The organism is Acidovorax sp. LjRoot117, from assembly GCF_964252695.1.
Classification (GTDB): domain Bacteria; phylum Pseudomonadota; class Gammaproteobacteria; order Burkholderiales; family Burkholderiaceae_C; genus Acidovorax.
Genome location: NZ_CAXUPO020000003.1, coordinates 1 through 113,702 on the forward strand (window position 1 = coordinate 1; position 113,702 = coordinate 113,702).

92 protein-coding genes, 1 tRNA gene and 1 pseudogene (1 of these 94 running past the window's edge) are annotated in these 113,702 nt (G+C 68.9%); 44 read left to right on the top strand and 50 right to left on the bottom strand.

Annotated features, from left to right (window positions below):
- From ACSQ3D_RS09655 to ACSQ3D_RS09665, 3 genes are all read right to left on the bottom strand, one after another.
- Positions 1–1,950: PAS domain-containing protein (locus ACSQ3D_RS09655; RefSeq protein ID WP_436126739.1), on the bottom strand; the 1,950-nt coding region annotated here is incomplete at its 3' end.
- 315 nt (positions 1,951–2,265) lie between these two features.
- Complete coding sequence (locus ACSQ3D_RS09660) at positions 2,266–5,202, bottom strand: aconitate hydratase (RefSeq protein ID WP_436126740.1); 2,937 nt, start codon at positions 5,200–5,202, stop codon at positions 2,266–2,268.
- 213 nt (positions 5,203–5,415) lie between these two features.
- The gene (locus ACSQ3D_RS09665) at positions 5,416–5,823 is read right to left on the bottom strand and encodes a hypothetical protein (RefSeq protein ID WP_436126741.1); all 408 of its coding nucleotides are present in this window, start codon (positions 5,821–5,823) and stop codon (positions 5,416–5,418) included.
- A 132-nt stretch (positions 5,824–5,955) separates the two neighbouring features.
- Here ACSQ3D_RS09665 and ACSQ3D_RS09670 point away from each other — a divergent pair, with 132 nt between their 5' ends.
- Positions 5,956–6,834: a helix-turn-helix domain-containing protein gene (locus ACSQ3D_RS09670; protein WP_436126742.1), complete on the top strand. Its 879-nt coding sequence runs from the start codon at positions 5,956–5,958 to the stop codon at positions 6,832–6,834.
- A 285-nt stretch (positions 6,835–7,119) separates the two neighbouring features.
- Here the strand turns inward: ACSQ3D_RS09670 and ACSQ3D_RS09675 are convergent, their stop codons facing one another.
- Positions 7,120–7,425, bottom strand: a complete 306-nt coding sequence (locus ACSQ3D_RS09675; RefSeq protein ID WP_056416217.1) for an H-NS histone family protein — start codon at positions 7,423–7,425, stop codon at positions 7,120–7,122.
- Between the two features lie 451 nt (positions 7,426–7,876).
- On the opposite strand from ACSQ3D_RS09675, the gene ACSQ3D_RS09680 reads away from it, so the two are divergent.
- Positions 7,877–8,722: a symmetrical bis(5'-nucleosyl)-tetraphosphatase gene (locus ACSQ3D_RS09680; protein ID WP_436126743.1), complete on the top strand. Its 846-nt coding sequence runs from the start codon at positions 7,877–7,879 to the stop codon at positions 8,720–8,722.
- Between the two features lie 186 nt (positions 8,723–8,908).
- Here the strand turns inward: ACSQ3D_RS09680 and ACSQ3D_RS09685 are convergent, their stop codons facing one another.
- From ACSQ3D_RS09685 to ypfJ, 3 genes are all read right to left on the bottom strand, one after another.
- Positions 8,909–10,411 carry a DEAD/DEAH box helicase gene (locus tag ACSQ3D_RS09685; protein WP_436126744.1) on the bottom strand — a complete coding sequence of 501 codons (1,503 nt, stop codon included), beginning with the start codon at positions 10,409–10,411 and terminating at the stop codon, positions 8,909–8,911.
- A gap of 400 nt (positions 10,412–10,811) precedes the next feature.
- On the bottom strand, positions 10,812–13,028 hold the full coding sequence (locus tag ACSQ3D_RS09690; protein WP_436126745.1) for a SulP family inorganic anion transporter: 2,217 nt from the start codon (positions 13,026–13,028) through the stop codon (positions 10,812–10,814).
- A 164-nt stretch (positions 13,029–13,192) separates the two neighbouring features.
- Positions 13,193–14,083 (bottom strand): KPN_02809 family neutral zinc metallopeptidase, encoded by an 891-nt coding sequence (gene ypfJ / locus ACSQ3D_RS09695; RefSeq protein WP_056416208.1) that lies wholly within the window; start codon positions 14,081–14,083, stop codon positions 13,193–13,195.
- A gap of 124 nt (positions 14,084–14,207) precedes the next feature.
- Between ypfJ and pcp the strand changes: the two genes are divergently transcribed.
- The 3 genes from pcp to ACSQ3D_RS09710 all read left to right on the top strand — a co-directional run bounded on the left by pcp (position 14,208) and on the right by ACSQ3D_RS09710 (position 17,643).
- Entirely contained in the window at positions 14,208–14,885 is a 678-nt protein-coding gene (pcp, locus tag ACSQ3D_RS09700; protein ID WP_436126746.1) for a pyroglutamyl-peptidase I, read from the top strand.
- 77 nt (positions 14,886–14,962) lie between these two features.
- Complete coding sequence (locus tag ACSQ3D_RS09705; protein WP_436126747.1) at positions 14,963–15,949, top strand: delta(1)-pyrroline-2-carboxylate reductase family protein; 987 nt, start codon at positions 14,963–14,965, stop codon at positions 15,947–15,949.
- The gene (locus ACSQ3D_RS09710) at positions 15,946–17,643 is read left to right on the top strand and encodes a sensor domain-containing diguanylate cyclase (protein WP_436126748.1); all 1,698 of its coding nucleotides are present in this window, start codon (positions 15,946–15,948) and stop codon (positions 17,641–17,643) included. Before ACSQ3D_RS09705 ends, ACSQ3D_RS09710 begins: the two co-directional genes overlap by 4 nt.
- A 118-nt stretch (positions 17,644–17,761) precedes the next feature.
- Here ACSQ3D_RS09710 and ACSQ3D_RS09715 read toward each other — a convergent pair whose 3' ends face one another.
- The 11 genes from ACSQ3D_RS09715 to ACSQ3D_RS09765 form a co-directional block, all read right to left on the bottom strand.
- Positions 17,762–18,145 carry a hypothetical protein gene (locus tag ACSQ3D_RS09715; protein ID WP_056416194.1) on the bottom strand — a complete coding sequence of 128 codons (384 nt, stop codon included), beginning with the start codon at positions 18,143–18,145 and terminating at the stop codon, positions 17,762–17,764.
- Positions 18,146–18,286: 141 nt separating this feature from the next.
- Positions 18,287–18,859, bottom strand: a complete 573-nt coding sequence (gene dcd, locus ACSQ3D_RS09720; RefSeq protein WP_056416191.1) for a dCTP deaminase — start codon at positions 18,857–18,859, stop codon at positions 18,287–18,289.
- 93 nt (positions 18,860–18,952) lie between these two features.
- Positions 18,953–20,251, bottom strand: a complete 1,299-nt coding sequence (gene guaD / locus ACSQ3D_RS09725) for a guanine deaminase (protein ID WP_436126749.1) — start codon at positions 20,249–20,251, stop codon at positions 18,953–18,955.
- 91 nt (positions 20,252–20,342) lie between these two features.
- Positions 20,343–21,485: a BMP family ABC transporter substrate-binding protein gene (locus tag ACSQ3D_RS09730; RefSeq protein ID WP_436126750.1), complete on the bottom strand. Its 1,143-nt coding sequence runs from the start codon at positions 21,483–21,485 to the stop codon at positions 20,343–20,345.
- A gap of 151 nt (positions 21,486–21,636) precedes the next feature.
- Positions 21,637–23,229: a methyl-accepting chemotaxis protein gene (locus tag ACSQ3D_RS09735; RefSeq protein ID WP_056416184.1), complete on the bottom strand. Its 1,593-nt coding sequence runs from the start codon at positions 23,227–23,229 to the stop codon at positions 21,637–21,639.
- Between the two features lie 351 nt (positions 23,230–23,580).
- Positions 23,581–24,633 carry an adenosine deaminase gene (locus tag ACSQ3D_RS09740; RefSeq protein WP_436126751.1) on the bottom strand — a complete coding sequence of 351 codons (1,053 nt, stop codon included), beginning with the start codon at positions 24,631–24,633 and terminating at the stop codon, positions 23,581–23,583.
- Between the two features lie 157 nt (positions 24,634–24,790).
- The gene (locus ACSQ3D_RS09745; protein WP_056416178.1) at positions 24,791–25,957 is read right to left on the bottom strand and encodes a BMP family ABC transporter substrate-binding protein; all 1,167 of its coding nucleotides are present in this window, start codon (positions 25,955–25,957) and stop codon (positions 24,791–24,793) included.
- 200 nt (positions 25,958–26,157) lie between these two features.
- Complete coding sequence (locus ACSQ3D_RS09750) at positions 26,158–27,078, bottom strand: ABC transporter permease (RefSeq protein WP_436126752.1); 921 nt, start codon at positions 27,076–27,078, stop codon at positions 26,158–26,160.
- Positions 27,078–28,151, bottom strand: a complete 1,074-nt coding sequence (locus ACSQ3D_RS09755; protein ID WP_056167796.1) for an ABC transporter permease — start codon at positions 28,149–28,151, stop codon at positions 27,078–27,080. Before ACSQ3D_RS09755 ends, ACSQ3D_RS09750 begins: the two co-directional genes overlap by 1 nt.
- A complete protein-coding gene (locus tag ACSQ3D_RS09760) occupies positions 28,144–29,757 on the bottom strand; it encodes an ABC transporter ATP-binding protein (protein WP_056416173.1) in 1,614 nt (537 codons plus the stop codon). The genes ACSQ3D_RS09755 and ACSQ3D_RS09760 overlap by 8 nt, the downstream gene beginning before the upstream one ends.
- Before the next feature lie 79 nt (positions 29,758–29,836).
- Positions 29,837–30,769, bottom strand: a complete 933-nt coding sequence (locus tag ACSQ3D_RS09765) for a LysR family transcriptional regulator (RefSeq protein WP_082485921.1) — start codon at positions 30,767–30,769, stop codon at positions 29,837–29,839.
- A 254-nt stretch (positions 30,770–31,023) separates the two neighbouring features.
- Between ACSQ3D_RS09765 and ACSQ3D_RS09770 the strand changes: the two genes are divergently transcribed.
- From ACSQ3D_RS09770 to cobJ, 4 genes are read left to right on the top strand one after another with little or no spacing between them, the layout of a single operon-like run.
- On the top strand, positions 31,024–32,466 hold the full coding sequence (locus tag ACSQ3D_RS09770) for a precorrin-3B synthase (RefSeq protein ID WP_436126753.1): 1,443 nt from the start codon (positions 31,024–31,026) through the stop codon (positions 32,464–32,466).
- Entirely contained in the window at positions 32,388–33,017 is a 630-nt protein-coding gene (locus ACSQ3D_RS09775) for a precorrin-8X methylmutase (protein ID WP_436126754.1), read from the top strand. The genes ACSQ3D_RS09770 and ACSQ3D_RS09775 overlap by 79 nt, the downstream gene beginning before the upstream one ends.
- A gap of 4 nt (positions 33,018–33,021) precedes the next feature.
- The gene (gene cobI / locus ACSQ3D_RS09780) at positions 33,022–33,777 is read left to right on the top strand and encodes a precorrin-2 C(20)-methyltransferase (RefSeq protein WP_436126755.1); all 756 of its coding nucleotides are present in this window, start codon (positions 33,022–33,024) and stop codon (positions 33,775–33,777) included.
- Complete coding sequence (cobJ, locus tag ACSQ3D_RS09785; protein ID WP_436126756.1) at positions 33,771–34,601, top strand: precorrin-3B C(17)-methyltransferase; 831 nt, start codon at positions 33,771–33,773, stop codon at positions 34,599–34,601. The genes cobI and cobJ overlap by 7 nt, the downstream gene beginning before the upstream one ends.
- Here cobJ and ACSQ3D_RS09790 read toward each other — a convergent pair.
- On the bottom strand, positions 34,556–35,335 hold the full coding sequence (locus ACSQ3D_RS09790) for a cobalt-precorrin-6A reductase (protein WP_436126757.1): 780 nt from the start codon (positions 35,333–35,335) through the stop codon (positions 34,556–34,558). The two genes, cobJ and ACSQ3D_RS09790, sit on opposite strands and share 46 nt — an antisense overlap.
- On the opposite strand from ACSQ3D_RS09790, the gene cbiE reads away from it, so the two are divergent.
- The 6 genes from cbiE to xdhB all read left to right on the top strand — a co-directional run bounded on the left by cbiE (position 35,334) and on the right by xdhB (position 43,011).
- Entirely contained in the window at positions 35,334–36,527 is a 1,194-nt protein-coding gene (cbiE, locus tag ACSQ3D_RS09795; protein ID WP_436126758.1) for a precorrin-6y C5,15-methyltransferase (decarboxylating) subunit CbiE, read from the top strand. The genes ACSQ3D_RS09790 and cbiE overlap by 2 nt on opposite strands.
- A 17-nt stretch (positions 36,528–36,544) precedes the next feature.
- Positions 36,545–37,081, top strand: coding sequence for a cobalamin biosynthesis protein (locus ACSQ3D_RS09800; protein WP_436126759.1), 537 nt, complete (start codon positions 36,545–36,547; stop codon positions 37,079–37,081).
- On the top strand, positions 37,078–37,920 hold the full coding sequence (cobM, locus tag ACSQ3D_RS09805; RefSeq protein ID WP_436126760.1) for a precorrin-4 C(11)-methyltransferase: 843 nt from the start codon (positions 37,078–37,080) through the stop codon (positions 37,918–37,920). Before ACSQ3D_RS09800 ends, cobM begins: the two co-directional genes overlap by 4 nt.
- Complete coding sequence (cobF, locus tag ACSQ3D_RS09810) at positions 37,917–38,738, top strand: precorrin-6A synthase (deacetylating) (RefSeq protein WP_436126761.1); 822 nt, start codon at positions 37,917–37,919, stop codon at positions 38,736–38,738. The genes cobM and cobF overlap by 4 nt, the downstream gene beginning before the upstream one ends.
- Before the next feature lie 164 nt (positions 38,739–38,902).
- Positions 38,903–40,561, top strand: a complete 1,659-nt coding sequence (gene xdhA / locus ACSQ3D_RS09815; protein WP_436126762.1) for a xanthine dehydrogenase small subunit — start codon at positions 38,903–38,905, stop codon at positions 40,559–40,561.
- Positions 40,558–43,011, top strand: coding sequence for a xanthine dehydrogenase molybdopterin binding subunit (gene xdhB, locus ACSQ3D_RS09820; RefSeq protein WP_436126763.1), 2,454 nt, complete (start codon positions 40,558–40,560; stop codon positions 43,009–43,011). Before xdhA ends, xdhB begins: the two co-directional genes overlap by 4 nt.
- Positions 43,012–43,088: 77 nt before the next feature.
- On the opposite strand, the gene lolD is transcribed toward xdhB, so the two are convergent.
- A complete protein-coding gene (gene lolD, locus ACSQ3D_RS09825) occupies positions 43,089–43,817 on the bottom strand; it encodes a lipoprotein-releasing ABC transporter ATP-binding protein LolD (RefSeq protein WP_436126764.1) in 729 nt (242 codons plus the stop codon).
- Positions 43,810–45,063, bottom strand: coding sequence for a lipoprotein-releasing ABC transporter permease subunit (locus tag ACSQ3D_RS09830; protein ID WP_056420665.1), 1,254 nt, complete (start codon positions 45,061–45,063; stop codon positions 43,810–43,812). The genes lolD and ACSQ3D_RS09830 overlap by 8 nt, the downstream gene beginning before the upstream one ends.
- A gap of 80 nt (positions 45,064–45,143) precedes the next feature.
- On the opposite strand from ACSQ3D_RS09830, the gene ACSQ3D_RS09835 reads away from it, so the two are divergent.
- Together ACSQ3D_RS09835 and recJ are read left to right on the top strand one after the other, a co-directional pair.
- Positions 45,144–46,118: a phosphoglycerate mutase gene (locus ACSQ3D_RS09835; protein WP_436126765.1), complete on the top strand. Its 975-nt coding sequence runs from the start codon at positions 45,144–45,146 to the stop codon at positions 46,116–46,118.
- Positions 46,115–47,842 (top strand): single-stranded-DNA-specific exonuclease RecJ, encoded by a 1,728-nt coding sequence (gene recJ / locus ACSQ3D_RS09840; RefSeq protein WP_436126766.1) that lies wholly within the window; start codon positions 46,115–46,117, stop codon positions 47,840–47,842. The genes ACSQ3D_RS09835 and recJ overlap by 4 nt, the downstream gene beginning before the upstream one ends.
- Positions 47,843–48,039: 197 nt before the next feature.
- On the opposite strand, the gene ACSQ3D_RS09845 is transcribed toward recJ, so the two are convergent.
- From ACSQ3D_RS09845 to ACSQ3D_RS09855, 3 genes and pseudogenes are all read right to left on the bottom strand, one after another.
- The gene (locus ACSQ3D_RS09845; protein ID WP_396503713.1) at positions 48,040–48,264 is read right to left on the bottom strand and encodes a 4-oxalocrotonate tautomerase family protein; all 225 of its coding nucleotides are present in this window, start codon (positions 48,262–48,264) and stop codon (positions 48,040–48,042) included.
- A 111-nt stretch (positions 48,265–48,375) separates the two neighbouring features.
- The gene (locus ACSQ3D_RS09850) at positions 48,376–50,184 is read right to left on the bottom strand and encodes a methyl-accepting chemotaxis protein (RefSeq protein ID WP_436126767.1); all 1,809 of its coding nucleotides are present in this window, start codon (positions 50,182–50,184) and stop codon (positions 48,376–48,378) included.
- Between the two features lie 326 nt (positions 50,185–50,510).
- Positions 50,511–52,346 (bottom strand): annotated as a pseudogene (locus tag ACSQ3D_RS09855) (methyl-accepting chemotaxis protein).
- Positions 52,347–52,492: 146 nt separating this feature from the next.
- Between ACSQ3D_RS09855 and ACSQ3D_RS09860 the strand changes: the two are divergent.
- A complete protein-coding gene (locus tag ACSQ3D_RS09860; protein WP_436126768.1) occupies positions 52,493–53,350 on the top strand; it encodes a 3',5'-nucleoside bisphosphate phosphatase in 858 nt (285 codons plus the stop codon).
- Between the two features lie 193 nt (positions 53,351–53,543).
- Entirely contained in the window at positions 53,544–54,179 is a 636-nt protein-coding gene (locus tag ACSQ3D_RS09865) for an L-threonylcarbamoyladenylate synthase (RefSeq protein ID WP_056416419.1), read from the top strand.
- Between the two features lie 178 nt (positions 54,180–54,357).
- On the opposite strand, the gene ACSQ3D_RS09870 is transcribed toward ACSQ3D_RS09865, so the two are convergent.
- The gene (locus ACSQ3D_RS09870) at positions 54,358–55,536 is read right to left on the bottom strand and encodes a methyl-accepting chemotaxis protein (RefSeq protein ID WP_396503719.1); all 1,179 of its coding nucleotides are present in this window, start codon (positions 55,534–55,536) and stop codon (positions 54,358–54,360) included.
- A gap of 220 nt (positions 55,537–55,756) precedes the next feature.
- Between ACSQ3D_RS09870 and ACSQ3D_RS09875 the strand changes: the two genes are divergently transcribed.
- Together ACSQ3D_RS09875 and ACSQ3D_RS09880 are read left to right on the top strand one after the other, a co-directional pair.
- A complete protein-coding gene (locus tag ACSQ3D_RS09875; RefSeq protein WP_056416426.1) occupies positions 55,757–56,425 on the top strand; it encodes a site-2 protease family protein in 669 nt (222 codons plus the stop codon).
- A gap of 33 nt (positions 56,426–56,458) precedes the next feature.
- On the top strand, positions 56,459–57,751 hold the full coding sequence (locus tag ACSQ3D_RS09880; RefSeq protein WP_056416430.1) for a tryptophan--tRNA ligase: 1,293 nt from the start codon (positions 56,459–56,461) through the stop codon (positions 57,749–57,751).
- An 89-nt stretch (positions 57,752–57,840) separates the two neighbouring features.
- Here the strand turns inward: ACSQ3D_RS09880 and ACSQ3D_RS09885 are convergent, their stop codons facing one another.
- Together ACSQ3D_RS09885 and ACSQ3D_RS09890 are read right to left on the bottom strand one after the other, a co-directional pair.
- Complete coding sequence (locus tag ACSQ3D_RS09885; protein ID WP_436126769.1) at positions 57,841–61,239, bottom strand: FecR domain-containing protein; 3,399 nt, start codon at positions 61,237–61,239, stop codon at positions 57,841–57,843.
- A gap of 34 nt (positions 61,240–61,273) precedes the next feature.
- Positions 61,274–63,316, bottom strand: a complete 2,043-nt coding sequence (locus ACSQ3D_RS09890) for a CHASE2 domain-containing protein (RefSeq protein ID WP_396503724.1) — start codon at positions 63,314–63,316, stop codon at positions 61,274–61,276.
- 194 nt (positions 63,317–63,510) lie between these two features.
- Here ACSQ3D_RS09890 and ACSQ3D_RS09895 point away from each other — a divergent pair, with 194 nt between their 5' ends.
- The 5 genes from ACSQ3D_RS09895 to ACSQ3D_RS09915 all read left to right on the top strand — a co-directional run bounded on the left by ACSQ3D_RS09895 (position 63,511) and on the right by ACSQ3D_RS09915 (position 70,063).
- A complete protein-coding gene (locus ACSQ3D_RS09895) occupies positions 63,511–63,744 on the top strand; it encodes a hypothetical protein (RefSeq protein WP_436126770.1) in 234 nt (77 codons plus the stop codon).
- Between the two features lie 22 nt (positions 63,745–63,766).
- The gene (locus tag ACSQ3D_RS09900) at positions 63,767–64,828 is read left to right on the top strand and encodes a formylglycine-generating enzyme family protein (RefSeq protein WP_396503728.1); all 1,062 of its coding nucleotides are present in this window, start codon (positions 63,767–63,769) and stop codon (positions 64,826–64,828) included.
- A 217-nt stretch (positions 64,829–65,045) separates the two neighbouring features.
- Positions 65,046–65,744 (top strand): response regulator transcription factor, encoded by a 699-nt coding sequence (locus ACSQ3D_RS09905; RefSeq protein WP_056416444.1) that lies wholly within the window; start codon positions 65,046–65,048, stop codon positions 65,742–65,744.
- Between the two features lie 108 nt (positions 65,745–65,852).
- Complete coding sequence (locus ACSQ3D_RS09910) at positions 65,853–67,649, top strand: FecR family protein (RefSeq protein ID WP_436126771.1); 1,797 nt, start codon at positions 65,853–65,855, stop codon at positions 67,647–67,649.
- Between the two features lie 83 nt (positions 67,650–67,732).
- Positions 67,733–70,063, top strand: coding sequence for a CHASE2 domain-containing protein (locus tag ACSQ3D_RS09915; RefSeq protein WP_436126772.1), 2,331 nt, complete (start codon positions 67,733–67,735; stop codon positions 70,061–70,063).
- Between the two features lie 148 nt (positions 70,064–70,211).
- Here the strand turns inward: ACSQ3D_RS09915 and ACSQ3D_RS09920 are convergent, their stop codons facing one another.
- From ACSQ3D_RS09920 to ACSQ3D_RS09945, 6 genes are all read right to left on the bottom strand, one after another.
- Positions 70,212–70,787, bottom strand: coding sequence for a VOC family protein (locus tag ACSQ3D_RS09920; protein WP_056416450.1), 576 nt, complete (start codon positions 70,785–70,787; stop codon positions 70,212–70,214).
- A 20-nt stretch (positions 70,788–70,807) separates the two neighbouring features.
- The gene (locus ACSQ3D_RS09925; protein ID WP_436126773.1) at positions 70,808–71,812 is read right to left on the bottom strand and encodes a zinc-dependent alcohol dehydrogenase family protein; all 1,005 of its coding nucleotides are present in this window, start codon (positions 71,810–71,812) and stop codon (positions 70,808–70,810) included.
- A 17-nt stretch (positions 71,813–71,829) separates the two neighbouring features.
- Positions 71,830–72,408 carry an amino acid synthesis family protein gene (locus tag ACSQ3D_RS09930; protein ID WP_436126774.1) on the bottom strand — a complete coding sequence of 193 codons (579 nt, stop codon included), beginning with the start codon at positions 72,406–72,408 and terminating at the stop codon, positions 71,830–71,832.
- Positions 72,409–72,438: 30 nt separating this feature from the next.
- On the bottom strand, positions 72,439–73,410 hold the full coding sequence (locus ACSQ3D_RS09935) for a tripartite tricarboxylate transporter substrate binding protein (RefSeq protein ID WP_436126775.1): 972 nt from the start codon (positions 73,408–73,410) through the stop codon (positions 72,439–72,441).
- An 89-nt stretch (positions 73,411–73,499) separates the two neighbouring features.
- Positions 73,500–74,360 (bottom strand): fumarylacetoacetate hydrolase family protein, encoded by an 861-nt coding sequence (locus tag ACSQ3D_RS09940; protein WP_056416459.1) that lies wholly within the window; start codon positions 74,358–74,360, stop codon positions 73,500–73,502.
- 366 nt (positions 74,361–74,726) lie between these two features.
- Complete coding sequence (locus ACSQ3D_RS09945) at positions 74,727–75,449, bottom strand: GntR family transcriptional regulator (protein WP_436126776.1); 723 nt, start codon at positions 75,447–75,449, stop codon at positions 74,727–74,729.
- A gap of 34 nt (positions 75,450–75,483) precedes the next feature.
- Between ACSQ3D_RS09945 and ACSQ3D_RS09950 the strand changes: the two genes are divergently transcribed.
- Positions 75,484–76,071, top strand: coding sequence for an NADPH-dependent FMN reductase (locus ACSQ3D_RS09950; protein ID WP_082485880.1), 588 nt, complete (start codon positions 75,484–75,486; stop codon positions 76,069–76,071).
- Positions 76,072–76,177: 106 nt separating this feature from the next.
- Here the strand turns inward: ACSQ3D_RS09950 and ACSQ3D_RS09955 are convergent, their stop codons facing one another.
- Positions 76,178–76,945 carry a coniferyl-alcohol dehydrogenase gene (locus ACSQ3D_RS09955; RefSeq protein WP_436126777.1) on the bottom strand — a complete coding sequence of 256 codons (768 nt, stop codon included), beginning with the start codon at positions 76,943–76,945 and terminating at the stop codon, positions 76,178–76,180.
- A gap of 79 nt (positions 76,946–77,024) precedes the next feature.
- Complete coding sequence (locus ACSQ3D_RS09960) at positions 77,025–78,500, bottom strand: benzaldehyde dehydrogenase (RefSeq protein WP_396503746.1); 1,476 nt, start codon at positions 78,498–78,500, stop codon at positions 77,025–77,027.
- 255 nt (positions 78,501–78,755) lie between these two features.
- On the opposite strand from ACSQ3D_RS09960, the gene ACSQ3D_RS09965 reads away from it, so the two are divergent.
- Positions 78,756–80,681 (top strand): sigma 54-interacting transcriptional regulator, encoded by a 1,926-nt coding sequence (locus ACSQ3D_RS09965; protein ID WP_436126778.1) that lies wholly within the window; start codon positions 78,756–78,758, stop codon positions 80,679–80,681.
- A 43-nt stretch (positions 80,682–80,724) separates the two neighbouring features.
- Here the strand turns inward: ACSQ3D_RS09965 and ACSQ3D_RS09970 are convergent, their stop codons facing one another.
- From ACSQ3D_RS09970 to ACSQ3D_RS09985, 4 genes are all read right to left on the bottom strand, one after another.
- Positions 80,725–81,408 carry a response regulator transcription factor gene (locus ACSQ3D_RS09970; protein WP_056416473.1) on the bottom strand — a complete coding sequence of 228 codons (684 nt, stop codon included), beginning with the start codon at positions 81,406–81,408 and terminating at the stop codon, positions 80,725–80,727.
- Between the two features lie 4 nt (positions 81,409–81,412).
- Positions 81,413–83,041, bottom strand: coding sequence for an ATP-binding protein (locus ACSQ3D_RS09975; RefSeq protein ID WP_436127196.1), 1,629 nt, complete (start codon positions 83,039–83,041; stop codon positions 81,413–81,415).
- 102 nt (positions 83,042–83,143) lie between these two features.
- Complete coding sequence (locus ACSQ3D_RS09980) at positions 83,144–84,424, bottom strand: HD-GYP domain-containing protein (protein ID WP_056416476.1); 1,281 nt, start codon at positions 84,422–84,424, stop codon at positions 83,144–83,146.
- A gap of 31 nt (positions 84,425–84,455) precedes the next feature.
- Positions 84,456–84,677: a hypothetical protein gene (locus tag ACSQ3D_RS09985; RefSeq protein ID WP_436126779.1), complete on the bottom strand. Its 222-nt coding sequence runs from the start codon at positions 84,675–84,677 to the stop codon at positions 84,456–84,458.
- Between the two features lie 124 nt (positions 84,678–84,801).
- Between ACSQ3D_RS09985 and ACSQ3D_RS09990 the strand changes: the two genes are divergently transcribed.
- Genes ACSQ3D_RS09990 through ACSQ3D_RS10005 form a run of 4 tightly spaced genes read left to right on the top strand, consistent with a single transcriptional unit; the run spans position 84,802 to position 88,872 of the window.
- Positions 84,802–85,182, top strand: coding sequence for a RidA family protein (locus tag ACSQ3D_RS09990; protein WP_436126780.1), 381 nt, complete (start codon positions 84,802–84,804; stop codon positions 85,180–85,182).
- Between the two features lie 3 nt (positions 85,183–85,185).
- The gene (locus ACSQ3D_RS09995; protein ID WP_436126781.1) at positions 85,186–85,650 is read left to right on the top strand and encodes a (2Fe-2S)-binding protein; all 465 of its coding nucleotides are present in this window, start codon (positions 85,186–85,188) and stop codon (positions 85,648–85,650) included.
- The gene (locus tag ACSQ3D_RS10000) at positions 85,647–87,896 is read left to right on the top strand and encodes a molybdopterin cofactor-binding domain-containing protein (protein ID WP_436126782.1); all 2,250 of its coding nucleotides are present in this window, start codon (positions 85,647–85,649) and stop codon (positions 87,894–87,896) included. Before ACSQ3D_RS09995 ends, ACSQ3D_RS10000 begins: the two co-directional genes overlap by 4 nt.
- A 55-nt stretch (positions 87,897–87,951) precedes the next feature.
- Complete coding sequence (locus ACSQ3D_RS10005; RefSeq protein ID WP_056416491.1) at positions 87,952–88,872, top strand: LysR substrate-binding domain-containing protein; 921 nt, start codon at positions 87,952–87,954, stop codon at positions 88,870–88,872.
- Between the two features lie 119 nt (positions 88,873–88,991).
- Here the strand turns inward: ACSQ3D_RS10005 and ACSQ3D_RS10010 are convergent, their stop codons facing one another.
- Positions 88,992–89,393 (bottom strand): hypothetical protein, encoded by a 402-nt coding sequence (locus ACSQ3D_RS10010; protein WP_396503751.1) that lies wholly within the window; start codon positions 89,391–89,393, stop codon positions 88,992–88,994.
- A 299-nt stretch (positions 89,394–89,692) separates the two neighbouring features.
- Between ACSQ3D_RS10010 and ACSQ3D_RS10015 the strand changes: the two genes are divergently transcribed.
- The 7 genes from ACSQ3D_RS10015 to ACSQ3D_RS10045 all read left to right on the top strand — a co-directional run bounded on the left by ACSQ3D_RS10015 (position 89,693) and on the right by ACSQ3D_RS10045 (position 99,330).
- The gene (locus tag ACSQ3D_RS10015; protein WP_436126783.1) at positions 89,693–90,313 is read left to right on the top strand and encodes a hypothetical protein; all 621 of its coding nucleotides are present in this window, start codon (positions 89,693–89,695) and stop codon (positions 90,311–90,313) included.
- A 112-nt stretch (positions 90,314–90,425) separates the two neighbouring features.
- Positions 90,426–91,043: a hypothetical protein gene (locus ACSQ3D_RS10020; protein WP_056416501.1), complete on the top strand. Its 618-nt coding sequence runs from the start codon at positions 90,426–90,428 to the stop codon at positions 91,041–91,043.
- Positions 91,044–91,132: 89 nt separating this feature from the next.
- The gene (locus tag ACSQ3D_RS10025) at positions 91,133–94,123 is read left to right on the top strand and encodes a hypothetical protein (protein ID WP_436127197.1); all 2,991 of its coding nucleotides are present in this window, start codon (positions 91,133–91,135) and stop codon (positions 94,121–94,123) included.
- Positions 94,120–94,752: a phage tail protein gene (locus ACSQ3D_RS10030; RefSeq protein WP_436126784.1), complete on the top strand. Its 633-nt coding sequence runs from the start codon at positions 94,120–94,122 to the stop codon at positions 94,750–94,752. The genes ACSQ3D_RS10025 and ACSQ3D_RS10030 overlap by 4 nt, the downstream gene beginning before the upstream one ends.
- 47 nt (positions 94,753–94,799) lie before the next feature.
- Entirely contained in the window at positions 94,800–96,176 is a 1,377-nt protein-coding gene (locus tag ACSQ3D_RS10035) for a hypothetical protein (RefSeq protein WP_436126785.1), read from the top strand.
- Between the two features lie 28 nt (positions 96,177–96,204).
- Positions 96,205–97,041: an FkbM family methyltransferase gene (locus ACSQ3D_RS10040; RefSeq protein ID WP_436126786.1), complete on the top strand. Its 837-nt coding sequence runs from the start codon at positions 96,205–96,207 to the stop codon at positions 97,039–97,041.
- Positions 97,042–99,330 (top strand): glycosyltransferase family 2 protein, encoded by a 2,289-nt coding sequence (locus ACSQ3D_RS10045; RefSeq protein ID WP_436126787.1) that lies wholly within the window; start codon positions 97,042–97,044, stop codon positions 99,328–99,330. It begins immediately after the preceding gene.
- Positions 99,331–99,421: 91 nt separating this feature from the next.
- On the opposite strand, the gene ACSQ3D_RS10050 is transcribed toward ACSQ3D_RS10045, so the two are convergent.
- Together ACSQ3D_RS10050 and ACSQ3D_RS10055 are read right to left on the bottom strand one after the other, a co-directional pair.
- Positions 99,422–100,927, bottom strand: coding sequence for a protein kinase domain-containing protein (locus ACSQ3D_RS10050; RefSeq protein WP_436126788.1), 1,506 nt, complete (start codon positions 100,925–100,927; stop codon positions 99,422–99,424).
- An 18-nt stretch (positions 100,928–100,945) separates the two neighbouring features.
- The gene (locus ACSQ3D_RS10055) at positions 100,946–101,944 is read right to left on the bottom strand and encodes an FHA domain-containing protein (RefSeq protein ID WP_436126789.1); all 999 of its coding nucleotides are present in this window, start codon (positions 101,942–101,944) and stop codon (positions 100,946–100,948) included.
- A gap of 446 nt (positions 101,945–102,390) precedes the next feature.
- On the opposite strand from ACSQ3D_RS10055, the gene ACSQ3D_RS10060 reads away from it, so the two are divergent.
- Entirely contained in the window at positions 102,391–103,029 is a 639-nt protein-coding gene (locus tag ACSQ3D_RS10060) for a glycoside hydrolase family 25 protein (RefSeq protein WP_436126790.1), read from the top strand.
- A 134-nt stretch (positions 103,030–103,163) separates the two neighbouring features.
- Here ACSQ3D_RS10060 and ACSQ3D_RS10065 read toward each other — a convergent pair whose 3' ends face one another.
- Both ACSQ3D_RS10065 and ACSQ3D_RS10070 read right to left on the bottom strand, forming a co-directional pair.
- Positions 103,164–103,664, bottom strand: a complete 501-nt coding sequence (locus ACSQ3D_RS10065) for a hypothetical protein (protein ID WP_436126791.1) — start codon at positions 103,662–103,664, stop codon at positions 103,164–103,166.
- 143 nt (positions 103,665–103,807) lie between these two features.
- Positions 103,808–103,897 (bottom strand) — tRNA-Ser (locus ACSQ3D_RS10070).
- 250 nt (positions 103,898–104,147) lie between these two features.
- Here ACSQ3D_RS10070 and azu point away from each other — a divergent pair.
- Positions 104,148–104,597 carry an azurin gene (gene azu / locus ACSQ3D_RS10075; protein ID WP_436126792.1) on the top strand — a complete coding sequence of 150 codons (450 nt, stop codon included), beginning with the start codon at positions 104,148–104,150 and terminating at the stop codon, positions 104,595–104,597.
- A 117-nt stretch (positions 104,598–104,714) separates the two neighbouring features.
- Here azu and serS read toward each other — a convergent pair whose 3' ends face one another.
- A complete protein-coding gene (gene serS, locus ACSQ3D_RS10080; protein WP_436126793.1) occupies positions 104,715–106,037 on the bottom strand; it encodes a serine--tRNA ligase in 1,323 nt (440 codons plus the stop codon).
- Between the two features lie 145 nt (positions 106,038–106,182).
- Positions 106,183–107,127 (bottom strand): threonine/serine dehydratase, encoded by a 945-nt coding sequence (locus tag ACSQ3D_RS10085; RefSeq protein WP_436126794.1) that lies wholly within the window; start codon positions 107,125–107,127, stop codon positions 106,183–106,185.
- A gap of 208 nt (positions 107,128–107,335) precedes the next feature.
- Between ACSQ3D_RS10085 and ACSQ3D_RS10090 the strand changes: the two genes are divergently transcribed.
- Positions 107,336–108,031, top strand: a complete 696-nt coding sequence (locus ACSQ3D_RS10090) for a CBS domain-containing protein (RefSeq protein ID WP_436126795.1) — start codon at positions 107,336–107,338, stop codon at positions 108,029–108,031.
- 283 nt (positions 108,032–108,314) lie between these two features.
- On the opposite strand, the gene ispH is transcribed toward ACSQ3D_RS10090, so the two are convergent.
- Both ispH and ACSQ3D_RS10100 read right to left on the bottom strand, forming a co-directional pair.
- Positions 108,315–109,310 carry a 4-hydroxy-3-methylbut-2-enyl diphosphate reductase gene (gene ispH / locus ACSQ3D_RS10095; protein ID WP_436126796.1) on the bottom strand — a complete coding sequence of 332 codons (996 nt, stop codon included), beginning with the start codon at positions 109,308–109,310 and terminating at the stop codon, positions 108,315–108,317.
- Positions 109,310–109,774 carry an FKBP-type peptidyl-prolyl cis-trans isomerase gene (locus ACSQ3D_RS10100; RefSeq protein ID WP_056418195.1) on the bottom strand — a complete coding sequence of 155 codons (465 nt, stop codon included), beginning with the start codon at positions 109,772–109,774 and terminating at the stop codon, positions 109,310–109,312. Before ACSQ3D_RS10100 ends, ispH begins: the two co-directional genes overlap by 1 nt.
- A gap of 89 nt (positions 109,775–109,863) precedes the next feature.
- On the opposite strand from ACSQ3D_RS10100, the gene radC reads away from it, so the two are divergent.
- Together radC and ACSQ3D_RS10110 are read left to right on the top strand one after the other, a co-directional pair.
- Positions 109,864–110,577: a RadC family protein gene (gene radC, locus ACSQ3D_RS10105; RefSeq protein ID WP_436126797.1), complete on the top strand. Its 714-nt coding sequence runs from the start codon at positions 109,864–109,866 to the stop codon at positions 110,575–110,577.
- 338 nt (positions 110,578–110,915) lie between these two features.
- Entirely contained in the window at positions 110,916–111,560 is a 645-nt protein-coding gene (locus ACSQ3D_RS10110; protein WP_056418401.1) for a Smr/MutS family protein, read from the top strand.
- 52 nt (positions 111,561–111,612) lie between these two features.
- On the opposite strand, the gene ACSQ3D_RS10115 is transcribed toward ACSQ3D_RS10110, so the two are convergent.
- Positions 111,613–113,151 carry a sensor histidine kinase gene (locus ACSQ3D_RS10115; protein WP_436126798.1) on the bottom strand — a complete coding sequence of 513 codons (1,539 nt, stop codon included), beginning with the start codon at positions 113,149–113,151 and terminating at the stop codon, positions 111,613–111,615.
- Positions 113,151–113,702: the 3' portion of a response regulator transcription factor gene (locus tag ACSQ3D_RS10120; protein WP_436126799.1), read on the bottom strand. 123 nt of this gene lie beyond the right edge of the window; 552 of the gene's 675 nt are visible here — the last part of the coding sequence; the start codon falls outside the window, past its right edge; the stop codon is at positions 113,151–113,153. The genes ACSQ3D_RS10115 and ACSQ3D_RS10120 overlap by 1 nt, the downstream gene beginning before the upstream one ends.

Here is a 113,702-nt window from a genome sequence, read left to right on the forward strand (position 1 = left end):
GCGGTCGGTGATGTCGCGGCACACGCCCAGCACGCCGGTCACGCGGCCGTGCAGGTCGCGGATGGGGGTCTTGATGGTCTCGAACTGGCCCTGGTAGCCGTCTTCGGCAAAGGTGAGCGTCTCTTCGTACACCAGCGGCTGCCAGGCCTGCATGGCGCGCAGGTCGTACTTGCGAAACCGCTCGGCCACCGAGGCCGGCACCAGGTCGAAATCGTTGCGCCCCACCACCTGACTCTCGGGCAGGCCGGCAAACCGCTCGAACACCGGATTGACCGACAGGTACACGCCTTGCGCATCCTTGAGGAACACCATGTCCGGCATGGCGTTGACCACGCGCGCCAGGTGCGCCTTCTGCAGGGCCAGTTCGGTCTCGATGCGCTTGAGCTCGGTCAGGTCGTAGGCGAACACCACCACGGCCGACACGCCCTGGTCGGTGACCGCCTCGGGCGCGATGGTGGTGTGGCGGTACTGCGGCCCGTCGGGGGCGTCGACGCGGTTCTCGAACACCGCCGTCTCGCCGGTGAAGGCCTTGTCGAAGTGCGGCTGCATGCGTGCCATCAGCTCGGGGGGCAGCACGTCCTTGAGCAGTTGCCCCTGCAACTGGGCAGGCTGCGTGCGCAGCCAGCGCGCCTGCTGCTCGTTCACGTACAGCACGCGCAGGTCCTTGTCCAGGCGCGCCACGCCGCCCGGCACCTGGCGCAGCATGTTGGCCATCAAGGCCTCGTGCGCATGCGCCGCCTCTTCGGCCAGGTGGTGGGCCGTGATGTCGGTCTGCACGCCGTCCCACATCACGCGGCCATCTTCGAGCTGGCGGGGCGATGCGCTCAGGTGCATCCAGCGCAGCTGGCCGTCGGCGCGGCGGATGCGGAACACCACATCGAGCGTGGACATGGTGAGGAAGGACGCACGCTCCATCTGCCGCAGGCGCTGGAGGTCTTCGGGGAGTATCTGGCGGTACACCCGCAGCGGGTCGCGCAGCGCGTCCTGCGCGCTCACGCCGTGCAGGCGTTCCAGCGCCTCGCCCACATGGGCAAAGTGCGTGCGGCCGTCGAGCTCGCGCACCACCTGGTAGAGCACGCTGTGGGGCAGGTTGCGCCCCAGCAGGGACAGGCGGCCCTCGCTCTCGCGCAGGCGGCGCTCGGCCTCCTGCACGCGGGCGAACGGCAGGCGGATGCCGGCATTGAAGACGGCCTGGTACAGCAGCGCATAGGCCACCACGCGCAGGCCGTGCGCCAGCGGCCCGCCCACGGGCGAGTGGCCGCCCAGCGTGGCCACCGTGACTTCGCCGCACAGGAATGCCAGGGCAGCCCAGGCCAGCACGCGCTCGCGCCGCTGCGCCCCGCGGTAGAACCACAGGGCCGCGACTGCCAGCGCGATGATCAGCACACAGGCCAGGTAGCGGCGCAGGCCGCCCCCCGCAGACGACGCGAACCAGGCGGGCAGCGGCCCCAGCGACGAGACCACCAGCAGCAGCGCCACGGCACCTGCGCCAGCCAGCCACGCCCGGGCCGGGCCCGCAGCGGCCACCTGCAGCCCCATGAGCAGCAAGGTGACGGTTTCGGCCAGCCGCGCCCAGCTGCTGAGCCACAGCGAGATGTCGGAGGTGGCCGAGGGCATGTGCACCGGCGTCGAATGCGCGAGCACCCCGTGCAGGAAGTTGCAGGCCGCCGCCACGCCAAACCCTGCGGCCAGCACGTTGGCGCGGCCCTGCTCGGGCGCGTCCAGCGTGTGCAGCGACACGGTGACCACCAGCAGGCCGAGCAGCACCGCCATCAGCTCCAGAAAAGGCTCGAGCCCATGCTGCGCGCCAGCCCCCTCGCCCAGCACCTGCGCCAGGGGCACGACGGTCACCGCCAGCACGGCCACGACGAGCACCACCGTGGCGGCGGGCGCGTCGGTCATCTGCGGCAGGCGCGTCCGTGAGGGGCGGGTGAGGGGTGGTGGAGCCATGGGAGGGCGAGAGACAGGCGTATTTCTACAGAGTTCTACATCGCGTCACAAGTGTATCCATGAGTAAACCCGCCCGCAGGCCGCCGGGCCGGCTTTACCTGCCGCCCCCTCCCCTCCTCGGCATCCCGGCCCGCCGCCGTGGCCGTGGTGAAGGCTGTTTCGGCGCTGTGCAGGCCGAACCTGAGGGGTTGCGGGCCGCGGGGCCGGATGTGGGCCCGTGTCTTCACCCGGCGCGGCAGGCCGGCCCGGGGACCGGGCCCAGGGCCGTTGTGGCGCCCCGGCAGCGCCGCCCGCTGCCCGCCCAGCCCTCAGCCCTCAGCCCTGCAGCAGTTGGCGCAGCACGAACGGCAGGATGCCGCCGGCCTGGTAGTAGTCCACCTCGATGGGGGTGTCGATGCGCAGCGTGACGGTGACCTCCTGGCGCGAGCCGTCGGCGCGGCGGATCACCAGTTGCGCGTCGCTTTGTGGGGTGAGCGCGGGGTCGGGCACCACGTCGATTTCTTCATTGCCCTTGAGGCCCAGCGTCTCCCACGACTCGCCCGCCTTGAACTGCAGGGGCAGCACGCCCATGCCCACCAGGTTGGAGCGGTGGATGCGCTCGAAGCTGCGCGCCACCACGGCCTTGATGCCCAGCAGCTGCGTGCCCTTGGCCGCCCAGTCGCGGCTCGACCCGGTGCCGTATTCCTCGCCCGCGAAGATCACCGTGGGCGTCTTCTGCGCGATGTACTGCATGGCGGCGTCGAAGATGAACATCTTCTCGCCCTGCAGCGCGCCTTCGTTCTGGAACACCGTCACGCCACCCTCCTCGCGCGAGCCGTCGGCGGTGGGCGGGATCATGAGGTTCTTGATGCGCACGTTGGCGAAGGTGCCGCGCATCATCACGTCGTGGTTGCCGCGGCGGGCGCCGTAGCTGTTGAAGTCGGCCTTTTGCACGCCGTTGAGCTGCAGCCACTGGCCGGCGGGCGACGTGGCCTTGATGGAGCCCGCAGGCGAGATGTGGTCGGTGGTGATGGAGTCGCCGAACAGCGCCATGATGCGCGCGCCGTGCACTGCAGAAGCGGTGAACTCGCCTTGTTCCAGCGTGAACTGGGCAAAAAAAGGCGGCTCAGCGATGTAGGTGCTGGCAGGCCAAGTGTAGGTATTGCCGGAGACGCCCAGAATCTTCTCCCACAGCTTGCCGGGCTCGGTGCTCACCTTGGCGTAGTTCTCGCGGAAGGCCTTGCCGTTCATCGCGAACTTCATCAGCTGCTGGATCTCGTCGCTGGTGGGCCAGATGTCGCCCAGGTACACGTCGCGCCCGCCCTTACCTTTGCCCACGGGCTCGGTCATCAGGTCCTTGAGCACCGTGCCGGCGATCGCGTAGGCCACCACCAGCGGCGGGCTGGCCAGGAAGTTGGCCTTGAGGTTGGGGTGGATGCGCGCCTCGAAGTTGCGGTTGCCCGACAGCACGGCCGCGCACACCAGGTCGTTGCTGGTGATCACGTCATTGAGCTCGGCCGTGAGGTCGCCCGCGTTGCCGATGCAGGTGGTGCAGCCGTAGCCCGCCAGCGCAAAGCCGAGCTTTTCCAGATACGGCAGCAGGCCCGTCTCGGTGAGGTATTCGGTGACGATGCGCGAGCCGGGTGCGAGCGAGGTCTTGATGTGCGGTTTGACCTTGAGTCCCGCCTCCACCGCTTTCTTGGCCAGCAGGCCCGCGGCCAGCAGCACGCTGGGGTTGCTGGTGTTGGTGCAGCTGGTGATGGCGGCAATGAGCACGTCGCCGTTGCCGATGCTCACGTCGCCGGGCCGGCTGGCCTGCTGCGCCGGCACGTCGGCGCGCGCGGCGGCCAGCGTGGGCTTGTTGTGCTCCATCTCGACCAGGAAGCGCGGCCCGCCCGAGGGCGCGGGCTTTTCGGCGGGCGTGACGGGGTCGGCCGGCGCGTCGTCAGGGCGCACATGGTGGCGGGTGTGAAGCAGCTCGGCCGGGCGATTGAAGCCGTTGCTGGCAATGGGCTGGCTGAACAGGTCGGCGAACTGGCTGGCGACCTTGCCCAGCTCGATGCGGTCCTGCGGGCGCTTGGGCCCGGCCAGGCTGGGGGTGACGTCGCCCAGGTTCAGGCGCACCACTTGCGAGTAGTCGATCTCGCCGGCCAGCGGCACGCCGAACAAGCCCTGCGCGCGAAAGTACGCCTCGAAGGCTTCGATCTCCACCTTGGTGCGGCCCGTGCCCTGGAAGTAGTCGATGGTCTTCTCATCGACCGGAAAGAACCCCATGGTGGCGCCGTATTCGGGCGCCATGTTGCCGATGGTGGCGCGGTCCGGCAGGGACAGCGTGCGCGTGCCTTCGCCGAAAAATTCGACGAACTTGCCCACCACCTTGTGCTGGCGCAGGATCTCGGTCACGGTGAGCACCAGGTCGGTGGCGGTCACGCCCTCGCGCAGCTGGCCCGTGAGCTCGAAGCCCACCACATCGGGCGTGAGGAAGTACACCGGCTGGCCCAGCATGGCGGCCTCGGCCTCGATACCGCCCACGCCCCAGCCCACCACGCCGATGCCGTTGATCATGGTGGTGTGGCTGTCGGTGCCCACCAGGGTGTCGGGGTAGTAGACGGGGCGCGTGGCGTCCTTGGTCTTGTGCACGCCGCGGGCCAGGTATTCCAGGTTCACCTGGTGCACGATGCCGAAGCCCGGGGGCACCACGCCGAAGGTGCTGAAGGCCTGCATGCCCCACTTCATGAACTCGTAGCGCTCGCGGTTGCGCTGGAATTCGAGCTTCATGTTCAGGTCGAGCGAATTCTTCTTGCCGTAGTAGTCGACCATGATGGAGTGGTCGACCACCAGGTCCACCGGCACCAGCGGCTCGATCTTCTTGGGGTTCTTGCCCAGCCGGCCGGCCACGCTGCGCATGGCGGCCAGGTCGGCCAGCAGCGGCACGCCGGTGAAGTCCTGCAGCACCACGCGCGAGACGACGAAGGGGATCTCGTCCTTGCGCTCGGCATTGGGCGCCCAGTGCGCCAGCTGCTGCACGTGCTCGGGCGTCACCTTGCGGCCATCGCAATTGCGCAGCACCGATTCGAGCACGATGCGGATGGACACCGGCAGGCGGCTGACCTCGGGGAACTGGCGGGCCAGCGCGGGCAGGGAGTAGAAGTACCCCTCCTTGCCGGACGCTGTCTTGAAGCTCTTGAGCGTGCTGGCAAACGCGTGGCGCGGCGAAGCGCCGGTGGCTGGGCGGGAAGACGGGGTGGCTGGCGGCTTGGGCGATGAGGCCATGGCGAACTCCTGTGTGACGCAACAGGCCTATTCTGTCAGCCTCACGTGACGGCGCAATCGTGGGGGTATGCACAGGTGCCGCTCGGCGCTGCGTGCGCCCGGCCCGTGCATGGACCCCGGCCACAGCGCCGCAACTTCAAATAAAAATAGCCGCTACCGCTTGATGGACAAGCGCCAGAAGCTATTTATTTGATAGCAATCGACTGCGCAGCACTACGCGGCTGCCCACCCCTGCAGTCGGCGCACGCCGAACCACTGCAGCTCTGCCAGCAGCGCGACGGACACCACATGCACCACCAGGTACGCCTGGCCGAGCAGCGTGGGCGTGAGCGGCGAGGCCAGCAGCAGCGCCAGGCTGGCCAGCGCCCACGCGAAGTTGCCGACGATCAGCACCCACAGCCAGCCCCGGGGCATGGGCTCCGACCGCGCAATCGCCACGGCCAGCGCCGCATAGCCCAGCAGCAGCACGCCGGTGGCCTGCAGCAGCCCCGCCGGCAGGCCCAGCCATTCGGCCAGCGGCGCGGTGAGCAGCAGGTGCAGGGCACCGAGCAGGACACCCGTGGAGGCATCGAACCAGACCACGGCACGCAGGAATCGGGGGGAAGACATCAGACTGAACATGGAGTGCTCCTTGGTGAAGTGAAGTGAAGTGAAAGCAGCGAAGACAGGCCTGCATCGTTGCCGCCACGGCGCGCCGAGTCGATGACCTGGCAGGTAATGGCCCGTGCGCGCTTTGACCCTAGGATGTGGCCCATGACCTCCTCTGCATCCTCCGCATCCACTCCGTCGCACCGGCCACCGCGCCCCACCCTGCCGCACCGCGCGGCACCGGCCGGGCCCGCGTCGTTCGGCGACCACCTGCGCACATGGCGCCAGCAGCGGCACCTGAGCCAGCTGGAGCTGGCGGACGAGGCGGACATCTCCACGCGCCATGTGAGCTTCATGGAAACCGGCCGCACCAACCCCAGCCGCGACATGGTGCTGCGCCTGTGCGAACGCCTGGCCGTGCCCCTGCGCGAGCGCAACGCCCTGCTGGTGGCGGCCGGCTATGCGCCGATGTACCGCGAGCGCGCGCTGGACGACCCGGCGCTGGCCGCAGCACGGCAGGCAGTGGAGCTGGTGCTCAAGGGCCACGAGCCCTGCCCCGCCATCGCGCTGGACCGCTGCTGGAACGTGGTGGCCACCAACAGCGCGGCCCAGGCCCTGCTGGCGGACCACGTCGCGCCCGAGCTGCTCACCCCCCCGGTCAACGTGTTCCGCCTGAGCCTGCACCCCGAGGGTCTGGCGCCGCGCATCGCCAACCTGGCGCAGTGGCGCGCGCACCTGTTCGAGCGGCTGCGCCAGCAGATCCAGGCCACGGCCGACCCGGCGCTGATCGCATTGCAGGCCGAACTGCTGGAATATCCCGAGCCCGCAGGCGCCCAATCCACCGTGCTGCCCGGTGAATTGCTGGGCGTGGTAATGCCTTTCTGCTTTGAAAGCCGCCACGGCATGCTCTCGCTGATCAGCACCACCACGATATTCGGCACCCCGGTGGACGTGACGCTGCAGGAGCTGGCAGTGGAGTCATTCTTTCCAGCCGACGATTTCACGGCACAGGTGCTGCGCGATGTGGCGGCGCAGAACGGCTGAATGGATAAATGGCGACGCGCCCTGCCTGACCGCGCGTGCCAAAGTGCAGCCGGGCGATAAGGGGCTGGCGCGTCAATATCGGTGGATGTACTACGACTTCTCGCCGGCCTCGCGCCGCGGCACGCCATCGCCGCCAACCGAACAAAACACCGATGGCGGCTTCAATGCACGCAGAGAAAACCATCCCTTCGCAGGGGCATGCACCAGTTAGGGGATTAAGCGGAGCATAAAAAAGCCCACCGAAGGGTGGGCTTTTTAAGTATCCGGCAGGTGCCGGACAAGGAATTAAATGGCGAACTTTTCGCGGCTTTCGTTTTGGATCCAACGGGGTGCCTTGCCGCGGCCCGTCCAGGTTTCGCCGGTGGCGGGGTTGCGGTACTTGGGCGCGACCTTGGTGCCAGCGGTGGAGCTGCGGGTGCCCTTGCCTGCCGACTTGCCAGCGGGAAACACGTCCTGCGCGGTCAAACCATATTCAGCCACCAGCGACCGAACCTGCGCCACAGCGCTGGACAATTCGCTGCGTCGCGCTTCGTTGATTTGCTGCTCGAGGGCTTCACGCTGTTTCAACAGGTCTTTGTAGCTGGTGGTCATGATGTCTGGATCTTGGTGTAAGGGTGAATGACAGGCGCGATTATAGGAATATTTTCTGCTGTGTGGTTCACGGCCTTCAAAAATACCTCGGAACAGCCCAAGGATTAAAAGCGCCCCATTTGTAGGAGCCGTCCCACTTCCTTCGCTGCAACCCACGCCCTGCCCTTGCTGCCGGGCAGATTGCGCAAATGGCGGACGGCTTTGAATATCGATCCGCACCAGCCAACCCGAGCGTCGGCCTGCGCGCCACGCTGTTTTTAATGCAGGCCGGATGGCTGCGTATAAATGCCGAATATCCAGCCGACAGGCTCCCGCATCGCCACCGGCACAGGCGTTGCGGCCCCGCATCGCAATGCGCCCCGCAGTTCTCCCCCTGCAGGGGCTCGCCGGTCGAAAACCTCGCAGGCGCAATGCGCAGAGAATCCCCTGTTCCCATCACACGACATTCACCATGGCTCTTTACTGCATCGGCGATATCCAGGGCTGCGACAGCGCGCTGGGGCGCCTGCTCGGCGAGATCGGGTTTTCTCCCAGCCGCGACACCGTCTACCTGCTGGGCGACCTGGTCAACCGCGGGCCCGATTCGGCGGCCGTGCTGCGCCGCTGCATGGCGCACGACGGCGCGCTGCGCAGCCTGCTGGGCAACCACGACCTGCACCTGCTGGCCGCCGCCCACGGGGCCCGCAAGCCGTCGCGCCGCGACACCTTGGCCTGCGTGCTGCAGGCACCCGACCGCGAAGCCCTGCTGCAGTGGGTGCGCAGCCAGCCCCTGGCCCGCACGCACACGCACGGCGGCGAGACGCTGCTGATGGTGCATGCCGGCGTGCTGCCCGCCTGGTCTGCGCAGGACGCACTCGCCCATGCCGACGAGGTGGCGGCCGTGCTGCGCGGGCCCGACCTGCCGGGTTTTCTGCAAGCGATGTACGGCAACACCCCCGACCGCTGGAGCGATGACCTGACCGGTAACGACCGCCTGCGCGCCATCGTGAACGCGCTCACACGGCTGCGCTTTTGCTCGGCAGACGGGGTGATGGACTTCGACAGCACCGAGAGCGCCAGCGACGCGCCGGCAGGCCTGATGCCCTGGTTCGACGTGCCCGGGCGCCGCGCTGCAGGCACGCTCACGGCATTCGGCCACTGGTCCACGCTGGGCTGGCTCAACCGCAGCGACCTGCTCGGCCTGGACACGGGCTGCGTATGGGGCGGTTGCCTGAGTGCGGTGCGCTTTGGCGCCACGCTGGCCGACCGCGAACTGCTGCAGGTGCACTGCGAGCAGGCCCAGGCGCCCGGCGCCTGAACCCGGGGCTGCGCTGCAGGAGCACAGGGCCCAAGGGCACGAGAGCGCGAAGGAAGGGCACAAGGTGAAGTGCCCAAAAAAGCGGCGCTACAAAAAATATAGCTGCCAGCGCTTGTATACCAAGCGGTGGCAGCTATTTTGTTCAGCAACCCGGTGCATCACCAGGCGCAGCGACGAGGTGATGACTTACTGCGTCGATGTTTCCGGCTGGACTGCCTTGAACAGCGCCGCCACCTTGCGCTTGGGCTTGATGTTGGCCGACACGCTGCTGCGCGGTGCGGACTTGGCGGCTTCCCAGGCGGGGGCGGCATCGGCTGCCGCGTTGGCTTCGTAGGGCTTTTCGAAGAACGGGTCACGCGACGCGACCGCGGGGCGAAAGCCCCGGTGCTGCTCGCGCGGCTCGCGGCCTTCGCGGCCACCGCGGTGGTCGCGCTCGCGTTCGCGCTCGCGGCGCGGGGCGGCCGAGATGGCGTCGCGGCCGTCGCCCGTTTCGCCGGCTTCGCGCCAGGCGCGGCGGCCGTCGTTGATGCGGCCACGGGGCTGGTCTTCGTCGTACTCCACCGCCTCGAGGTCGATCTTCTTCTTGATGAGCTTCTCGATATCGGACACCAGGCGCGTGTCGCTGCCGGACACCAGCGTCACCGCCAGGCCCGAGGCGCCTGCACGGCCGGTGCGGCCGATGCGGTGCACGTAGTCTTCGGCGTTGAACGGCACGTCGAAGTTGAACACCGCCGGCACGTCCTTGATGTCCAGGCCGCGCGCGGCCACGTCGGTACACACCAGCAGGTCGACTTCACCCTTCTTGAAGGCCTCCAGCGCCTTCAGGCGCTCGTCCTGGCTCTTGTCGCCGTGCAGGGCGGCGGTCTTGAGGCCTTCGCGCTCCAGGCTGCGGGCCAGGCGTGCGCAGCCCAGCTTGCTGTTGACAAAGATGAAGGCCTGCTTGATGCCCCGGGTCTTCAAGACCTGGTGGATCGCGCGGCGCTTGTCGTCGTCGTTGGCGCTGTAGAAGCGCTGCTCCACCGTGGACGCCGTCTCGTTGGGGCGGGCCACTTCGATGGTGATGGGGTTTTGCAGGTAGCTGCCGGCCAGGCGCTTGATCTCGGGCGAGAACGTGGCGGAAAACAGCAGCGTGGTGCGCTGCTTGGGCAGGTACGACAGGATGCGCTGCAGGTCGGGCAGAAAGCCGATGTCCAGCATGCGGTCCGCCTCGTCGAGTACCACGTACTCGACCTGGTTGAGCACCGCGTTCTTGGCCTCGATGTGGTCGAGCAGACGGCCTGGCGTGGCCACCAGCACCTCGACGCCTCTTTTGAGCTCGAGGGTCTGCGGCTTCATGTCCATGCCGCCGAACACCACGGTGCTGCGCAGCTTGGTGTGCTTGGCGTACAGCGCGATCTGCTGGGCCACCTGGTCGGCCAGCTCACGCGTGGGCAACAGCACCAGGGCGCGCACGGGGTGGCGTGCAGGCGACGTGGAGCTGTTCTCGTGCTTGAGCAGGCGCTGCAGCAGGGGCAGCGAGAAGGCGGCGGTCTTGCCGGTGCCGGTCTGGGCGGCGCCCATCACGTCCTGCCCCGTGAGCACGACCGGAATGGCCTGCTCCTGGATGGGCGTCATGGATTCGTAGCCCATTTCGGCCACGGCACGCGCCAGCGGCTCGGCCAGCGAAAGATTGGAAAAGGAACTTGTCATTAAGAGCGTGTTGGGTGTCGACGCTGAATATGTCTGAGCAATGTGACACCCCCAGGTTCGGGGCGGGCCGCAAGGCGCAAACCGTAGCGGTGACCATCGCCACCGCAAGGATTGCAACGCCACAGTGGGGGGGCCCAACGGGCCCTGTGCCGTGTGGGCCAAGGCCTGGTGTGGCGTTGCGCTAGAACCTGCTCACGATCTCCCGCGGTCGGGGATCGCGCGAGGTCATGAGCAGGCTCGCAGCCCTCTATTGTCGCACCGGTGGCCCAAAAAGCCATTTTTCAGGCGGGAATGGGTTGCGCCGTGGCCCGGCGCTGCCTCGCCCACACCGTCGATTGCTACTTTTTTGATAGCTACTGGCGCTTTATGGTCAAGCGACAGGGGCACTTTTCATAGACCGTCATTCCAGCACGGCGCGCAGTTGGCGGGTGGTCGCGGCCAGCCGCCGGGCCCCAATCATCGCGAGGTTATTCATCACCGTAAGCGCCGCTTCGGGGTGCTGGCGGGCCCAGGCGTCGAACTGGTCGCGCGACAGCCGCACCAGTTGCGCGGGCCGCCGCTCGGCCCCGGCACTCGCCGTGCGCGCGGCGCCGTTCAGGAAAGCCATGTCGCCGAACGCCATGCCCGGCCCGACGGTGGCGAGTCTGAGGCCCGTCTCGGGCGGCCACTGGGTGGCCAGCGTGATGTGGCCGGACTGCACCACCAGCAGGTCGCGATCATGGTCGCCCGCGTTGAAGACCACGCTGCGGGCGGGCACGGCCACCGGCACCAGCAGGGCCAGCAGCGCGGCACCGGCCTCGGGGCCCACGCCCTCGCCGATCTCGCCCAGCAGGTCGCGCTCGGGGTGGGCGGGGCGCTGGTCGAGGGGCCGCTGCAGCAGGATGCCGGCCTCGGCCCATTCCAGCGCCCGGTCCAGGTCGGCGAAGCTGCGCACCTGCTCTCCCGCATGCTCGCGCGCCAGCGGGTCGAGCCCCGCCACGGCACCGGCCACGCCCTGCTGCGCCAGGTCGCGCACTAGCGCGCGCAGTTGGGCCAGCGCCGTGCTGTCCCACGCAGGCACGCGTGCTGCATCAAGGATCACCCAGCGGTGGCGCGGCTGCAGCAGCATGCGCACCTGCTCGGCCAGGTGGGCGGCCACGCCGAACGACATCACGCCCTGCAGCTCGAACACCGCCACCTGGTTCATGCGCGGCACGAGCCAGCTGTCCGATCCCGCGCGCCGCAGCCGGCGCGAGCGCAGCTCGCCATCCAGCCGCACATGCCGCAGCACCTTGGCGGCCGAGTCGTGCAGCAGCACGAAGGTGGCCACCACCAGGCCGGCCACCAGCGCACCCACGCCGCCCATCACCGCGAACACCAGCGCCACCAGCCAGCTCTGCGCCCAGGTCACGCGCGAGCGCCGGGCATAGCGCAGCGACCACATCAGCGCAGGCACCTGCAGCAGCCCCGCCAGCACCAGGCCGCCCGCCAGGCCCGCCATGGGCACCCAGTGCAGCCACCAAGCCCCGGTGGCGGCCACGCCCAGCATGATGGCCGCATGCCAGCGCGGCCCGCTCGCCAGCCCCGGTGCGCCGCCCGATCCCCCGGCCTGCGCCAGCAGGATGCGCGAGCGCGATGCGCTGGTGGACGCCGGGATCATCCCCGCCAGGCCGCACAGCGCGCCCAGCAGGCTCTCGCGCCGCAGAGCCTGGTTGGCGTTGCCGCGCAGGCCGTGGTCGAGCTCCAGCTCCTGGTTGAAGACCATGATCTCCAGGCTGTTGACCAGGGCCATGAGCAGCGCCAGCACCACCAGGGCCGAGCCGTGCTGCTGCGCGAGCGCGACCCAGGGGATGCCCGTCCAGTCGGGCCACAGCGGCCCAGCAAACGCGCTGGCCTGCACCGCGGGCGCGAACACATCGCCCAGCCCCGCGCCCCACACGCCCGCCAGCGCCACCGCCAGTGCCACCAGCGCCACCGCCGTCAAAAGCCCCGGCGCGCGCGGCCAGCGCCAGCGCAGCGCCCAGGCCAGTGCCACCACGGTCAGGGCCGCGAGCGCATGCCAGAGCGTGCGCGCACTCCACAGCGCATCGGCGGCCCCGGCGCCAAAGCCGTTGCGCACCTGGCCCACCACCATCGACAAGCCCACCCCGGCCGCAAAGCCATGCGTGACCGAGATCGGCAAAAACCGCGCGACGGATGCCAGCCGCAGCACCCCCAGCAGCCACTGAAAGACAAACGCCAGCGCCACCGTGGCGCCGCTGACCGCCAGCACCTGGCGTGCGCTCAGGCCCAGCTCCGGCGCCGCGCCATGGGCGGTGGCGAGCACCGCCGCAAACAGCAGGGCCACCACCGTGGTGGGCGCATAGACCACGCCAGGGCGCGGCACCACCAGCGTGAGCAGCAGGCCGGGCAATGCCGCCGACCACAGCGCCAGCGCGGCCAGCGAATGGTCCCCCGCCAGCGGGGCGAAGGCCAGCAGCCCCAGGCCGACGGCATGCGGCACGGTGACGGCGGCGGCAGACCACGCCGCCGCCGCGCCCGATGCCTGGGGCGCAGCCGCCTCGGGCTCCAGCGTATTCCAGCCGGTGGGCAATGGGGGCTGAAGCGGCGCAGGCCGTGACTGCTGGGCGGATGGCATGAACGAGGGGCTCGTGCGGGTGCAGGTGCAGGTGCGGGTGCTGGTGCTGGTGCGGCCACTGCGCTATGACAGGCGATGACGGGCGGGTGGCCTGGTGGGTGGGTGGCTGGGTGGGTGGAGGGCTGCAGCCGCGGTGCGTCAGCAACGACCGCGGCAGGCCGTCCTTAGAGGCTGCGGGACGTGAAGGTGTCGCACGCCTTCACGCTGCCGTTCTGCAGGCCGTTGTTGAACCAGCGCTGGCGCTGGGCACTGGTGCCGTGGGTGAAGCTCTCGGGCACCACGGCGCCGCCGCTGGCGCGCTGCAGCGCGTCGTCGCCGATCTTGGCGGCAGCGTTCATCGCCTCTTCCACATCGCCCTGCTCCAGGATCTGCCGGGCGTTCTGCGCATGGTGGGCCCACACGCCGGCAAAGCAGTCGGCCTGCAGCTCCAGGCGCACTGACAGCTGGTTGTACTCGGCCTTGCTCACGCGGCCGCGCATCTGGTCCACCTTGCCGCTGATGCCCAGCTGGTTCTGCACGTGGTGGCCCACCTCGTGGGCGATCACATAGGCCTGGGCGAAGTCGCCCGGCGCACCCAGCCGGTTCTTCAGGGTTTCATAAAAGCCCAGGTCGATGTAGACCTTCTGGTCGGCCGGGCAATAGAACGGCCCCATCGCCGCCTGGCCCGTGCCGCAGGCCGTGGGCGTGGCGCCCCGGAACAGCACGAGGCGCGGGTTCTGGTACTGGCCGCCGCCCTGGCGGAACACGGCCTGCCACACGTCTTCGGTGTCGGCCAGCACCGTGGACACGAAGCGCGCCATGGTGTCGTCCGCAGGCGGGCGGTGCGCCGGGCCCTGTGGTTGCTGCTGCTGCACCTGCGCCGGAGAGCCACCGCTCAGCAGCCCCAGGATCGTCAGCGGGTTGATGCCCAGCACCCAGCCGCCCACCAGGGCGATCACGATGGTGCCGATGCCGATGCTGCGCCCGCCAAAGATGGGCGAGCCGCCCCCACCGCCACCGCCCTCGTCCCGGCGGTCTTCCACATTGTCGGATTCGCGATTGCCTTCCCACTTCATGCCAGTCTCCAGCGCCCTCCTCCCTGGAAGGCATGGGCGCCATGTTACGCGCCAACCAGGGCGGCGCCGGGCGGATTACGATGGCCCACCTCGCCATTGACACCCGCCGCGCCGGCGCCACCCCATGCACCACCACGCCTCCCACTACGCGCCGCCCGGCGAACGGGTGATCCTGCTCACCGGGTTCGACCCCTTCGGCGGCGACGCGCTGAACCCGAGCTGGCTCATCGCCCAGGCGCTCCACGGCCAGCGCATCGGCGGCCACCGGGTGGAGTCGGCCCAGTTGCCCACGATGTTCGGCCGGTCGCTGCACCACTTGGAAGCGCTGATCGAGGCGCACCAGCCCGCGATGGTCGTGTGCCTGGGCCAGGCCGGCGGGCGCGCCGCGCTCTCCCTGGAGCGCGTGGGCATCAATGTCGACGACGCGCGCATCCCCGACAACGCCGGCGCCCAGCCCGTGGACACGCCGGTCGTGCCGGGCGGGCCGGCCGCGTACTTTGCCAGCCTGCCGGTCAAGGCCATGTTGCGCGCCGTGCAGCGCGCGGGCGTGCCCTGCGAGGTATCGCAGACCGCCGGCACCTTCGTCTGCAACCACGTGCTGTACGGGCTGCTGCACCGGCTGGCCACGCGCCCGGCGGGCGCCCAGGGCGTGCGCGGGGGCTTCGTGCACGTGCCCTGGCTGCCCGGGCAGGGTGCGCCCCACCTGCCGCTGCGCGACATGGTGCGGGGCCTGCATGCGGCCCTGTGGGCGGCGGTGCTGGCGCGCGAGGACATCGCGCTCGGGGCCGGCGCCACGCACTGAGCATCCACCCCGCCAATGTCCCTGGACCCGGGCTTGCCCGGCTCCCCGGCGCCGCGGCGGCTGTGTACATTTCCACCATGTCTTCTTCGCACCGCCTGGAGCCTTCCCCCACGCTCGACGCCGCAGCCACTGCGGCGCTGCTGCCATGGGCTGCGCTGGCCGACGAGATCGCCGCCGTGCTGCGGGATGTGTCGGTGGTGGTGCCTGCCCGCAGCGTGCTGCCCTTGTCCCTGGGCGGCACCTTGTTCGTCATGCCCGCCACCGACAGCCGGGTGGCCATGACCAAGCTCATCACCCTGACGCCCGCCAACACCGGCACGCCCCGCCCCACCATCCAGGGCGACGTGGTGGTGTTTGACGTGGCCACGGGCGAGCGGCGCCTGGTGCTCGACGGCCCCACCATCACGGCGCGCCGCACGGCTGCGGCGTCGCTGCTGGCCGCGCGGCACCTGGCGCAGGAGCCGCAGGGTCCGCTGCTGATCGTGGGCGCCGGCGTGCAGGGCCTGGCGCACCTGGAGGCCTTTGTGCAGGGCCTGGGCGTGCAGGATGTGCGCGTGGCCTCGCGCAGCGCCGCCAGTGCCGAAGCCCTGGCCCGGCACGCCCGCGCGCTGGGCGCCAAGGCCCGCGTGGTGACCGACGCCGACGCCGAAGTGCGGCACTGCCCGCTGATCGTCACCTGCACCCCCGCGCACCGCGTCGTGCTTTGCACGCCGCCCCTGGCCGATGCCTTCGTGGCGGCCGTGGGCGCCTACACACCCACCATGGCCGAACTCTCCCCCACCCTGTGCCTGCACATCGCGCAGCAGGGCCACATCGTGGTCGACACCCCCGACGCGCGCCACGAGGCCGGCGACCTGCTGCAGGCCGGCCTGGACGTGGGCGCCATGCCCACGCTGCGCGAGGTGCTGCAGGGCCCGCGCATCCAGCGCACCGGGCCGGTGCTCTTCAAGAGCTGCGGCTGGGCGGGGTGGGACCTGGCCGCGGCCCGGTTGGCGGTGCGGGCGCACGGCCGTGCCGGCGCCGCAGCCCCGGCCCCCGGCTTGCCGCTCGGGGTCATCCCATGAAAACGCGGCGCTTTTCCGACCTCAGCCTGCGCTCGCAGATCGCGCTGGTGTTCGGCACCATCGTCGTCGCCCTGGCAGCCTTGCTGTCGCTGGGGTTTGGCGAGCTGATCAAGGTGCGCAACGAACGCGACGCCAGCGCCGCCTTGCTGATGGTGGCCGAGAACGCAGGCAAGCTGCTGGCCAACGGCCTGCTGGAGCGCAGCCGCGAAGCCGAGGTGCTGGCCGCGGCCGAGGTCGTCTGGGTCAAGGGGCTGGACTCCCCCGAAGCCCACCACATGCTGGCGCGCAGCCAGGCCGCCCAGCCCAACAGCGTGTGGATCGGCGTGGCCGACGCCCAGGGCGTGGTGCGCAACGCCACGGGCGGGCTGCTGCTTCAGCAGAGCGTGCTGGAGCGCCCGTGGTTCCAGGCCGGGCTCGACAAGCTCTACGTGGGCGACGTGCACCCGGCCAAGCTGCTCGAAAAGCTGCTGCCACCCCAGGCGTCGGGCGACCCGTACCGGTTCGTGGACTTCGCGGCGCCCATCCGCATCGGCCCCACCACCGTGGGCGTGCTGGGCATCCACGGCAGCTGGGAGTGGACCGGCGAGGTCATCGAAAGCCTCACCCCGCCGCCCACGGAGGATTCCGCCCTGGAACTCTTCGTCTTCGACCGTGGAGGGCAGCTCATCTACGCCCCCGATGGCCAGACCCAGGCCCTGCAGGCGGCCGGCCAGCAGTTGCCCAAGCCCCCGCCCACGGCCCGGGGAGGGGCGGGTGACGGCACGCAGCCCGCCGTGGTCCGCTGGCTGGACGGGCGCGAGTACCTGACCGCCATCGCCCCGATGAAGCCCCGCAACACGGCCAGCGACCTGGGCTGGCGCGTCGTGGCCCGCGAGCCGGTCGAGCTGGCCTTTGCCGAGGCGGGCCGTACCGTGCGCCTGGCGCTGGTCATCGGCCTGACTGCCGCCATGGTGGCGTCGGTGCTGGCCTGGCTGGCGGCGCGCCGGCTGAGCGACGACCTCTATGCACTGGCCGATGCCGCCACGGCCGTGGAGGCCGAAACCCCCGGCACGCGCATCCCCCAGACGCGCAGCAGCCGCGAGGTGCGCAAGCTCTCGGGCGCGCTGCGCCGCATGACGCACCACTTGCTGACCGCCCGCGAGGCGATGGAAGAAAAGGTGCGCCTGCGCACCCTGGAGCTCGAAGCCGCCAACCGAGCGCTGGACCTGCAGGCGCGCACCGACGCCCTCACCGGCCTGCTCAACCGCCGCGGCTTTGAAACCCAGATGGCCTTTGCCCTGGCACTGGCCCGGCGCAGCGGACGCCCGCTGAGCATCATCACTGTGGACGTGGACCACTTCAAGCGCGTGAACGACACCTACGGGCACGAGGCGGGGGACGAAGTGCTGCGCCGGCTGGCGCGCACGCTGGAGGTCCGGCTACGCACATCGGACGTGGTGGCGCGGCTGGGGGGCGAAGAGTTCGTCGCCCTGTTGCCCGACACCGATCTGGCGGGCGCACGCGCCATTGCCGAGGCACTGGTGACCGCCATGGACGAGCAGACCGACCCGGTGGTCGGCCACATCACCGTGAGTGCGGGGGTGGCCACCATGCGCGGCCTCTACGACGAAGGCTCGGACATGCTGCGGCGCAGCGATGCCGCGCTGTACGAGGCCAAGAACCAGGGACGCAACCGAGTGAGCGTGGAGACGTGAGTCCTACCCGGTGCGGAGGTAGGTCAACGGCGGCGGGCCTGCGAGGCCCGCACCAGCCGGCATCCAAGCGCGAGCGTGGGTTGCCGACGGACCCAACCAGATCCGCCGTGCAAGACCCTTACACCAGCAGCAAGTGGCCACGCCCCTGTTCGTCCAGCTCGGCCGCCACGCGGCAGCCTTCGGGCGTGGCTGCATCGAAGTACACCTGCAGGCGAGCGGCCAGTGCGCACAGGCTCTCGTCGCGCGAGTCGTAGGCGGCATTCAGGCGGCCTTGGGCATAGGGCCGGTGGCCGAGCATCATGTCGGTATTCACGCAGTGGCCTGCGGCGGCCATCTTCAGGACGAAGAGGTTGAGAAGATCGCAGGGCCAGTACGTGCCGTGGTGCGGCATGCCGATGAACGCAGCCGCACGGCGGGGGGAGGCAAAGGATTCGTCCGGGGTGAGGGAAAAGTCAGCGCCCCGATTTTGCGCGGGTGCCGAAGGTGCAGCAAAGGTCAGCATGGGGAACTCCTTTTTGTCTCACCACCAGACCATCTGGAGGCTTGACACCATGCTAAGAACCTTACGTGCGCTTGCACTTCAGCCGATCGACCATGCCCGTGTAGGACACCGGCTGTGCGCGCCGCCCGCCAGCGCCACGGATCAGGCCTTGGGCAGCGTCACGCCGACCTGGCCCTGGTACTTGCCACCGCGGTCGCGGTAGCTCACCTCGCACACATCGTCCTTGTCGCTCTCGAAGAACAGCACCTGCGCGCAGCCTTCGCCGGCGTAGATGCGGGCCGGCAGCGGCGTGGTGTTGGAGAACTCCAGCGTCACGTAGCCTTCCCACTCGGGCTCGAAGGGGGTCACGTTCACGATGATGCCGCAGCGCGCGTAGGTGCTCTTGCCCAGGCAGATGGTCAGCACGTTGCGCGGGATGCGGAAGTACTCCACGGTGCGCGCCAGCGCGAAGCTGTTGGGCGGGATGATGCAGCTGTCGCCGTGAAAGTCGACAAAGCTCTTCTCGTCGAAGTTCTTCGGGTCCACCACGGTGCTGTGGATGTTGGTGAAGACCTTGAATTCAGGCGCGCAGCGGATGTCGTAGCCGTAGCTGCTGGTGCCGTAGCTGATGATCTTGCGGCCTTCGGCCTCGCGCACCTGGCCGGGCTCGAAGGGCTCGATCATCCCGTGCTCGGCAGCCATGCGGCGGATCCATTTGTCGCTCTTGATGCTCATCGGTCAATTCCCTGCGCAGTGGCCCGGGCTGTCGACAAAAACGACGACAAACGGCCGGGCGCTATGAAATATGTAGCTGGTAGCGCTTGTTTATCAAGCGCGAGAGGCATATTTTGCTTGAGAAATCACGGTTTGCTCCACCAGCCGGTCGTCGCCCAGCACGATCAGCGCAAACAATAGCTCATCGAGGTTGCGCGCCTGCGCTGTCTTGCGCTCCAGCAAAGGCGTGGCGCGGGGGTTGAGCACCACGAAGTCTGCCTCGCAGCCGGGCTGCAGGTTGCCCACCACGCCCGCCAGGCCCAGCGCCTTGGCCGCGCCCGCCGTGTGCTGCCACCACAGCTGCCGGGGCGACAAACTCAGGCCCTGCTTGCTCTGCCCTTCCCGGCCCACGTAGTACGCCGCCAGCATGGTGTAGAACGGGCTGAAGCTGGTGCCCCCGCCCACGTCGCTGGCCAGGCCGTAGCCAAAGCCCACGCGGTCCGCGCCCGCGTAGTCGAAAAAGCCGCTGCCCAGGAACAGGTTGCTCGTGGGGCTGACGGCCGCCACGGTGCCGGTGTCACGCATCAATGCGCGGTCGTCGTCTTCGAAGTGGATGCAGTGGGCGTACACCGCACGCTCGCGCATCAGGCCGAAGTCGTCGTACACCGCCAGGTAGCTGCGCGACGCCGGGAACAGCTCGCGTGCCCACCGGATCTCGTCCAGGTTCTCGGCCACGTGCGACTGGATCCACACGTCGGGATAGCGCGCGGCCAGCTCGCCCGCGCCGCGCAACTGCTCGGGCGTGCTGGTGGGCGCAAAGCGCGGGGTGATGGCATAGCCCAGGCGGTCCACGCCGTGCCAGCGCTGGATCAAGGCTTCGGTGTCGAGCAGGCTCTGCTCCGTGTCATCGCGCACGCCGTCGGGCGAATGGCGGTCTTGCAGCACCTTGCCGGTGATCAGGCGCAGTTGGCGGCGCTGCGCCTCGGTGAACAGCGCGTCCACGCTGACCGGGTGCGAGGTGGCGAATGTCAGCGCCGTGGTCACTCCGTTGCGCAGCAACTCGTCCACGAAGAAGCTCGCCACCTGGGCGCCGTAGGCCGGGTCGACAAAACGCGACTCGTGCGGAAAGGTGTAGTTCTCCAGCCAGGGCAGCAGGCCGTCCGCGGGCGAGCCGATCACATCGGTCTGCGGGAAATGGATGTGCATGTCCACAAAGCCCGGCGCCAGAATGCGGCCCGGAAGGTGCGTGACGGGATGGTCAGCGTACTGATGGGCCAGCGCCTGCCAGGCACCCGCCGCCACCACGCGCTGGCGGCCCTGAGCATCCGGGCCGACGGCCAGCAGGCCGTCTTCGTCATACAGGGCCGATCCATCATCGGCAAAGCGCAAAAGGGCAGAGCGGTATACGTGCATGGGCGCTAGCTTAGCGGCGGCTGTGGTCCGGGACATACGCCGCCTGCAATAAACGCTATGGCCCGAGCGCCGCGGCTGGCGTTGCACCCCGTCAGCGGGTGATGCGGCCCTGCACGCCTTCCACCAGCCAGTTCATCTGCAGGATCTGCGCGTCCGTCAGCGCCTGGCCTGCGGGGATCACCTCGTGGCCTTCGTTGTCGCGCACCGGGGCCTTGGCACCCGCGCGGAACGGCTGCAGCTGCCCCGCGCCGACAGCCTTCTGCGCGGCCAGCACCTCCTGCTGCACGGCGGGCGGCACCTTGGGGCCGAAGTCGCCCACGCGGATCAGGCCCTCGCGCACGCCGCCCCAGAGGTTGCCGCTCTTCCAGGTGCCGTTTTGCACCGCGCGCACGCGGTCGGTGTAGTAGCGGCCCCATTGGTGGGTGACGGCGACGATCTGCGCGTCCGGCCCGGCCTTGCGCATGTCGGAGTGGTAGGCCACGGCCATCTTGCCGCGCTCCTGCGCCGCGGCCATCACGGCGGTGGAGCCGGTGTGAAAGGCCATCACGTCCACGTCCTGGTTGAAGAGCACCATGGCCGCATCGCGCTCCTTGGGCGGGTCGAACCACACGTTGATCCACACCACCTTCACGGTGGCCTGGGGGTTGACCGAGCGCATGCCCAGCGTGAACGCGTTGATGCCCTGCAGCACCTCTGGGATGGGAAAGCCCGCCACGTAGCCCGCCACCCCGGTCTTGCTCATGCGGCCCGCCGCGATGCCCGCCAGGTAGCGACCCTCGTAGTAACGCGCGTTGGCGGCCGCCACGTTGGGCGCGGTCTTGTAGCCGGTGATGGACTCGAACTTCACGTTCGGATAGTCCTGCGCCACCTTGAGCGTGGGCTCCATGTAGCCGAAGCTGGGCGTGAAGATGATCTGGTGCCCCGTGGCCGCCAGGTCGCGGATCACGCGCTCCGCGTCGGCCCCCTCGGCCACGTTTTCCACGAAGGTGGTCTGCACCTGCGCGCCCAGCGCCGCCTCGACGGCCTTGCGGCCCTCGTCGTGCTGGCGCGTCCAGCCGGCCTCGGTGATGGGGGACACATAGACGAAGCCCGCCTTGACGGGCTGCGCCGGCGAGGGGGCAGGTGGTTTGGCACCTGCCGGGGTTTGGGAGACAGCGGGAAAGGTGATGAAAACGGCGCCCGCCAGCGCACTCACACAAGCCGCACGCAGTGCGGTGGCGAGGTTTTTGTACATGGTGTTCCTCTACATGGCCCAGGTTGAAAAGCGGAGCCACCGCAGGGCGGCGGTGGTCCACGGAAAAAGTCAGTTAGATCGTCATTCGGTGATGAGGCTGGAAGCCCGGCAGGGCACAACGTCCGGCGTATCTATCGCTTTCGTCCTGCACTCAGCCCAGGCGCGGCACCCGCAGGCGGGCATGCTCGGGCACGGTACCGCCCAGGCGGAAGGCGCCCACCACTTCGGACAGGCGCGCGGCCTGGTCCTTCAGGCTCTCGGCGGCTGCAGTGGATTCCTCCACCAGCGCCGCGTTCTGCTGCGTCATCTGGTCGAGCTGGCTCACGGCCACGTTCACCTGGCCGATGCCCAGGCTTTGCTCCGACGCCGCGGCGCTGATCTCGCCAATGATGTCGGTCACGCGGCGCACGGACGTCACGATCTCGGTCATGGTGGTGCCGGCGTTCTGCACCAGGGCAGAGCCCGACTCGACCTTCTCCACCGACACGCCGATCAGGGCCTTGATCTCCTTGGCGGCTTCCGCGCTGCGCTGGGCCAGGCCCCGCACCTCGGTGGCCACCACGGCAAAACCACGGCCCTGCTCGCCCGCGCGGGCGGCCTCGACGGCGGCATTGAGCGCGAGGATGTTGGTCTGGAAGGCGATGCCGTCGATGGTGCCGATGATGTCGGCGATCTTCTTGCTGCTGGCGTTGATCTCGTCCATGGTGCTCACCACCTGCGAGACGACTGCGCCACCGCGCTCGGCCACGGCTGCGGCCGATGCGGCCAGCTGGTTGGCCTGCACGGCCGAATCCGCGCTCTGGCGCACGGTGCTGGTCAGCTCTTCCATGGAGCTGGCGGTTTCCTGCAGGCTGCTGGCGGTCTGCTCGGTGCGGGCACTCAGGTCCTGGTTGCCGATGGCGATCTGCGTGCTGGCGGTGGAGATGCTGTCCACCACGCCGCGCACCTGCTGCAGCGAGCCCTGCAGCGCACTGCGCATCAGGTCCAGCGCGCGCAGCAGGCGGCCGGTTTCGTCGTTGGCGTAGCTGGCCTCGGGCTGGCCGGTCAGGTCCATGTCGGCGATGGCTTCGGCGATGGCCTCGGCATGGCGCAGCGGGCGCGTGATGCTGGTGGCCAGCAGCCAGGCCAGCAAGGCACCCAGCAGCAGCGAGACGCCGGTGCATACCTGCAGCAGCAAGGTGGTCTGGGCACGCAGGGTTTCGCTGCGCTTGCCGGCTTCGTCCAGCTGCGCGCGCTGCGCGTCCACCATCTGCTGAACGCCTGCCAGGTAGCTGCGCGAGGTGGGCTCAAAGCGCTCGTTGAACACCTTGTTGGCGCTCTCGGCGTCGCCCGCTTGCTTGAACTTGCTCACCTCTTCCCGCGCGGCGAGGTAGTCCTTGCGCAGCTGGCCGACCTGGTCGAAGAGCTTCTTTTCTTCGGGCGTGTCCATCTTGGATTCGATGAACTTTTGCAGCTCGTTGGTGTTGCGGATCGACTCGGCCGTGGCCGGCGCGAAGTACGGGATCAGGCTCGCATCGCTGCTCTTGGCGATGGCGGCGGCGCGCTGCACGCCGGAGGTGGTGTGGCGCAACCAGTCGGCACCCGCACGCTCGGTCTTGATGTTGTCGGACACCATGGTGTCGATCTCCTGGCCCAGCTGGCCGAGCTTGACCACCGCCACCACGCTGCTGGCAAAGAACAGGGCCAGGATCAGGCCCAGCACCAAAGTGAGGCGCTTGCCGATGGAAATTTGACTGAGAAACATGGGGGAAAGCTCCGTGGTGGCGCGGGCGCGCGCCTCGCCAGCCCATGGTCCATGGGCTGAGGGTCTGAATCGCGGGAAGTCGAAAGAAAAGGGGGCTGCGGCCGACGGCACACCCCGGATGCGGGCCTCAGCCCGCTCGTACAAAAACTCACAATTCTAGGGTTTACCCGAAAAATTAGCTAGTCCTGCACCAAATGGGGGATCAAACGAAGGCCTGTCGCTCGGTCAGTCCCTGCCACTACGCGCCCGTTGTACGGCTGCCTGACGAGGTCGCTCCGCTGCAGGGCACGCCCAACTCCCCGGTGCCAGCAGCCACCCCTTCCTTCAGCGCAGCCAGGGAGTGGCCCGATCTCAGTAGTCGTGTTCCACGCAGCGCTCGAAGGTCTCCTTGAGCTTGTGTTCCCACACGCGCTTGTCGGCATTGCCTGCAAAGCTGGCTTCGAAGCTGTTGAACGCCAGCTGGTAGGCGTGCTTGGCCGTGAGGTGCGTGGCGGCGAACACCTGGGTGAAGTTGTCGTTGATGTAGCCGCCAAAGTACGCCGGGTCGTCCGAGTTGACGGTGGCCGCCAGCCCTGCGTCGAGCAGCCTGCCCAGGTTGTGGTCCGCCAGGTCGGGGAACACGCGCAGCTTCTGGTTGGACAGCGGACACACCGTGAGCGCAATGCGCTCCTGCGCCAGGCGCTGCATGAGCGCGGCGTCGTGCACCGCTTGCACCCCGTGGTCGATGCGCTCCACCTTGAGCACATCGAGCGCGCTCCAGATGTACGCCGGTGGCCCCTCTTCCCCCGCATGCGCGACCAGGCGCAGGCCCAGTTCGCGGCAGCGTGCAAACACGCGCGCGAACTTCTCCGGCGGGTGGCCCACTTCGCTCGAATCCAGGCCCACGCCCACGATCTTGTCCAGGAAGGGCTGGGCCTGCTCCAGGGTCTCGAACGCGGACTCTTCGCTCAGGTGGCGCAAAAAGCACATGATCAGCGTGGCGCTGATGCCCAGCTCGGTGCGCGCGTCCTGGCAGGCGCGGTGCAGGCCGTTGATCACGGTCTCCATCGCCACGCCGCGGGCAGTGTGGGTCTGCGGGTCGAAGAAGATCTCGGCGTGCAGCACGTTGTCGTGCGCGGCGCGGACCAGGTAGGCGCGCGCCATGTCGTAAAAATCCTGCTCGTGCAGCAGCACGCTGGCACCGGCGTAGTAGATGTCGAGAAAGCTCTGCAGGTCGGTGAAGGCATACGCGCTGCGCAGCGCTTCCACACTGGCGTACGGCAGGGTCAGCCCATTGCGCTGCGCCAGCGCGAAGATGAGCTCGGGCTCGAGCGAGCCTTCGATGTGGATGTGCAGTTCTGCCTTGGGCATGGCGCGCAGCAGCGCAGGCAGGCGCTCGGCGGAGATGGGCGGGACTTTGAACATGGCGGCCTGGCCTCTCATTTTTCTGTGGGGATGGGCCACATCATGCACCGGCATGGCACCAACGAAAAGGGCCGCACAAAGCGGCCCTGGGACATTGTCGCGATCCACCTTGCAGGCACCGCACGGCGCCCGCCGAGGTGTTCACAAAGGCGTCTTACTACTTCTTGTCGCCGCCGGGGATCTTGCCTTCCACGCCCTTGACGTAGAAGTTCACGCCGCCGAGGAATTTGTCGTCGGCCACGGCGTCCTTTTCCAGCACGGCCTTGCCGTCCTGGCCGACGATGGGGCCCTTCCAGATCACGAAGCTGCCGTCGGCCAGGCCCTTCTTCACTTCTTCGACCTTGGCCTTGGTCTCGGCGGGCACGTCTTCAGCGATGGAGACGATGTCGATCGCGCCTTCCTTCACGCCCCACCAGCTCTGGCCGGTGGCCCACTTGCCGTCCAGGGCGTCCTTGGTGGCCTTGATGTAGTACGGGCCCCAGTTGATCACGGCCGATGCCAGGTGGGCCTTGGGGCCGTAGGCGGTCATGTCCGAATCCCAGCCGAAGGCGCGCTTGCCCTTTTCCTGCGCCGTCTTGAGCACGGCGGGCGAGTCGGTGTTCTGGAACAGCACGTCGGCGCCGCCGTTGATCAGCGACGTGGCGGCTTCGGTTTCCTTCGGTGGGCTGAACCATTCGTTCACCCAGACCACCTTGGTCTTGATCTTGGGATTGACCGACTGCGCACCCAGCGTGAAGCTGTTGATGTTGCGGATCACTTCAGGGATCGGCACCGATCCCACCACGCCCAGCGTGTTGGTCTTGGTCATGGCACCGGCGATCACGCCGGCCATGTAGGCACCTTCGTAGGTGCGGCTGTCGTAGGTGCGCACGTTCTCGGCGGTCTTGTAGCCGGTGGCGTGTTCGAACTTCACGTCCTTGAAGTCCGGGGCGATCTTCTGGATGGACTCCATGTAGCCGAAGGTCGTGCCAAAGATCAGCTTGTTGCCCTGGCCGGCCAGGTCGCGCAGCACGCGCTCGGCGTCGGCGGACTCGGGCACGCTTTCGACGAAGCTCGTCACGACCTTGTCGCCGAATTCCTTCTCGATGGCCTTGCGGCCGTTGTCGTGGGCGAACGACCAGCCGCCGTCACCGACAGGGCCGACGTACGCGAACGCGATCTTCAGAGGCTCGGCCTTGGGCGCAGGGGCCTCTGCCGCAGGAGCCGGTGCGGGCGCGGGGGCCGGTGCCGGTTCTTCCTTCTTGCCACAGCCCACGAGCGCGGCGGCGGCCACGGCGGAGAGCGCTGCCACCTTGAGCAGGGAGCGTTTCTGCAGATCAGTCATGTCGGTTCCTTATGGATAGATGAAGATGAAGAAGAGAAGGGAAGAAGAGAGTTTTAAAAGGCAGACGCACGAAAACGGTGATTATGGTCCGATCTACCGGGCAGTAACCAAAGGTTTTTCACCTCCCGCGGTCCCGATGCAAGACACGGGCCATGGAGCCACCCGCAGGCCCCGCGCGGGGGCGGGGCCGCGGACGTGGGTCAGGAGCCCGGGTAGAACGGCTTGCCCAGCGATGCCGGCATGTTGATGCGGATCCACGTCGGGTTGCGCGATATCAGCGCCAGCACCACGATGGTCGCCACGTACGGCAGCATCGACAGCAACTGGCTGGCCACCTGCACGCCTGTGGCCTGCAGGTGGAACTGCAGCATCGTCACGCCGCCGAACAGGTAGGCCCCGAGCAGCACCCGCGCAGGCCGCCAGGTGGCAAAGGTGGTCAGCGCCAGCGCGATCCAGCCGCGGCCGGCCACCATGCCCTCGACCCACAGCGGCGTGTAGACGGTGGAGATGTACGCACCCGACAGCCCGCACAGCGCGCCGCCGGCCACCACCGCGGCCAGCCGGATGCGGCGCACCGGGTAGCCCAGCGCATGGGCGGACTCGGGCGACTCGCCCACCGAGCGCAGCACCAGGCCCGCGCGCGAGCGGTACAAAAACCAGATGAGCGCCGCCACCAGCACCATGGTCAGGTACACCAGCGGGTGCTGCCGGAACAGCGCGGGCCCGAGCAGCGGCACGTCGGACAGCACCGGAATGGCGTACTTGGGCAGCTCGGGCAGCTTGGCCTGCACGAAGCTGATGCCCGCAAAGGCCGAGAACCCCACCCCGAACAGCGACAGCGCGAGCCCGGTGGCGTACTGGTTGGTGTTGAGCCAGATCACCAGCACACCGAAGATGGCCGCCAGCAGCGCCCCGGCAGCCATGCCCGCGGCAAAGCCCAGCCAGGTGTTGCCCGTGTGCACCACGGTGGCAAAGCCGGCGATGGCGGCGCAGAGCATCATGCCCTCGGCCCCCAGGTTGACGATGCCGGCCTTCTCGTTGATGAGCAGGCCCAGGGCCGCGATGGCCAGGACAGTGCCGGCGCTCAGGGTGGCGCCGATGAGGAGTGCGTAGGATTCCATCAGGCCACCACTTTCTTGGCGCCTACCCAGCGAACGCGGTAGGCAATGAGTGTGTCGCAGGCCAGCAGCGTGAACAGCAGCAGCCCCTGGAACACGCCGGTGAGCGACTTGGGCAGCCCCAGGCGCGACTGCGCCAGCTCGCCGCCGATGTAGAACATGCTCATCAGGATGGCCGACAGGATCATGCCCACCGGGTGCAGCCGCCCCACGAAGGCCACGATGATGGCCGCAAAGCCGTAGCCCGCCGGCACGTACGGCGTGAGCTGGCCGATGGGCCCGGCCACCTCCAGCGCGCCTGCCAGGCCCGCTGCGCCGCCCGAAATGAGCAGCGCCGTCCAGAGCGCCCGGCGCGACGAGAAGCCCGCGTACCGCGCCGCCGCTGGCGCCAGCCCGCCCACCTGCTGGGCAAAGCCCGCGCGCGTGCGGAACAAAAACACCCACAGCGCGGCCGCCCCGGCCAGCGCCAGCAGCAGCCCGATGGACATGCGCGAGCCCTGCATCAGCCGCGGGATCTGCGTGACCTTCTCGAATGTCTTGGTCTGCGGGAAGTTGTAGCCCATGGGGTCCTTCCACGGACCGTAGACCAGGTAGCCCAGCACCAGCGTGGCCACGTACACCAGCATCAGGCTGACGAGGATTTCGTTGGCGTTGAACTTGTCGCGCAGCAGGGCCGTGAGCCCCGCCCACGCCATGCCGCCCAGCACGCCCGCCACCAGGATGGCGGGCACGATCCACGGCCCGGTGGTCTTGTCGGCCAGCAGCGCCACGCCGCCGGCCACCACGGCACCGATGACGAACTGGCCCTCGGCACCGATGTTCCACACGTTGGAGCGAAAGCACACCGCCAGACCGAGCGCGATGAGCAACAGCGGCGTGGCCTTGACCATGAGTTCGCCGATGGCGTACTGCGTCTTGATGGGCTCCCAGAAGAACACCTGCAACCCGCGCACCGGGTCCTTGCCCAACGCGGCGAACAGCGCGATGCCGATCAGCACCGTGAAGGCCAGCGCCAGCAGCGGCGAGCCGTAGGTCCAGAGTTTGGACGCCTGGGGGCGCGGTTCGAGCTTAAGCATGCTGCACCTCCCCCACCTTGGCGCTGTGGGCGCTGTGAACGTTCTGGGCCAGATGGGCCTGCACGTCGGCATGCCACAGACCGCTCATCCATTCGCCGATCTGCTCCACCGTGGCGTCGGCGCGCGGTACCGAGGGCGACAGGTGCCCCTTGGCCACCACATGCAGCCGGTCGCAGATTTCGAACAGTTCATCCAGCTCTTCGCTCACCACCAGCACCGCGCAGCCCGCATCGCGCAGCGCCAGGATGGAGCCGCGGATCTGTGCCGCCGCGCCCACGTCCACGCCCCAGGTGGGCTGCGAGACGATGAGCAGCTTGGGGTTGGCGTCGATCTCACGCCCCACGATGAACTTTTGCAGATTGCCGCCCGACAGCGATTTGGCCGCCGCGTGCGGGCCGCCCGCCTTCACGTTGAAGCGCTCGATCAGCGCCTTGGCATGCGCCTCCAGCGCACCCACCTTGATCCAGCCGCTGCCCGCCACCGAGTTGGTGCGCGTGAGCAGCAGGTTGTGCGCCAGGCCCATGGTGGGCACGGCGCCCCGGCCCAGGCGCTCCTCGGGCACGAAGTGCAGGCCCAGCGCACGGCGCTGCCCGGGGCGCATGCGGCCCGCGTTCTGCCCGGCCACCTGGATGCTGGCGGGCTCCGCCCGCGTGTCCTCGCCCGACAATGCGTACAGCAGCTCCTTCTGGCCGTTGCCGGACACCCCGGCAATGCCCACCACCTCGCCCGCCTTCACCTCGAACTGCAGGTCGACCAAGTCCACGCCGAACTGGTCCGCGCGCGGCAGCGACAGGCCCTGCACCCGCAGCACCGTGGCGCCGGTCTGCACCGCGCGGTGCTCCAGCGCCGGCGGCTCGGCGCCGATCATCAGGCGCGAGAGCGACGCGTTCGATTCCTCGGCCGGGTTGCACACGCCCGTGACCTTGCCGCCGCGCAGCACGGTGCAGGCGGTGCACAGCGCGCGGATCTCGTGCAGCTTGTGGCTGATGTAGAGGATGCTGCAGCCCTCGCTGGCCAGCTGGCGCAGCACCACGAAGAGCTTTTCGACCGCCTGGGGCGTGAGCACCGAGGTGGGCTCGTCCAGGATCAGCACCTTGGGGTTGGTGAGCAGCGCACGGATGATCTCCACCCGCTGCATCTCGCCCACGCTCAGGGTGTGCACCGGGCGCAGGGGGTCGATGTCCAGGCCGTACTCGGCCGCCTTGGCAGTGATGCGCTGCGTGACCTCGGGCAGCGACAGGCTCTTGTCCAGGCCCAGCCAGACGTTCTCGGCCACCGTGAGCGTGTCGAACAAACTGAAGTGCTGGAACACCATGGCGATGCCCAGCGCCCGCGCCTCCTGCGGGTTGCGCACCTGCACGGCCTGGCCGTTGAAGTGCACGCTGCCCTCGTCGGGCTTGACCGAGCCGTAGATGATCTTCATCAGCGTGGACTTGCCCGCGCCGTTCTCGCCCAGCACGGCGTGGATCTCGCCGGGCAGCACCGTCAGCGACACGCCGCTGTTGGCCACCACGGCCGGGTAGCGCTTGGTGATGCCCGCGAGCTGCAGCCGGGGCGGCGGTGCGCCCGGACCACCCGGGGCGCTGGAGGTAGGAGGTGAACTCATGCGGGGATTGTCTCTCAGTTTTATGACTTTTTTTTGGAATGAAAATACCGCCTTGCGCTTGCTCCGTATGCGCTAGCAGCTATTCTTTTCGTAGCGACGCAGCCACGGTCTTCACGCAGTCGCGCAGCCAGATGGCCGCTGCCGAATGGTGGGTGCGGGCATGCCACAGCTGGTAGTACATCAGGCGGGGGAAAGGCACGGGGCTGGGCAAGATGGCCAGCGGCAGCTGGTCAACGTAGCGTTCGCAGTACTGGCGGCCGGTGGTCAGCACCAGCAGGCTCGACGCCACGATGGGCGGTATGGCGCTGAAGTGCGCGCAGCGTGCGGTGATGTTGCGGGCCATGCCCAGGCTGTCCAGGTGCGCATCGATCACGCCGCGCGCGCCCGGGTGGGTGGGGGTGGGCGCGATGTGCTCGGCGGCCAGCCAGCTCTCGGCGTCCCAGCCCCGGCGCACGGCCGGGTGCTCGCGGCTGACCAGGCACACCACCTCGTCGCCGAACAGGCGGCCCATGTGCAGGTCGTCGGGCGGCTGCGGCCAGTTGCCGATGACCACGTCGACCTCGCCCTGCGCCAGGTGCGCGTGGTAGTGGGCATCGGCCGACAGCGGCAGAATTTCGATGGGGCACAGCGGTGCCTCGACCTTCAGGCGGGCGACCAGTTGGGGCAGGAACAGCGGGTCCAGGTAGTCGCTGGCCGCCACGCGGAAGGTGCGGGTGGACGTGCGCGGATCGAACCCCCGCGCATCGGAGAACAAGGCCTCGGCCGATCGCAGGATGGCGCCCGCGGGCTCCACCATGCGCAGCGCGGCATCGGTGGGCATCATGTTGGCGCCCGAGCGCACCAGCAGCGGGTCGCCCGCCAGGTCCCGCAGGCGCTTGAGCGCGGCAGACACGGCCGGCTGGTGCATGCCCAGCCGGACGGCGGCCCTCGATACGCTGCGTTCTGTGAGCACGGTGTGCAAGACCCTTATGAGATGGAGGTCTATCTTGTCGAAAAGGGCGTGGTCTCTCATACGGGGGCCTGCATTCCTGTCATACGGCATCGTGTATGCCGTGCGGCGCGGGGCTGCGCAACGCACCGCAAGGGGCTTGCCAATCTTCACATAGAACGCCGCGCCGGCAGCAGCGCGCAGGGCAAAAGTCCCGCGACCGGGCTGCGGGTTGACGGCGGCTGCCCGGTCGTGGCCGGCCACGCCGCAGGTACATTTGTCGATTGCGCGGCCCACGCACCCGCCTGCGCGCAAGCGCTGCTCCTGTTCCTCCCTGCATGAACCCCACACCGCACATTCAAGGCTGGTGCCCCGGCGCCTGGCAGCCCATGGCCTCGGGCGACGGGCTGGTGGTGCGCGTGCGCCCGCCGCTGGGCCGGCTGACCCTGCACCAGGCGCTGCGGCTGTCGCGCCTGGCGCAGGTGCACGGTGCGGGCACGCTGGAGCTGTCGAGCCGCGCCAACGTGCAGCTGCGCGGCGTGCCGCCCGAGCGCCATGCCGCGTTGCTGCGATCCCTGGCGGCCTGCGGGCTGCTGGATGCGGATGCGCGCAGCGAGCGCCTGCGCAATGTGGTGGTCGACCCGCTGCACCGGCCCGGCGACGGCGTGCAGGCGCTGGCCCTGGCGCTGCACCAGGCGCTGGCCCGGTCGCCGGAGCTGGACGCCCTGCCCGCCAAGTTCGGCTGGTCCATCGACGGCGGATATTCGACTTGGCTGCATGGCGTATCAGCAGACATCCGCCTGCTGCGCGCCCCTGGCCTGGGCACCACCGCATGGCGCGTGCAGCCCGATGGGCTGCGCTGGGCGCTGGCGGCAAACAACCAGCAAGACGCTGTGGCTGCGGGCCTGGCACTGGCACGCTGGTTTGCACAACGCTGCCTGCGCCAGAAAGCCATGGGGCAACGGGCCGGACGCATGGCCGCCTGCGCAAAAGAACTGGAAAGCGCACTTCACCACCCCGCTGACGAAAATTCCACGTCCACGTCCACGTCCACGTCCGTGGCATGGCTGGCGGACCTGCCTGCGGGCGTGGCATGGGTGCCCGCCGATGCGGTGGTCTCTGCACAGGCGTCAGAGCACATCCGCGGGGACGATGCCCTGCCCGGCTGGGTGCCCGGCGTCGGCACGCTGGTGGCGGCCCCGCTGGGCCGCGTGCCCGCCCGAGCGTGGGCCGACATGGTTGGCGCAGCGCGCCGCAGCGGCGTCACGGGCCTGCGCGTCACGCCGTGGCGCATGGTGTTGCTGGAAAGCGGCTCGGGCATCGCTGGCAGCGGCAGGCAGGGACTTGAAGACGCGGCGGACCCCGCATCCAGCCCGCACTGGATCACACATCCCGACGACCCGCGCCTGCGCGTGTCCTCATGCACCGGTGCCCCGGGCTGCCCGCAGGCCCACGCGCCCACCCTGGCCCTGGCGCTGGCCTGCGCGCCCCACGTGCCGCCGGGCGCGCACCTGCATGTGTCGGGCTGCGCCAAAGGCTGCGCGCGCCAGGCGCCTGCCACCGTCACTCTGCGGGCGGAAGCGACCGAACGCGGACCGATTTGGGCGGTGATTCGCCAAGGGACTGCCAGCCAGGTCAACGGCGAGCGCATGGAGGAGGCCATCCTGCAAGACAATCCCGGGTTGTTGTTTGCAAAGAATTCATGCTCCACCGCTACGAAACCCAGGGCGCCGAGATCTACCGGCAGTCCTTTGCCACCATCCGGCGCGAAGCCGAGCTGAGCCGCTTCACCCCCGTCGAGGAGCGCGTCGTGGTGCGCATGATCCACGCCGCCGGCATGGTCGAGCTGGCCCCGCTCGTGATGCTCTCCCCCGGCATGGCCGAGGCCGCGCGCCAGGCGCTGCAGGACGGCGCCCCCGTGCTGTGCGATGTGCGCATGGTGAGCGAGGGCATCACCCGCACCCGCCTGCCCGCCACCAACCCCATCATCTGCACGCTGCAGGACGAGCGGATACCCGCTCTCGCCCAGCAACTGGGCACCACGCGCAGCGCCGCGGCGGTGGAGCTGTGGCGCCCGCAACTGCAGGGCGCCGTAGTGGCCATCGGCAACGCGCCGACCGCGCTGTTCCACCTGCTCAACATGCTGCGGGAGCCCGGCTGCCCGCGGCCCGCGGCCATCATCGGCTGCCCGGTGGGCTTCATTGGCGCGGCCGAGTCCAAGGACGCCCTGATGCACGACCTGCCCGTGCCCGCGATGATCGTGCGCGGCCGCCTGGGCGGCTCTGCGATGACGGTGGCCGCCATCAACGCACTGGCCAGCGATGTCGAGTAGCGCCATGGCATCCGCGCAGGCCCGGCCCGGCATCGTCTGCGTGGGCCTGGGCCCCGGCGACCCCGACCTGATGAGCGTGAAGGCCGACCGCCTGGTGCGCGGCGCGCTCCACGTGGCCTTCTTCCGCAAGAAGGGCCGCCCCGGCAAGGCGCGCCAGCTGGTGCAGGGCCTGCTCGCACCCGACGTGACGGAATACCCCATGGAATACCCCGTGACCACCGAACTGCCGGTGGACAGCGCGGACTACGTGGCCCAGCTCTCGGCCTTCTACGACGACTGGTGCACGCGCCTGGCCCTGCTGGCGCAGACGCAGCAGGTGGTGGTACTGTGCGAAGGCGACCCGTTTCTGTACGGCTCGTTCATGCACCTGTACACCCGCCTGCGCGATCGCACCGGCACCGCGCCCGACGTCGTGCCCGGCATCCCCGGCATGGTGGGCTGCTGGCACGCCACGGGCGAGCCCATCACCTGGGGCGACGACGTGCTGAGCGTGATGACCGGCACCCTGCCCGAGGACGAACTGGTGCGCCGCATGCAGACCGCCGACGCGCTGGTGGTGATGAAGGTGGGGCGCAACCTGCCCCGCATCCGCCGCGCGCTGGTGCGCACCGGGCGGCTCGATACCGCGTGGCTGGTGCAAAACGGCACCACGGCCACGCAGCAGGTCGCCCGCCTGGCCGATGTGGCGGACGACGCCTGCCCGTACTTCGCCATCGTGCTGGTGCACGGCCAGGGGCGGCGGCCGGAGGCGGCATGGTGAACGGCTCTGCCAACCCCGCCGCAGGCCGCCTGACCATCGCGGGCCTGGGCCCCGGCGCCCTGGCGCAGGTCACGCCCGAAGTGGCCGCGGCCCTGCAGCACGCCACCGATGTGGTCGGCTACTTGCCGTACGTCGCGCGGGCGCAGGCCCTGTGGCAGCAAGCCGGCGCAGCGCAGCCTGTGGCCTGGCACGCGTCCGACAACCGCGTGGAGCTGGACCGCGCGCAGCAGGCGCTGGCCCTGGCCGCACAGGGCCGGCAGGTCGTGGTGGTGTCGTCGGGCGACCCGGGCGTGTTTGCCATGGCGTCCGCGGTGTTCGAGGCCATGGAGCACGCGGCGCCCGCCACATCGGCAGCCTGGCAGGCTCTGGACGTGCAGGTGCTGCCCGGCATCACCGCCATGCTGGCGGCAGCGGCGCGCGCCGGGGCCCCGCTGGGCCACGACTTTTGCTGCATCAACCTGTCGGACAACCTCAAGCCCTGGCCGGTGATCTCCCAGCGCGTGCGGCTGGCGGCCGAGGCCGACTTCGCGATGGCCTTCTACAACCCCCGCTCGCGCAGCCGGCCCGAGGGCTTCGTGCGGCTGCTGGAATTGCTGCGCGCCCACTGCGAGCCCGGGCGCCTGCTGGTGTTTGCGCGGGCCGTGTCCACGCCCGACGAGCAGCTCACCGTCTGCACCCTGGCCGAGGCAGCGCCCGAGATGGCCGACATGCGCACCGTGGTGCTGGTGGGCAACAGCACCACGCGGCGCGTGGGCCGGTTCACCTACACGCCGCGCTTTTATGGCGTGCCGGCCGACACATCCTCGCTAGGCAGTACGCCATGACGCAGCCAGCGCATCACCGCGCCCACATCCTCGGTGCGCGCACGCTGCGGCAGGGCTGGCCGCTGCACCATCACCACCGGCAGGCCCAGCGCGCGCGCCGCGTCGAGCTTGCCGCGCGTGGCCTCGCCCCCAGCGTTCTTGGCCACCAGCCACTGCACGCGGTGCGCCCGCAGCAGGGCCAGGTCGTGCTCCGCGCTGAAGGGGCCGCGCCCGACCTCCAGGTCCACCGCGGCATCGGGCCAGGGCAGGCTGCCGGGCTCGGGATCATCGACCAGGCGCAGCAGGTAATGGTGCTGCCCCAGGCCCGCAAAGGCCTGCAGCTGCTTGCGCCCCACGGCCAGGAACACACGCGTGGCCTCGGCGGGCAGAGCCGCCGCGGCCGCCGCCATGTCGGGCACATCGATCCACCGGTCGCCCGGCCCGGGTTGCCAGGGAGCCCGCTCCAGCGCCAGCAGCGGCACACCGGCCATGGCACAGGCCTCGCAGGCACGGCGGCTCATCTGCGCGGCAAAGGGGTGCGTGGCATCCACGACGTGCGTGATGCCATGGTCCACGAGGTACTGCACCAGCCCCGGCACCCCGCCAAAGCCGCCGACGCGCACAGGCAAGGGCTGCGCCAGCGGGGCCTGCGTGACGCCCGCATACGAAAAAACGGCTGGCACGCCCGCCTGGTGCAGGGCCTGGGCCAACTGGCTGGCGCCGGTGGTACCCCCCAGCAGGAGAACATGCGTCATGACTGATCCGTGGTTGACATTGGTCGGCTTGAATGAAGACGGGCTGGAGGGGTTGACCCCCGCCGCCCGCCGCGCACTCGATGCCGCCCAGGTGGTGTTCGGCGGCCCGCGCCACCTGGCGCTGGCCGAGGTGGGAGACCGCGGCCGGCCCTGGCCTGTGCCCTTCGACGTCGCCCCCGTGCTGGCCCTGCGCGGGCAGCGCGTGGTGGTGCTGGCATCGGGCGACCCGTTCTGGTTCGGCGCGGGCGGCAGCCTGGCGGCGCACCTGGCGACCCACGAGTGGCGCTGCCACGCGCAACCCTCGACATTCTCGCTGGTCGCGGCGCGCCTGGGCTGGCGGCTGGAGGCAGTCGATTGCCTGGGCCTGCACGCCAGCCCGCTGCAGCAACTGCTGCCCCGCCTGGCGCCGGGGCGCCAGTTCATCGTGCTGCTGCGTGATGGCGCGGCCGTGGCGCAGCTGGCGCAGTGGCTGGTGCATGAAGGCTGGGGCGACAGCAGCCTGTGGGTGATGGAGGCCGTGGGCGGCCCGCGCGAGCGCTGCCGCAGGCTGGCGGCGCACGAGGCGATCACCGCGCTGCCGGCAGACCCCGCACTGGCCCCCGTGGCCGTGGCCCTGCAGGCCCAGGGCGGCGTGGGCATGCCCCAGGTGCCGGGCCTTGCCGACGATTTTTATGCGCACGACGGGCAGATCACCAAGGCCCCGGCCCGCGCACTCACGCTGGCCGCCCTGGCCCCACGCCGCGGCGAGCGGCTGTGGGACATCGGCAGCGGCTCCGGCTCCATCGCGGTGGAGTGGTGCTTGGCCGGGGGCATGGCGCACTGCGTGGAGCAGCACGCGGCCCGTGCCGACAACATCCGCCGCAACGCCGAGCGCGTGGGCCTGCAGGCCGCGCTGCAGGTGGTGCACGGCCTCGCGCCCGCAGCCTTGCACGGGTTGCCACCGCCCGAGGCGGTGTTTGTGGGCGGCGGTTTCGACACCGCGCTGTTCACCGAACTGCAGGCGTTAATGCCCGCCGGTTGCCGCCTGGTGGTCAACGCCGTCACACTAGAGACGCAGGCGCTGCTGGTCCAGCTGCATGGCGCGCACGGCGGGCAATTGCTGCGGCTGGAGCTGTCCAGCGCCCAGCCGCTCGGGCGCATGCACAGCTGGCAGGCTGCCCGCCCGCTGGTGCAGTGGAGCTGGCAGCGATGAAGGGTGATGCCCGCCTGATGCCCCCTGACTCCGCCGCGGGCCCGGGCCACGTCTGCACGGTGGTGGGCGTGGGCCTGCGCGCCCATGCACAGCCCGCCGCGCTGCACGCGCTGTGGGCCCAGGCCCAGGCCTTGCTGCGGGGCGATGTGGTGTGGGCTGCGGACGACCTGCGCCCTTGCGCCGTGGCCGTGCTCGACACAAAGGCGGCGCATCCCGCGCTCGCAGCCTGGCTGTCGGGCATCGCCGGCAGCGCACCGCCCGTACCGGTACGGGCAATCCCCGCCGCAGACCTGGCCGGCCAACCGGTGGCCACCCAATCGCCCCGGCTGCGGGCGCGCTACGGCACCGGCAGCGTGGCCGAAGCCGCGGCCCTGTCGGCCGCAGGGCCGCAAGCTGAACTGGCCGTGCCGCGCCTCGTGGCCGCCGATGGCAGCGCCACACTGGCCGTGGCCGTGGCAATCCGGCGCACTGGCGACCCGGCCTTTGGCATCGCAGCGGTCGCCCTGGCGCATGCCACGGGCCCATCCCAAGAACGACAAGGAGCATCGGCATGACCGTGCATTTCATCGGCGCCGGCCCTGGCGCCGCCGACCTGATCACCGTGCGCGGCCGCGACCTGATGGCCGCGTGCCCGGTTTGCCTGTACGCCGGCTCGCTGATCCCGCGCGACCTGCTGGCGCACTGCCCGCCGGGCGCCCGCATCGTCAACACGGCCGCGATGAGCCTGGACGACATCGTGGCCGAGATCGAGGCCGCCCATGCGCAGGGCCAGGACGTGGCGCGCCTGCATTCGGGCGACCTGTCGGTGTGGTCCGCCATGGGCGAGCAACTGCGCCGGCTGCGCGCGCTGGGCATTCCGTACACCGTGACGCCCGGTGTGCCCTCATTCGCTGCCGCTGCGGCCACGCTGGGCGCGGAGCTCACGCTGCCCGGGCTGTGCCAGTCGGTGGTGCTCACGCGCACCTCGGGCCGCGCCACGTCCATGCCCGAGGCCGAGAACCTGGCGGCGTTTGCCGCCACCGGCGCGGTGCTGGCGATCCACCTGTCGATCCACGTGGCCGACAAGGTGCAGGCCGAGCTGCTGCCGCACTACGGCGCCGACTGCCCCGCCGCCATCGTGTGGCGCGCCAGCTGGCCCGACGAGACCGTGGTGCGCACCACCGTGGGCGCGCTGGCGCAGGCCGTGGCCACCAGCATGGAGCGCACCGCCCTGATCCTGGTGGGCCGCAGCCTGCAGGCCGAGGACTTTGCCGAAAGCCGCCTCTACGCCGCCGACTACGACCGCCGCTACCGTCCCCTGGGCACCGCGCCGCGCTTTCCGGCCACCGATGTGAACGGCGGCACGGTGCTGGACACCGCCCGCGACGAGCCGCTGGACGCGCCCTCCGCATGAGCGACGAACAGGCCCTTCCCCCCATCGCGCTGACCCTCATCGGCATCGGCACCGGCAACCCCGACCACCTCACGCGCCAGGCCATCGCGGCGATGAACGCGGCCGACCTTATCCTGCTGCCGCACAAGGGCGAGGACAAGGCCGAGCTGGCGGCCTTGCGGCAGTCGCTGTGCGACGCGGTGCTGGCTGGCCCTGTGGTGCCGTGCATCGCCGGCTTCGACATGCCGGTGCGCCGCAGCGAGGGCGACGACTACCTGGCCCAGGTGGACGAATGGCATGCCGCGATCACGCAGCAGTGGCAGGCGGCCATCGCCAATGCACTGGCACAGGCCCGCCTGCCTGTGCCTGCCAATGGCGCAGCGCTGCGCGTGGCGCTGCTGGTGTGGGGCGACCCTTCGCTGTACGACAGCACGCTGCGCATCGCAGCCCGCCTGCAGCCTGCGCCGGTACAGGTGCAGGTGGTGGCGGGCATCACGTCGGTGCAGGCGCTGGCGGCGGCGCACGCCATCGCCCTCAACGACATCGGCCAGCCCTTCGTGGTGACCACCGGCCGCCAACTGCGCGACCACGGATGGCCCGCCGGGGTGGATACGGCCGTGGTCATGCTCGACGGGCAGTGCAGCTTCAACACCCTGCCGCCTCAGGACTTGCACATCTGGTGGGGCGCCTACCTGGGCATGCCGCAGCAACTGCTGGACAGCGGCCCGCTGGCCGATGCCGGCCCGCGCATCGACAGCGCGCGCGCCCAGGCCCGCGCGCGCCATGGCTGGATCATGGACATCTACCTGCTGCGCCGGCAGCCTGCCCACGAGGGCTGATCGCGCGGCCCGGGGACGTCCTGCCCAGCCGCAACATCAGAAACCCATAGCGCGCCGGGCATCCTCGTTATACGCTCGCGCTTATGTGGGCGCTGCGCGGTGCGCATACGCTCTGGAACTATCCTTCTGACGATTACCTGCCCGGACCCCGGGCCGCCCCACGCATGACGACGCCCCACCGCCCCCTTCGCTTCATCCGCCGCGGCCAGCCCGTGGTGCTGAACCACGTACCGCCCGACCGCACCCTGCTGGAGGTGCTGCGCGAAGACCTGGGCTGCACGGGCACCAAGGAAGGCTGCGGCGAGGGCGACTGCGGCGCATGCACCGTGGTGCTGGGCGAGCCGCGCGACGGCCAGGTGCACTACAGCGCGGTGAACAGCTGCATACGCATGGCGCATTCGGTGGACGGCATGGCGCTATGGACGGTGGAGGACTTGGCGGAAGACCCACTGATTCAGCCGGCTGATGAACCGCCCAAACCGTCGCGAGCGGACGGCGGGCTAGGCGCACGGAGCGCAGGAACCGGAATGCACATTCAGGTCCATGAGGATTCCGAGCACCGCGCAACGACGCCCACCGTTCGCGCAGCAGGTTTGCATCCTGCGCAGGAGGCCATGGTGCAGTGCCATGGCTCCCAATGCGGCTTCTGCACCCCCGGCTTTGTGATGAGCCTGTTCGGCATGTACCAGCGGCACGTCGTGCCCCTGCAGGCCGTGGGCTGCACCACCCAGGCCACCCACCCCATCCAGACCATCCAGCCCATCACCCGCGAGATGGCGCAGGAAGACCTCTCGGGCAACCTGTGCCGCTGTACCGGCTACCGCCCCATCCTGGATGCGGCACAGCAGATGGCGACCCTGCCCGCCGTCGCAGTCAACGAAACGCTATTGCTACAAAAATTGCAGCAAATGAATGAATCAGGGTCAGCGGTAGCGCCTGATTCTTCTTACATCGCCCCCACGACACTGCCTGAACTGCTGGCAGCCCGCGCAGCCCACCCCGGCGCGCAGGTGGTGGCCGGCTGCACCGATGTCGGCCTGTGGGTGACCAAGCAGCACAAGCAGTACGAACGCATCCTCGATGTGACCCGCGCGGCCGAGCTGCGCCAGGTGCAACGCGATGCGCACCACATCGCCATCGGCGCCGCCGTATCGCTGACCGAGGCCTTCGCGGTGCTCAAGGCCCAGTGGCCCCAGTTGCACAGCTTTGCCGCGCGTTTTGCGGGTCTGCCGGTGCGCAACTCGGGCACGCTGGGTGGCAATGTGGCCAACGGCTCGCCGATTGGCGACTCCATGCCGCTGCTGATCGCGCTGCGCGCCCGGGTGGTGCTGGCCAGCAGCGCGCGTGGCGAGCGCACGCTGCCACTGGAAGACCTGTACACCGGCTACCGCCAGAACGTGATGGCGGCCGATGAGCTGCTGGTGCGCATCGTCGTGCCGCGCCCCGGCGTGACCGAGGCGCTGCGCGCGTACAAAATTTCCAAACGGTTCGACGACGACATCTCCGCCGTGTGCCTGGTCATCAACCTCGATATCGACGCCGGCACGGTGCGCCATGCCAGCATCGGCGCCGGCGGCGTGGCCGCAACGCCCGCACGTGCCCGCCAGACCGAAGCCGCCCTCACCGGCCAGCCTTGGAATGCCGACACTGTGCAAAACGCGGTGCAGGCGCTGCAGGCAGAGTTCAACCCCATCTCCGACATGCGCGCGAGCGGCGCCTACCGCCGCACCGTGCTCGCCAGCCTGCTGCAGCGCTTTTGGCTGGAGAGCCAAGGCGAAGACGCGGTGAGCGTGGAGAACTTCCGCCTGGAGGCCACCGTATGAACCAGCGCGACAACGGCCCCACCAGCCTGCCCGTGAGCCGCGACGCCGGCGACGACCCCATGGTGGCAGCGGCCGACGCCCACGCCGCCGACCCGCAGCCCCCGACGGCTGCCGGCGCACCCTCCGCCCCGATCCCCGCCCCCAGCCTGCGCGCCATGGGCCAGTCCCACATCCATGAAAGCGCGCGCGCCCAGGTGGCCGGGGCCGCCCACTACATCGACGACCTGCCCGAGGTGAAGGGCACGCTGTACGCCGCGCCCATCCTCTCCACCGCGGCCCACGGCACGCTGAACGGCGTGGATGCCACCGCGGCTCTCGCCCTGCCCGGCGTGCGCGGCGTGGTGGTGTCGGCCGACGTGCCGGGTGACAAGCTGCTCGCAGCCTTCGCGCACGACGAGCCCGTGTTTGCCATCGACACCGTGCAGCACATCGGCCAGGTCATCGGCCTCGTCGTGGCAGATTCGGTGATGCAGGCGCGCCGCGCGGTGCGCGCCGTCAAGCTCGACATCACCCCCCTGCCCGCCGTGCTCACCGTGCAGGACGCACTGGCGGCCCAAAGCTATGTGCTGCCGCCGGTGTTCGTGCGCCGGGGCGACGCGGCCGCAGGCCTGGCCTCGTCCGAACACCGCCTGAGCGGCCAGTTCGAAGTCGGCGGGCAAGAGCACTTCTACCTTGAAGGCCAGATCGCCTACGCCCTGCCGCTGGAGCAAAAGCAGTGGTGGATCTACTCCAGCACCCAGCACCCCGGCGAGGTGCAGCACTGGGTGGCACACGCGCTGGGCATCGACAACCACGCGGTCAAGGTCGAATGCCGCCGCATGGGTGGCGGCTTCGGCGGCAAGGAGACGCAGGCCGGCCACCTGGCTGTGTGGGCGGCCGTGGCCGCGAACAAATTCGGCCGCCCCATCAAGCTGCGCCTGGACCGCGACGAAGACTTCATGGTCACCGGCAAGCGCCACCCGTTCGCGTACGACTACGACGTGGGTTTTGACGCCACCGGGCGCATCACGGGCCTGAAGCTGCAGATGGCGGCCAACTGCGGCTTTTCCGCCGACCTGTCGGGCCCCGTGGCCGACCGCGCCGTGTTCCACAGCGACAACGCGTACTACCTGAGCGACGTGGAGATAGCCTCGTACCGCTGCAAGACAAACACCCAAAGCCACACGGCGTTTCGCGGCTTCGGCGGCCCGCAGGGCGTGATCGTGATCGAGGCCATCCTGGGCGACATCGCGCGGGCGCTGGGCCGGGATGCGCAGGACGTGCGCATGGTCAACCTGTACGGCAAGGACGCATCAGAAGGCCGCAACGTCACCCACTACCAGATGACGGTGGAGGACAACATCCTGCACGCGCTTTTGCCCCAGCTGGAGCGCGACGCCGACTACCGCCAGCGCCAGGCGTCGATCGCGGCGTGGAACGCCACCAGCCCTGTGCTCAAGCGGGGCCTCGCGATCACGCCGGTCAAGTTCGGCATCAGCTTCACCGCCACCCTGTTCAACCAGGCCGGCGCGCTGGTGCACGTCTACACCGACGGCAGCGTGCAGGTGAACCACGGCGGCACCGAGATGGGCCAGGGCCTGCACACCAAGGTCGCGCAGATCGTGGCCGACGAGCTGGGCGTGCCGCTGGCCCGCGTGCTGGTCACCGCCAGCGACACCAGCAAGGTGCCCAACGCCAGCGCCACCGCCGCCAGCAGCGGCACCGACCTGAACGGCCGCGCCGCCCAGTTCGCGGCACGCAACGTGCGCGACAACCTCGCAGCCTTCGTGTCGGGGCTCGACACCTGCGGCGCGGGTGCGATCCGTTTCGAAGGCGGACAGGTGATCTCGCCAAAGAAGGTGCGGCAGTTCGACGACGTGGTCAAAGAGGCGTACGCCAACCGCATCCAGCTGTGGAGCGACGGCTTCTACCGCACGCCCAAGATCCACTACGACAAGGCCACGCTCACGGGCCGGCCGTTCTACTACTTCGCCTACGGCGCAGCATGCTCCGAAGTCGTCATCGACACCCTCACCGGCGAGAGCCGCGTGACGCGCGTGGACATCCTGCACGACGTGGGCCACAGCATCAACCCGGCCATCGACATCGGCCAGATCGAAGGCGGCTTCGTGCAGGGCATGGGCTGGCTCACCACCGAGCAGCTGGTGTGGAACGACAAGGGGTACCTGGCCACACACGCCCCCAGCACCTACAAGATCCCGGCCACGGGCGACATCCCCGCGCACTTCCGCGTGAACCTGTGGCCCGAGGCCAACCGCGAAGACAACGTGGGCGGCAGCAAGGCCGTGGGCGAGCCGCCGTTCATGCTGGCCATCAGCGTGTACGAGGCGCTGCGCAACGCGGTGGCTGCAGGGCGCGCTGGCGATGAAGCAGCGCAAGAAGCGCCGGTGGTGTTGACGGCACCTGCGACGGCGGAGAATGTGCTCAAGGCGTTGGGGCGGATGTTGTGATGACTTTTGCCTAGCGCTTTGTTCCCGCGGTGCCTGAATTAAAGCGCTGGAGTCTCACAGTCTCCGCCGAGCCAGGGTCACCCCAAAACCCCCGACACCAGCCGCACCACCCGCCCGCACCTCGCGGCCAGCGACTCGTCGTGGGTGACCATGACGAACGCGGTGCCATGGTCGCGCGCCAGCTGCAGCATCAGCTCGAACACGCCATCGGCGGTCGACCTGTCGAGGTTGCCCGTGGGCTCATCGGCCAGCACGCACGCCGGCCGGGTGACCAGGGCCCGGGCGATGGCGACCCGCTGGCGCTCTCCGCCGGAGAGTTCGGCCGGGCGGTGGTGCACGCGTTCCCTGAGGCCCACCGACGCGAGCACATGGGCGGCCTGCTCATGGGCCTGGGCGTCGGGCATGCGGCGGATGCGCAGGGGCATCGCCACGTTATCCAGCGCGCTGAACTCGGGCAGCAGGTGGTGGAACTGGTAGATGAAGCCCAGGTGCTGGTTGCGCAGCTGGCCCTGGCGCTCGGCCGACAGTGACGACATGGCCTCGCCTTTCAGGCGCACGCTGCCCGCGGTGGGCGCGTCCAGGCCGCCCAGAAGGTGCAGCAGGGTGCTCTTGCCCGAGCCCGATGCGCCGACGATGGCCACGGTCTCGCCCGCGCGGATCTGCAGATCCACGCCCTTGAGCACGGTCACGTCGAGCCGGCCTTCGGTGAAGCGCTTGGTCAGGCCCTTGGCTTCCAGGACCACGGCGCCCGCAGCAGGGGCGGCGTGGCCGGTGTCGTTGTTGTAGTTGTTGTTCTTGTCACTCATAGCGCAGCGCCTCGGCAGGGTTCACACGGCTGGCGCGCCAGCTGGGGTACAGGGTGGCCACGAAGGCCAGCACCAGGGAGATGAGCCCGATGGGCACGATGTCGCTGCTTTGCGGCTCGCTGGGCATCTTGCTGATGAGGTAGATGTCCTTGGGCAAAAAGCTTGCGTTCAGGGCCTTTTCGATGGCCGGGACGATCACGTCGATGTTGAAGGCGATACCCAGGCCGAGCAGCAGGCCCACCGCGGTGCCGATCACGCCGACCATGGCGCCTTGCACCACGAAGATGCCCATGATGCTTTTGGGGCTGGCGCCGAGGGTGCGCAGGATGGCGATGTCGGCGCGCTTGTCGGTCACTGTCATCACCAGGGTGGAGACCAGGTTGAACGCAGCCACCGCCACGATGAGCGTGAGGATGATGAACATCATGCGCTTTTCAAGCTGCACGGCGGCGAACCAGGTGCGGTTTTGCTGTGTCCAGTCGCGCACCAGCAGCATGCCGCTCAGGCTGTTGGCCAGTTGCTGCGCCACTTCGCGGGCCTGGTGCAGGTCCTTGAGCTTCAGGCGCACGCCGGTGGGGCCTTCCAGCCGGAAGATGCGCTGCGCGTCCTCATGGTGCAGCAGCACCAGGGCCGAGTCGTATTCGTAGTGGCCGGAGTCGAAGGTGCCCGCCACCGTCATCTGCTTGAGGCGCGGCACCACGCCCGCCGGGGTGACCTGCCCTGCGGGGGCGATCAGCGTGACCACATCGCCAGCGCGCACACCCAGGGCACGGGCCAGCTCGCCGCCCAGCACCACCCGGAATTCTCCGGGCACGAGCAGGTTGAGCGTCTTTTCATTGGTGGCCGCCAGGTCGGTCACCGCGCCTTCCAGCGCCGGGTCGATGCCCCGCACCAGCGCGCCCTTCATGTCCTCGCCGCGCGCCAGCAGCGCCTGGGCCGAGACGAACGGCGCGGCGCCCACCACATTGGGGTTTTTCTTGGCCTCGGCCAGCGTGAGCGCCGGGTCGGGCAGCGCGGCGCCCTGGGGCGCAAAGATCTCGATGTGCGAGACCACGCTGAGCATGCGGTCGCGCACTTCCTTCTGAAAGCCGTTCATCACCGACAGCACGATGATGAGGGCGGCCACCCCGAGCGCGATGCCCAGCATGGACACGCCCGAGATGAACGAGATGAAGCCGTTGCGCCGGGTGGCGCGGCCGGCGCGGGTGTAGCGCCAGCCCAGGGCCAGTTCGTAGGGGATTTTCATGGATCAAAAAGAAGAGGCCCCGGCAGCGCGGAATGTCTGGTCGGAGCGGGGCAGATTGTGGCATCCCGGACAATAGGGGGATGTCGGACACCACCCATTTGCTCATTCCCTATGCCGCAAGCGCTTCCGAGGGATGCCAGCAAGCCCTGCAGGACCTGGCCCTGCCCCACCTGGACAGGCTCCTGGCCCGGCTCAGCCCCCTCCCCGCATTGAGCGACAACGGCGAAGACACCAGCTTCTCCACGCCCCATGAACGCGCCCTGGCGCGCAACCTGGGCCTGCCCGTGCAGGACGGGCGCATCCCCTGGGCCGCCTGGTACCGCCACCAGCAGGGCCTGGCCGCCGACGGACAGGCATGGGCGTTCTTCACGCCCTGCCAGTGGCAGGTCACCACCGACCACGTCACCCTGCGCGACCCTGAAACGCTGGGCCTGGACGAGGCGGCGTCGCGCGCGCTGCTGGCCATCGTCTCGCCCTGGTTTGCCGAAGACGGCATCACGCTGCATTACGACCAGCCCACACGCTGGCTGGCCAGCGGCGCGCTGTTTGCGCAGCTCGCCACCGCATCGCTCGAGCGTGTGCTGCTGCGCGATGTGCGCGCCTGGATGCCCGACGCCCGTGCCGAGCCCGCAGCCCGCACCTTGCACCGCCTGCACAGCGAGATGCAGATGCTGCTCTACACCCATGCCTTCAACGACGAGCGATCGGCGCGCGGGCTGCCGGTGGTCAACTCGTTCTGGGTCCATGGCGCGGGTGTGCTGCCAGAGGCCTTGCCGCCTGCCGCATCCAAGGGCGTGAACCCCCTCCAGCCCACCACCTTGCACGACGCCGCACTGCGCGACGATTGGCGCGCCTGGCGCACGGCGTGGGCCGCGCTCGACGCAGGCCCCGTAGCCGACCTGTTGCGCCAGGCCGAGGCCGGCACCCCCGTGCAACTCACGCTGTGCGGCGAGCGCAGCGCCCTTGCCTTTCATTCCGCCCCGCGCACGCTCACCCAGCGCATTCAAGGCTTTTTCAAGCCCTCCCGCTTCATGGACCTGCGCCACCAGCTATGAAAATAATAGCAAGAGACATTCCCCCCCGTGCCGCCTGGGCGCTGGAGCAGGCCGGCGTGCACCCGCTGCTGGCACGCTTGTACGCAGCGCGTGGCGTGCGGGCCAAGGACGAGCTGGACGACGGCCTGGCCCGGCTGCTGCCGCCCAGCGGCGACCAGGGCCTCAAGGGCATTGGCGACGCCGCCCGCCTGCTGGCCGACGCCATGGCGCAGAACCAGCGCCTGGTGATCGTGGCCGACTACGACTGCGACGGCGCCACCGCCTGCGCCGTGGGCGTGCGCGGCCTGCGCATGCTGGGCGCGCAGCAGGTGGACTACCTGGTGCCCGACCGCGTGACGGACGGCTATGGCCTCACGCCCAGCATTGCGCGCCGCGTGAAGGAGCGCGGGGCCGATGTGCTGATCACCGTGGACAACGGCATCGCCAGCGTGGACGGCGTGGCCGAAGCCAAGGCGCTGGGCCTGACCGTGGTCGTCACCGACCACCACCTGCCGGGCCCCGCGCTGCCGGCGGCCGACGCCATCGTCAACCCCAACCAGCCCGGCTGCACGTTCGAGAGCAAGTCCATGGCCGGCGTGGGCGTGATGTTCTACGTGCTGCTGGCGCTGCGGGCCGAGTTGCGGGCGCGGGGTGTTTTTGATGCGGCCACCCAACCCAAGCTGGACCCGTTGTTGACTCTCGTGGCGCTGGGCACCGTGGCCGACGTGGTCCGGCTCGACGCCAACAACCGCCGCCTGGTCGCCCAGGGCCTCAAGCGCATCCGCGCGGGCCAGATGCCCGCCGGAGTGGCGGCGCTGTTCCACGCCGCGGGCCGCAAGGCGCCCGTGGCCACCACGTTCGACTTCGGCTTTGCGTTGGGCCCGCGCATCAACGCCGCAGGCCGCCTGGCCGACATGACGCTGGGCATCGAATGCCTGCTTACCGATGATGCGGGCCGCGCCGCCGAGCTGGCCGCCACACTCGACGGCATCAACCGCGAGCGCCGCGAGATCGAGGGCGGCATGCGCGAGCAGGCGATGCTGATGGCCGAGAGCCTGTTCGACGACAGCGAGGAGCCGCCACCCGCGATCAGCGTGTTCGACCCCGATTTTCACGAAGGCGTGGTGGGCATCGTGGCCAGCCGCATCAAGGACAAACTGCACCGCCCCACGTTCGTGTTTGCCGCCAGCAGCGCGCCGGGCAAATCGCACGAGCTCAAGGGCTCGGGCCGCTCCATCCCCGGCTTTCATCTGCGGGATGCGCTGGACCTGGTGGCCAAGCGCCACCCGGGCGTGCTGCTGAAGTTCGGGGGGCACGCCATGGCGGCGGGCTGCACGGTGGATGCGGACTCGTTCGACACCTTCGAGCAGGCACTGGCCCAGGTGGCGCAGGAGTGGCTCGATGCCTCCACCCTCACCCGCCGCATCGAGACGGACGGCCCGCTGTCGGCGGAATACTGCCGCGCCGACATCGTGGACACGCTGCACCGCGAGGTCTGGGGCCAGGGCTTCTTGCCCCCTACGTTCAGCGAGGAAGTGCAGATCGTGAGCCAGCGCCTCGTGGGCGAGGCCAAGAACCATTTGTCGATCAAGCTCATGCACCAGGGCAATCCCGTCGACGCGATCTGGTTCGGCCACACCGAGCAGCTGCCTGCGCGGGTGCTGCTGGCGTTTCGGCTGGATGTGAACGAGTGGAAGGGAGAGCGCAAGGTGCAGTTTTTGGTGGAGGGCGCTGAGGTTCAGTGACAACCCCCTGAGGCGCTTCGCGCCATCCCCCTTCTCTCGAATCGCTGCGCGATTCGGGAAGGGGGACGCAGCCAGCGCGGCGGGGCGGCCCTTGCGCGGCTGCCGCTGGCTTGCGCTGCGACAGTTGCGGAGTTCTATTGGCCACGCCGGCATCCGCAGGGGCCGCACGTCGGTCGAAAAGGTCGATAAGTGCAAGTTCAGGCCTGCAACGGACCTCGGCTGCGCTGGCGCACTACGGTGACCTGCTCGCCGCCCACGCCCCAGTTGTCAGGGTCGATCTCGTCGATGATGACAGTCACGGTCTCGGGTTTTTTGTCCAGCACTTCCTGCAGAAGGCGGGTGACGCCCGCGATCAGGGCGGCCTTCTGGGCGGACGTGGTGGGGATGTCGCGTCGGGCGAGGCGGATGTTGACCAGGGGCATGCGCAGATCCTTTTTTTCAGTGACACACCAAAGCAAAAGGCAGCCGAGGCTGCCTTTTTTTTCGTTTTTTTGTTCTTGAAGCTCGCGTAAACATTCGGAGCTTCGGACGTCTTAGAAGCTTTCCCAGTCGTCATCGCCGCCCTGGGCCGTAGCACGGGGTGCGGGCGACGGGGCTGGCGCGTGCGGGGCTGTGGGGCGGGCTGCCGGGGCGGCAGATGATGCGATCCGGGGCGCGGCTGGCGCCTTGGCGTTTGCGCTGGCAGGCTTGGACGGTGCGGCGACGCGTGCGGCAGGCGCGGCGGCCTTGACCGCGGCGGCAGGCCTGGGCGCGGCGGGTGCGGGGCGTGGTGCCGGGGCTGGTGCGCTCACAGCCATAGCGCCGACGTTGAATACCGACACCACTTCGGCCAGGCGTTGCGCCTGGTCGCGCATTGAGGTGGCTGCGGCTGTCGATTCCTCCACCAGCGCCGCGTTCTGCTGGGTCATCTGATCGAGGTGCGTGACCGCCTGGTTCACCTGCGCAATGCCGTCGCGTTGCTCCGTCGACGATGCCGTGATCTCGCCGATCAGGTCGCTCACGCGCTGCACGCTCGCCACGATCTCCTGCATGGTCTGCCCGGCCTGAGCGACCTGGGCCGAGCCCGATTCGACGTTCTGCACCGAGGCACCGATCAGCGCCTTGATCTCCTTGGCGGCCTCTGCACTGCGCCCGGCCAGGCTGCGCACTTCGCTGGCCACCACCGCAAAGCCCCGGCCTTGCTCGCCGGCGCGGGCTGCTTCCACCGCGGCGTTCAGTGCCAGGATGTTGGTCTGGAAAGCGATGCCGTCGATCACGCCGATGATGTCGTTGATCTTTTTGCTGCTGTCGGTGATCTGCTGCATGCTGGTCACCACTTGGCCCACCACTTCGCCGCCGCGCGCTGCTGCCTGGGCTGCAGTGCTGGCCAGTTGGTTGGCCTGGCGGGCGGTGTCGGCCGACTGGCTCACGGTGGCCGTCAACTGCTCCATGCTGGCCGCGGTCTCTTCCAGGTTGGAGGCCGTCTGCTCGGTGCGGGCCGACAGGTCGTGGTTGCCGTTGGCGATCTCCACCGATGCGGATGACACGGAATTGACGCCCGTGCGCACCTCGCCCACCACGCCGCGCAAGCGCTCGGACATGGACGACAGCGCGCGCAGCATGTGGCCGAATTCGTCCTTGCGGGTGGACTGGATCTCGCGCGTGAGGTCGCCTGCGGCAATGGCGTCGATGTTCTCGACCGCCTGGTTCAGCGGCACGGTGATGGAGTGCACCAGCTTCCACGCCAGGAACAAGCCCACCGCCATCAGCACGAGCGAGGTGACGATGCCCCAGATGGCGTACTCCACGCGGCGCGCGGTGGCGTCGGCGCGGATGGCATCGCGGCGCTTTTCCAGCGTGGCCACGAAGTCGTCCTGGGCCTTGAGGTACTTGGTGACCAGGGGCGCGAACTCGTCGTCCGCAAACCGCTGGGTGGCCACCGCGTCGCCTGCGCCCTTGAGCTCCCAGGTCTTGGCGGTGGCGGCCAGCACGGCCTTGCGAGCGTCCAGCACCTTGTCGAGCGACGCCTTTTCCTCCGGCGCGGTGGCCGAGGCAACGATGGACTCCTGCACCTTGTTGATGGAGCCGATGATCTCTTTGACCTTGGCGCCGTACTGCTCGGCCAGCACCGCGTCGGTGGTCACTGCGCCGCCCATGACCATGGTGACGGCGGTTTCGGTGGAGCCCCGCCAGCGCACGGCCGACGAGATGCGTGCCTCGATCTCCACCACCGCATCAATGGCGGCAGACATGGACGTGTTGGCCCGGTTCTGCGCAAAGCCCGAGAGCAGCAGCATGCCGATCATCAGGCCCAGAAATGCGCCCCACAGCTTGCGGGAGACGCGGATATTGTCGAATTGCATGGTTTTTCCCTGGTGGATCTGTTGTGTGTTCATGCAAGGCGCGGCTCGCCCGGAAACATTCGATTACATCAGCAACAACCCATAGCCTACGCCAGCCAGGCACCCTCTTGCGCCAGCCATTCACCGGGAAAAACCCGCATTCAGAAACCCCGGGAACGGCAGACAGACGCTGGCCGCGCGCCCGAGTCGCAGGCGGCCTACCGAGCCTGCCGGTGGAAGCGCACGCGCTGGTTCAGCTAAAAATTGCCGCTACCGCACGGCTGATCCGCGCCAGCAGCTATCAATTCGGTAGCGGCCAGGGCCGCCATCCGGGATCGGGCGCCCTGTCAGAAGCTTTCCCAGTCATCGTCGTTGCCTCCTGCTGTCGCACGGGGTGCCGGTGCGTTGGATGGGGCCGTTGCGGTCCCTGCGGTCTTGGATGCCGCGGCGGGCTTGGAAGGCGCCAGCCGCGGGGCTGCGGGCGCCTTGGTGGAGGGGGGCCGCGCAGCAGCTGCGGCCGCGGCAGGTTTGGCTCCAGTGCCGCCTATGCGGGGCGTGGCTGAAGATGCCGGCCGGGGTGCTGCCGCAGGGGCGGGCCGGGAGGCCTGGCGTGACGGGGCGGGTGCATGCACCGCCATCGCACCCACGTTGAACACCGACACCACTTCGGCCAGGCGCTGCGCCTGGTCGCGCATCGAAGTGGCTGCGGCTGTCGATTCCTCCACCAGCGCCGCATTCTGCTGGGTCATCTGATCGAGGTGCGTGACCGCCTGGTTCACCTGCGCAATGCCGTCGCGCTGCTCGGTGGACGATGCGGTGATCTCCCCGATCAGATCGCTCACGCGCTGCACGCTCGCCACGATCTCCTGCATGGTCTGCCCGGCCTGTGCCACCTGGGCCGAGCCGGATTCCACGTTCTGCACCGAGGCGCCGATCAGCGCCTTGATCTCCTTGGCGGCTTCGGCGCTGCGCCCGGCCAGGCTGCGCACTTCGCTGGCCACCACCGCAAAGCCGCGGCCTTGCTCGCCGGCGCGGGCTGCTTCCACCGCCGCGTTCAGCGCCAGGATGTTGGTCTGGAAAGCGATGCCGTCGATCACGCCGATGATGTCGTTGATCTTTTTGCTGCTGTCGGTGATCTGCTGCATGCTGGTCACCACCTGGCCCACCACCTCGCCGCCGCGCGCTGCAGCCTGGGCTGCGGTGCTGGCCAGCTGGTTGGCCTGGCGGGCGGTGTCGGCCGACTGGCTCACGGTGGCCGTCAGTTGCTCCATGCTGGCCGCGGTCTCTTCCAGGTTGGAGGCCGTCTGCTCGGTGCGGGCCGACAGGTCGTGGTTGCCGTTGGCGATCTCCACCGATGCGGATGACACGGAATTGACGCCCGTGCGCACCTCGCCCACCACGCCGCGCAAACGTTCGGACATGGCCGACAGCGCGCGGGTGAGCGTGCCGAGCTCGTCCTTGCGGTCGTCGTGGATGTTCTGGGTCAGGTCGCCCGCCGAGATCGCCTCGGCCAGCAGCACGGCACGGTCCAGCGGCCGCGTGACGGAGCGCACCAGGAGCGATGCCATCAGCATGCCCAGCAGCACCACGCCCACCGCCGCCGTGAGTCCGATCACCACCAGATTGCCCCGTGTGTCGCGGGCGGCCTTCACGGCCTCGTCGCGCTGCAGTTGCTGCGCGGCCACGAATTTGTCGATGGACTCCAGGTACGCCACGGCCTTGGGCCGGTAGGTGCTGGCCAGGTATGCCTGTTTGGCGGCGGCATCGCCCGCGTCGGTCAGCTCCTTGAGCTTGTCGGTTTGGCCCCGGATATCCGCGCGCGCGGCGGCCACGTTGGCCAGTGCGGCCTTGTCCGCTGCGGACACCGAGGTCTTGCCAATCTGCTCCTGCACTGGCGTGATGCGCGCCGTCAGCGCCGCCACGCGGGCGTCGAAATCGGCTTTGAGGGCCTGGTCGGTGGTGACGAAGCTGGCCATCGACATGGTCACCGCCACCTCGGCCAGGCCCCGCCAGGTCACGGCGGTGGTGATCGCTTCCTCGTATTTGTCGACCGACTGCTCGGTGGCGGCGGAGACCTGTCGGCCGTATCACTGGGTCCACAGGGTGGTCACCAGCATCAGTGCCAGCAGACCGAGAACAACGCTCCACATCTTGTGGGCCACGCGCAGGTCGTTGAATTTCATGCTCGCTCCTTGGCGCAGCGCGGATCACCGCGCTGCCGCTGCGGCGACGCCGAAGGCACCGGTGCGCAGCATGGGCCCATGCCCCTACTGGCAGTGTTGCTGGGTTCGGCAGCGCGCGTTATCGGTACAAGCCCTAAAATGAACCGGTGACAACCATTCTCAACGCCGACCTGCACTGCCATTCCGTTGTTTCCGATGGCACCCTCACGCCCGAAGACCTGGCCGCCCGCGCCAAGGCCAACGGGGTCGAGCTGTGGGCGTTGACCGACCATGACGAGATCGGCGGCCAGCACCGCGCCCTGGCCGCAGCGCGCGCCCAGGGCATGCCCTACCTCACGGGCGTCGAGATTTCCGTCACCTTTGCCGACACCACGGTCCACATCGTGGGCCTGGGGTTCGACCCCGACAACGCCCAGTTGGTTGACGGCCTGGCCGCCACGCGCGGCGGGCGCGGCGAACGCGCCAAGGACATGGCGGACCAGCTGGCGCAGGTGGGCATCCACAACGCCTACGAGGGCGCCCTGCAGTTCGTGGGCAACCCCGCGCTGATCTCGCGCACCCACTTTGCCCGCTTTCTCGTGGAAACCGGCGTCTGCCGCGATACGCCCGAGGTCTTTCGCAAGTACCTGACCGAAGGCAAGCCCGGCTATGTGCCGCACCGCTGGGCAGCGCTGGGCGACGCCGTACGCTGGATCACCGAGGCCGGTGGCATGGCGGTGATCGCCCACCCGGCCCGCTACAAGTTCAGCGCCAATGAAGAGTTCGCGCTGTTTTCCGAATTCAAGCAGCACGGCGGGCGCGGCGTGGAGGTGGTCACCGGCAGCCACAGCGCGCCCGAATACGTGACCTACGCCGCGATGGCCGAGGAGTTCGGCCTGGCCGCCTCGCGCGGCAGCGACTTCCACAGCCCCGACGAATCGCACACCGACCTGGGCACGCTGCCGATGCTGCCGGGCCAGCTGACCCCCGTGTGGGAGTTGCTGGCCGACAAAATCCAGCGATAGAACCCGCCCTGGCGCAGCCAGCCGCTGCGCGGCGCAGCGTGCACCACCGGCCGTCTGCAGCGTGGGGTGCGCCCCGGTCGGCGGACCGAAGGGCCGAGACCGCACTGTGCGGTGCACGGGCCTCGACTGCAGCGGGTCGGCCGTTGCGCGCCGTGCACTTCGTATTTTTGTGAACCCTTGAGACCGCCCCACCATGGCCCAGTATTTTGAAGCCCACCCCGACAATCCCCAGCCCCGCCTGCTCAAGCAGGCCGCCTTGCTGCTGCAAAAGGGCGGCATCGTGGCCGTGCCCACGGACTCGAGCTACGCCCTCGTCTGCCACCTGGACGACAAGGACGCGGTGGACCGCCTGCGCCGCATCCGCCAGGTGGACGACAAGCACCACCTCACGCTGCTGTGCCGCGACCTGTCCGAGCTGGCCAACTACGCCCGCGTGGACAACCGGCAGTACCGCCTGCTCAAGCTGGGCACGCCCGGCCCCTACACCTTCATCCTGGAAGCCACCAAGGAAGTGCCGCGCCGCGTGAGCCACCCTTCGCGCAAGACCATCGGCCTGCGCGTGCCCGACCGCAAGGGCCTGCAACTGCTGCTGGAGCTGCACGGCGCCCCGCTGCTGGCCACCACGCTGATCCCCGCGGGCGAAACCGAGCCCCTGAACGACCCGCAGGACATCCGCGCGCGCTACGAAAAACTGCTCGATGCCATCGTGGACGCCGGCGCCTGCCCCCTGGAGCCCACCACCGTGATCGACCTGACCCCGATGGGCACCGGCGGAGACCCCGAAGTCATCCGCGAAGGCCGTGGAAGTTTGCAGGCGCTGGGGTTGTAGAACCAAAGTCTCGGACCCTCCTCTGCGCCTGTGCAGACCGTGCTGAGCCTCAGAGTCCTTTTTTGGATTGCAGCGCCCAAAACTGGCGCGGCCCAAGGCCAGTGCCACCGTGGATCTGGCTCCGCCAGTCCAGGGGTGGCGTCCCCCTGAGGGGGAAGCCGCGCAGCGGCTCAGGGGGCTACAACTTAAACGCGCCGACCGCCTGCTCCAGATCGCTGGCCTGTGCCGACAGCGCCGAGGCCGTGGCCACCGCGTTCTGCACGAGCGCCGCCGTCTCCTGCGTGGCGCCGTCCATGTGCGATACGGCGGCGTTCACATGGCTGATGGCCTCGCTCTGCTCGCGCAGGGCCACCGAAATCTCGCCCAGCAGGGTGCTGACCTGGCCGACGGCAACCACGATCTCTTCCATGGTCTTGCCGGCCTTGCCCACCTGGCCCGCACCGCTTTCCACCTGCTCGACCGATGCGCTGATCAGCGCCTTGATCTCGCGCGCGGCCACCGCGCTGCGCTGCGCCAGGCTCCGCACTTCGCTGGCCACCACCGCAAAGCCGCGGCCCTGCTCGCCGGCGCGGGCGGCTTCCACCGCGGCATTCAGCGCCAGGATGTTGGTCTGGAAGGCGATGCCTTCGATCACCTGGATGATGTCCACGATCTTGCGCGAGCTGCCGCTGATGGCCTGCATGGTCTGCACCACCTCGCCCACCACGGAGCCGCCCTGCTCGGCGATGGCCGATGCCTTGACGGCCAAGCCGCTGGCCGAATGTGCGCGCTCGGCGTTCTGGCGCACGGTGGCGGTCAGCTCTTCCATGCTGGCGGCGGTTTCGGTCAGGGACGAGACCTGGTCTTCGGCGCGGCGCGACAAATTGCTGTTGCCACGGTCGATGTCGGCGGCCGATGCGGTGATGGAGTCGGTGCTTTGCTTGATGCGCGAGACCAGCTCGGTCAGGGTGTCCTCCATCGTGCCCATGCCGTCGAGCAGCCGCCCGAAGTCACCTTCGAGGTCGGAGCTGAACTCCTGGCTCAGGTCGCCCGACGCCACGGTCTCGGCGATCAGGATGGCCTGGTTGAGCGGGCTCACGATGCCGCTGCGCAGGGTCAGGAAGGCCACGAGCGACAGTGCGAACACCGCGATGCCGCCGCCCACGATCCACGAGCGTGCACCGGACAGGTGCTCGCGCGCCTGCGTGGACTTGGCGGCGCGCTCGCCGTCCGCGGCGGTGGACACCGCACTGCGGTAAGCGTCTTCAGCGCGGCTGATGCGCGACAAACCCATGCCCATGATCAACGCCATCAGCAGCGCTATGCCGCCAAAGGCCAGTACGAGGCGGGTTCCGATTTTGAGGTGATCCAGGGGCACGGGATGTCTCCGAAAGGGTGTTTTGTATGAGTATGGTCCGCAGCGCAACGAGAAACAGCACCCCAAACCTGCGATGCATTTTGTTACTCCGTGCCACATGCTATCAACGAATGGGCGCGGAGGGTGTAACGCTGTCGCACAACCGCATCACCCTTCCTGCACGGCCTGGGCTTTCCCCTGGCCGCGTGGGCGTGTTGCGTGCGTCTGAGACAATCGACGGGTGGACATCTCCAATCTCATCCAAACCGTTCTGATCTACGCCCTGCCGGTGCTGTTTGCCATCACGGTGCACGAGGCAGCCCATGGCTACGCCGCGCGCCACTTCGGCGACAACACCGCGTACATGATGGGGCGCATCACGCTCAACCCGCTCAAGCACATCGATCCGGTCGGCACCATCCTGATGCCGCTGCTCCTGTACTTCGCGACCTCGGGCGCGTTCCTGTTCGGGTACGCCAAGCCGGTGCCGGTCAACTTCGGCAACCTGCGCAACCCCAAGCGGCACATGATCTGGGTGGCGCTGGCCGGGCCGGCGTCCAATTTCATCCAGGCCATCGGCTGGGCCGTGCTGCTGGTGGCGCTGGTGGGCTCGGGTGTGGACGAACGCTTCTTCATCGAGATGGCGCGCGCCGGCGTGCTGGTCAACCTGGTGATGTGGGCCTTCAACCTGTTTCCGCTGCCGCCGCTCGACGGCGGGCGCATCCTGGTGGGCCTGTTGCCCTGGAAGCAGGCGCACATGGTCTCGCGCATCGAGCCTTACGGCTTCTTCATCGTGCTGGCCCTGGTGGTGGCGGGTGTGGTGGGCGCGCTGTGGCTGCGCCCGCTGATGTCGGTGGGCTATACCGTCATCCAGTTTCTGCTCACCCCGCTCACAGCCCTGTTGCGTTAATTGTTCTCTCCCCTTTTTGCTGACACCGTCCCCATGAGCACCACGCGTTTTCTCACCGGCATCACCACCACGGGCACGCCCCACCTGGGCAACTTCGTGGGCTCGATCCGCCCCTCGGTGGCGGCCAGCCTGTCGCCCAACGTGCAGAGCTTTTACTTCCTGGCCGACTACCATGCGCTGATCAAGTGCGAGGACCCGGTGCGCATCCAGCGTTCCACGCTGGAGATCGCGGCCAGCTGGCTGGCGGCGGGCCTGAACCCCGACCACGTCACCTTCTACCGCCAGTCCGACATCCCCGAGATTCCCGAGCTCAACTGGCTGCTGTCGTGCGTGACCGGCAAGGGGGTGCTCAATCGCGCCCATGCCTACAAGGCATCGCAGGACAAGAACCTCGCTGCCGGGCGCGAGGCCGACGACGGCGTGACGGCGGGCCTGTTCATGTACCCGGTGCTCATGGGCGCCGACATCCTGATGTTCAAGGCGCACAAGGTGCCCGTGGGCCGCGACCAGATCCAGCACATCGAGATGGCGCGCGACATGGCCGCGAGCTTCAACCACCTGTACGGCGAGCACTTCGTGCTGCCCGAAGCCGCCATCGACGACCATGTGGCCACGCTCCCCGGCCTGGACGGGCGCAAGATGAGCAAGAGCTACGACAACACCATCCCGCTGTTCAGCTCGCGCGACCAGCTCAAGAAGCTGATCGGCGGCATCCTGACCGACTCGCGCGCGCCCGGCGAGCCCAAGGAGGTGGACGGCTCGGCCCTGTTCCAGATCTACCAGGCCTTTGCCACGCCCGAAGAGACCGAGGCGCTGCGCAAGGCCTATGCCGACGGCATTGCCTGGGGCGACGCGAAGAGCACGCTGCTCGAACGCGTAGACCAGGTGATCGCCCCCATGCGCGCGCAGTACGAGGAGCTGATCCACAACCCCGCCCGCATCGAAGCCACGCTGCTGGCCGGCGCCGAGCGGGCCCGCGCCCTGGCCACGCCGTTCATCCGCGAGTTGCGCTCGGCCGTGGGCCTGCGCAGCCTGGCGCAGGCCACCACCGCAGCCAAGCCCGCCAAGGCAGCGAAGGCCGCCCTGCCCTCGTTCAAGCAGTACCGCGAAGCCGACGGCAAGTTCTACTTCAAGCTGGTGGATGCCGATGGCCGCCTGCTGCTGCAGAGCACCGGTTTCGATGCGCCCAAGGAGGCCGGCCAGGCCATCGCGCGGCTGCAGCGCGAAGGCCTGGGCGCGCTCGCGGGCCACATCGCGCCCGTGGAGGGCGTGGCAGATGCGCAGGTGTCCGCGGCGCTGGCCGCGCTGGCCGAAGCGGCGGCGTGAAGCCTCCGGCCTGCGCGGCCGGAACGCTCACTTTTTGATAGCTGCTGGCGCTCGATGGACAAGCGCCAGCGGCCAAAAACATCCGACATCTAGTCCCGATACCGCACGCGCATCCACAGCGTAGGCTTGTCCCGCCCGTCGAGCGGCGCCTGCACCGAGCCGATCAGCGACCACCGCCGGTCCGAAAGGTCCATGGAATGGGCCAGCGCCAGGCTCCAGCCCGGCGCCTCGCTGCGGCCATTGAGCACGGTGGTGAAGCGGGTGCTGCGGTACACCAGCGAGCCATAGGTGTAGTCGCGCCCGCCGTGCCGCCACACGTTGACCAGCACCAGCGTGTGCCGCGGGAACCCCGGCAGCGCGTTGCCCGGCACCCAGTCGCCCGTGTTGCGCGCCTGCGCCCAGGTGTAGCCCGCCAGCAGGCTCCAGCGCGGGGTCAAGATGCGATTGAGCGCCGCGCCCGCCTGCCGCAGCCGGCCCTTGTCGAACAGGGGGGTGCCGTTGTAGGCGTCCACGGCGGTCTCGGCGGTCTGGATCAGCGGGCCCAGCGACTCCACCCGCTCGCCCACCAGCACGTTGGGCATGTACAGCAGGCTGCCGTCCGTGTACATGGCGTTGGCGATGGTCTGCTGCGACAGGCTGGCATAGCCGAAGGTGCGCACGTCGATCTCCCAGTCCAGTTGCACGGCGCTCTTGCGCACCAGGCTTCCCGGCATCTGGTACTGGTGGTCGATGGGAATGGCGCCCACCGACACGGGTGCCAGCGTGTTGGCCGCCGGGGCATGCATGCTCTCGATGTAGGCCGCGTGCAGCGCGCGTCCGGGGCCGAAGCGGTACGACACGCCCAGGCGCGGCAACCAACGCCGGGGGTGGCCGCCCTGGTCCAGCACGGGCGCGCGCAGGTCCTCGCCGGAGGCTCCCGCCAACACGCGGGAGCGGTAGTGCATGTCAAAGCGCGGCCACGACGCCTGCGCATGCCAGGTCCACGGGCCGTGGGTGGTCTCGAGCGCGAGCCAAGGCATGTCGAAGCGCAGGTCGGAGTCCTCGCTGCGCGTGACCAGCGAGTACGCACGGTGGAAACCCAGGCGCACACGGCTGCGCTCCCAGCCCCCGCTCCAGCGCTGGGCGCCATGCTGCACCGTGTGGCGCAGCATGAGGCTGTCGGCCGTGTCGGCACTGCGCTCGTCGTATGCACCGACCAGGGATTGCTGCAGCGCCTTGCTGTCGCCGTAGCTGGCGCGCCCGGCCTTGAACCAGGTCTGCTCGTCGGCCGACCAGCGCCACGCGCCGCCCACGTCCGAGCGCCGCGTGGGGCTGCGCGCCTGGGTGTTGAAGACGACGCCGTCGCTGTCGACCAGCCCGCCCGGCACGGAGTAGCGGGTGCGGTCCTCGAAGTGCAGCAGCAGCAGGCTGAGCCGGTCCGTGGGCTTGATGCCCACACCGATGCGCACGCCCGAGGACAGCAGCCGGTAGCTGCCAGTGCCGTCGCGCGGGTCCTGCTGCTGGCCTTCGATGCCGACGCGCCAGGCCACCGGCACGGGCGCTGCGGCCAGGCCCCGGTGGCCCAGGTCGGCCACGCCCGCATCGTGCACCGGGCCGCGCTGTGCGCTGGCGCCGGCCAGCCATTCGCTGCCCGTGGTGCGCAGCAAAGGGGGCTGCTTTTCGCTCGCGCCAAAGGCCAATGGGTCGGCCAGGTAGCCCTGGTAGAGCTCGGAGCTGCGGCTGAAGCTGCTCTCGTACCGGTTGGCCATGAAGAAGTGGCTGCCCGCCCACAGCGGGTAGTACGACTGCTGCGCATAGGCCCGAGCCCAGTGCTCCAGCCCGAAATCACCCAGCGCCTTGCCCAGGTTGGCCGAGCCCTGGCTGTCCGATGCCAGCGGGTTCAGCGACCTGAGGTACGGCAGCCGCACCAGCGCCTCGCGCGCGGCGGCAATCGCGGCCTCGGGCTGGCCGCTGTCGTTGCGCAGGATGGATTCGATCTGCCAGGGCAGCGGGTCCTGGGGGTCGGCCAGCCGAGCCCGGTCCAGCGAGTCGAAGGCCGCGGCCAGCTCGCCCAGCCGGTACTCGGCCACGGCCAGCCACACCTGGGCGCGGGCATAGCGGGGCTCGATCACCAGCGCCTTGAGCAGTTGCGTGCGCGCGGCGTCGGCATCGCCCTGCTGCAGCGCCAGCAGGCCGGCACCGGCCAGGCTGGTGTAGTCGTCGCCCGCCAAGGCCAGGGCGGCATCAAAGCCGGTGCGCGCGTCGGCCAGCCGCAGCGCCTCGGTGTCCGCCGTGGCCTGCTCCGCGCGGTAGACCGGGTGGTCGGGTGCCAGCGCCACGGCCCGCGCCAGGGTGGTGCGGGCGGCATGCAGGTCGCCCCGCTCCTGCTGTGCACGGCCCAGGCCCCACAGCGCCGCCGCTTGCTGCGCGTCGCCCTGCGCGCGGTCTGCCGCCTGCCGGTACAGGGCCAGGGCGGCATCACCCTGGCCGTCCAGGCGGTGCCAGTCGGCATCGGCCAGCAGCAGCTCCACCGCGTCGGGTGCGGTGGCCCGGGTCTCGGCGATCCAGGCGCGGGCCACCTCGCCCCGGTCCAGCGCCATGAGCAACTCGGCCCGGCGTGCCGCGGTGCGCGGGTCGCGCAGGCGCTGCCACGCGGCGGCGAGCCGCGCCTGGGCGGCATGCAGTTCGCCGTCAAACACCTCCAGGTCGGCCAGGACCAGTTCGACCACCGCGCCCCCTTCGCCGCGCGCCGACAGCGCCAGCAACCGGTCGCGGGCACGCGACCACTGGCCGCCGCGCAGGTCGGTGCGCACGGCCTGCAGGGGCCCAGCGAGGCCGGGTGCCGCGAACTCGGCCCAGCGCGTGGCATCGCCCGGGTACGCCGCCACCCACTGCACCCGTTCACGCGGCTGTACCAGCAGCCGCTTGACGGGGGCCTGGCCAGGCTCCACGTAGCCCTGCTCGGCGGGGCCCAGCTGCACGCTGCCCTGCGCGTTGCTCAGCTCCACCAGGCCCGAGAGCACGGTGAGCGTGGTACGGCCCTGGGCATCCACCTGCACATCCCAGTCGGTGCCGCGCACCACGGCCAGGGCTGCAGGGGTCTGCAGCTGCAGCGATGCCGGGGTCTTCTTGGTGCGGGCCCACAGGCGGCCCGCGGCCAGCTCCAGCACCGTGCGCGCGGGCTGCGATTCGCACAGGCGCACCTGCGCCTGGGCCGCCATGCGGATCTGCGTGCGGTCGGCCAGCAGCAGCGCGGCCGATGACAGCGCCAGCGTGCGCACGTCGGCCCCGCTGCCCAGTTGCTGCGCCAGCACGGCGGGCGACCAGGGCTCCACGCCCGGGGCACGCGTCTGCCCCTGCCCGGCCAGGGCGACGATCTGCGCGGCGGCAACACCGGGCACCGCGGCCACGCCAGCGCACTGGGCCCAGGCAGAGGGGCCTGCGAGGCATGCCAGTGCGGCGACGGCCAGGCCCAAAGGGGTCATCGAGACGCGGCGGTTTGTTCGCATGGGACGGGCCTTTCTTGACACGGAGCTTCAGGACTCAGGACTTGTCGAGCGCGCGGGCCCCCGCCCCCCATGTCGGAGACGGGGGCGGGGGCAGGCCGGCGTCGCCCGCCTGAACGCCGCCGCCCTGGGCCCGCGCCGGCGGCGGGTCCTGCACCCCCATCGCGATCCGCTCGCGCCACTGCGCGGCGTGCGCAACCCACTGCGGCGCGTGCTGCTTGGCCTGCGCCTGCCACTGCGCGCAGCACTCCAGCGCACCGGCCCCATCGCCGGCCAGCACCTGGCGGTGCAGCGACAGGCTGATCTGCGCCAGCGCGGCGTCGTCGCACGGGGTGTAGACATCGATGCCCGCGCTGCGCCCGGCCAGCACCACGGTGTCCAGCCACAGCAGGTGCCGCAGCGCGGCGCTGTCCGGGGGAAGTGCCGCGCGCGTGGCAGCCGACAGCAGGATGCCGGTGCCAAAGGCCTTGTTCGCGCCTTCCAGCCGCGCGGCGGTGTTCACCGCGTCGCCCACCGCGGTGTAGGTGAAACGTTGGTGCGAGCCCAGGTGCCCCACTGCCGCCTCGCCCGTGTGCAGGCCGATGCGCAACCGCACCTCGCCGAACGGCGTGCCCTGCCACGCGGCACGCAGCGCCAGCATCTCGGCCTGCATGGCCTGCGCGCACGCCAGCGCGCGCTCGGCGTGGTCGGGCTCGGGCAAGGGTGCATTCCAGAACGCCATGACGGCATCGCCGATGAACTTGTCGAGCGTGCCGCCATGCTGGTGCACGCAGTGCGTCATGCGCGAGAAATAGGCATTGAGCGCATGCGCCACGGACTCGGGCGGCAGGTGCTCGCTGGCAGCGGTGAAGCCCGCCAAATCCGAGAACAGCAGCGTGAGCACGCGGCGCTCGCCCTGCACGGCCACGCTGGCCGCGCCCGCAGCGGCCAGCGCGTCCACCACCGCAGGCGGCACATAGCGTGCAAAGTCGCCGCGCAACTGCTCGCGGCGGCGGTGCTCGCGCCAGTAGCTGCCGGCCGCCCCCACGTTCAGGTGCAGCAGCAGGCCGGCCAGCGTGGGCAGCGCGCTCCACCACACACCCACCAGGTACGCCCAGAAGGTGCCGATCAACGCCAGCAGCGACAGCGCCACGGTGAGCCAGCTTGCGCGCCAGCCGCTCCAGCGGCGTGTGCCCCACGCGGCGAATGCCACGGCCAGCAGCGCCTGCAGCGCAGGCCCCCCCGGGTGCGCGGGCACGATCCAGTCGCCCGTGAGGCCGTTGATGAGGGCCGTGGCATGCACGAACACACCGGACTGCGTGCCCCCGCCCAGCACCCGCTGCGGTGTCGTGAACTGGTCCACCCCGCCCACCGGCGTGTTCTGGCCGAGCAGCACCAGCCGGCCCTGCAGCGCGCCGGCCGGCAAGCGGCTGCCAGGCGCCAGGGCCTGGCTGTAGTGGGCGTAGGGCAGCGCCACTTCGGGCGCGTAGTGGCGCATCAGCGCACCCGGCGGCGGCGCAATGACAGGGCGCCCGGCAGCGTGCGCCAGCACGCGCCAGAACGCATCGCTGCCCAGGGGGGCGCGGCGCAGCACGCCATCGTCGTCCACCGCCACCCCCACGCTGCCGTGCGGCGCCTGGGTGAAGATGGGTTGCAGGGTCTGCCGGTACTGCGCCACCTGCGAGCTTTGTACCGCCACCTCGGCGCTGGCCAGCACCACGGGCATCCGGCCCTGCAGCGCGCGGGCCAGGGCGGCGTCGTCCGCGGGGGACTGCGGCTCTGCCAGCAGCAGGTCCACCCCGACCGCGGCCACGCCTGCGGCGGCCAGCGCGTCCAGCAACTGGGCGTGCAGGCGGCGCGGCAACGGCGGCGACTGCTGCAATTCGGCCAGGCTGGGCTCGTCGATCCCCACCACCAGCACGCCAGCGTCCGGGCGCACCGGCGCGGTCAGGCTGTTGAGCAGGTCGTACTCGAGCCGCTCCAGGGGCGTCCACACGGGCAGCAGGTGCAGCAGTGCCAGCAACACCAGCGCAGCCAGCACCCGCAGCGCCCAGGACTGCCACGCATCCTTCGACCCGTCCGGTATCCGACTGGTTGCCATCCCCTGCCCCTCTTCACGCGATGGAATGCGATGCTTTTGTGCCCGATTGCGTGTAACACACTGTATCTCCCATCACCCGTTCTGCACACGGTAGACACCCTGAGAGGCGCACCGCATGCGGCGCGCTTGCCATGGCGTGGGGCCCCGTGTTGTGCTTAAACTGGCTCCATCTGTCCGCTGGACCTGGAGATGCCATGAAGCTTTTGACCGCCTCGCTCTGCGTAGTCGCCCTGCTGGCGGGTTGCAACGCCGCCACCACCCGCCCCTCCTCGGCCATGGCCTCGGGCCGGGACCGCACCTTCAGCGTGCCGGTGTACGGCACGGACACTGCGCCCGCCTACGGTGCCGCCACGCGCGAGTGCCAAAAGCTCATGCTTTTCCCAAGCTGCTGCGCAACGACGGCTCGCGCCTGGTCTTTGAATGCGTGAGCGAATCCCCCAACGGCCAGCCATGAGACGGTCCGTCCGGGCTGCCGGGTCCGTGGCGCTGGCCGCCGCACTGGCGGGCTGCGCTGCATATCCGGGTCCGAAGGCCAGCGCGGGCAACACCACCACCGCTGCAGCACCCGCCAACACATGGACCAACAGCCTGGGCATGGTGTTCGTGCAGGTGCCCGCAGGCAGCTTCACGATGGGGGGCGTCGAACCGCCCGAAACCCTGGCCCGCGCCTACCCCACGCTGGAGGCGAAGCGCTTCACCGACCTGGCCGACGAGCAACCCGCGCACACGGTGCGCATCCGCCGCGCGTTCTACATGGGGCAGCACGAGGTCACGGTGGGCCAGTTCCGGCGCTTCCTCGAGGCCTCGGGCTACGTGCCTGAGTCGGTGGCGGACGGCACCGGCGGGTACGGCTACAACGCGCAGTACGACCCGGCCACCACGCGCCGGGGCGACGCCTTCGAGGGACGCGACCCGCGCTATTCCTGGCGCAACCCCGGCTTTGCGCAGGGCGACGACCACCCGGTCGTCAACGTCACCTGGAACGACGCCCAGGCCCTGGCCGCCTGGCTGAGCCGCACCGAGGGCCACCGCTACCGCCTGCCCACCGAGGCCGAGTGGGAATACGCCTGCCGTGCGGGCACCCGCACCCGCTACCCGCACGGCGACGACCCCGAGGGCCTGGTGCGGTCGGCCAACGTCTTCGACCAGGCCGCCGCGCCCCTGTGGCCCCGCTGGCAGCAGCACGCCCTGGCAGGCAACGACGGCCACGCATTCACCGCACCGGTGGGCAGCTACCAGCCCAACGCCTTCGGCCTGCACGACATGCTGGGCAATGCCTGGGAATGGGTGTCGGACTGGCATGGCGATGACTACTACGCGCAGTCGCCGGCCGACGACCCGCAGGGCCCGGCGGAAGGCTCGGTGCGCGTGCGTCGGGGGGGCTCGTGGCACACATGGTCGTTCTATGCGCGCTGCGGCTACCGCAACTGGAACAGTCCGGAGACACGCTACACCCTGGTGGGCATGCGGCTGGTGCGCGAGATCGGTGCGCCCGCTGCGGCCGGCCGCTGACCGGCCCCGCATCCTGGCCGCTGCGGCAGGCCTTGGCGGACCGCACGCAGGGCACTCCCCGTGCTGCGTGGTGCAGGCGCGATCGTGCCGGTCCGGCGGTGCCTCCATCACAAGGTCAACAAATGTCAACCGGCGCAAGCCCCGTCGGGCACGGTCCGCGTGCATTCCCCGTTCTCGCAAATAATCCGAGGTTGGATATTTTGGACAGGGGGACACCATGCGAATTGCCGCACTGGACGACGACGCGCTGCAACTGGACCTGATCAAGCAGGCCACCGAAGCGATGGGGCACGTGTGCCACACGCACCTCAATGGCGCGGAATTCCTGCGCGAACTGCGCCGAGAAACCTTCGACCTGCTGATCGTGGACTGGCATCTGCCCGACACCACCGGGCCCGAAGTCGTGCGCTGGGTGCGCAAGAACGTGGGGACCCAGCTGCCCATCCTGTTCGTGACCCACCGCCAGGAAGAACGCGACATCGTCGAAGGCCTGGGCAGCGGGGCGGACGATTTCATGGTCAAGCCGGTGCGCATCGGCGAGCTCACGGCACGCGTGGCCGCACTGCTGCGGCGCGCCTACCCCGACAATGCGGGCGGCGTCATGGAGTTCGGCCGCTACCGCTTTCTGCCCGAAACCCGCTCCATCGAGGTCGATGGCGTGGCCGTCGAGCTCAAGAACCGCGAGTACGACCTGGCGCTGTTCCTGTTTCAGAACATGGGCCGGCTGCTGTCGCGCGATCACCTCAAGGACATCATCTGGGGCCAGGTGGCCGACGTCATGTCCCGCTCGCTGGACACCCACATCTCGCGCCTGCGTACCCTGCTGGACCTGCGCCCCGCCAACGGCTTCATCGTCTCGGCGGTGTACGGCGTGGGCTACCGCTTCGAAGCCGTCGAGGCCCAGAAAAGAGCCTGAAGCGGGCCCGCAAGACGCCTGACATGGGCATGACCATTGCCGTTGGCGTCCCGATACCCCCAGGCCGCCAGCGCACCGCCGACCCGGCGCACAACAGGAGATTCTCAATTGGCCAGCATTCACCGCCCGACCCGGCGAGCCTTCCATCCGCTGTCGGCCCTGGGCCTTGCCGTGTGCATCGCAGGCGTGGCCGCACCTGGTGCGCGCGCCGACACCCCCAGCCCGCAGGACGACGAGATCGCCCACACCGTGCAGGACGGCGACACGCTGGAGGGCCTGGCCCGCGCCTACCTGGATGCTCCCCGGCAATGGCCGCTGCTGCAGGCCCGCAACAAGGTCGCCAACCCACGGCGCCTGCAACCCGGCTCGGTGGTGTGGATCCCCGTGCACCTGCAGCCCGCGGAGTCGGCCACGGTGGAGTTCGTCCACGGCACGGTCACCGCGCAGGGCCGCGCAGGTGGAACGCGCGCGCCGGTGGCCCAGGGCGGCAAGCTCGAGGAAGGCACCGCGCTGCAGGTGGGCCCCGACGCCTTCGTGGCCGTCAGGCTCGCTGACGGCACCGTGGTGCGCGTGCAGGCCCACTCCGAGCTGCAGTTGCGGCAGCTGCGCCGGCGCGGCCGCGCAGGCAGCGTGCAGTCGGTGCTGGAGATGCGCAGCGGCGCGGTGGAATCGTCGGTGCCGCCCAGTGCAGAGCCGTTTCGCCGCTTCGAGCTGCGCACGCCACTGGCCGTCACCAGCGTGCGCGGCACCCACTTCAGTGTGGCGATGACGGACACCGGTACGACCACGGCTTCGGTGCTGAATGGATCGGTGGCGGTGCAGGCGCGCCAGGGCGACAGCACCACGGCGCAACCGGCGTCTTCCGCACCCACCGCCCTGCTCGCACCCGGGCACGGCCTGGCCGTGGCCGCCGATGGCACGGTGGGAGCGCCCCGCCCTTTGCTGCCGGCACCCGACACTTCCGCGATACCCGCCACGCTGGGTGACGCGGGTTTGCTGGCCATCGATGTGCCGGCCCTGGCCGGTGCCGCCAGGTATGAGGCCCAGATTGCGCAGGACGCAGACTTCACGCAGGTGCTGCGCCACGGCCGCTTTGCCGACGGACAGCTGCGGTGGAAGGCGCTGGAGGATGGGCGCTACTACCTCTCGGTGCGGGGGCTGGATGACGCAGGCATCCCCGGCGTGCCCGCGGTGCTGCCCATCGCCGTGAAGACACGGCCCGTGCCCCCGCTGTACCAGGCGCCCTCGCCCGGCGCGGTGGTGGCACGGGGCGCCGGGGAACTGCGGTGCACGCAGGTGCCGGGCGTGCGGTGGTACCGCGTGCAGGTGGCCGCCACCGAGGCCGGCAAGACCGGCGAGGCGATATGGGCCCAGCCCGTGCTGGACGAGCAGCGCCTGACCGACTGCCGCCTGGCCATCCCCAGCCTGCCGCCGGGCGAGTACGTCTGGCGCGCTGCCAGCCTGCGCGAGCTGCCCCGCGTCCAGGGCGTCCAGGGCGCCCAGGCCGATCAGGCTGACCAGGGGCCGTTTGCGCCACCGCAGCCCTTCACGGTGGCCGACCGGCCCGCCGCGCTGTCTGCGCAGTCCCTGCAAGCCCAGGACGGCGATAGCTCCGTGCACCTCCACTGGCCCGCCCGGCCCGGCCAGAGGTTTCGCCTGCAACTGGCGGCCGCCTCCGACCCTGGTTTCGAGAACGTGACCCTGGACACCGTGCTCGGCACACCGCAGTGGACCGGCAGCGGGCTCACGCCCGGCGATTACCTGGTGCGCATCCAGGTGCTGGACCCCACGGGCCTGGACAGCGATTTTTCTCCCGCGCGCCAGATCCGCGTGGGCTCGGGCATCCGCACCGGCGCGGGCCTGCCCGTGTCCACATCCAGCGGCCAGCCGCTGGGGCGTCCTTGAGCCCGGCGCGGCCAGGCGGCATCGCGCCGCGCGGCGGCCCGGGTCTGTGCCTCTACCTGTACGCAGTACGGGGCTTCTGACCCATGTGGACCCTCGCACGCAGCCGCGGCCGACAGCGGCGCCTTGAATGGAGCCTGCTGGCCATCGTTCTGCTGACGCTGGTGGCGTGGCTCAGCCCGCCCGCCAGCCTGGGCCGGATGAACCACCTGGTCCAGGACGCGGGCCTGCGCCTGCTGTCGCGCCCCGCGCACCCCGACATCGTGATCGTCGCCATCGACGACCGCAGCATCGCCACCATCGGCCGGTGGCCCTGGCGCCGCGCGCTGCATGCGGAACTGGTCTCGCGCATCTCGGCGCAGGCCCCGCGCGCCATTGGCATGGACGTACTCTTCAGCGAAGAAGACCAGGACTATCCCGAAGACGATGCGCTGCTGGCCGACGCCGTGGCGCGCAGCGGCCGCGTGGTGCTGCCCATGCTGCGGCGCGGCCATGGCCCCGCGGCCAGCCAGGCCGAACTGCCGTGGCCGCCCCTGGCCGAGGCGGCGGCCCGGCTGGGGCATGTGCATGTGGATCCCGACACCGACGGCGTGGTGCGCAGCTTCTATCTGGCCGAAGGCCCCGGCGCAGCGTCCTGGCCCCACTTCAGCACGGCGCTGTACTGCGTGGGCCAGCCCGAGGCCCCCGGCTGCGCCCTGCCTGCGACACCCCCAGCCGCAGCCAGCACCGGCGCGTGGCAGCGGCAGGACCGCACGCTGATCGCCTATGCCGGCGGGCCGGGGCATTTCGCCACCTATTCCTACATCGACGTTCTGCGCGGCCAGGTGCCGGCAGACGCATTTCGCGGCAAGTACGTGCTGGTGGGCGCTGCGGCATCGGGGCTTGGCGACATGTTTGCCACGCCCGTGAGCCAGCAATCGCGGCTGATGCCGGGCGTGGAGGTGGTGGCCCATGTGCTCGACAGCCGGCTTTCGGGCGTCGGCATACGGCCCGCCGGGCCTGTGGCCAACACCCTCTTCAACCTGGTGCCCGTGGCATGTGCGCTCCTCGCACTGCTGTTGGCCGGCCCGTTCGTCGCGCTGCTCACCAGCGCCCTGCTGGCTGTGGGCACCCTGCTGCTGGGCGTGGCCCTGCCCTGGTGGCTGGGCGTGCACGTGGCCCCTGCAGCGGCCCTGGTGGGCCTGGTGCTCGCCTATCCGCTATGGAGCTGGCGGCGCCTGAGCGCCGCCGCACAGTTCCTGCGGCAGGAGATGGAGCGGTTGCAGCGAGACGGGCTGTCACTGCGGCTGGCAGGCAGCGCCGGGGATGGCGGCGACTTCCTGGAAAAGCGCATCAACGCCGTGGAGCGGGCGTCGCGCCAACTGCGCGACCTGCACCACTTCGTGAGCGAGAGCCTGCAGCAACTGCCCTCGCCCACCATCGTTTGCGACCCCGAAGGCCGCATCCTGCTCACCAACATGGCCGCCCGCAGGCACGTGGGCGGAGATGCCGCACTGCCGCTGCAAGGGCAGTCGGTGGCGGACCTGCTGCACGACCTGGTGCACACGCGCACCGGCCAGACCCTGGTCACCGCCGAGAGCCTGCGCCGAGGGGATATGCCCGAGCAAAGCGAAGGCCACGACGCACGCGGGCGCAGCCTGCTGGTGCAGTGCAAGCGCTTCACCGACCTGGCCAAGGCGGGCTGGCTGATCACGCTGGTGGACCTGACCGAAATGCGGCACGCGCAGCAGCAGCGCGACCAGGCGATGAACTTCATCTCGCACGACATCCGTGCACCCAACGCGTCGATCCTCACCCTGCTGGAGATGCAACGCGCCTACCCCGGCCGCATGGCGGACGAAGAGATGTTGCGGCGCATCGAGCGCTATGCGCGCACCTCGCTGGGCATGGCGGAGAACTTCGTGCACCTGGCCAGCGCGCAGTCGCAGGAGTACCGCATGGCGCCGCTGGACCTGGTGGCGATGCTGGCAGAGACGGTGGACGACACCTGGGCCCTGGCGCGCGACGGCGGTGTGGACGTGCTCATCACGACCACACCCGACACCGCGCCCACGCTCGGGGACCGGTCGCTGCTGGGCCGCGCCCTCACCAACGTGCTGCACAACGCCATCAAGTTCAGCCCTGCGGGCAGCGCCGTGCAATGCGCCATCACGCCGCGGGGCACCCGGTGGGTGGTATCGGTACGGGACCAGGGGCCGGGCATCGCGCCGCAGATGCAAGGCCAGCTGTTCGCCCCTTTCCAACGCCTGCACGACCGCAGCCATCCTGCGGTGAGCGGCGTGGGCCTGGGCCTGGCGCTGGTGCACACCGTGGTGCAGCGCCACGGCGGTACGCTGGAGGTGGACAGCGACGTGGGTCGCGGCGCCGAGTTTCGGCTGGTGCTGGCGGGCCTTGCGGAGTCTCCCGCCACCGATTGACGCGCGGAATCCAAAATGCTATTTAATTTATAGCAAACAAACCTTCACTGGAAAGCGGTAGCGGCATATTTGACACCATGCTGCGTGCCGCCACCCCACCCGTTGCGCACCGTGTCCATGCTGGCCCCGGAGGACGGCCACCCGACACTCAGGGCCCTGGGGCTGCCTGTGGCGATGTCTTGAGTGCCTGGCTGCGCAGCGCGAACCGCGCGGCCCATTCAGACACCGGCATGAAGCTCGGATCGGTGCGCACCACGCGCTCGGTCTGCGCCCAGATGGCCTCGTCGTCCTGGTCCAGGTCCAGCGGGTCGCCATGGGGCTGGCTCACGTACCACGGGGTATCGAGGTACACCTCCACCGTGTTGTCTTCGGGGTCCATGCAGTAGATGGAGATGGCGTTGCCGTGGTTGAGCCCCCGCATCCTGGTCGCGCCCAGCGCCAGGGCCCGGCGGCGCGCCTCGCGCAGGTGGTCCAGGGTCTGGACCTTGAAGGACAGCTGCATCACCGTGCTGGGCGCATCGGCGCCGCGCCCGCCGGCCAGCACCAGCTGGTGGTGCTGGTCGTCGCGGCCGCTCAGGAACACGATCTCGAAGCGGAAGGTCACGCCCTCGCCCCGGTCGGTCTCCTGCATGTCGAACACGCCGGTGTAGAAGCGTTTCATGACCTCCAGGTCGCGGCAGAAGATGCCACAGTGCGAGAGGTTCGCGGTGTAGGGGGTGCTCATGGTGACGGGCTCCACACAGTTCAGGGAACAAGGACCAGCTTGCCCAGCGTGCCACCGCTGTCCAGCAGCTCATGGGCCTGGCGGGCCTGCGCCAGCGGCAGGCGCATGGCGCGCGGTGCGCGCACCTGGCCGCTGGCCATGAGCGCAATGGCCTGCTCCATCAGGCCGCGGCGCTGCGTGACGTCGGCATCCACCGCGTGAATGGAGAAAGTCCGGATGGCCAGGCTCCTGGCCAGCAGCTTGCGCAGTTCGTCGAACACGTCGGCAGACGGCGGACCCGCAAGGATGTTGTACGACACCGCCATGCCCGACGGGGCAAGCGATCGCAGGCAGGCGATGAACAGCGCCGCGCCCACATGGTCGAACGCCAGGTCCACGCCCCGGCCGCCGGTGAGCTCCATCACGCGTTGCGGCAAGGCCTGTACATCGCCGTCGACCAGGTCGGTGACGCCGTTCTCCAGGGCAAAGGCCTGCTTTTGCGGCGTGGACGCGGTACCGATCACCCGCAGCCCGCGCGACCGCGCCACCTGCGACAGCGCCGTGGCCACACCGCCGGCCGCGCCCGGCACAAGGATGGCCTGCGCCGGCAGGTTGCCGTTGCTGGCCAGCAGCGCCAGCGCGAGCTGGAAGTTGCCCAGGCTCACTGCGTCGTCGAACGCAATGCTCTGCGGCAGCACGAAAGGCACGGCCTCGGCCACGCAGATCGCCTGCACGTAGCAGCCGCCGCGCTGGGGCAGCTCGCGCGCGCTCACCAGCACGCGGTCACCCACGGCCAGGCGCGCCACGCCCGGGCCCACGGCGTCCACCACGCCTGCCAGCTCATTGCCGGGCACGGCGGGCAGCGGCGGCATCCACTTGTAGGTGCCGTTGCGGATCAGCACGTCCGGGCCGCCCGCGCCGATGGCGTGCGCCCGCACGCGCACTTCGCCCGGGCCCGGCCGAGGCTCGGGCAGGTCGACCAGCGACAGGACCTCGGGCCCGCCGATGACCTGCAACTGCACGGCCTTCATCGTCGTGTTCGCCATGGTGGTGCCTGCCATGTTCAGCGCTGCCCGTCGTGCACGGAGACTTGCTCGCGTGTGAGGCCGCCCAGGCGGGAGTGGATCCGGCCACCGTCGGCCATCACCAGCGCGAACAGGATTTCATCGGGGCGCGGCGCGTCCTGGATGCCGACCTCCGTGCTGTTGTAGTGGCTGCGCACATAGGCGGCGTGGATGTAGTGCAGCGGCACCATCAGCCGGTACCCGGTGGCAGCCACCGCCTTGGCCGAGGGCACGATGGCCTTGGGCTCGCCCAGCACCTGGCGCATGGCCCAGCCGCCGGCTTCGTGCCACACCGCCCCGTGTTCCAGCTCGCCATTGACGCCGACGATGGCGGCCTTGCTGTAGGCCTGCACATTCTCCTTGCCCAGGGTGTCCACCAGCTCCTGCGCGAGCACGGTGCCCAGGCCGCGCAGCTCGGCCATGAAGGGGAGCAGGTCGGGCTCGTAGCGGCCGGCGTAGGGGTTGCGGATCACCGCGCAGGCCGACGCCACGCGCAGCGGCGTGTCCGCTGGCGGGCCGCCTTCGTGGTGGATGGTCTCGATGGTGAGGCTGCGTTTGCGGATAGCGATCAGTGTCATGCGGACGGTCTTTCAGTGAATGCGTTCAGTTCATTGTTTCGGAATCTTGGCATCGGCCACCACCTGCTGCCATTTCTCGAGCTCGTGGCTGACCATGGCCTTCATTTCCTCGGGCGTGCTGCCGCGCGCCTCGCCGCCCATGTCCTCCAGGCGCTGGCGCACGGCCGGTGCCTGCAGGGCGCGCAGGGTTTCGGCATGGAGCCGGTCCACCACGGGCCGGGGCGTGCCGGCGGGTGCCATCAGGCCCGCCCACGAGCGGACGTCGTAGCCCCCCACGCCCTGCTCCATCACGGTGGGTACATGGGCCAGGCCCGGCCAACGCTGGGGCCCGGTGGTCGCAATGGCGCGCAGCTTGCCCGCCTGGATGTTGGACAGCACCGCCGTGGGCGGCGCGATGATGAAGGGCACGTCCCCCGCCAGCAGGGCGGTGAGGGCCGCTGCGTCGCCCCGGTAGGGCACATGCAGCAGCTGGACCCGCGCCAGCCTGGCCAGCAGCTCGCCCGCCAGGTGGTGGGTGGAGCCCACCCCCGCCGTGCCGTAGGCCACCGTGCCCGGTGCCGCCTGGGCGGCGGCCAGCACCTCGCGCAGGCCCTGCACCTTGGAGCTGGCGTTGACGACGATCAGGAACGGGAAGTAGGTGACGGTGGAGACCATCTCGAAGTCGGCCACCGACTTGTAGGGCAGCGTGTTGTACAGCGCCCCCGCCACCGCATGGCCGCCGGTGGCCAGCAGCAGGGTGTGGCCGTCCGGCCTGGCGCGTGCGACGGTGGTGGCGGCGATGGTGCCGCCCGCCCCCGACTGGGCCTCCACCACCACGGGCTGGCCCAGTGCCTTGGACATCTCCATCCCCACGGCGCGCGCAATCGCATCGGCATTGCCGCCGGGCGCAAAGCCCTGGTAGAGCTTGATGGCGCGTTCGGGATACGCCTGGGCCAGGACCGGCCGTACCGGCCAGGACAGGGCCGCCGCGCCACAGGCGGCCAGGAGGTGTCTTCTGTGCATGTTGCTTGTCTCCGATGGGCGGCGGCCGCGTGGGACCAGGCTCTGCCCGGGTGGTGGTCTGGATGGACGGGATCGGGTGGCGAGGCGACTCAGGCCTGCGCAACCACCGGGTTGCGCAGCAGGCCGACGGCCTCGATCTCCACCTCCACCACGTCGCCGGGCTTCATAAACAGCGGTGGCTTCTTGCTCCAGCCCACACCCGCAGGCGTGCCGGTGATGATCACGTCGCCAGGCACCAGGGTGAAGATGGTCGAGGCGTAGGCGATGAGGCGCGGGATGGAGAAGATCATGTGGCCCGTGTGGCTGGACTGCACCACAGCCCCGTTCAGCCGAGTCTCCAGCTTGAGCTCGCGGCCCGGCGCGATCTCATCGGCCGTCACCATCCAGGGGCCGAAGGCGCCGGTGGACTCGAAGTTCTTGCCCGACGCGATCTGCTTGGCGTGGAACTGCCACTCGCGCACGCTCGCATCGTTGTAGCAGCTGTAGCCCGCGACGTGGTTCCACGCATCGGCTTCGGCGATGTCCCGCCCCTGCTTGCCGATGACCACGGCCAGCTCGCCTTCCCAGTCCAGCGATTCCGACACGTGGGGACGCACGATGGGCCCCTGGTGCGGCGTCTGCGAGCGCCACACGCGCAGAAAGATCGGCGGCTGCTCGGACAGCTCGCGCTGCATGCCCGCGGCCAGCACCTCCTGGTGGTGGTCCATGTAGTTGCGCACTGCGCAAACGATTTTTTCCGGGCGGGGAATCACGGGCAGGAAGGCCACGTCGGCCAGCCTGGCGTCGGGCTTGAGACCCGCCACCAGCGCATCGCGCCGCGCGAAGTCGGGGCTGGCGATGAAGTCGGCCAGCGTCGCATGGCCGGTGCGCGTGGCCAGTTCGGCCACGCCATCGGCGATGACGACACCCCAGGTGTCACGGCCGGCCAGCGAGTAGGACATCAGTTTCATGGTTTTCCTTGAGCGTTTGTGAGAGACAGAAAGAGAAAGCGGCCAACGCGGCGTGCCAGACCCATCACCTTGTCCGCGTTTGGTGCGTGAAGTTATTTTTATGCACAAAACAAAATTAATGCATAGTGGTTTACACCAAGCACAAAATGGAACGCAAGGTCAGAAGTGGGTTCCAACGCTGTGGTGGCGAGGTGCGGCGGATCGTCTCCGCCAGCTTGGGGGTGCGGCTCGCGCAAGCCAACGCACCATCGGCGGACGGCCAGAAACGACAAAGCCCCGCTGGGGCGGGGCTTTGTCGTCGCGAGGGCGCTGCACCGGCAGCGCACCCCGCAGGGCGTGGGGAGGGCAGGAAGCCGAGGATCGGTCTCAGGCCCCCTGCTGGTGCTGGACCACCTGGTCGAGCACCGCCAGCACGTTGCGCTCGGTGCTCAGGATGTGCTCTTCGAGCAGCGCGCAGGCGGTGTGCGCGTCGCGCCGCAGGGTGGCGTCCATGAGCTTGCGGTGCTCGTTGGACTTGCGCCGCGAGGTCTTGCGAAAGCGCGCGGAATAGCGGCGGTAGCGCTCGGCCTGGTCGAACAGGCTGGCGCTCCAGTTGCGCAGGCGCTCCGACGGGCAGGCGCTGATCAAGGCCCGGTGGTAGGCCGTGTGCAGATCGGTCCAGCCGTCGTCGAGCACCACGGGGCCGTCGCCCAGCCGGGATTCCACCTTCTCGAGCCGGTGGTAGGCGCCGACCACCGCAGCCTCCCAGGCGTCGTCGCCATGGTCGATGGATTCGCGCAGGGCCTGCACGTCCAGCATCACGCGCATGCGGGTGATGTCGGCCAGGTCGGCCGCCGAGATTGCCGCCACCCGAAAGCCGCGCCGCTCGTCCGCACGGATCAGCCCCTCCTGGGCCAGACGGCTCAGCGCCTCGCGCAGCGGGCTGCTGGAAAAACCGTAGGCCGTCTGCAGCTCGTCGAGCTTGAGCTTGGCGCCCGCACCGTAGGTGCCGCTCAGCACATCGCGGCGCAGTTGCAGGAAAGCCTGGTCGACCAAAGGCGGCGTGCGCGTGGGTTGTTCTTTTTCATACATGATTTGAATTTTATGCATAAACTCGCGCCTTTCGAACAAGGAGCAAACCCTAGTGACTGCCGCCATCGACACCCCCATTCGCCTGGTCGCCATCTCCGGCAGCATCCGCCGCGCATCGCACTGCACGGCCGTGCTGCGCAGCCTATCGCCACTGCTGCCGGCCACGGCCACACTGGATCTGGCTGCGCTGGATGACATCCCCCTGTACAACGCCGACCTGGACGGCGACTCGCCGCCGGCCTCCGTCGCGCAGCTCAAAGCCGCCATCGCGGGTGCCGACGGGCTCGTGATCTGTTCCCCCGAATACAACTACGGCATCCCCGGCGTGCTCAAGAACGCCATCGATTGGGCCTCGCGCCCGGGCTTCGCCTCGCCGCTCAAGGGCAAGCCGGCGCTGATCATGACGGCATCGCCCGGCACCGCCGGTGGCGTGCGCGCCCAGGCCCAGATCCGCGACGCCCTGGCTGCCACGCTGGCCCGGCCGCTGGTGCGCCAGCACATCGCCATCGCCGGCGTGGCCTCGCGCATGCAGGACGGGCGCCTGACCGATGCCCCCACGCTGGATTTCATCCGTGCCGGACTGGCGGACCTGATCGAGGAGATCCGCTGGCTCAGGACTGCCAGGCCGCAGCAGGCCTGAACTGAACGTTCGCGGGCGCCGCAGGGGCCGAAGCAGCGGGCGATGGGGTCTGCACGAACCACGGCAAGAGGGCCTGCCTTTGCCGTGCACACAGGGGCGCCCTGGCTCAGAGGTAGGTGGAGGCCAGTCCCCCATCCACCGGGATGTTGGCGCCGCTCACCCAGCGCGCCGCGTCGCTGCACAGGAAGGCGATCACCGGCGCCACCTCGTCGCTGAAGGCGGGGCGCTTCATGCGGTGCGCGTCCTTCTCCACGCGGTCCTGCCCCAGCATCTGCACGAAGTCGCCCAGGATGGGGGTGAACACGGGCCCGGGGGCCACGCAGTTCATGCGCACGCCACGCTCCATGAAGATCTTTTGCGACTGGGTGACGGTCCATACGATCAGCGCCTCCTTGAAGTACTGGTAGCAGGTCTCCTGGGGCACGGGGTGCGCGGCCAGCCATGCCGCGCCCTCGTCGAAACTGGCCGTGGCACCCAGCGTGCGGTGCTGCTCCAGCCGCTGCGGCCACTCGGCGCCCAGGATGGAGGCGATGTTGACGATAGAGCCGCCTTCGCCCATGCGCTCCAGCACGCGGTGCGTGAGATGGCGCAGGCCCAGGTAGTTCACGCGGCCCACCAGTTCGGCGGGTGATGTGCCGGGCACGCCAGCGATGTTGGCCAGCGCATCCACCCGTGCGGGGAGCTGCGCCACGGCGGCATCGATGGCGGCCGCATCGCCCAGGTCCACCTGAACGAAACCGTCCAGCGTGAGCGTGGGTGCATTGCGGTCCACGCCGATCACGCGCGCGCCCTGCTGGCGGGCGAGCTTGGCGAAGTCTGCGCCAATGCCCGAGCAGCAGCCGGTGACGACGATGGTTTTGTTGTGAAGGGTCATGAGGGTTGTCTCCGGATTTTTGGTGTGGGGGCAAGCACAGGCCCTCGGTGCGGCCACGCTGCACCAAGGGCTTGCGAGGTCAGAACGGGAACGCAGGCGGCGCGTCTTTCACCGTGATCCACTGCCACTGCGTGTATTCGTCGATGTCCGCCGGCCCGCCCACGCTGCCGCCGTTGCCACCCACGCCCGGGCCGCCAAACGGGTTGGTGCACTCGTCGTTCACCGTCTGGTCGTTGATGTGGACCATGCCGGCGCGCAGCCGCTGTCCGATGGCCATAGCGCGACCCACGCTGGGGCTGATGACGGCCGCGGCCAGGCCGCCCTGGCTGGTGTTGGCCAGTTGCACCGCTTCGTCGTCGGTGCGAAAGGTGACGAGGTTGGCGACCGGACCGAACGGTTCTTCGTCGAACGCGCGGATGCCGGGCTCGACGCCCGAAAGCACCGTGGGCTGGTAGTACAGACCGTGGAAGACTCCACCGGCTTCTAGCTTTGCGCCTTGCGCGATGCTGTCCTGGATCACGCGGTCGAAACGTTCCAGTTGCTTCGCGTCGATCATCGGCCCCAGGGCCACCTGGCCGCTCGCGCCGTCGCCCACGGGCAGGTGCGTGGCCTTGCCCACCAGGCGCTGCAGGATGGCGCCCGCGATCGACTCATGCACCAGGATGCGGTTGGCCGCCATGCAGATCTGCCCTTGGTGGAACCATGCGCCGAAAGCAGCGGCGCTGGCGGCGGCGTCCGGGTCGGCATCTTCCAGGATGATGAGGTTGTTGGCCCCACCCAGCTCCAGCGACACCTTCTTGAGGTGCTGCCCCGCCAGCGCACCGATGCGCCGGCCCACGGCGGGCGAGCCGGTGAAGGCGATCATGGGCACGCGTTCGTCCACCACCAGCGCCTCGCCGGCCTCGGCATCGCCGGGCAGCACCTGCAGCAGCCCCTGGGGCAAGCCCGCCTCTTCGAACACGCGGGCCATGATGAAGCCACCGCTGGCCGGCGTGCGCGTGTCGGGCTTGAGCACCACCGCATTGCCCAGCGCCAGCGCCGGAGCCACCGAACGCAGGCCCAGGATGAGCGGAAAGTTGAAGGGCGAGATCACGCCCACCACGCCGTGCGGCACGCGCCGGGCGATGGACAGGCGCCCCGGCGCGCTGGGCAGTACCTGGCCCTGGGCCTGCAGGGGCAAGCCGGCGGCCAGGTGGCACAGGGTGATGGCCTCGCGCACCTCATGCTGGCCCTTGGCCAGGATGCCGCCGGTCTCGCGGGCGATGGCCAGCGCCAGCTCGCCGAAGTGCTGCTCGAAGACCTGGGCCGCACGGTGGAACACCGCGGCGCGCTCACGCGGGCCGAGGGCCGCCCATGCGGGCTGCGCCTGCTGCGCGCGCCCGATGGACGCCTGCATGTCCTGCGCGCTGGCAATGCCCACGCTGCTGAGCACCTGTCCTGTGGCGGGCTCGGCCACATCGCGCGACGCATTCAGCGCCGTGGCCCATCCCCCATCGAAGGCCTTGCCCGCCCACAGGCGGTTGTCCAGCAGGCCCGGTTTTTCTGAAACACCCATTGCATTGCTCCTTGGTACATGGCATTGGCCGCAACGGCGCGGCACTGGCCTTGCGGTTTGCAACGGGCGTACCCGACATGTCCGCCAAGGCGGCCGCCAGGGCCTGCCGCCCGGGTTCCGTGAGAGGGGCGGCTACGGACTTTCCCTAGGGCTGAAATACGGCGGCAGTGGTGCCCTGAGGCCCTTAAATAGTTACCATCAATAATCAAAAGAGCCAGTGCAGATTGCTCAAATGATCAATTTTTGGTGAACTCCATGATCCAACGCCGCGTGTCCCTGGCCGACCTGAAGAGGGCCCCCGCTCCCCAAGCTGATCCCGCCGCCACGCGGCGGACGCCGACGGCCGCGGACGACGCTCACGCGCTGGCGGGCTTTGACACGGCCGGGCTGGGCGCGCAGGTGCACCCCACGGTGGCGGACATCAGCGAGTGTCTGTTCTTTTCCCCGGGCGACGGCCGCATCTGGCTGCAGGACCAGCGCATGATCCTGCTGCACTCCGAGGCTCTTGGTTCGCTGCGCCGCGAGATGATCGACAGCATCGGCCTGGACAAGGCCCGCGGCCTGCTGACGCGCGCAGGCTACGTGAGCGGCGCACGCGATGCCCGCCTGGTGCGCCAGCAGTGGCCCGATGCCGACCCGCCCGCAGCCGCCATCGCCGGCACACGGCTGCACGCGCTGGAGGGCGTGGTGCAGGTCGAGGTGGTGCATGTGCGCTACGACGCCGACACCGGCGACTACGAGGGCGAATTCCTGTGGCACAACTCCAGCGAGGACGACGAGCACATCGCCGCCTACGGCGTGGGCGGCTCGCCGGCCTGCTGGATGCAGGTGGGCTACGCCACCGGCTACGTGAGCACCCTGTTCGGGCGCCTGATCGTCTTCAGGGAGGTGGAATGCCGCTCGTCCGGGTCCACGCAGTGCCGCGTGGTCGGCAAATCCGCCGAACGCTGGGACGATGTGCAGCAAGACCTCGCGTACCTGAACGCACAGGAATTCGTCGGCAGCCTGCCCGCCGCTACCGCCAACGCCCCGCGCAAGGCATTTCTGGGCACGCCCGCGGGCCGTCCGATCGCGGCCGGCCCGCACGCCGCGCCCGGCGCGCAGCAGGGGGCGTCTTCCGCCATGGTGGGGGCGTCGTCGGCCTTCAACGCAGCCTGCCACATGCTGCAGCGCGTGGCGCCGACGGCGGCCACCGTTCTGTTCACCGGCGAGTCCGGCGTGGGCAAGGAGATGTTCGCCAGCATGCTGCACCGCATCAGCCCGCGCCAGGGCAATGCCTTCGTGGCGCTCAACTGCGCGGCGATTCCGGACACGCTGGTCGAGTCGGAGCTTTTCGGCGTGGAGCGCGGCGCCTACACCGGGGCCGGGGCCTCGCGCCCGGGCCGCTTCGAGCGCGCACATGGCGGCACGCTGTTCCTCGACGAGATCGGCACGCTCAGCCTCGTCGCGCAGGGCAAGTTGCTGCGCGCGCTGCAGGAGGGGGAGGTCGAACGCGTGGGCGGCACCAGGACACTCAGCGTCGATGTGCGCGTGGTGGCCGCCACCAATGTGGACCTGCGCCAGGCCGTGCGCGCCGGGGCCTTCCGGGAGGATCTCTACTACCGCCTGAATGTGTTTCCCATCCACCTGCCGCCGCTGCGCGACCGGCGCGACGACATTCCGCTGCTGATGAGCCACTTCCTCGCCCACTACCGCCAAAAGCACCAGCGCCAGGTGCCCGGGTTCAGCCAGGCGGCCGTGAAGGCGATGTTCCACTACGCCTTTCCGGGCAACATCCGCGAGTTGCAGAACCTCATCGAGCGCAGCGTGATCCTGGCCGCCGATGGGGAGCCCATCGAGCCCCACCACCTGTTCAGCGGCGGCGAAAGGCTGGCGGACGACGTGCTGTCATTGAGGGTGGCGGCAGACCATACGGCCAGGCTGCAGGGCGGTGCAGCAGCGGCAGCGCCCGCCGCACCGTTCACGCCCGCCCCCCAGCAGATGACCGCGCACCCGCCGCTGCCGCAACCCGCAGCAGCGATGCCCCCGCTGCACGAGGCCGAGGCGCAGCTGTTGCGCCAGGCATTCCACACGGCCGGCGGCAACGTGGCCTCTGCGGCCCGGCTGCTGGGCATCAGCCGTGCCACGCTCGCCTATCGGCTGCGCAAGCTGGGCATCGCCGGGCGCCCGCGCAAGCCCTGAGGCCAGGGCGCCGGGCGAACAAGCCCGACATCCCTGCCACGCATCACTCGCGCACGTCGTCCAGCCGGTAGCCGAAGCCGCGCACCGTCTTGATGAGGGCGAGCGGATGCCCGTCATCGATCTTGGCGCGCAGGCGGCGCACGTAGACATCCACCACATTGGTCAGGGGGTCCTGGCTGGTGCCCCACACGTTCGACAGGATGCGCTCGCGGCTGTACACGCGCCCGGGCGAGTTCATGAGCAGCTCCAGCAGCGCCAGTTCCTTGGCGGTGAGCGCAATGGTCTGGCCGGCCCGGCTGGCGCTCATCCGCTCCAGATCCAGGGTGAGGTCCGCCACGTGCAGCAAGGTGGAGCGGGGCTTTTGCTCGCGGCCCCTGCGCATCAGCGCTTCGATGCGCGCCAGCAGTTCTTCAAAAGCGAAAGGCTTGGTCAGGTAATCGTCTGCGCCCAGGCGCAGGCCCTGCACCTTGTCCGCGGTGTTGCCCAGGGCGCTCAGGATCAGCACGGGCACGTGGTGCCCCTCGGCGCGCAGCGTCTGGCACAGCTCCAGGCCGCTCAGGCCCGGCAGCATCAGGTCCAGGATCAGGATGGCGGGCTCGGTGGTGCGCGCCATGGCAAGGCCGTCGGCCCCGTTGCGCGCCAGCTCGACCCGGTAGCCCTCCGCGCGCAGGCCGCGCAACAAGAAGTCAGCGACACGGGCATCGTCTTCCACGACAAGGATATTCATACGGTCACAAGGCCCATTCAGGCGCGTCGGCGGCAATGACCGGCAAGGAGATGCAAACGGTCGTGCCGCGCAAGGCGACGCTTTGCACATCGATCTGCCCGGCATGCGCATGCACGATGGACTGTGCAATCGACAAGCCGATGCCGGTGCCGTCCGCGCGGTGCGCACGCGCCCGCTGGCCGCGCACGAAGCGTTCGAACACATGGGGCAGCTCGTCCGCGTCGATGCCGATCCCGGTGTCGCTGACGACGATGGTCGCCACCGAAGGATCGGTGCGCAGCGAGACGGCCACCGACGCCCCTTCCGGCGAGTAGCGCACGGCGTTGTCCAGAACGATCATGACCGCCTGGCCCAGCCTGTCCGCATCGGCATGCACGCGCACCGGCGCTGCCGCCGCGCCGCCCAGGTCCAGCTGAACGTCGACCCGGTGGGCAGCGCCCAGTGTGCGGGCCTGGTCCACGGCCTCGGCCAGCAGCGCAGGCAGGTCGGTGGAGGTGGGCTTCATGACGAGCTGGTCCGCTTCGGCCTTGGCGATCAGCATCAGGTCGTGGATCAGGCCCGTCATCTGGTCGATGCCGCTGATGACGCGGCCCAGCGCCTGGCGGTACTCGGCGGTGGGCTTGTCCTTGCCGCGCAGGGCGATCTCGGCCTCGCCGCGGATCGCGGTGGCGGGGGTGCGCAGTTCGTGCCCGAGGTCTGCAAACAGCTGGCGGCGCCGCTCGTCCAGCTGCTTGAGGGTGTCGTGCGCAGCGCTGAGCTCGCGCGTCCGGTCGTGCACCGCCACCTCCAGGTCGTGACGGGCGGCATCGGCGGCTGCGCGGTGGCTTTGCAGCTCCCGCGCCATCGCATTGAAGCTTTGCGCCACATGGTCGAACTCGTCCCGGGAGCCGGTGGCGATGCGGTGGTCCAGTGCACCCGCCTGCAGCGCCTGCGTGCCGGCGAGCAGGCGGTCCAGCGGCTGCTGCAGGCGCCGGCTCAGGCTCAGGGCCATGACGACCGCCGCCGCCAGGGTGATGAGAGCCATGGCGATGGCCTTTTCGCGCAGGGCCGCGAGCGCACGCTCCGTGGCGGCCCGCGCCATGGGCACGGTCAGCCGCTGGCGCTCGATCGCCCCGTTGAGCACCTCGCGCAGATCTCGGCCCTTGGCCATGTCGAACACCTGGTTGATCTCTTCCCACAGCACCGCAAACTCAGCCCCGGGCTCCAGGGGGGTCAGGGGCTTGAGGCGCGCATCCACGGCCTGGATGTTGTCCTTGAGCAGCTCGGAGACGCCCACCAGCTGGTGCACCTCCTGCGGCACTGCAATGCCGTCGCGCTCGGCCAGCTCGCGCCAGAGAGTGACGTCCTGCACGGCCAGCGACTCCAGCGCAGCGGCGCTGCGCTGCATGCTGCTGATGAGCCGTTCGCGCACCTCGGGGCTGGCATCGGCGTTCATCAGGCGCTGCATGGCCCACACGCGCAGCCGCTGCTTGTTGGCCGACAGGTCCAGCAGCTCCGACAGGATGTCGCTCGCCAGGCGGCTGTGGCGCGCGTAGTCGTTCACACGGTAGGCCCCTGCGTAGACAAAGGCAGCCTGCACGCACACCAGCGCCAAAAGCGCCGCAAAGGCCAGGGACAGCCGCGTGCGAAACATCGGATGCAGCAAACGCTTCATGGGGACAGAACACTCCAGAATGCGAACGGACAGACGGGAAGGCCTGCGGCCGCTACCGCAGGCCTGTGCATTCTGCAGGCTTCACCAGGCCTTGACCGAGAACCCCGACCACAGTTCGTTCAAATCCGGGAACCGCCACTTGTCCGGGTCCTCGCGCGCCACGATCTTCTCGGTGCACCCCGGCGCCGCCAGGTCCACCAGTTCGGGCGGAATGCGCAGGTCCGACTTCGTGCTGAAGAACACCTTCACGATCGGCGTGGTGAGCGCCGCCGGCGCCTGCTCCGTCACCACCCCGATGCGCCCGGAGGTCAGCCGCACCAGCGAACCCACCGGATAGATGCCGATGCTCTTGACGAAGGCCTGGAACAGCCGCGCATCGAAGTGGTCGTTCGTCCACTCCGCCATGCGCCGCAGCGATTCGGCCGGGTCCCAGCCGCGCTTGTAGGGCCGGTCGGACGTCACGGCGTCGTACACGTCGCAGATCGCCGTCATGCGCGCGATGATGCTGATGCCTTCTCCCTTGAGCTTGTCCGGGTAGCCCGTGCCGTCCACCTTTTCGTGGTGATGCAGGCAGGCGTCCATCACCGCCTCGGGCACGCCAGAGCCTTCCTTGAGCATGTGGTAGCCCTCCACCGGGTGGCTGCGCACCACGGTGAACTCCTGGTCGGTGAGCTTGCCGGGCTTGTTGAGGACGGCCAGCGGGATCGCCGCCTTGCCCAGGTCGTGCAAGAGCCCCGCCATGCCCGCCAGGCGCTGCTGGTCGTCCTTGAGCTTGAGCTGCTTGGCCAGCGCCACCATGAGCGCGCACACCGCCACCGAGTGCATGTAGGTGTAGTCGTCCGCGGTTTTCAGGCGCGCCAGGCTGATGAGAGCGCCGGGGTTGCGCGTGACGGAGTCGGTGATCTCCTCGACCAGGCTTTGCGCGCCCGCGGCGTCCACTGCACGGCCCATGCGCGCCTCGTTGAACATGGAGACCATCGCCTCCTTGGATTGCGTGCAGATGGCGGCGGCCCGCTTGAGCTCGCTTTTCATGTCCGTGGCGGTCCGGTCGCGCTGGGGCGGCGGCGGTGGGGGCGGCAGCGTGACCTTGAGCGTGGGCAGGTCTTCCAGGCGGCTGAAGTCGGTCTCGATCTTGGCGTCGGCCTCCTCGCGCGAGACGGAAGCAGTGCCTGGCGCCACATCCAGGCCCTTGTCGGTGTCGATCCAGCACTCGTGGATGGCGGTGGACTGGATGCGGGCGAGGTCCTTGGGGTCCTTGAGCAGGAACTTGGCGCGCCAGAAGGGGTGCTCCATCCACGAGCCGCAGAACTCGTGCAAGTACATGCCCAGGGTGAGATGTTCGATTTGGATGCGCTTGAGCATGGCCGGGACCTGGGAGAAAAGATGCGCGCCTTCAGGCGGTGGCAATGGTAACCAATGGTAGCGTTTTTGGCCTGGTTGTTCGTTCGTAGAACCCTCTATTTGCGAGCATCACAATCCACAAAAATTGCACCATAACAGTGCAAAACAGCACAAGCAACTGATGTTCGCGCGGCACGCCTGCATCCGCCACCCAGTTTGGCCATGTCTCAGCCACACCATCCGGGTGAACCTGCTGCCAATTCTGCGGGGTCATGGACACGCCACGACGCCGTCATCCATGCAAAAGACAGATGGCATGAGATCAGGATTCGGCATCGGGCCACCAGGGATTCGCTCCTCTAATGGACGTTCATCCAACCCGTCAGCCAAGGACGCCCATGTTGAGAACGCATACCCCACCCGACATATTTGCCCCCATCGGCCCCTACGCCCAGGCCGTGGAAGCCATCTGCGTGAACCGCCTGCTTTTCATCAGCGGCACCATGGGCCTGGAGCCGGACGGCAGACTGGCGAAGGGCTTCGAAGCGCAAGCCCACCGCGTCTGGTCCAACATCGAGGCCACACTCGCGGCGGCCGGCATGGGCCGCGAGAATCTGGCGAAACTGACCATATGGCTGGCCAACTACGATGACTGGCGCCTGGGCGCCGACATCCGCCAGCGCTACCTGGGCGACCACAAGGTGGCGATGTCGGTGGTGCAGGTGGGGCTGGTCCACCCGGACTGGCTGATCGAAGTCGAAGCCATTGCGGTGGGGTGAGCGATGGTGGAATTCGAATTGAACGGCCGCAATGTGGCGCTGGACCTGCCGGCCGACATGCCCCTGCTGTGGGCACTGCGTGATGTGCAAGGACTGACAGGCACCAAGTTCGGCTGCGGCCTGGCGCTTTGCGGTGCGTGCACTGTCCACCTCAACGGCACGGCGATCCGCTCTTGCCAGACACCGATTTCCGCCGTGGCCGGCCAGCGCATCACCACCATCGAGGGCATTGGCGACACTGACGTGGGGCGCGCCGTGCAAAAAGCCTGGCTGGATGAATCCGTGGTGCAGTGCGGCTACTGCCAGTCGGGGCAGATCATGTCGGCATGCTCGCTGCTCAGCCAGAACGCCAAACCCACGGACGGCGACATCGACGCAGCCATGTCCGGCAACATCTGCCGCTGCGGCACCTACTCGCGCATCCGGGTGGCCATCCACCGCGCGGCCCGCGGCGGAGGCCAGGCATGAGCATCCAGAAAACAACACCACCAGCCGCCGGCCGCTCTGGCCCCTGCGAACGGTGGCGGCAGCCAGAAGACGCGGCAGCACCCGTGCTGACCCGCCGCGTACTGCTGATGGCCGGAGGATCGCTGGCCCTGGGCGTGGCGCTGCCCGGGCGACCTGCAGGCCGGCACCCCGAGGCGCTGGCAGCCATGCAGGCCCCTGCGCCCTTCGAACCCAACGCGTTCATCCGCATCGGCACCGACGACAGCGTGACGCTGACGATGGCGCGCGTCGAGATGGGCCAAGGGATCTACACCGCGCTGTCGATGCTGATCGCCGAGGAACTGGAAGTGCCGCTCTCGCGCGTCACGCTGGCCCATGCCCCGCCGGACGCAGCCCGCTATGGCAACCCGCGTGCGGGCGGCGGACAGATCACCGGCGGGTCCAACTCCATCATGGGCGCGTGGGAGCCGATGCGCGTGGCCGGCGCCACCGCGAGGGCCATGCTGGTGAGCGCCGCGGCCCAGGAATGGGGCGTGCCTGCGGCCGAATGCCAGGCGCACGAGGGCCAGGTCAGCCATCCGCCCAGCGGGCGCCGGCTTCGCTACGGCCAGCTGACCCGCAGCGCCGCACGGCTGCCCGTGTCGCAGCCGGTGGCGCTCAAGCCCCGGCACTTGTTTCGGTTGATTGGCAAACCCATCCCGCGCCTGGACGTGGCGGGCAAGGTCAACGGGTCGGCCACCTACGGCATCGATGTGCGCCTGCCCGGCATGCTCTACGCGGCGGTGGCGGCGTGTCCGGTATTCGGCGGCACGCTCGCCAGCGTGGCCGAAGCCCCAGCCCTGGCGGTGTCTGGCGTGCGCCAGGTGGTGCGAATCTCCAATGCCGTGGCCGTCATCGCCGTCCACTCCTGGGCGGCCAAGCAAGGGCTCGCTGCGCTGAAGATCGAGTGGGATCACGGCGCCGGGGCGGGCGTCTCCACCGCGCAGCTGCGCCAGGACCTGGAGCGACAGCTGGACCGCCAGGATGCCGCATCGGCGCTGTCGAAAGGCGACGTGCAAGCCGCCCTGGCAGGCGCCGCGTCGCGCCATTCGGCGGTCTACCACTCGCCGTTTCTGGCCCACGCGGCGATGGAGCCCGTCAACTGCACCGTGCACCTCACGCCGGACGGCTGCGACGTGTGGGTGGGAACGCAGGCGCCCATCCGCGCGCGCGATGCCGCAGTGAAGGCATCGGCGCTGCCGGCCGACAAGATCCGCATCCACAACCACCTGCTGGGCGGCGGCTTTGGACGCCGGCTGGAGGCGGACTATGTGGAGCAGTCCGTGGCGCTAGCGCGCACGGTGCAGGGCCCCGTGCAGTTCATCTGGTCACGCGAAGAGGACATCCAGCACGACATCCTGCGGCCCATGTACGCCGACAGGTTGAGTGCGGCGCTGGACGCGCAGGGCCGGCCCGCGGCCATCACCCATCGGGTAGTGGGATCGTCCATCCTCGCGCGGGTCGCTCCGGGCGCTGTTCGCAATGGCCTGGATGGCGATGCGGTGGAAGCAGGTCTTGGGCCCTACACATGGCATGCTGCCCAGCTCGACTATGTGCGCCATGAGCCCATGCCGGGGTTGGCCACGGGCTGGTGGCGCGGGGTGGGCCCCACACACAACTGCTTCGTGATCGAGAGCTTTGTGGATGAACTGGCCGCCCTGTCGCGCCAGGACCCCGTGGCCTATCGCCTGGCACTGCTGTCCCCAGGGTCCCGCGCGCGGGCCGTGCTGGAACTGGTGGCGCTGAAGTCGGGGTGGGCTAAGCCGCTGCCTGCAGCAAACGCCGAGGGCTCCCGCAGGGGCCGGGGCGTTGCAGTGCTGTCGGCATTTGGCAGCTTCATGGCTCAGGTGGCCGAAGTCACCGTGGACGCCGCAGGCGAGATTCGCGTGGACCGCGTGGTATGTGCCGTCGACTGCGGGATGGTCGTCAACCCGGACACCGTCCATGCGCAAGTGGACGGCAGCATCCAGTTTGGCGTGACGGCAGCGCTGTGGGGCGAGATCACGCTGCAGGGCGGCCGTGTGGAGCAGAGCAATTTCCACGACTACCGCGTGCTTCGGCTGTCCGAGGCACCGCAGGTGGATGTACACGTGCTGCAGAGCGACGAGCCGCCCGGGGGCATCGGGGAGCCGGGCACGTCCGCGGTGATCGCGGCGGTGGCCAATGCGGTGCACGCTGCCGTAGGGCACCGTGCGCGCAGTCTGCCCCTGCGGCCGGGCTCCGCTTGAGGTACTGTACCGCCCATCGATCCCGATTGCCTGCCCAGCCCCGGCAGCAGAGCCTATGAGCGACATCACCCTTGCAGCCTTGCAGGCCTTTCGGGCCGTGGCCCGATGCGGCAGCTTTACCGCTGCGGCCAGTGACTTGGCATGTTCACAATCCGCCATCAGCAGGCACATCGCGTCGCTGGAACGCAGTACGCAGCAGACGCTCGTCTTGCGGGGGCACCGGCGCGCAGAGCTGACGCCCGCAGGCGAGATCTACCTCGAGACGGTGCACCGTGCGCTGCAAGAGTTGGCGCGCGGCGCAGCGCAGCTGGCAAGCACCTCGGCCCTGAGATCGCGCACCGTCAAGATCCTGGCCATGCCGTCGTTTGCCTCCCGCTGGCTGATCCCGCGCCTGGCCCGGCTGCATGTGGCGGGGATCGATGCAGAGATCGACCTGGCCACTTCGATTTGGGATGCAGACTTTCGCAAGGAACGTTTCGATATCGGAATCCACTACGGCGATGGATCGCTGCCGGGATCCCACCTGCTCATGCACGACAGCCTGGTGCCGGTGATATCGGCACAGCTCGCGGCCGAACGGCCGATTCGCACGTTGGGCGACCTGCAGCGCTTTCCATGGCTGCACGACTCGCTGCGGGCCGGCAAGTGGCAGCAGTGGCTGTCTGCCTGCAACGCGACGCATCTGTCAGGCGCCAGGAACATGCGGTTGCAGGGCACGGAGACAACCCTCACGGCCGCTGTGGCCGCCGTAGGCATCGCCATAGGCCATGACACACTCATCGCGCACGACGTGATGCAGGGCAGACTGGTGGAGGCATGGCCTTTCTACCTGCCCATGGCGGCCGGATACCACCTCGTTGTGCCACAACGCAGCAAAACCAGCCCCCACGTGAAAGCTGTGGTGGACTGGATGCTCAGCGAGGCCGGATCCTTCCGCGACGCTGCGGGGTCGTGGCGCCGGCTTGCGGGTCTCTGAAGCGCAGGGATTCAGCGCAGTGGCGCGGCGCGTGGCACTGTGAACCAGCCGGGGCATCTGGCTCGCGCATGCCGGTGTGGTGCGGGGGCGCCAGATCGGCGGCCCACCCGCACATTCGTTCAGAACTTGGTGGCCTTGATGTCTGCCTTGGCCTTGTCGTAGTCGGCCTTGGCCTGCTTTTCACACGCGTTCTTGGCGTCGCCGGTCTGGTCGTCGCACTTTTCCTTGGCTACGTCATGCGCGCCCTCCGCCTTGGCCTCTGCCACCTTGCGGGCATGGGCGGGGCTGGGCTTGTACTGTTGCTCCAGCTCGGCCTTGGCAATCTTCTCCTTGGCTTCGGCCTCTTCCTCGCACACATCCTTGGCGTTGGCCTTCAGAGTGTCGCATTGCACCTTCTGCGATTTGTAGTCCGCTTCGATCTTGTTCTTTTCTGCCTTGTACTGGTCGCTTGTCAAAGCGTGTGCGCCCGTGGAGGCAAGAAACCCGGCAGCGATGGCCACGGCGATGAGGTTGGTTTTCATGGAATCTCCTTGAATGAAAGACAAAGCAATGTCGCCGCCTGGGGCGCTGGCCCGCCGTAGGCCATGGTTGACGAAAAAGGTCGGCGGCGACCTGACAGCAGTCTCAGCCTCGGTTGCCTCAATCCGTCCCCACTGTCGTCCCAACCCTTTTGCCTGACCCACGCGACGCGCGACCCAGCATCCCTTCGTTGTAATTGGCTGTAATCGCTTTGATCGCGGCCTCTGCCTACAGTCGCTTCACTGCCTGAGCAATGGCAGCAAGAAGCCCCCAGCGACAGGACATCAGGCAGGAGTTCCTCATGGATATCAAGCTGCGATTCATCAATCGATCTCTCGACGGCAACAGGTCGGAGGTGGTGATCTATCAGAAGAACCAGGCGCCCAACATGGCTTCGCTGGCCATGGCCTGGAAGGTCATCCGCTTCTGCGGCCGTGATTGTTTTCATCCGTTTGCCTATCCGGTGGGCTTCGAGGTGTGTGTGGTCGACGGATACGGCAACTTCTCGCCCCGCGTTCGCGCTGAAAACGGTCAGCTGCTCAAGCTGCAGTCGACCCCGTCAGGGTCCCGGCGCCTGGTGCGATCCGGCGCCGCCAGCGCCTCCAATGAAGTCGACGTGCTCAATGACCTGGACCAAGGCGCCATGAACGTCTGCGTCTTCAAGGACGGCCGGATGGTGGGCGCGAAGAACGCCGTGGTGCCCGGCCAGAAGGCGGTCTTCCAGTATCCGCCCGTGCTCTGGATCGGCGTGGCGTCCCAGATCGCACAGGGAGACGCGATCAGCTCCGCCGTGATGAGCAGTGCCGACACGGAGCTATCGCTGCTGGGTGTCGCCAGCGCAGACATCGTGATGTCCGGCGGCGGCCCGGGCGAGGGCTCGACCCCCTACGAATTCAACCTCGACAGCATCGTCCGGATCTGAACGCTGCGGCAGATCCAGGCACACAAGGTTCGCCTTGCCGGCCGAGAGGCCGTCGGGGCCAACAGGCAACGCGCGGTGTGTTGCCACCACTTCCACCAACAGGAGAAAACTCATGGGCGTACAACTGAATTTCATCAACAACTCCAACGACACCAACAACTCGGAGATCGTCGTCTTCCAAAAGAACGTGGCCACCGACTTCGACGAACTGGCGGTGGCCTGGCAGGTCATCAAATACTGCGGTCAGGGCGACAACCACCCGTTCACCTTCCCCATGACCATGCAGGTCGGGGCCAGCGACAGCTACGGCAACTACACGCCGCAGCTGGACGCGCAAAACGGCCAGCTGTTCCAGATGTCGCTGACCACTTCCGGCGACCGCCTGGTGGCCGCCGGCAGCGGCACCAGCTCCCGCGAGGTGCAGGTGCTCAATTCGCTGCCCAAGGGCGCGATCAATGCGAGCTGCTACAAGGACGGCAAGCTGCTGGCCACCAAGACCTCCATCGCCCCGCAGCAAAAGGCGGTGTTCGAGTTCAAGCCTACCATCTGGATCGGTGTGGCGTCGCAGGTGGTGCAGGGCCAGGTCATGAACTCGGCCATCATCTCCAACATCAACACCGAGCTGTCGCTGCTGGGCATCGCCAGCGCCGACATCGTGATGACCGGTGGTGGCCCTGGCGCCAACTCCACGCCGTTCGCGTTCAACCTCGAAAACATCGTGATGTGCTGAAGCCACGCGTCGGCGTGGGGCACCCGGGTGCCCTGCGCCGATGCAGGCGACGCAGGCGCGGCCCACCCAGGAGGCATCCCGTGAACGAAATGGTCAAAAGAAGATGGAGCGCCATGGATGGTTGCCTGGTCTTCGACATCACCATCAACCGCGCACCGCACGACGATGTTCCCTCCAGCGTCATCGTGTCCTGCAGTCCGGGCGAGTCGCCCGGCCAGCAGGTCACCGTCACCAGTCAGTGGCCGTCGCAGCCTTTCGAGTTCAGGTTTCCCTCGGGCTGCTACGTGTCCGGCTACCTGCAACAAAAGACTCCCGTGCACATCGACGGGGTCACCCACACGGCCATCTTTGCCGATATCCACTACGGCATGCGGGGGCGGTCGGACGACCACCACTTCGAGGGCATCATGGCCACGTGTCCCATGCGCGGCCCGATCCCGCCGCCAAGGCCCCAGCCCCCGGCGCCATCGCCATCGCCATCGCCATCGCCATCGCCGGTCGAGCCCGACGGGCCGGACGATCCTGTCGAGCCCCTGCCTTTCATCGACGAGCACGCCGATGAACTCTTCCCATACGTGTATGTGCGCCGCTGGCCCCAGGTGACGGCGACCGACCTGCTGTACGGGTTCGTGCAGTACACCAGCGCCAGCCCTCCGTCCAGCAGCTTTGCCGACGATCTGGTGGCTGCGCGCAGCCAGGGCCGGATGGCCGCGCGGTCCCTGGCGCTGCAGTTCATCGACGGGGATGCGCCCTACCAGGGCGACTTCATCGCGGACCTGCATCCGCTGCCCGGGCCGGTGGGCGAGTTCGCCGCGCTGCTGGCGCGGTTGCCGCCCCCCACAGGCGACACGCCGCGCGAATGGCTGGCCGCCGCCCACGCACAGGTGACAGAACTGCTGCAGCGCCACGGGCTGAGCTGGGCCTACCTGGAATCGGCCAGCTACGCGCAGACCCTGGACCGTGTCTGGCAGAGCTACTTCGCGCTGGTGATCGTGCTGGGCTACGAGACGGCGCTGCTCGCCGCATTGACCCGCACGCTGCAGATGGCCCATCTGCTGGCCGTGGCCTGGCCCTCGGGCGCGACCGAGGCGGTCGCGGCCAGCGGCACCCCGGCAACGCCGGCACTCCTGCAGCCCGCGCCTATCAACGCGGCCCAGTTGGTGGCGCTCTACAAGGCGACGGTGGTCCTGCCTGCCAACATCTTTCCGCTACCTGCGTGCCACGATGCCGCCAGCCCGCCACCTTGTGCATCTGGCGGGTGGATCGAGCCCTACGCGATCGGTGACCTGCAGATGGTGCGCCAGCGCCTGCTGCACTACCAGAGCGGCGAGATTGCACGCATTGAAAACGTGATGCGCGGTGAGCGGCGCGAGGTAACGCACAAACGCACCCACCGGCAGCACAGCGAGCAAAAGCAGACCCTGGCCGAGATGCAGACCCTGCAGAACGATGCCGCGGACGAACGCAGCAACCTGCAGGAAGAGTCTCGCAAGACCGTGGCCGAGGTCGCCGAGACCCAGCAGTACAACAAGTTCACGAGCAGCTACGGCCCTCCCACGCAGGCCACGCTGGATGGCTCGTGGACCCGCGCGCTGCAGCAAGGGGCCCAGCCCGGGCTGGATGACACCACACGCTTTGCGCGCGACATCCTGAACAAGACCGTCAACCGCATCAGCCGCAGTGTCAGCCACACGCGCTCGAGCAGCACCATGAGCCAGACCGAAGACGCGGTGGTGAGCGTCGTCGACAACACCGCAGGCCCCCAGAGCATGCGGGCCGTGTTCCGCTGGGTGAACAAGGTGTACGAGGCCTGCGTGGTCAACTACGGCCAGCGGCTGATGATGGAATTCATGGTGTGCCAGCCTGGGTCCAGCCTCATCGCACAGGAACAGTCCCTCGCAGGCCAGGACTTCGCCAGGCCGCCGTCCCCGCAACAGCTGGGCGTGGCCACCTTCGAAGACATTCGGGTGGACGGGCCGCACAGCTATGCGCAACTGGGCGCGTGCTACGGCGTACTGGATCTGGAGCCGCCACCGCTGGCGAAGCGCTGCGTATGCGCCACGGTGCGCAGCGGGGAGGACAAGCAGCTGGCCGTTCCGGCGGGCTACTGCGCCACGGTGGCCTTTGTCGCCTGCATCGGTGCCTATCCGGGCCAGCCAGCGCCGATGGTGCTCGTGGGGCGGCACACCGTGAGCGCTGGCTCGGCGGCAGCTGCCATTACGCTCGACGGCGAGGACGAGACCGTACCCGTGTCCGTGATGGACAGCCAACCACTGTTCTCGCCGCCGAGCGACAGCCTGGCGCAGGTCCATGTCGAGGTCACCTGCATTCCCTCCCCCCGGTGCATGGACCAGTGGCGCATTCGCACGTACGCCAGCATCGTCAAAGGGTACGAGGAGCGGCTGGCCGCGTACCGCGCCCGCTTCGGCCACGGGGGACCGGACGGCACGCCCCTGCGGTCGCCGCTGGCGCTGCGGCAACTCGAGCAGCGCGAACTGAAGAACGCGTGCCAGCGGCTGCTGCTCGATCGCATGCAGCGGCTGACCGGGCTGCCCACGCTGCCCGGGGCGGCGGAACACTGCGCGTATTCGTCGCCGCCCGGGTCGCCCTCCCTGTTCACCGTGGGCGAGCCGCGCTACCTGCAGTTCTTCGACGAAGCGCTCGAGTGGAACGAGATGGCCTACAGCTTCTACGGCGTGTCCGATGCGGTGGGGTCCCCGCCCGCCGCGCCAGAGCCGGGCAGCCCCACAGCGGGTGGTGATGCGCTGTTCATAAATTTCTTGCAGGCCGGCCAGGCGCGTGTGATGCTGCCCGTGCAGCCGGCACATGCCATGGCATTCCTGTATTTCTTCTCGAGCGGAATGCTCTGGAGCGGGCCCGACCCGCTGGCCCCTGCCAACGCCGGCGACCTGGCACTGGTCAATGACCTCAAGCACGCCGTGGGCCCCGCGCCAACACCGCCGCCGCACCGCGTGGGCCCGGCATGGCGGGTGGTGGTGCCCACGGCAATGCAGGTGCTGGATGAGCCGGATTCAACCCACGGAACGCGCTTGCCAGCGCTAGGAAGGAACACACCATGATGGTGATGCCGGGGGCAGGCAGCCCCTTTTTTCAACGCCCAGGTTTTGGAGAACTGCCCGTGGGGGCGGTGTCCGCGTTTGCCGGCGCACTGGGAGCGCCCGACAGCAGCGGCACTCCCACCGCGGCTTCGCCAACGGCATTCACCACCCAGCCGCTGGAGGCGTGGGGGTGGATGTACTGCGATGGCCGGTCTCTGGCCTGCGCTGAATACCCCGAGCTGTTTGCCGTGCTGGGCTATGTGTACGGAGGCGCCGGCGCGCAGTTCAACATTCCGGACTACCGCGGTTACTTCCTGCGGGGCGTGGGCACCGGCACCCAGAACGACCCCGACATCGCCAATCGCACAGCCCCGCCAGGTGGACAGGGCTCGAGCGACGGCGTCGGCTCGATCCAGTCCAGCGCGCTGCAGGCCCATGAGCACACCTACAGCAGTGCGCCAGCGCCATCGGCTCCATCACCCGACGGCACCGCCGCAGGTGCTCCCAGCGTGAAGAACACGCTGACCACCGGCGGCCCAGTCGCAGGCACGGGGCAGAGCACCGCAGTGCCAGTGAGCCTGAAGGAGACGCGCCCTCTCAACGTGTGCGTGAACTACATCATCAAGTTCACCTACGGACTGCGCCGCTGAGGGGCACCACCCGCCAAAGCTTTCAGACAACCACCAAGGAAAATCGCATGGCCTACACCAATGTCCAGTTCATCGGCTACGTGCTCGACACCGCGCCCCAGGTCCACCCCGATGGGTCACCGCAACATCGGGGATTGGGCGACGCTCGGCTCGATATCCAGGCGCGCTGCCAACTGATGGAGCGGGCGATGCAGACCGCCCGGGCCGCCCTGCCGCAGGCGTCGCCACCCGTGCCCGAGGGCGACACGCTGAAGGTCTTCATGGCCCCCGGGTTCTTTTTTTGCGGAGCGACCGGGGCCTACCCGATGGAGGAGGTGCAGTTGGCCATCACCTCGCTGCAGCGCATGGCGGCGGACGAGCAATGGGTCGACTGGGTTTTCGTCTTCGGCAGCATCCTGGGAAGCTCTTCCGTCATGCTGCCAACGACACCCTACGACATCGACCCGCTGGCCCCCCAAAGCACCTACGGCTTTTCGCTGGTGCAGCAAGGCGGCGTGGCCCCGCAGGGCGACGCCAGTGCACGCGCGCTGGCGAAGGCATTGGCCTCGGACGTTGAATGCATGGCCACGGCAGCGACCCCCAGCAGCCTGTTGGCGGGCACTGTGGCGCAGCGGCCTGCCGCCAGCAGCGGCAGCTGGGGGCGTGAGCAGCAGCGGGTCAACTACGACGGTGCTGGAGTGTTCGACCTGGCCGGCATCACCTGGGGGCTGGATGGGTGCCAGGGCCCCGGCGGCACCGCGCAGTGCCAGCCAAAGCCCCCGCAACTGCCAGGGCAGGCGCTGGTCCAGCTGCAGTTGGTGCCGTCGTGCGGCACGGGCATCGAGGCGCCCGGCGTCATCACGCAGATGGGCGGCCTGGTGTTCCACTGCGACGGCTCGGGCCCGGCAGGCCATTCGGCACTCGCACGGCAGGTTCCACCACTGGCCGACATACCGCTGTCCGCCAGCGCGCCAGTCAGCAACGCAGACATCGTGCTGCAGGGCACATCGCCGGTGCAGGACGTCGCCATCAGCGCGCTGTATGCCGGTGGCGCTGGCGTGGTCAACGTCTACGCCTCCATGCAGCTGCCGGAGCAGCAGGTGGTGGCGGGCAACACCATCCGGATGATCTGGCCGGCCAGTGCGGACTACCAGTTCATTTTTCAGCTGATCTACAGCAGCAGCGGACAGTTCGTGACGCTGGTCTGCGAGATCCGCAGCAGCAAGGCCAACTTCTACGGCAACGACTACTTTCTGCCGCTGTCCTTGCAGACGCAGGACTCTTCGAAGCAGTCCGTCCACATCCAGATGAAGCTGACGCCAGCCAGCAGCTCCTACGCTGGCGCAGTGTGGTGCCAGATCAACGTGCCGGGATTCATCTTCGAAGGCCATGCCTTTGAATTCAGCGCCACCTACGACGGCCCGCCACCCTACACGGTCTGGTAACCGACGGTCAAAGCGGAGCATGCCGACCATGAGCCCTGCACAGAACACGCGCCGCATCTCGGTGGGCGGGCGGATCTTCAATGTGCGTGCGGACGACGCACGCCAGCCATTCTGGGACCGGGTGCAAGCCCGCGCCTGGGAGCCGCACACCTTCGAGGTGCTGCGGCGGTTCCTGCAACCCGATGCCTGCTGCGTGGACCTGGGAGCCTGGATCGGTCCCACAGCACTGTACGCTGCGACGCTGTCGCGCTGCGTGCACGCGGTGGAACCCGATCCGGTCGCGTTCGCGGAGTTGAGCGGAAACGCCGACGCCAACCCCGCACTGCGCAGCAAGCTGCATCTGCACGCAGTCGGCATCGGTGCGCAAAGCGGTCCGATGCCACTGTACGCGGGCGGCTTGTACTACGGCGCGCAAAGCCAGTTCGGCGACAGCATGTCGGGGATGCTGGCCGCGCCAGGCGCCAGCGGTCAGCCCTGCCACGAAGCGCAGGGGGTGGACATGGAGCGCTTCCTGCACGGGCACGCGGACGGCGATTGCAACTTCATCAAGATGGACATCGAAGGCGGTGAGTACACCGTGATTCCGGGCCTGTGGCGGCGCTTGGGCAGGTTCGGCCCGCCCACGCTGTATGCGTCCTTCCACGCTCCGGAGCCGGCCCGCAGGGAGTCCCTGATCCGCGCCTGCACCGAAGAGTTGCTCCTGTGCTATCCCCGCTTCTATGCCGCCGCCGATGCCAAGGCCATCGCACTGGAACGGCTGCTGGACTCGGTCACCGACTGGGCGGACGAAGGCCCTGCAAGCCCCTGGCGAAAGCTGGAGGAGGTGCTGGGCACGGGCCTGGTGGCCACCAGCGAGGAGTGGTGAATGCCAGCACCGCAAGAGCGCCAGATTCTCATCGGCGTGCATGTCACCGGCGAGGCCGACGGCCTGTGCGCCACGCTCTCGAGCATCTTCGAGAACACACCGCTGACCTTTGGGCTGCGACTGCTGCCCGATGACGACCACGTCTTGCAGGCGAAGGCAATGCAGGCCCTTCAGCTGGCACCGCCATCGCTGGTACAACTTCCCGCGCCCCGCCAGCCCGGGGCCGCAGCCTGCTTCAACCAGCTGGTCAGCGAGCCCGCAGACATCTATGTCTTTCTGGAAAGCGGCCTGCAGGTCTGCCCCGGCTGGCTGGAGCTGATGCTGGCTGCACTGGACGCCAACTCCAGCCGCGGGCTGGCGGGCCCGTCCACCAACCGGGGCTGGAACGAACAGGCCATCGCGCCCGGCTGCGCGGGCCACCCGCAAGCCCTGTGGGAGCAGGCCGATGCCTTGCTGGCCCGCTTCGGCGACGCGTGCGTGCCGCTGGCCCCCTTGCACAGCCTGGGCGATTTTTGCTACGTGGTGAAGAACGAGGTGGTCGCAGCAATCGGCGCTGCCGATACCGCATACACCCAGGGGCCGTGCTGGGAGATGGACTACAACATCCGCGCGGCCCGCGCCGGCTTCGAGGGGGTGTGGGTCAAGGGGGCATTCGTGCACCGGGGGGCCCGGTGCGCCCAGGTGGCCGGCACGCACGATGGCTTGCTCGAGACCAACAAGCGGCTGTACCAGGACCGGTTCTGCGCGCTGCGCACCGAAAGCCGCCGCGACGCGGCGGCCTACCACGGTCACTGCGCGGGAGAGGCATGCCGCCACTTCGCGGTGCCCGAGCAGACGCGCCTGTTCATCGCCCTGCCCGCCCCCGGCCATCGGGCTCATGTACACCCCGTGACCCCGGCACCGCCCGTGGCCACCGGCTCGCCGTTGATGAGTTGCATCATGCCCACGCGGGGGCGCGCCGCCTTTGTCGCGCAGTCCATCCGGTACTTCCAGCGGCAGGACTATCCGGCACTGGAGCTCATCATCGTGTACGAGACCGATGCCGATCTGCCCGCTGGTATCGACGACCCCCGCATCCGGTGCATCCGCACGCCCACGCACACCAGCATCGGTGCCAAGCGCAATGAAGCGGTGCGGGTGGCCAGGGGCGAACTCATCGCGCACTGGGACGACGACGACTGGTATGGCGCGCAGCGCCTGAGCCGCCAGGCGGCCCCCATCCTGCACAACGTGGCGGACATCACGGGGCTCAACGACATGCTGTTCATGGCCCGGCCACAGGCCGAATTCTGGGCCTGCAGCCGCGCACTGTTTCGGCAGATGTTCCTCGAGAACGTCAGCGGCGGCACCCTGGTCTTCAGGCGCAGCCTGTGGGAGCGGCACGGCCAGTACCCCCACACCTCGCTCAGGGAGGACGCGGATTTTCTGCAGAAAACCTTGCGCGGCGGGGCGCGGCTGTGCCGCATTGCGGGCCGGTCGCTGTGCGTCTACGTGCGCCACGATGGCAACACCTGGAAGTTCAAGGAAGGCCATTACCTGCAGCAGGCGGCGTGGCGCAGAGTTCCCCAGCCGGAGTGCCTGACCGATGATGGCGACTTCTATTTCCCCCCCCAAACCTCAGACCCACAGGCCGTCTCCATGCCAATGGTTTCCTGCATCATGCCCACCGCGGACCGGCGCGATTTTGTGCCACAGGCGATCGGCCAGTTCCTCGCGCAGGACTACGGGCCACGCGAGCTGATCGTGCTCGACGACGGGCGCGACAGCGTGGCAGACCTCATCCCTGCGCACGAGGACATCCGCTATCTGCGGCTGGACCGCAAATCCACGCTCGGCACCAAGCGCAATCTCGCTTGCGAGCTGGCGCGTGGGGATCTGATCGCGCATTGGGATGACGACGACTGGAGAGCCCCCGGCTGGCTCAGCTCGCAGGTCCGCAGCCTGCAGTCCCAACAGGCCGATATCTGCGGGCTGGACAAAGTCTTCTTCTATGCCCCCGAAGCGCGCAGCGCCTGGCAGTACGTGTACGACGGCCGCACGCCCTGGGTGTGTGGCGGCACGCTGTGCTACCGCCGGGATTTCTGGCGCAGCGCCCCCTTTGCGGACATCGACGTGGGCGAAGACAACGCGTTCGTCTGGTCGGTGCGTGCCAAACGCATTGCCACCAACCCTGAACAGCAGCTGTACGTGGCCTGGGTGCACGCACGCAACACCAGCCCCAAGGACACCACCAACCGACGCTGGCACCGCTATCCGGTGGAACAGATCGAACAGCTGATGCGGACCTGATCCACCGATCCATCGATCCACACGGTGCGCCGCTCCTTGCATTGCGCCATCCGCTGATGCGTTGGGGATGACGCGGCAAGCCGCGTGCCGATCACGGATGCGCGGCTTGCGGGGCGAGCCGGTACACCGGCTCGGGCTCCGGGGGCCGCACTGGCCCCATGCCGGTATAGGCCTCCGAGTGCACGCTGCCCGCCAGTTCGCTGTGGGCCCGGTGGCTCAGCACGACCGTGCCCGGGCCTGCCAGGCTGTTCAGGTACAGCGTCACATTGGCCGCCTGGCGGCCATCCGGCGAGGCTCCGGACGGCTTGGGTGCGGCCGTGTGCATGCCCCCGGATATCTCCAGCCGCACGCCGTGCTGCACCTCCAGCAGGCGGCTTCGTCGCTGCACACGAATGCAAAGGTCCTGGGCGAGCGCTGCGGCCCGCTGCAGGTTCTCTGCACTGCTGGGCCCCTGGTCGAAGTGGAACAGCATGCAGTCGCCCAGCGTTCCCGCATCATGGCCCTGGCCGGACTGCACGGCGCTGGCACACCAGCGCAGCTGCTGCTCGCGGATCTCCTGCAGGTCGGACAACGCCAGCGACGCATCCCGGGCCGGATACAGCCGCAGCGTAAGGCTCAGGATGGCGCGCGATGGCGTGCCCCTGGCCTGCTCTTGCGCCAGCAGCAGGGGGTCGATCGTGGAGTTCCTGCGCGCACCCGGCAACGCCATCGCGGGCAAAAGCGCTGGCGGGCCCGGCGGGGCCGCGCGCATCTGCGCCAGGCATTGAGCAAGCTCTGCGTACAGCCGGGCGGCGTCGGCCGCGCGCAGGTGGACGTTCTTGTGCAACGCCCGCAGCAGCAGCGGGGCCAGCGGGCTGCGCAACACGTCGTCGGGCAATGCGATGGGCGATGGGCTCAGCTGCTGCCGCAGCACTTCGGTCACGCCGGCCCCCTGGACGCAGGGCCTGGCACACAGGCATTCCACAAAGATCAAGGCCCAGGCGTAGAGGTCGGTGGCGGGCACGCAGGCGTCGCCCCGCAACTGCTCCGGCGCGCAGTAGGCCGGCGTCCCTTCCGCACCCGCTGCGAACTGCGGCGCTCCGTGGTGGCTGGCCAGACCGAAGTCCAGCACCTTGGCATGCAACGTGACCCCGGTGGCCACGACCATCACGTTCTCGGGTTTCAGGTCGCGGTGCACGATGTGGCGCACATGCAGGAAGCTCAGGGCATCCAGCAGTTGCGCCATGAGCGCCGCGGCATCCGGCAAGGGGAACCTGCCTTGGCGCTGCAGGAGGTCGCGCAGCGTCTCTCCCGGAACGTACTCCAGGACCGCGAACGGAAACCCTCCATCGGCCATGCCCTTGTCCAGCAGCCGCACCACGTGGGCGTGCTGCAGCAGAGCCAGCACCCGGGTTTCCTGGTGCAGCCGCTGGTGCACACGGCGCCGCGCAGCCGGGTCGCGCGCGGCACCGGCACCTGGAACCTTGATTGCCACGAGTTGCCCGGTGCTGCGTTGCCGGGCCTTGAAGACCTGGCCCGATGCGCCCTGTCCCAGCAAACCCAGCACCTGATAGCCAGGCATGCCCACGGGAAAACCGTGCGCGGGCACGGGCGTCATATCGATCGGGAGGCAGGGTCAGGCAGCGAGCTTTTCTTCAGCGTGGATCTGGCCGCTCAGCGACAGCGGATCGAAGTCGGCTTCGAGCTGGCTCCCGCGCATGATGCAAAACCGCAGGCTACCGAAACGCAGCGATCCCCGGCGGCGTTCGACCAGTTCGGGCACATGGGAGTCCGCCGGCATCGCCAGGGCCAATTGCTTGCGCATGCGGAACACCTGAATGTTCAGATGCCCGGGCTCCACCCCCAGCATCTTGGCCAGGCGATCCAGTTCGACCCATCCGTGGGCCTGACTGTCCGGATGCCGCTGCGCATCCGCCCAGCGCAGGCGTGCCAGTGTCAGCAGCGCATAGTGGTGCGTGCGTTCTCCGAGATCGAATGTCCGGTCCCGCTCCTGCACCTCCAATCGCACGTGCTCTTCATCCAGGCTGACATGGAAACGCAAGGCCGTGCGCGGACGCACGAAGGGGATGGCAGTCGCCATCGACTCCATCGTGGAGGAGACTTCGGCGGCCGCTGCAATGAAGCACCAGGCCCGGTTGGAGAAGCGGACCTCATCACCGTCCTCCAGCGTCCAGCTGCCATGCGGGTTGGTGCAGACCCACTGTCCCTGTTCAGTGCAGTGGATGGACATCTCGGCTCCCTGCCCTTGCGGCAGCAGGTTGGACCGCTGCAGCGGTATGGGGGCGCCGTCGTGCCCCAGGGGCCACAGCAGGTTTCCGGGCGGTGACAAGTCTTCCACCACCCAGGCAGCGCCCGGACTGCGGCCAAAGCACACGGTGCTTCCTACGCGCAGCACCTGGGTGTCGGCGTGCGACATGGAGGTGCCGTCGATCAAGGTGCCGTTGCGGCTGTGGTCGCGCAGCTCCCACACCGTGCCCGTCCAGCGGATGGAGGCATGCAGTTGTGACGCGTCCGGGCTGTCCAGCAATGTGTCGGACGAACGGCCCCGCCCGAACACATGGAGCGTCCGCAAATGGATCTTGCGCTGCGTAGCGCTATTTTTCAGGATTGCCATCAGTTCGCCCCTCATTGGTTCTGCTTCACATCGGCGCAACGGCTCCTCGTCTGCGCAGGCGCATGTGGAGCAATGTGGCATGCCGCCGATACCGTTCCGCAGGGCTCTCCACCAGCGGGAAAGGGGGCCTGGAGCCCCCGGTCGCGCGCGCGGGTGAATGAACAGCCATGGCAGGTACCGCCGATGCGTGTGAAGTGTGGAAGTCCGCGCCACGCCTCGCAACTCACAAACTTGGTAGGTCGTTTTTCGGAACCTGTGCAGCTATCGTCGAAGCAAAAGGCGCGCGTGCTCGCTGGTAATGCCCCGAAATCGCCAAGCTGGCACGCATCCCAGACACTGGGGGCAGCGCGCGGCGCGTGCCACCCGCACTGACAGTCCCGCAAGGAAAAAAACCATGCACAAAAAGACCCGTCCACCAAGCAACTTTTGCCTCGGGGCATGACGTGATGACCTTACAAACCCGTGGCATCGACGTCAGCCACTACCAAGGCATGGTCCAGTGGCGCAGCGTGGCCGGCAGCGGCATGGCCTTTTGCTTCATCAAGGCTACCCAGGGCATCGCCTTTGTAGACCCGTACTTCCAGACCAACTGGTCGGGTAGCCAGGCCGCAGGGCTGCTCAGGGGCGCCTACCATTTCGGCCAAGCGAGCACCGACGCCACTGCACAGGCGCAGTTTTTCTATGACACCGTGAGGGCAGATGCGACGCTGGGACCACAGGACCTGCCGCCCGTTCTGGACCTGGAAACGCTGGATGGACAAAGCCCGGAAGACACCCTGCAATGGACCCTGCAGTTCCTGGCACGGACCGACGCCCTCTTCGGCCGTCAGACGGTGCTCTACACCGACGCTGGCTTCTGGCAACAACTTTGTGCGTTGCCCGGCTGCGAGGTGCTGGCGTCCCGCCCGCTGTGGCTGGCCGCCTATTCGGCCACGCCCCGCATACCGCTGCCATGGAACGCGTGGACCTTCTGGCAGTACAGCGACGGCACTTCCAACGGAGGCACCCCGGTCCCCGGTGTCACCGGACCTGTCGACCAGGACTGGTTCGCAGGGTCGGTCACGCAGTTGGCGGCCCTGGCATGAAATCTTGAGGAGGAGTGCCTGCGCATCGGCCCCTGCGTTGCGACAAGGTGGCCCCGCGAAGGGCACGCCCTTTTGCCGCAGGGGGGCTACTCGCGCAGGGCCCAGGCTGATCGACGTCTGGATTGGCCTCGCCGCTACTGCGCTTTTTCCAGTGTCAGCACCACAGAGCCGAACCCCGAGCCCAGCGTTGCAGTGAAGCTGGTTTGCGCCTTGTCGCTCATCCGCATGAAGTAGCCATCCTTGCCTTTCAACCCGCACACGGTGGTGCCACTTTTCTTGGCTTCGGCTATCGCGTCGTTGTCGTTGCCCGTCAACATCTTCCACAAAGCATCGGGATCGATGGGCGCCAGTGACTCCACGTTCGGCTTGCCGGTATCGTCCGGAAAAGCCTTGCCGTCCGGCCCGACGAATGAGAAGGCATAGCGCTTGCCGTCGCGCGAGATCCGGATGCGATCCTCGTCATCGGACTTGCTGCTCCCCCGCGCGGTGCGCTTTTCCACGATCTTGAAATCGCCCAGCATGGCGGCATCACAGGCCGCGGCGTTTTTGTCCTGGGCGTGCACCGAAGCGAGTGGCAGCCAACACGCAGCCATCATCGCAGCGCAGCAGGTGAAACGGATGGTCGAAAAAGTCATGGAGTCCTGACGGAGGCCCCACGTGGTGGGGCGATGAAGGCAGCGGGGCCGTTGGCGCTGGGCCCTGGCCTGAAGGCACGCACTGACCGAAGGCAGCAAGCAAAGAAAAAAGCCTAAGTGAATCAATCACTTAGGCTTTCATTTGGCGGAGAGGGTGGGATTCGAACCCACGGTAGTGTTGCCACTACGCCTGATTTCGAGTCAGGTACATTCGACCACTCTGCCACCTCTCCTGTGTGTCGAAGCCTGCGATTATAGCAGCAGTTTTTGAAGAACCGTGCTGACGGCGTGCAGCTTCTGCCGCCCAACCCCATCCCTCCGGCAGGCTGCAGAAAGCGCATCGCATCTGCCGCTGGCTTGATGCAGGTCATGGCCCCGCCAAAGGCCCGGTGGCACGATCCTGTGCAGCCAACATGCCCTGCGCGCACGGGCCCTGCGGCTCAGTTCAGCCTTCTTCAATTTCTCCCCAAGGACACTTTCACCATGCGATTCGCACACATCGTCGTTGCCGCCTCTTTGTTCGCCGCAGGCTCTGCCATGGCAGGCCCCTGCGATCTCGAGATCGAAAGCACGGACGCCATGAAGTTCAGCAAGGACAGCCTGAGCGTGCCAGCCAGCTGCAAGAAGGTCACCCTGAAGCTGGTACACACGGGCAAGTTGCCCAAGGCTTCAATGGGCCACAACTGGGTGCTGGCCAAAGCCGCCGACATGCAGGCCGTTGCCACCGACGGCATTCCTGCAGGCGCGGACAAAAACTACCTCAAGCCTGGCGATACCCGCGTGCTGGCCGCCACCAAGCTGATCGGCGGCGGCGAGAGCGACACCGCCAGCTTTGACGCCACCAAGCTCAAGGTGGGCGAGGCCTACAACTTCTTTTGCTCGTTCCCCGGCCACATCGGGCTGATGAAGGGCACTTTCGCGGTGACGAAATAAAGGATGCGTGCTGCTGAAGGCTGCTGACGCAGGTGCGCCAGCATTGCGGCGCCAGCGCCCTGCGCCACGCGGCCTGCGACCACCAGCAGCCGCGGGGCCAAGGCCAGCCACAGCCCTTCAGGCTGCGGGCGACAGCACAGCCACGCCGCCCATGTAGGGCCGCAGCACTTCCGGCACGGTCACGGTGCCGTCGGCGTTCTGGTAGTTCTCCAGCACGGCCACCAGCGTGCGGCCTACGGCCAGGCCGGAGCCGTTCAGGGTGTGCACCAGCTCGTTCTTGCCCTGGGTGTTCTTGAAGCGGGCCTGCAGGCGGCGGGCCTGGAAGGCTTCGCAGTTGCTCACCGAGCTGATCTCGCGGTAGGTGTTCTGCGCGGGCAGCCACACTTCCAGGTCGTAGGTCTTGGCAGCGCCAAAGCCCATGTCGCCGGTGCACAGGCTCATCACGCGGTACGGCAGGCCCAGCTTTTGCAGCACGGCCTCGGCGTGGCGGGTCATGTCTTCCAGCGCTTCGTAGCTTTTGTCGGGATGCGCGATCTGCACCATCTCGACCTTGTCGAACTGGTGCTGGCGGATCATGCCGCGCGTGTCGCGGCCATAGCTGCCGGCCTCCGACCGAAAGCACGGCGTGTGGGCAGTCAGCTTGATGGGCAGCTCGGACTCGGCCACCACCACGTCGCGCACGAAGTTGGTCAGCGGCACTTCGCTGGTGGGGATGAGGTACAGCGCAGCGTTGTCGGGCACAGGCTCGCCGTCTTGGCCGCCCTTCTTGGCCGCGAACAAATCGCCTTCGAACTTGGGCAACTGGCCCGTGCCCTTGAGCGAATCGGCATTCACGGCGTAGGGCACATAGCACTCGGTGTAGCCGTGCTCCTGGGTCTGCACGTCCAGCATGAACTGGGCGAGCGCGCGGTGCAGGCGGGCGATGGTGCCCTTCATCACGGTGAAGCGCGAGCCCGAGAGCTTGACGCCCATGTCGAAGTCCAGCCCCAGCGGCGTGCCGACGTCCACGTGGTCCTTCACTTCGAAGGCAAACGTGCCGGGCGTGCCCCAGCGGCGCACTTCCACGTTGCCAGCTTCGTCGCTGCCCACGGGCACGGATTCGTGCGGCAGGTTGGGCACCGCGACCAGCATGGCCAGCAGTTCGGCCTGCACTTGTTCCAGGCGGGCGGCGGATTGCTCCAGCTCCACCTTGCCTGCGGCCACCTGGGCCTTGATGGCTTCGGCTCCATCCTTGTCGCCGCGGCTCATCAGCATGCCGACCTGCTTGGACAACTGGGTGCGCTGGGCCTGCAGCTCTTCGGTGCGGGTCTGCAGCGTCTTGCGCTCGGACTCCAGAGACTGGAACGCCGAGACGTCCAGGAAGGCCTGGGGCTTTTTGCGGGTTTCCAGCCGCGCGATGGCGGTGTCGAGGTCTTTGCGAAGGAGAAGGATATCTAGCATGACTGGATTTTAGTTCCCCCCGCAATCCAATCCCCCTGAGTCGCTTCGCGCCTTCCCCCAGGGGGACGCACCCGGTGGCCCGGCAAAGCCGGTTCCACGGGTGCGCTGGCGTGGGCCTCGCCAGTGGCGTCCGCTGCTTTCTGGCTCAACTGAGGCTGGTAGGGTCGAAGTTGGCGCCGCAAAGAATCAGGGCCACGGTCTCTTGCGGCTGGGGTTTGTACGCGCCGGTCTGCAGCGCGGCCAGGCCCAGTGCGGCGGCGGGCTCCACGGCCAGCTTGAATTCCTTCCACAGCCACAGTTGCGCAGCGCGGATGGCGTCGTCGGGCAGGAGCAGGGCATCGTGCACATGGCGCTGGCTGACAGCCCAGCCGATGGCGCCAATGCGGCGTGCGCCCAGTGAATCCGCGGCCACACCGCTGACGTCCACATCCACCGGCTCGCCAGCGGCGCGGGCCGCATGCAGCGTGGGGGCGCGCTCGGGCTCCAGGGCCACGACGTGGGCGCGGCTTTCCACCCAGGCGGCCACGCCGCCGATGAGGCCGCCGCCGCCCACGCTGACCAGCACGGTGTCGGGCAGGCGGCCGCCCTGCTCTTCAATCTCTGAGGCCAGGGTGCCGGCGCCGGCCACCACCTCAGGCTGGTCATAGGCGTGGGCCTGCAGCGCGCCGGTGACTTTCTGGCGGGCCACGCAGGCTTCGAAGGCCTGCGAATAGGCGGCGCCGGTGACGACCACCTCGGCCCCCAGCGATCGGAGGCGGGCGCGCTTGGCCTCGGGCGAGACCTCGGGCACGAAGACCTCGCAGCGCACGCCCAGCGCCTGGGCGGCTGCTGCCACGGCGATGCCGGCGTTGCCGCCGGACGCGATGATCACGCCGCTGTCGGGCACCGGGTTGGCCAGCAGCCGGTACAGCATGCCCCGCGCCTTGAAGCTGCCGCCCACCTGCAGGTGCTCCAGCTTGAGCCAGACCTCCGCGCAATCCACCCCGAGGGACCGGCCGTGCACGCGCATCAGCGGCGTGGTGCGCAGAAAGCCGCTCTGGCGGTCTTGGATGTGGCGGCGGGCGTCGGCAATGGCGGCGCGATCGATCATGCGGGGGCTCCCAGGGACAAAAAGGCAAGGCAGGCAGTGTAGGGGCTCTACAGCGACCTCCGCAGCACCAAGGCAGCGTACAGACAGCCCGCAGCGCTACACACCGATACACCCCCGCCCTGCGGTGGGCCATGGCAAGTGCCGATAACATGGCCAGCACCGCCGCCGGGACCTTGCTGGGTCTCGGGCGGTGCCACCAGGAGGCAGCATGTTCTTTGTATTCGGCCCATCGGGCCAGATGTACCGGGGTGGCCCGGAAAACCTGGCGCAGATCTCGGCAGTGCGGCGCGTACAGCGGCCCCAGGCCCTGCGCACGCGCGAGATGGACGTACCCACCGAACCCTTTGAGCCCCCTGCCCCCCTGCACCCCACGCCCACGCCGCCCCAGAACCTGCGCCTGCAGGACGCGGTCAGCGCCTATGCCCAGACGGAGCAAGGCCCGCAGCAGGCCCGCCAGCCGCTGAGCAAGGTGAGCGATGTGATGACCACCGGCGCCCTGAGCGTGCAACCCGGCCAGCGCGTCAACGACGCCTGGCAGACCCTGGCCGAGCACAAGGTGGCCCAGGCCCCGGTGGTGGACGCGCTGGGCCGCGTGATCGGCCTGCTGGTGCGCGCCGACATGGCGCCACTCGACCTGTTGCCCGAACCGGGCGCCGTGAAGCAGGCCATCGACCTCGCCCGCCGCCCCGTGTCGGACGTGATGGTGAGCCCAGTTCCCACCGTGGCCGCCGACACGGAACTGCGCCGCGTGGCGGCCGTGCTGCTGGACACGGGCCTGCCCGGCCTGCCGGTGACGGACGAGGCGGGTGTGCTGTCGGGCTTCATCTCGCGCACCGACATCCTGCGCGCGGTGGCGGCAGACCCGCCGCTGGACCTGTGGAGCGGACCGGCCGTGGTGCTGTGATGCCCAAAAGAGGCTGAAAATCAAGCAAAAATGGCCGCTACCGCTTGATGGCAAAGCGCTGGGAGCTATCTAATTTGTAGCACTCTGCCGTGGCGACAAACCCGCCTGTGAGCCGGTGAAGCACGCCTGCCGTGCCCCCGCCAAGGCAAAGCAGCCCAGAATTCAGACTAAAAATGCCTCTACCGCTTGCTGAATAAGCGCAAGCAGCTATCAAATAAGTAGCACCCAAAGAAAAGGGCCCTCAGGCCCTCGTCTTGGTTCGCATGGCACTGCAAGCGGTCAATCAATGCCCCGCAGGCCCCGTCTCCGGCGTGCGCTGGCTGATCTCCAGCCCCGTGGCTGCATCGATGCGCAGGCCCTTGGGCAATGGGAACTTGATCGTCTCCTCGATACCGTCCATGGTGCGCACCGACACCGCACCCAGCGCCTTGACGCGGTCGATCACGTCGCGCACCAGAATCTCGGGTGCCGATGCACCGGCGGTCAGTCCGACACGTGTGACGCCGTCGAACCACTCCGTGCGCAGCTCGTCGGCACTGTCGACCATGTAGGCGCGCGTGCCCAGTCGGTCGGCCAGCTCGCGCAGGCGATTGCTGTTGGAGCTGGTGGGGCTGCCCACCACGATGACCAGGTCCACCTGCGGCGACAAGATCTTGACGGCGTCCTGCCGGTTCTGGGTGGCGTAGCAGATGTCCTGCTGCTTGGGCTCGCGCACCTGCGGAAAGCGCGCGCGCACGGCGGCGGTGATCTCGGCCGCGTCGTCCACCGACAGGGTCGTCTGCGTCACCACGGCGAGCTTGGCCGTCTGCAGCGGCTGCACGTGGGCCACATCCCCCACGTCTTCCACCAGGTGGATGCCGTGGTCGAGCTGGCCCATGGTGCCCTCCACCTCGGGGTGGCCCTTGTGGCCGATCATGATGAACTCGTAGCCCTCCTTGGCGAGCTTGGCGACTTCGACGTGCACCTTGGTCACCAGCGGGCAGGTGGCGTCGAAGATGGAAAAGCCACGCGCCTCGGCTTCGAGCTGCACCGCACGGCTCACGCCGTGGGCGCTGAACACCAGCGTGGAGCCGGGCGGCACGTCGGACAGCTCTTCGATGAAGATCGCGCCCTTGGCCTTGAGGTCGTTGACCACGTACGTGTTGTGCACGATCTCGTGGCGCACGTAGATGGGCGCGCCGAACTTCTGCAGCGCGCGCTCCACGATCTCGATGGCGCGGTCCACGCCGGCGCAAAAGCCGCGCGGCTCGGCCAGCAGGATTTCTTGCGGGGCGGACATCACAGGATCCCGATCACTTGCACTTCGAACGTGACGGGCTGCCCGGCCAGCGGGTGGTTGAAGTCGAACAGCACCGCGCCGTCCTCCCGCACCTGCAGCACCGCACCCGCGTAGCTGCTTTGCCCGTCGGGCGTGGGGAACTGCACCACATCGCCCACGCTGTAGCGCTCGTCGGGGTCGCCCAGCTGGTTGAGCAGCTTCTTGGCCACCCACTGCTGCATTTCGGTGTTGCGCTCGCCAAAGGCCTCGCCGGCGGCCAGCTCGAACGTGGCGCGGGTGCCCTCGGGCAGGCCCAGCAGGCGCTGCTCCATGGCGGGGGACAACTCGCCCGCGCCCAGGGACAGCGTGGCAGGCTTGTCGGCAAACGTGTTGATCACATCCCCCGCCGGGCCGGCCAGGCGGTAGTGCAGCGTGAGGAAGGAGCCCGGCTGCACCGTGGGAAGGGAAGCATCGATAGAGGTCATGAAAGTCCCGATAAACTGGCCCGTATTGTAGAAAACCGGGCAAAGCCCTACGCCCGTTGATTCCTGACGGGTGTCGATAACCCTGCGCCATGTCCCTCAAAGACCTCCCTCCCGACGCGCAGCCCCGCGAAAAACTGCTGGCCCGCGGCCCCGCCGCACTGGCCGATGCCGAACTGCTGGCCATCCTGCTGCGCACGGGCATCGTGGGCAAGGGCGTGCTGCAGATGGCGCAGGAGCTGCTGGAGCCGCCCTGCATCGACCCCGCCACCGGCAAGGTCGCCGGGGGCTTTGGCGGGATTGCCGGACTGCTGCACACCAGCCCCGCCGACCTCGAACGCATCAAGGGCCTGGGCCCCGCCAAGCGCGCCGAGCTGGTGGCCGTGCTCGAACTCGCCCGCCGGGCCCTGGCGCAGCAGCTGCGCGAGCGCGAGGTCTTCGACTCGCCCGATGCCGTCAAGCACTACCTGCAGCTGCATTTGGCCGCCAAGGGCCATGAGGTATTTGCCGTGCTGTTCCTCGACGCGCAAAACCGCCTCCTGGCCATGGACGAGCTGTTTCGCGGCACGCTCACCCAGGCCAGCGTCTACCCGCGCGAGGTGGTGCTGCGCGCCCTGCACCACCAGGCCGCCGCCGTGGTGCTGGCCCACAACCACCCCAGCGGCAGCGTGCAGCCCAGCCGCGCCGACGAGGTGCTGACCCAGACCCTGAAAACCACGCTGGCCCTGGTGGACGTGCGGGTGCTCGACCACGTCATCGTGGCGCCCGGGCAGGCCCTGTCGATGGCGGAGAAAGGGCTGCTGTGAAAGCTGGCGCTCCGCCACCCGCTCCCGTACCCATGCCTGCGCCCTTCACGGCACTGCAGGCTGCACTGGCGCGGGCCGGGCGCGCAGCCAGCGGTGCGCCCGAGCCCACTGCCGACATCGGTCCCACTGAACGGCCTTCCTCAGTCCCCACGCCCACGACCCGCGCCACCCGGCGTGCCGCACTGGCAGGCCAGCGGGCTGCCGCCAAGGCGGCCCAGCGCCCGCTGCAGCCGCCCCGGCCCCACGGCACCGCCGCCAGCGAATCGGCGCCTCCGGCCCACCCCCCTGCCGCGCCCCGCCGCCGCGCACCACCTGCCCCGCGCAGGGCCAGCGAGCGCATCACGCAGCTGCAGGACCTGGCCAGCGTGGCCCGCCGCCTGCGCGAGGCCCAGGAGCGCGCAGACGCCGAGGAAAAAGCCCGGCGCGAGGCGGCCGCGCGGCAAGAGGCCGAGCGCCACCTCTTCAGCCGCAGCGTGGGCGCGGTGACGCCGCTGCGCAACCCCAACCTGGCACGGCTGCGCCGCCACCAGCCCCCGCCGCTGCCGGTGCAGCACTGGCTGGACGAGGAACGCGTGCTGCTCGAATCCATCAGCGACGACTTCGACGTGAGCACCCTGCTCGACACCGACGACCAACTGAGCTTCCGGCGCCCCGGCGTGGGGGTGGAAGTGACGCAGCGCCTGCGCTCCGGGCACTGGAGCATTCAGCGCCAGCTGGACCTGCACGGCCTGCGCGTGGACGAAGCGCGGGAGGCACTGGGCGATTTCATCCGCCACGCCCACAAGACGGGCCTGCGCTGCGTGCGCGTGGTGCACGGCAAGGGCCTGGGCTCGCCGGGCAAGAGCCCGGTGCTCAAGAGCCGCGTGCAGCGCTGGCTGGTGCAAAAAAGCGAGGTCCTGGCCTTTGTGCAGGCCCGGCCGATCGACGGGGGCGCAGGCGCGCTGGTGGTGCTGCTGCAACCCGTACATTCACGCAGGCGGTAAGGGGTGGTGCACCGGGCGCCGAAAACTGGCGTGTGGCTGCACCGTCACCGCCCTATCCCGGCTTGCCGCGCGCCACAGTCACCAGCCCCTGCATCTCCAGCCGCACGCCCAGGCCCTTGAGCGCCTCGCTCTTGCGCAGTTGCAACTGACCGCCATAGGCCTGCACGATCTGGCTGGCAATCGCCAGGCCGAGCCCGCTGCCCTGCACGGACTCGTCAAAGCGCACACCGCGCTCGCCCGCGGCCTGCAGTTGCTCCGGTGTCATGCCCGGGCCATCGTCCTCGATGTCCAGGCACAGGCAGGTGTGCCCGGCACCGCCCTGCGCCGACAAGGGCGCAGAGGCCGCCATCGATGCCGATACCGACACCGTCAGCCGCACCCGCGACGCAGCCCACTTGCCCGCGTTGTCCAGCACGTTGCCCAGCACCTCTTCCAGGTCGGCGCGTTCTCCGCGCCAGTGCAGCGGGCCGTGGGTGGCTTCTGCCAGCACCCAGTCCAGCTCCTGCGCGGCGTGCAGGCGCTCCATCATGCGCAGCAGCTGGGCCACGCAGTCGCGCACGTCCACGGCCTGGCCGGTGCTTCCGGGGTGGGCGTGCAGTGCGTCGCTCAGGGTGCGGGCCTGGTAGCGGTCCACCAGCTGGGCCATGGCCTCGACCTGATGCCGCACCTCGCTGCTGGGCACCTGCGGCTGCGCACTGGCCTGCGCGCTCAGCAAGGCCAGGGGCTTCTTGAGCGCATGGTTCAGGTCCACCGCATGGGCCCGCGCGCGGGCCACCACGTGCGCGTTGTGCGCCAGCAGGCCTGCCAGCTCGTTTTGCAGGGGCTGCAGGTCGCGCCCCGTGGGGGCGGCCAGGTGCCGCGCCACATCGGGCCCCGCGCCCTGCGGCGCGCGCAGGGCGGCCAGCATGGCCTCCAGCCGGCGCAGCGGGGCCAGCCCCACCCGCACCTGCAGCCACGCCAAACCGCCAGTGAGCAGCATCAGCACCAGCCCGGCCACCACCAGCGTGCGGTCGATCTGCCGCATGCTGCTGTGCAACTGTGCGGCCGGGCCGTAGACCGTCAGCGTGACCTGCACCGGGGGCTGGCCCAGGCCGACCGGCTGAGTCAGCGACAGCAGGGGTTCTTGCAAAGGCCCCGTGGCCCGGTGCAGCGTGGCCGACCCGGTGGTGGGCGCAGGCTCGGCCGGCAGGCTGTCCATGTCCCACAGCGAACGCGACCGCAGCACATCGCTGCCCGCCTGCGCGCGCCAGTACCACCCGGCGTAGATGGCGCTGAACTCATCGGCACCGCCGGTGGACTCCCGCAAGCCGCCCTGGGGGCCCAGATGCAGCCGTGCGCCCACGCGCTGCGCCTTGTCGCGCAGCACCTGTTCGAAGCTGGCCAGCAGGCTCTGGTGCATCTGCACGCGCAGCCACAGCCCCCCGGCGCCCACCAGCAGCAGCATGGGCACCAGCGCCAGCAGCGCGATGCGCGTGGCCATGGGCCACTGGGCCAGCGCCAGGGCCCACGCGGCGGCGCCGTGGGCCCTGGCCGGCGCAGGCGGTGCGGGCTGCGCGGGCCTTGAAGATGGCGCGGAGGGTTCGATGCGCATCAACCCGCCACGTCGGACGCCACCAGGCGAAAGCCCTGGCCGCGCTCGGTCACAAGCTGCGGCGCACCGTTCAACTTGCGGCGGATGCGGCCGATCAGCACGTCCAGCGTGTTGGAGTCCGGGTCGAGGTCGCGCGCATACACATGCTCGCTGATGTCGGTGCGCGTGAGCAGCTTGCCCGGGTGGTGCATGAAGTACGCCAGGATCTTGTGCTCCTGCGCGGTGAGTTGCAGGCTCTGGCCCTGCAGCGAAAAGCGGCCCTGCACCACGTCGTACTGCAGCGGGCCGGCCGTCAGCACGGCGGCGGCCGACCCGGCCGTGCGGCGCAGCATGGCCCGCAGGCGCAGCACCACCTCGTCCATGAGAAAGGGCTTGGTCAGGTAGTCGTCGGCGCCGGCATTGAAGCCCGCGACCTTGTCGCTCCAGCGGTTGCGGGCCGTGAGCACCAGCACCGGCCAGCTGCGGCCCGCGTCGCGCCAGTCGCGCAGCACGCTCAGCCCGTCCTTGAGCGGCAGGCCCAGGTCCAGCACGGCGGCGCTGTAGGCTTCGGC

What these genes read in the sequence shown, in the direction of transcription:
- ACSQ3D_RS09865 (WP_056416419.1), top strand. Translation starts at nt 53,544, where the DNA reads ATGGCCCAGTATTTTGAAGCCCACCCCGACAATCCCCAGCCCCGCCTG.
- ACSQ3D_RS09955 (WP_436126777.1), bottom strand. Translation starts at nt 76,945, where the DNA reads ATGACCCTTCACAACAAAACCATCGTCGTCACCGGCTGCTGCTCGGGC.
- ACSQ3D_RS09750 (WP_436126752.1), bottom strand. Translation starts at nt 27,078, where the DNA reads ATGGAATCCTACGCACTCCTCATCGGCGCCACCCTGAGCGCCGGCACT.
- ACSQ3D_RS10045 (WP_436126787.1), top strand. Translation starts at nt 97,042, where the DNA reads ATGCCAGCACCGCAAGAGCGCCAGATTCTCATCGGCGTGCATGTCACC.
- ACSQ3D_RS10035 (WP_436126785.1), top strand. Translation starts at nt 94,800, where the DNA reads ATGGCCTACACCAATGTCCAGTTCATCGGCTACGTGCTCGACACCGCG.
- ACSQ3D_RS09895 (WP_436126770.1), top strand. Translation starts at nt 63,511, where the DNA reads ATGAAGCTTTTGACCGCCTCGCTCTGCGTAGTCGCCCTGCTGGCGGGT.
- ACSQ3D_RS09755 (WP_056167796.1), bottom strand. Translation starts at nt 28,151, where the DNA reads ATGCTTAAGCTCGAACCGCGCCCCCAGGCGTCCAAACTCTGGACCTAC.
- ACSQ3D_RS09945 (WP_436126776.1), bottom strand. Translation starts at nt 75,449, where the DNA reads ATGCATAAAATTCAAATCATGTATGAAAAAGAACAACCCACGCGCACG.
- ACSQ3D_RS09690 (WP_436126745.1), bottom strand. Translation starts at nt 13,028, where the DNA reads ATGCCATCCGCCCAGCAGTCACGGCCTGCGCCGCTTCAGCCCCCATTG.
- ACSQ3D_RS09965 (WP_436126778.1), top strand. Translation starts at nt 78,756, where the DNA reads ATGATCCAACGCCGCGTGTCCCTGGCCGACCTGAAGAGGGCCCCCGCT.
- ACSQ3D_RS09830 (WP_056420665.1), bottom strand. Translation starts at nt 45,063, where the DNA reads ATGAAAATCCCCTACGAACTGGCCCTGGGCTGGCGCTACACCCGCGCC.
- ACSQ3D_RS10000 (WP_436126782.1), top strand. Translation starts at nt 85,647, where the DNA reads ATGAGCATCCAGAAAACAACACCACCAGCCGCCGGCCGCTCTGGCCCC.
- ACSQ3D_RS09740 (WP_436126751.1), bottom strand. Translation starts at nt 24,633, where the DNA reads ATGTTCAAAGTCCCGCCCATCTCCGCCGAGCGCCTGCCTGCGCTGCTG.
- ACSQ3D_RS09900 (WP_396503728.1), top strand. Translation starts at nt 63,767, where the DNA reads ATGAGACGGTCCGTCCGGGCTGCCGGGTCCGTGGCGCTGGCCGCCGCA.
- ACSQ3D_RS10085 (WP_436126794.1), bottom strand. Translation starts at nt 107,127, where the DNA reads ATGATCGATCGCGCCGCCATTGCCGACGCCCGCCGCCACATCCAAGAC.
- ACSQ3D_RS09995 (WP_436126781.1), top strand. Translation starts at nt 85,186, where the DNA reads ATGGTGGAATTCGAATTGAACGGCCGCAATGTGGCGCTGGACCTGCCG.
- radC (WP_436126797.1), top strand. Translation starts at nt 109,864, where the DNA reads ATGTCCCTCAAAGACCTCCCTCCCGACGCGCAGCCCCGCGAAAAACTG.
- ACSQ3D_RS09775 (WP_436126754.1), top strand. Translation starts at nt 32,388, where the DNA reads ATGCTCCACCGCTACGAAACCCAGGGCGCCGAGATCTACCGGCAGTCC.
- ACSQ3D_RS09745 (WP_056416178.1), bottom strand. Translation starts at nt 25,957, where the DNA reads ATGACTGATCTGCAGAAACGCTCCCTGCTCAAGGTGGCAGCGCTCTCC.
- ACSQ3D_RS09880 (WP_056416430.1), top strand. Translation starts at nt 56,459, where the DNA reads ATGAGCACCACGCGTTTTCTCACCGGCATCACCACCACGGGCACGCCC.
- ACSQ3D_RS10005 (WP_056416491.1), top strand. Translation starts at nt 87,952, where the DNA reads ATGAGCGACATCACCCTTGCAGCCTTGCAGGCCTTTCGGGCCGTGGCC.
- ACSQ3D_RS09670 (WP_436126742.1), top strand. Translation starts at nt 5,956, where the DNA reads ATGACCTCCTCTGCATCCTCCGCATCCACTCCGTCGCACCGGCCACCG.
- ACSQ3D_RS09680 (WP_436126743.1), top strand. Translation starts at nt 7,877, where the DNA reads ATGGCTCTTTACTGCATCGGCGATATCCAGGGCTGCGACAGCGCGCTG.
- ACSQ3D_RS09920 (WP_056416450.1), bottom strand. Translation starts at nt 70,787, where the DNA reads ATGAGCACCCCCTACACCGCGAACCTCTCGCACTGTGGCATCTTCTGC.
- ACSQ3D_RS09770 (WP_436126753.1), top strand. Translation starts at nt 31,024, where the DNA reads ATGAACCCCACACCGCACATTCAAGGCTGGTGCCCCGGCGCCTGGCAG.
- ACSQ3D_RS09710 (WP_436126748.1), top strand. Translation starts at nt 15,946, where the DNA reads ATGAAAACGCGGCGCTTTTCCGACCTCAGCCTGCGCTCGCAGATCGCG.
- ACSQ3D_RS09935 (WP_436126775.1), bottom strand. Translation starts at nt 73,410, where the DNA reads ATGCACAGAAGACACCTCCTGGCCGCCTGTGGCGCGGCGGCCCTGTCC.
- ACSQ3D_RS10020 (WP_056416501.1), top strand. Translation starts at nt 90,426, where the DNA reads ATGGGCGTACAACTGAATTTCATCAACAACTCCAACGACACCAACAAC.
- ACSQ3D_RS09685 (WP_436126744.1), bottom strand. Translation starts at nt 10,411, where the DNA reads ATGACAAGTTCCTTTTCCAATCTTTCGCTGGCCGAGCCGCTGGCGCGT.
- ypfJ (WP_056416208.1), bottom strand. Translation starts at nt 14,083, where the DNA reads ATGAAGTGGGAAGGCAATCGCGAATCCGACAATGTGGAAGACCGCCGG.
- ACSQ3D_RS09730 (WP_436126750.1), bottom strand. Translation starts at nt 21,485, where the DNA reads ATGTACAAAAACCTCGCCACCGCACTGCGTGCGGCTTGTGTGAGTGCG.
- ACSQ3D_RS10115 (WP_436126798.1), bottom strand. Translation starts at nt 113,151, where the DNA reads ATGCGCATCGAACCCTCCGCGCCATCTTCAAGGCCCGCGCAGCCCGCA.
- cobF (WP_436126761.1), top strand. Translation starts at nt 37,917, where the DNA reads ATGAGCGACGAACAGGCCCTTCCCCCCATCGCGCTGACCCTCATCGGC.
- ACSQ3D_RS09850 (WP_436126767.1), bottom strand. Translation starts at nt 50,184, where the DNA reads ATGCAATTCGACAATATCCGCGTCTCCCGCAAGCTGTGGGGCGCATTT.
- ACSQ3D_RS10065 (WP_436126791.1), bottom strand. Translation starts at nt 103,664, where the DNA reads ATGACTTTTTCGACCATCCGTTTCACCTGCTGCGCTGCGATGATGGCT.
- serS (WP_436126793.1), bottom strand. Translation starts at nt 106,037, where the DNA reads ATGCTAGATATCCTTCTCCTTCGCAAAGACCTCGACACCGCCATCGCG.
- ACSQ3D_RS09765 (WP_082485921.1), bottom strand. Translation starts at nt 30,769, where the DNA reads ATGAGAGACCACGCCCTTTTCGACAAGATAGACCTCCATCTCATAAGG.
- cobJ (WP_436126756.1), top strand. Translation starts at nt 33,771, where the DNA reads ATGGTGAACGGCTCTGCCAACCCCGCCGCAGGCCGCCTGACCATCGCG.
- ACSQ3D_RS10010 (WP_396503751.1), bottom strand. Translation starts at nt 89,393, where the DNA reads ATGAAAACCAACCTCATCGCCGTGGCCATCGCTGCCGGGTTTCTTGCC.
- ACSQ3D_RS10030 (WP_436126784.1), top strand. Translation starts at nt 94,120, where the DNA reads ATGATGGTGATGCCGGGGGCAGGCAGCCCCTTTTTTCAACGCCCAGGT.
- ACSQ3D_RS10060 (WP_436126790.1), top strand. Translation starts at nt 102,391, where the DNA reads ATGACCTTACAAACCCGTGGCATCGACGTCAGCCACTACCAAGGCATG.
- ACSQ3D_RS09885 (WP_436126769.1), bottom strand. Translation starts at nt 61,239, where the DNA reads ATGCGAACAAACCGCCGCGTCTCGATGACCCCTTTGGGCCTGGCCGTC.
- ACSQ3D_RS09915 (WP_436126772.1), top strand. Translation starts at nt 67,733, where the DNA reads ATGTGGACCCTCGCACGCAGCCGCGGCCGACAGCGGCGCCTTGAATGG.
- ACSQ3D_RS09970 (WP_056416473.1), bottom strand. Translation starts at nt 81,408, where the DNA reads ATGAATATCCTTGTCGTGGAAGACGATGCCCGTGTCGCTGACTTCTTG.
- xdhA (WP_436126762.1), top strand. Translation starts at nt 38,903, where the DNA reads ATGACGACGCCCCACCGCCCCCTTCGCTTCATCCGCCGCGGCCAGCCC.
- ispH (WP_436126796.1), bottom strand. Translation starts at nt 109,310, where the DNA reads ATGTCCGCCCCGCAAGAAATCCTGCTGGCCGAGCCGCGCGGCTTTTGC.
- dcd (WP_056416191.1), bottom strand. Translation starts at nt 18,859, where the DNA reads ATGAGCATCAAGAGCGACAAATGGATCCGCCGCATGGCTGCCGAGCAC.
- ACSQ3D_RS09800 (WP_436126759.1), top strand. Translation starts at nt 36,545, where the DNA reads ATGCCCCCTGACTCCGCCGCGGGCCCGGGCCACGTCTGCACGGTGGTG.
- ACSQ3D_RS09930 (WP_436126774.1), bottom strand. Translation starts at nt 72,408, where the DNA reads ATGACACTGATCGCTATCCGCAAACGCAGCCTCACCATCGAGACCATC.
- azu (WP_436126792.1), top strand. Translation starts at nt 104,148, where the DNA reads ATGCGATTCGCACACATCGTCGTTGCCGCCTCTTTGTTCGCCGCAGGC.
- ACSQ3D_RS09990 (WP_436126780.1), top strand. Translation starts at nt 84,802, where the DNA reads ATGTTGAGAACGCATACCCCACCCGACATATTTGCCCCCATCGGCCCC.
- xdhB (WP_436126763.1), top strand. Translation starts at nt 40,558, where the DNA reads ATGAACCAGCGCGACAACGGCCCCACCAGCCTGCCCGTGAGCCGCGAC.
- cobI (WP_436126755.1), top strand. Translation starts at nt 33,022, where the DNA reads ATGGCATCCGCGCAGGCCCGGCCCGGCATCGTCTGCGTGGGCCTGGGC.
- ACSQ3D_RS10040 (WP_436126786.1), top strand. Translation starts at nt 96,205, where the DNA reads ATGAGCCCTGCACAGAACACGCGCCGCATCTCGGTGGGCGGGCGGATC.
- ACSQ3D_RS09715 (WP_056416194.1), bottom strand. Translation starts at nt 18,145, where the DNA reads ATGCTGACCTTTGCTGCACCTTCGGCACCCGCGCAAAATCGGGGCGCT.
- ACSQ3D_RS09940 (WP_056416459.1), bottom strand. Translation starts at nt 74,360, where the DNA reads ATGAAACTGATGTCCTACTCGCTGGCCGGCCGTGACACCTGGGGTGTC.
- pcp (WP_436126746.1), top strand. Translation starts at nt 14,208, where the DNA reads ATGCACCACCACGCCTCCCACTACGCGCCGCCCGGCGAACGGGTGATC.
- ACSQ3D_RS09660 (WP_436126740.1), bottom strand. Translation starts at nt 5,202, where the DNA reads ATGGCCTCATCGCCCAAGCCGCCAGCCACCCCGTCTTCCCGCCCAGCC.
- ACSQ3D_RS10090 (WP_436126795.1), top strand. Translation starts at nt 107,336, where the DNA reads ATGTTCTTTGTATTCGGCCCATCGGGCCAGATGTACCGGGGTGGCCCG.
- ACSQ3D_RS09735 (WP_056416184.1), bottom strand. Translation starts at nt 23,229, where the DNA reads ATGTTTCTCAGTCAAATTTCCATCGGCAAGCGCCTCACTTTGGTGCTG.
- ACSQ3D_RS09925 (WP_436126773.1), bottom strand. Translation starts at nt 71,812, where the DNA reads ATGGCGAACACGACGATGAAGGCCGTGCAGTTGCAGGTCATCGGCGGG.
- ACSQ3D_RS09835 (WP_436126765.1), top strand. Translation starts at nt 45,144, where the DNA reads ATGTCGGACACCACCCATTTGCTCATTCCCTATGCCGCAAGCGCTTCC.
- ACSQ3D_RS10025 (WP_436127197.1), top strand. Translation starts at nt 91,133, where the DNA reads ATGGTCAAAAGAAGATGGAGCGCCATGGATGGTTGCCTGGTCTTCGAC.
- ACSQ3D_RS09705 (WP_436126747.1), top strand. Translation starts at nt 14,963, where the DNA reads ATGTCTTCTTCGCACCGCCTGGAGCCTTCCCCCACGCTCGACGCCGCA.
- ACSQ3D_RS09980 (WP_056416476.1), bottom strand. Translation starts at nt 84,424, where the DNA reads ATGCTCAAGCGCATCCAAATCGAACATCTCACCCTGGGCATGTACTTG.
- guaD (WP_436126749.1), bottom strand. Translation starts at nt 20,251, where the DNA reads ATGCACGTATACCGCTCTGCCCTTTTGCGCTTTGCCGATGATGGATCG.
- ACSQ3D_RS09975 (WP_436127196.1), bottom strand. Translation starts at nt 83,041, where the DNA reads ATGTTTCGCACGCGGCTGTCCCTGGCCTTTGCGGCGCTTTTGGCGCTG.
- ACSQ3D_RS09760 (WP_056416173.1), bottom strand. Translation starts at nt 29,757, where the DNA reads ATGAGTTCACCTCCTACCTCCAGCGCCCCGGGTGGTCCGGGCGCACCG.
- ACSQ3D_RS09845 (WP_396503713.1), bottom strand. Translation starts at nt 48,264, where the DNA reads ATGCCCCTGGTCAACATCCGCCTCGCCCGACGCGACATCCCCACCACG.
- ACSQ3D_RS10015 (WP_436126783.1), top strand. Translation starts at nt 89,693, where the DNA reads ATGGATATCAAGCTGCGATTCATCAATCGATCTCTCGACGGCAACAGG.
- ACSQ3D_RS10050 (WP_436126788.1), bottom strand. Translation starts at nt 100,927, where the DNA reads ATGACGCCCGTGCCCGCGCACGGTTTTCCCGTGGGCATGCCTGGCTAT.
- ACSQ3D_RS10055 (WP_436126789.1), bottom strand. Translation starts at nt 101,944, where the DNA reads ATGGCAATCCTGAAAAATAGCGCTACGCAGCGCAAGATCCATTTGCGG.
- cobM (WP_436126760.1), top strand. Translation starts at nt 37,078, where the DNA reads ATGACCGTGCATTTCATCGGCGCCGGCCCTGGCGCCGCCGACCTGATC.
- ACSQ3D_RS10100 (WP_056418195.1), bottom strand. Translation starts at nt 109,774, where the DNA reads ATGACCTCTATCGATGCTTCCCTTCCCACGGTGCAGCCGGGCTCCTTC.
- recJ (WP_436126766.1), top strand. Translation starts at nt 46,115, where the DNA reads ATGAAAATAATAGCAAGAGACATTCCCCCCCGTGCCGCCTGGGCGCTG.
- ACSQ3D_RS09890 (WP_396503724.1), bottom strand. Translation starts at nt 63,316, where the DNA reads ATGGCAACCAGTCGGATACCGGACGGGTCGAAGGATGCGTGGCAGTCC.
- ACSQ3D_RS09985 (WP_436126779.1), bottom strand. Translation starts at nt 84,677, where the DNA reads ATGACCCCGCAGAATTGGCAGCAGGTTCACCCGGATGGTGTGGCTGAG.
- ACSQ3D_RS09665 (WP_436126741.1), bottom strand. Translation starts at nt 5,823, where the DNA reads ATGTTCAGTCTGATGTCTTCCCCCCGATTCCTGCGTGCCGTGGTCTGG.
- cbiE (WP_436126758.1), top strand. Translation starts at nt 35,334, where the DNA reads ATGACTGATCCGTGGTTGACATTGGTCGGCTTGAATGAAGACGGGCTG.
- ACSQ3D_RS09905 (WP_056416444.1), top strand. Translation starts at nt 65,046, where the DNA reads ATGCGAATTGCCGCACTGGACGACGACGCGCTGCAACTGGACCTGATC.
- ACSQ3D_RS09960 (WP_396503746.1), bottom strand. Translation starts at nt 78,500, where the DNA reads ATGGGTGTTTCAGAAAAACCGGGCCTGCTGGACAACCGCCTGTGGGCG.
- lolD (WP_436126764.1), bottom strand. Translation starts at nt 43,817, where the DNA reads ATGAGTGACAAGAACAACAACTACAACAACGACACCGGCCACGCCGCC.
- ACSQ3D_RS09790 (WP_436126757.1), bottom strand. Translation starts at nt 35,335, where the DNA reads ATGACGCATGTTCTCCTGCTGGGGGGTACCACCGGCGCCAGCCAGTTG.
- ACSQ3D_RS09675 (WP_056416217.1), bottom strand. Translation starts at nt 7,425, where the DNA reads ATGACCACCAGCTACAAAGACCTGTTGAAACAGCGTGAAGCCCTCGAG.